The sequence below is a fragment of the Streptomyces sp. ISL-100 genome (assembly GCF_018614615.1).
Taxonomy (GTDB): domain Bacteria; phylum Actinomycetota; class Actinomycetes; order Streptomycetales; family Streptomycetaceae; genus Streptomyces.
Genome location: NZ_JAGGOK010000035.1, coordinates 1 through 83,838, shown reverse-complemented (window position 1 = coordinate 83,838; position 83,838 = coordinate 1). Strand labels below are relative to the sequence as shown.

84 protein-coding genes and 3 pseudogenes are annotated in these 83,838 nt (G+C 69.7%); 38 read left to right on the top strand and 49 right to left on the bottom strand.

Annotated elements, in window-relative coordinates:
* Positions 1 to 6 precede the first annotated feature (6 nt).
* Positions 7 to 1,623, top strand: coding sequence for a D-alanyl-D-alanine carboxypeptidase/D-alanyl-D-alanine-endopeptidase (gene dacB / locus J7E89_RS15750; RefSeq protein WP_308315490.1), 1,617 nt, complete (start codon positions 7 to 9; stop codon positions 1,621 to 1,623).
* A gap of 91 nt (positions 1,624 to 1,714) precedes the next feature.
* Positions 1,715 to 2,821 (top strand): YhcG family protein, encoded by a 1,107-nt coding sequence (locus tag J7E89_RS15745; protein ID WP_214974004.1) that lies wholly within the window; start codon positions 1,715 to 1,717, stop codon positions 2,819 to 2,821.
* Between the two features lie 68 nt (positions 2,822 to 2,889).
* On the opposite strand, the gene J7E89_RS15740 is transcribed toward J7E89_RS15745, so the two are convergent.
* Complete coding sequence (locus tag J7E89_RS15740; RefSeq protein WP_214974001.1) at positions 2,890 to 5,418, bottom strand: ATP-dependent Clp protease ATP-binding subunit; 2,529 nt, start codon at positions 5,416 to 5,418, stop codon at positions 2,890 to 2,892.
* A gap of 450 nt (positions 5,419 to 5,868) precedes the next feature.
* On the opposite strand from J7E89_RS15740, the gene J7E89_RS15735 reads away from it, so the two are divergent.
* A complete protein-coding gene (locus J7E89_RS15735; protein ID WP_214973998.1) occupies positions 5,869 to 6,465 on the top strand; it encodes an SCO3374 family protein in 597 nt (198 codons plus the stop codon).
* On the opposite strand, the gene J7E89_RS15730 is transcribed toward J7E89_RS15735, so the two are convergent.
* The 10 genes from J7E89_RS15730 to J7E89_RS15685 all read right to left on the bottom strand — a co-directional run bounded on the left by J7E89_RS15730 (position 6,444) and on the right by J7E89_RS15685 (position 14,417).
* Positions 6,444 to 6,779, bottom strand: coding sequence for an Lsr2 family protein (locus tag J7E89_RS15730; protein WP_214973995.1), 336 nt, complete (start codon positions 6,777 to 6,779; stop codon positions 6,444 to 6,446). The two genes, J7E89_RS15735 and J7E89_RS15730, sit on opposite strands and share 22 nt — an antisense overlap.
* 144 nt (positions 6,780 to 6,923) lie before the next feature.
* Positions 6,924 to 7,442 carry an amino-acid N-acetyltransferase gene (locus tag J7E89_RS15725; protein ID WP_214909150.1) on the bottom strand — a complete coding sequence of 173 codons (519 nt, stop codon included), beginning with the start codon at positions 7,440 to 7,442 and terminating at the stop codon, positions 6,924 to 6,926.
* Between the two features lie 9 nt (positions 7,443 to 7,451).
* The gene (locus J7E89_RS15720) at positions 7,452 to 7,892 is read right to left on the bottom strand and encodes a BlaI/MecI/CopY family transcriptional regulator (RefSeq protein ID WP_214973992.1); all 441 of its coding nucleotides are present in this window, start codon (positions 7,890 to 7,892) and stop codon (positions 7,452 to 7,454) included.
* A 109-nt stretch (positions 7,893 to 8,001) separates the two neighbouring features.
* Positions 8,002 to 8,187 carry a hypothetical protein gene (locus J7E89_RS15715; protein ID WP_214973989.1) on the bottom strand — a complete coding sequence of 62 codons (186 nt, stop codon included), beginning with the start codon at positions 8,185 to 8,187 and terminating at the stop codon, positions 8,002 to 8,004.
* 14 nt (positions 8,188 to 8,201) lie between these two features.
* Entirely contained in the window at positions 8,202 to 8,768 is a 567-nt protein-coding gene (locus J7E89_RS15710; RefSeq protein ID WP_214974023.1) for a hypothetical protein, read from the bottom strand.
* A gap of 123 nt (positions 8,769 to 8,891) precedes the next feature.
* A complete protein-coding gene (locus J7E89_RS15705) occupies positions 8,892 to 9,698 on the bottom strand; it encodes a type III pantothenate kinase (protein ID WP_214973986.1) in 807 nt (268 codons plus the stop codon).
* Between the two features lie 3 nt (positions 9,699 to 9,701).
* Positions 9,702 to 10,694: a carboxylating nicotinate-nucleotide diphosphorylase gene (nadC, locus tag J7E89_RS15700; protein WP_308315489.1), complete on the bottom strand. Its 993-nt coding sequence runs from the start codon at positions 10,692 to 10,694 to the stop codon at positions 9,702 to 9,704.
* Positions 10,695 to 10,696: 2 nt separating this feature from the next.
* Positions 10,697 to 12,445 carry an L-aspartate oxidase gene (locus tag J7E89_RS15695; protein WP_214973980.1) on the bottom strand — a complete coding sequence of 583 codons (1,749 nt, stop codon included), beginning with the start codon at positions 12,443 to 12,445 and terminating at the stop codon, positions 10,697 to 10,699.
* Complete coding sequence (gene panC / locus J7E89_RS15690) at positions 12,442 to 13,473, bottom strand: pantoate--beta-alanine ligase (RefSeq protein WP_214973977.1); 1,032 nt, start codon at positions 13,471 to 13,473, stop codon at positions 12,442 to 12,444. The genes J7E89_RS15695 and panC overlap by 4 nt, the downstream gene beginning before the upstream one ends.
* The gene (locus J7E89_RS15685; protein WP_214973974.1) at positions 13,470 to 14,417 is read right to left on the bottom strand and encodes a Rossmann-like and DUF2520 domain-containing protein; all 948 of its coding nucleotides are present in this window, start codon (positions 14,415 to 14,417) and stop codon (positions 13,470 to 13,472) included. The genes panC and J7E89_RS15685 overlap by 4 nt, the downstream gene beginning before the upstream one ends.
* 160 nt (positions 14,418 to 14,577) lie before the next feature.
* On the opposite strand from J7E89_RS15685, the gene J7E89_RS15680 reads away from it, so the two are divergent.
* Positions 14,578 to 15,720 (top strand): low specificity L-threonine aldolase, encoded by a 1,143-nt coding sequence (locus J7E89_RS15680; protein ID WP_214973971.1) that lies wholly within the window; start codon positions 14,578 to 14,580, stop codon positions 15,718 to 15,720.
* Between the two features lie 271 nt (positions 15,721 to 15,991).
* Here the strand turns inward: J7E89_RS15680 and J7E89_RS15675 are convergent, their stop codons facing one another.
* Positions 15,992 to 16,264 carry a hypothetical protein gene (locus J7E89_RS15675; RefSeq protein WP_251060596.1) on the bottom strand — a complete coding sequence of 91 codons (273 nt, stop codon included), beginning with the start codon at positions 16,262 to 16,264 and terminating at the stop codon, positions 15,992 to 15,994.
* A gap of 106 nt (positions 16,265 to 16,370) precedes the next feature.
* Here J7E89_RS15675 and J7E89_RS15670 point away from each other — a divergent pair, with 106 nt between their 5' ends.
* On the top strand, positions 16,371 to 17,501 hold the full coding sequence (locus tag J7E89_RS15670; RefSeq protein ID WP_214974021.1) for a DUF5937 family protein: 1,131 nt from the start codon (positions 16,371 to 16,373) through the stop codon (positions 17,499 to 17,501).
* A 48-nt stretch (positions 17,502 to 17,549) separates the two neighbouring features.
* On the top strand, positions 17,550 to 18,281 hold the full coding sequence (locus J7E89_RS15665; RefSeq protein ID WP_214973968.1) for a DUF899 family protein: 732 nt from the start codon (positions 17,550 to 17,552) through the stop codon (positions 18,279 to 18,281).
* A gap of 26 nt (positions 18,282 to 18,307) precedes the next feature.
* Here J7E89_RS15665 and J7E89_RS15660 read toward each other — a convergent pair whose 3' ends face one another.
* The gene (locus J7E89_RS15660; RefSeq protein ID WP_214973965.1) at positions 18,308 to 19,450 is read right to left on the bottom strand and encodes an NADH-quinone oxidoreductase subunit D; all 1,143 of its coding nucleotides are present in this window, start codon (positions 19,448 to 19,450) and stop codon (positions 18,308 to 18,310) included.
* A gap of 23 nt (positions 19,451 to 19,473) precedes the next feature.
* A complete protein-coding gene (locus J7E89_RS15655) occupies positions 19,474 to 20,496 on the bottom strand; it encodes an SAM-dependent methyltransferase (RefSeq protein WP_214973962.1) in 1,023 nt (340 codons plus the stop codon).
* A gap of 96 nt (positions 20,497 to 20,592) precedes the next feature.
* Between J7E89_RS15655 and J7E89_RS15650 the strand changes: the two genes are divergently transcribed.
* Positions 20,593 to 21,795 carry a sensor histidine kinase gene (locus tag J7E89_RS15650; protein WP_214973959.1) on the top strand — a complete coding sequence of 401 codons (1,203 nt, stop codon included), beginning with the start codon at positions 20,593 to 20,595 and terminating at the stop codon, positions 21,793 to 21,795.
* A 48-nt stretch (positions 21,796 to 21,843) separates the two neighbouring features.
* Complete coding sequence (locus J7E89_RS15645) at positions 21,844 to 22,530, top strand: response regulator transcription factor (RefSeq protein ID WP_214973956.1); 687 nt, start codon at positions 21,844 to 21,846, stop codon at positions 22,528 to 22,530.
* A 73-nt stretch (positions 22,531 to 22,603) separates the two neighbouring features.
* Here the strand turns inward: J7E89_RS15645 and J7E89_RS15640 are convergent, their stop codons facing one another.
* The 4 genes from J7E89_RS15640 to J7E89_RS15625 form a co-directional block, all read right to left on the bottom strand.
* Positions 22,604 to 23,554: a hypothetical protein gene (locus J7E89_RS15640; protein ID WP_214973953.1), complete on the bottom strand. Its 951-nt coding sequence runs from the start codon at positions 23,552 to 23,554 to the stop codon at positions 22,604 to 22,606.
* A gap of 85 nt (positions 23,555 to 23,639) precedes the next feature.
* On the bottom strand, positions 23,640 to 24,620 hold the full coding sequence (locus J7E89_RS15635; RefSeq protein WP_214973950.1) for an ABC transporter substrate-binding protein: 981 nt from the start codon (positions 24,618 to 24,620) through the stop codon (positions 23,640 to 23,642).
* A 38-nt stretch (positions 24,621 to 24,658) separates the two neighbouring features.
* Positions 24,659 to 25,348, bottom strand: coding sequence for an ABC transporter permease (locus J7E89_RS15630; RefSeq protein WP_214973947.1), 690 nt, complete (start codon positions 25,346 to 25,348; stop codon positions 24,659 to 24,661).
* A gap of 3 nt (positions 25,349 to 25,351) precedes the next feature.
* Complete coding sequence (locus J7E89_RS15625) at positions 25,352 to 26,095, bottom strand: ABC transporter permease (protein WP_214973944.1); 744 nt, start codon at positions 26,093 to 26,095, stop codon at positions 25,352 to 25,354.
* A gap of 128 nt (positions 26,096 to 26,223) precedes the next feature.
* Here J7E89_RS15625 and J7E89_RS15620 point away from each other — a divergent pair, with 128 nt between their 5' ends.
* Complete coding sequence (locus J7E89_RS15620; RefSeq protein ID WP_214973941.1) at positions 26,224 to 27,396, top strand: ABC transporter ATP-binding protein; 1,173 nt, start codon at positions 26,224 to 26,226, stop codon at positions 27,394 to 27,396.
* On the opposite strand, the gene J7E89_RS15615 is transcribed toward J7E89_RS15620, so the two are convergent.
* Positions 27,383 to 28,498, bottom strand: a complete 1,116-nt coding sequence (locus J7E89_RS15615; RefSeq protein WP_214973938.1) for an esterase family protein — start codon at positions 28,496 to 28,498, stop codon at positions 27,383 to 27,385. The genes J7E89_RS15620 and J7E89_RS15615 overlap by 14 nt on opposite strands.
* 139 nt (positions 28,499 to 28,637) lie before the next feature.
* Between J7E89_RS15615 and J7E89_RS15610 the strand changes: the two genes are divergently transcribed.
* The gene (locus J7E89_RS15610) at positions 28,638 to 30,512 is read left to right on the top strand and encodes a phosphatidylglycerol lysyltransferase domain-containing protein (RefSeq protein ID WP_214973936.1); all 1,875 of its coding nucleotides are present in this window, start codon (positions 28,638 to 28,640) and stop codon (positions 30,510 to 30,512) included.
* On the opposite strand, the gene J7E89_RS15605 is transcribed toward J7E89_RS15610, so the two are convergent.
* A complete protein-coding gene (locus J7E89_RS15605) occupies positions 30,499 to 31,425 on the bottom strand; it encodes an NADP-dependent oxidoreductase (RefSeq protein ID WP_214973933.1) in 927 nt (308 codons plus the stop codon). The two genes, J7E89_RS15610 and J7E89_RS15605, sit on opposite strands and share 14 nt — an antisense overlap.
* 110 nt (positions 31,426 to 31,535) lie before the next feature.
* On the opposite strand from J7E89_RS15605, the gene J7E89_RS15600 reads away from it, so the two are divergent.
* The 6 genes from J7E89_RS15600 to J7E89_RS15575 all read left to right on the top strand — a co-directional run bounded on the left by J7E89_RS15600 (position 31,536) and on the right by J7E89_RS15575 (position 35,025).
* Positions 31,536 to 31,988, top strand: a complete 453-nt coding sequence (locus J7E89_RS15600; protein ID WP_251060594.1) for a MarR family winged helix-turn-helix transcriptional regulator — start codon at positions 31,536 to 31,538, stop codon at positions 31,986 to 31,988.
* A gap of 16 nt (positions 31,989 to 32,004) precedes the next feature.
* Positions 32,005 to 32,874, top strand: a complete 870-nt coding sequence (folP, locus tag J7E89_RS15595) for a dihydropteroate synthase (protein WP_214973930.1) — start codon at positions 32,005 to 32,007, stop codon at positions 32,872 to 32,874.
* Positions 32,871 to 33,323, top strand: coding sequence for a nuclear transport factor 2 family protein (locus tag J7E89_RS15590; protein WP_214973927.1), 453 nt, complete (start codon positions 32,871 to 32,873; stop codon positions 33,321 to 33,323). Before folP ends, J7E89_RS15590 begins: the two co-directional genes overlap by 4 nt.
* A gap of 191 nt (positions 33,324 to 33,514) precedes the next feature.
* Positions 33,515 to 33,874, top strand: coding sequence for a dihydroneopterin aldolase (gene folB / locus J7E89_RS15585; protein ID WP_214973924.1), 360 nt, complete (start codon positions 33,515 to 33,517; stop codon positions 33,872 to 33,874).
* Positions 33,871 to 34,470 carry a 2-amino-4-hydroxy-6-hydroxymethyldihydropteridine diphosphokinase gene (folK, locus tag J7E89_RS15580; protein WP_214973922.1) on the top strand — a complete coding sequence of 200 codons (600 nt, stop codon included), beginning with the start codon at positions 33,871 to 33,873 and terminating at the stop codon, positions 34,468 to 34,470. The genes folB and folK overlap by 4 nt, the downstream gene beginning before the upstream one ends.
* A gap of 69 nt (positions 34,471 to 34,539) precedes the next feature.
* Positions 34,540 to 35,025, top strand: coding sequence for a DUF3180 domain-containing protein (locus J7E89_RS15575; protein WP_214973919.1), 486 nt, complete (start codon positions 34,540 to 34,542; stop codon positions 35,023 to 35,025).
* 11 nt (positions 35,026 to 35,036) lie between these two features.
* Here J7E89_RS15575 and folE read toward each other — a convergent pair whose 3' ends face one another.
* The 6 genes from folE to dacB (J7E89_RS15545) form a co-directional block, all read right to left on the bottom strand.
* Complete coding sequence (gene folE / locus J7E89_RS15570) at positions 35,037 to 35,642, bottom strand: GTP cyclohydrolase I FolE (RefSeq protein WP_214973916.1); 606 nt, start codon at positions 35,640 to 35,642, stop codon at positions 35,037 to 35,039.
* Between the two features lie 121 nt (positions 35,643 to 35,763).
* Entirely contained in the window at positions 35,764 to 37,797 is a 2,034-nt protein-coding gene (gene ftsH, locus J7E89_RS15565; RefSeq protein ID WP_214973913.1) for an ATP-dependent zinc metalloprotease FtsH, read from the bottom strand.
* A gap of 170 nt (positions 37,798 to 37,967) precedes the next feature.
* Positions 37,968 to 38,507: a hypoxanthine phosphoribosyltransferase gene (gene hpt, locus J7E89_RS15560; RefSeq protein ID WP_214974017.1), complete on the bottom strand. Its 540-nt coding sequence runs from the start codon at positions 38,505 to 38,507 to the stop codon at positions 37,968 to 37,970.
* 44 nt (positions 38,508 to 38,551) lie between these two features.
* The gene (gene tilS, locus J7E89_RS15555; RefSeq protein ID WP_214973911.1) at positions 38,552 to 39,577 is read right to left on the bottom strand and encodes a tRNA lysidine(34) synthetase TilS; all 1,026 of its coding nucleotides are present in this window, start codon (positions 39,575 to 39,577) and stop codon (positions 38,552 to 38,554) included.
* Positions 39,578 to 39,764: 187 nt separating this feature from the next.
* On the bottom strand, positions 39,765 to 40,883 hold the full coding sequence (locus tag J7E89_RS15550; RefSeq protein WP_214973909.1) for a zinc-dependent metalloprotease: 1,119 nt from the start codon (positions 40,881 to 40,883) through the stop codon (positions 39,765 to 39,767).
* Between the two features lie 76 nt (positions 40,884 to 40,959).
* On the bottom strand, positions 40,960 to 42,384 hold the full coding sequence (gene dacB / locus J7E89_RS15545) for a D-alanyl-D-alanine carboxypeptidase/D-alanyl-D-alanine-endopeptidase (protein ID WP_214973908.1): 1,425 nt from the start codon (positions 42,382 to 42,384) through the stop codon (positions 40,960 to 40,962).
* A gap of 179 nt (positions 42,385 to 42,563) precedes the next feature.
* Between dacB (J7E89_RS15545) and J7E89_RS15540 the strand changes: the two genes are divergently transcribed.
* Both J7E89_RS15540 and J7E89_RS15535 read left to right on the top strand, forming a co-directional pair.
* Positions 42,564 to 43,058, top strand: coding sequence for an inorganic diphosphatase (locus J7E89_RS15540; RefSeq protein ID WP_069930540.1), 495 nt, complete (start codon positions 42,564 to 42,566; stop codon positions 43,056 to 43,058).
* Between the two features lie 163 nt (positions 43,059 to 43,221).
* Entirely contained in the window at positions 43,222 to 44,913 is a 1,692-nt protein-coding gene (locus J7E89_RS15535; protein ID WP_214973907.1) for a threonine/serine exporter family protein, read from the top strand.
* 43 nt (positions 44,914 to 44,956) lie between these two features.
* Here the strand turns inward: J7E89_RS15535 and J7E89_RS15530 are convergent, their stop codons facing one another.
* Positions 44,957 to 45,655 carry a DedA family protein gene (locus J7E89_RS15530; RefSeq protein WP_214973906.1) on the bottom strand — a complete coding sequence of 233 codons (699 nt, stop codon included), beginning with the start codon at positions 45,653 to 45,655 and terminating at the stop codon, positions 44,957 to 44,959.
* 148 nt (positions 45,656 to 45,803) lie between these two features.
* Here J7E89_RS15530 and J7E89_RS15525 point away from each other — a divergent pair, with 148 nt between their 5' ends.
* Positions 45,804 to 46,169: a YbjQ family protein gene (locus J7E89_RS15525; RefSeq protein ID WP_214973904.1), complete on the top strand. Its 366-nt coding sequence runs from the start codon at positions 45,804 to 45,806 to the stop codon at positions 46,167 to 46,169.
* Between the two features lie 188 nt (positions 46,170 to 46,357).
* Here J7E89_RS15525 and J7E89_RS15520 read toward each other — a convergent pair whose 3' ends face one another.
* Positions 46,358 to 47,110, bottom strand: coding sequence for a hypothetical protein (locus tag J7E89_RS15520; RefSeq protein WP_251060593.1), 753 nt, complete (start codon positions 47,108 to 47,110; stop codon positions 46,358 to 46,360).
* 421 nt (positions 47,111 to 47,531) lie between these two features.
* Here J7E89_RS15520 and J7E89_RS15515 point away from each other — a divergent pair, with 421 nt between their 5' ends.
* The gene (locus J7E89_RS15515) at positions 47,532 to 47,669 is read left to right on the top strand and encodes a hypothetical protein (protein ID WP_214973899.1); all 138 of its coding nucleotides are present in this window, start codon (positions 47,532 to 47,534) and stop codon (positions 47,667 to 47,669) included.
* Between the two features lie 116 nt (positions 47,670 to 47,785).
* On the opposite strand, the gene J7E89_RS40900 is transcribed toward J7E89_RS15515, so the two are convergent.
* Positions 47,786 to 48,154 (bottom strand): hypothetical protein, encoded by a 369-nt coding sequence (locus tag J7E89_RS40900; RefSeq protein ID WP_251060609.1) that lies wholly within the window; start codon positions 48,152 to 48,154, stop codon positions 47,786 to 47,788.
* Here J7E89_RS40900 and J7E89_RS15510 point away from each other — a divergent pair.
* A pseudogene (locus J7E89_RS15510) lies at positions 48,113 to 48,463 on the top strand (hypothetical protein); the annotation flags it as partial. The gene J7E89_RS40900 and the pseudogene J7E89_RS15510 sit on opposite strands and share 42 nt — an antisense overlap.
* 212 nt (positions 48,464 to 48,675) lie before the next feature.
* Here J7E89_RS15510 and J7E89_RS15505 read toward each other — a convergent pair.
* From J7E89_RS15505 to J7E89_RS15475, 7 genes and pseudogenes are all read right to left on the bottom strand, one after another.
* Positions 48,676 to 49,911: pseudogene (locus tag J7E89_RS15505) on the bottom strand (RNA-guided endonuclease InsQ/TnpB family protein); the annotation flags it as partial.
* A gap of 168 nt (positions 49,912 to 50,079) precedes the next feature.
* Positions 50,080 to 50,877 (bottom strand): ABC transporter permease, encoded by a 798-nt coding sequence (locus J7E89_RS15500; RefSeq protein WP_214973897.1) that lies wholly within the window; start codon positions 50,875 to 50,877, stop codon positions 50,080 to 50,082.
* Complete coding sequence (locus tag J7E89_RS15495) at positions 50,874 to 51,845, bottom strand: ATP-binding cassette domain-containing protein (RefSeq protein ID WP_285439243.1); 972 nt, start codon at positions 51,843 to 51,845, stop codon at positions 50,874 to 50,876. Before J7E89_RS15495 ends, J7E89_RS15500 begins: the two co-directional genes overlap by 4 nt.
* 79 nt (positions 51,846 to 51,924) lie before the next feature.
* Positions 51,925 to 52,542 carry a PadR family transcriptional regulator gene (locus tag J7E89_RS15490; protein WP_214973895.1) on the bottom strand — a complete coding sequence of 206 codons (618 nt, stop codon included), beginning with the start codon at positions 52,540 to 52,542 and terminating at the stop codon, positions 51,925 to 51,927.
* A 72-nt stretch (positions 52,543 to 52,614) separates the two neighbouring features.
* Entirely contained in the window at positions 52,615 to 53,163 is a 549-nt protein-coding gene (locus J7E89_RS15485; RefSeq protein WP_214973893.1) for a DinB family protein, read from the bottom strand.
* An 88-nt stretch (positions 53,164 to 53,251) separates the two neighbouring features.
* Positions 53,252 to 54,709, bottom strand: coding sequence for an aldehyde dehydrogenase family protein (locus J7E89_RS15480; RefSeq protein WP_214973891.1), 1,458 nt, complete (start codon positions 54,707 to 54,709; stop codon positions 53,252 to 53,254).
* Between the two features lie 63 nt (positions 54,710 to 54,772).
* The gene (locus J7E89_RS15475; RefSeq protein ID WP_214973888.1) at positions 54,773 to 55,636 is read right to left on the bottom strand and encodes a helix-turn-helix transcriptional regulator; all 864 of its coding nucleotides are present in this window, start codon (positions 55,634 to 55,636) and stop codon (positions 54,773 to 54,775) included.
* Between the two features lie 342 nt (positions 55,637 to 55,978).
* Here J7E89_RS15475 and J7E89_RS15470 point away from each other — a divergent pair, with 342 nt between their 5' ends.
* On the top strand, positions 55,979 to 56,488 hold the full coding sequence (locus J7E89_RS15470; RefSeq protein WP_214973886.1) for an ATP-binding protein: 510 nt from the start codon (positions 55,979 to 55,981) through the stop codon (positions 56,486 to 56,488).
* A gap of 36 nt (positions 56,489 to 56,524) precedes the next feature.
* On the opposite strand, the gene J7E89_RS15465 is transcribed toward J7E89_RS15470, so the two are convergent.
* From J7E89_RS15465 to rpmG, 5 genes are all read right to left on the bottom strand, one after another.
* Positions 56,525 to 56,767, bottom strand: a complete 243-nt coding sequence (locus J7E89_RS15465) for a DUF397 domain-containing protein (RefSeq protein WP_189715548.1) — start codon at positions 56,765 to 56,767, stop codon at positions 56,525 to 56,527.
* A gap of 117 nt (positions 56,768 to 56,884) precedes the next feature.
* The gene (gene rpsR, locus J7E89_RS15460) at positions 56,885 to 57,121 is read right to left on the bottom strand and encodes a 30S ribosomal protein S18 (protein ID WP_214974012.1); all 237 of its coding nucleotides are present in this window, start codon (positions 57,119 to 57,121) and stop codon (positions 56,885 to 56,887) included.
* An 8-nt stretch (positions 57,122 to 57,129) separates the two neighbouring features.
* Positions 57,130 to 58,278, bottom strand: coding sequence for a GTP-binding protein (locus tag J7E89_RS15455; RefSeq protein ID WP_214973884.1), 1,149 nt, complete (start codon positions 58,276 to 58,278; stop codon positions 57,130 to 57,132).
* A complete protein-coding gene (locus tag J7E89_RS15450; protein WP_214973882.1) occupies positions 58,278 to 58,523 on the bottom strand; it encodes a type B 50S ribosomal protein L31 in 246 nt (81 codons plus the stop codon). Before J7E89_RS15450 ends, J7E89_RS15455 begins: the two co-directional genes overlap by 1 nt.
* A 39-nt stretch (positions 58,524 to 58,562) precedes the next feature.
* Positions 58,563 to 58,727 (bottom strand): 50S ribosomal protein L33, encoded by a 165-nt coding sequence (gene rpmG / locus J7E89_RS15445; RefSeq protein ID WP_214973880.1) that lies wholly within the window; start codon positions 58,725 to 58,727, stop codon positions 58,563 to 58,565.
* A gap of 50 nt (positions 58,728 to 58,777) precedes the next feature.
* Here rpmG and rpmB point away from each other — a divergent pair, with 50 nt between their 5' ends.
* The 3 genes from rpmB to J7E89_RS15430 are packed head-to-tail and all read left to right on the top strand — an operon-like array spanning position 58,778 to position 59,844.
* The gene (gene rpmB, locus J7E89_RS15440) at positions 58,778 to 59,014 is read left to right on the top strand and encodes a 50S ribosomal protein L28 (protein ID WP_214973879.1); all 237 of its coding nucleotides are present in this window, start codon (positions 58,778 to 58,780) and stop codon (positions 59,012 to 59,014) included.
* Positions 59,014 to 59,319, top strand: coding sequence for a 30S ribosomal protein S14 (rpsN, locus tag J7E89_RS15435; protein WP_214973878.1), 306 nt, complete (start codon positions 59,014 to 59,016; stop codon positions 59,317 to 59,319). Before rpmB ends, rpsN begins: the two co-directional genes overlap by 1 nt.
* Before the next feature lie 39 nt (positions 59,320 to 59,358).
* On the top strand, positions 59,359 to 59,844 hold the full coding sequence (locus J7E89_RS15430) for a hypothetical protein (RefSeq protein WP_214973877.1): 486 nt from the start codon (positions 59,359 to 59,361) through the stop codon (positions 59,842 to 59,844).
* Between the two features lie 73 nt (positions 59,845 to 59,917).
* Here the strand turns inward: J7E89_RS15430 and J7E89_RS15425 are convergent, their stop codons facing one another.
* On the bottom strand, positions 59,918 to 61,102 hold the full coding sequence (locus J7E89_RS15425; protein WP_214973876.1) for a DUF2786 domain-containing protein: 1,185 nt from the start codon (positions 61,100 to 61,102) through the stop codon (positions 59,918 to 59,920).
* Positions 61,102 to 61,512, bottom strand: coding sequence for a helix-turn-helix domain-containing protein (locus tag J7E89_RS15420; protein ID WP_214973875.1), 411 nt, complete (start codon positions 61,510 to 61,512; stop codon positions 61,102 to 61,104). The genes J7E89_RS15425 and J7E89_RS15420 overlap by 1 nt, the downstream gene beginning before the upstream one ends.
* 87 nt (positions 61,513 to 61,599) lie before the next feature.
* On the opposite strand from J7E89_RS15420, the gene J7E89_RS41820 reads away from it, so the two are divergent.
* The 4 genes from J7E89_RS41820 to J7E89_RS15400 all read left to right on the top strand — a co-directional run bounded on the left by J7E89_RS41820 (position 61,600) and on the right by J7E89_RS15400 (position 67,313).
* On the top strand, positions 61,600 to 62,433 hold the full coding sequence (locus J7E89_RS41820; protein ID WP_214973873.1) for an NAD(P)H-binding protein: 834 nt from the start codon (positions 61,600 to 61,602) through the stop codon (positions 62,431 to 62,433).
* Positions 62,434 to 62,502: 69 nt separating this feature from the next.
* Positions 62,503 to 63,228 (top strand): ABC transporter ATP-binding protein, encoded by a 726-nt coding sequence (locus J7E89_RS15410; RefSeq protein ID WP_214973872.1) that lies wholly within the window; start codon positions 62,503 to 62,505, stop codon positions 63,226 to 63,228.
* Entirely contained in the window at positions 63,222 to 65,369 is a 2,148-nt protein-coding gene (locus tag J7E89_RS15405) for an ABC transporter permease (protein WP_308315487.1), read from the top strand. The genes J7E89_RS15410 and J7E89_RS15405 overlap by 7 nt, the downstream gene beginning before the upstream one ends.
* A 252-nt stretch (positions 65,370 to 65,621) precedes the next feature.
* Positions 65,622 to 67,313: a bifunctional 3'-5' exonuclease/DNA polymerase gene (locus J7E89_RS15400; protein ID WP_214973871.1), complete on the top strand. Its 1,692-nt coding sequence runs from the start codon at positions 65,622 to 65,624 to the stop codon at positions 67,311 to 67,313.
* Positions 67,314 to 67,341: 28 nt separating this feature from the next.
* On the opposite strand, the gene J7E89_RS15395 is transcribed toward J7E89_RS15400, so the two are convergent.
* Both J7E89_RS15395 and J7E89_RS15390 read right to left on the bottom strand, forming a co-directional pair.
* On the bottom strand, positions 67,342 to 68,634 hold the full coding sequence (locus J7E89_RS15395) for a hypothetical protein (RefSeq protein ID WP_214973870.1): 1,293 nt from the start codon (positions 68,632 to 68,634) through the stop codon (positions 67,342 to 67,344).
* A gap of 43 nt (positions 68,635 to 68,677) precedes the next feature.
* On the bottom strand, positions 68,678 to 69,199 hold the full coding sequence (locus J7E89_RS15390) for a SigE family RNA polymerase sigma factor (RefSeq protein WP_214973869.1): 522 nt from the start codon (positions 69,197 to 69,199) through the stop codon (positions 68,678 to 68,680).
* Between the two features lie 139 nt (positions 69,200 to 69,338).
* Here J7E89_RS15390 and J7E89_RS15385 point away from each other — a divergent pair, with 139 nt between their 5' ends.
* The 5 genes from J7E89_RS15385 (at position 69,339) to J7E89_RS15365 (ending at position 74,230) form a co-directional block, all read left to right on the top strand.
* Positions 69,339 to 69,749, top strand: coding sequence for a DUF6479 family protein (locus tag J7E89_RS15385; protein WP_251060592.1), 411 nt, complete (start codon positions 69,339 to 69,341; stop codon positions 69,747 to 69,749).
* Positions 69,750 to 69,847: 98 nt separating this feature from the next.
* Positions 69,848 to 70,321 carry a Dps family protein gene (locus J7E89_RS15380; RefSeq protein WP_214973868.1) on the top strand — a complete coding sequence of 158 codons (474 nt, stop codon included), beginning with the start codon at positions 69,848 to 69,850 and terminating at the stop codon, positions 70,319 to 70,321.
* Between the two features lie 48 nt (positions 70,322 to 70,369).
* Positions 70,370 to 71,833, top strand: a complete 1,464-nt coding sequence (locus J7E89_RS15375; protein WP_214973866.1) for a cytochrome P450 — start codon at positions 70,370 to 70,372, stop codon at positions 71,831 to 71,833.
* 37 nt (positions 71,834 to 71,870) lie between these two features.
* The gene (locus tag J7E89_RS15370) at positions 71,871 to 73,340 is read left to right on the top strand and encodes an aminotransferase class I/II-fold pyridoxal phosphate-dependent enzyme (protein WP_214973864.1); all 1,470 of its coding nucleotides are present in this window, start codon (positions 71,871 to 71,873) and stop codon (positions 73,338 to 73,340) included.
* A 74-nt stretch (positions 73,341 to 73,414) separates the two neighbouring features.
* Positions 73,415 to 74,230 (top strand): VOC family protein, encoded by an 816-nt coding sequence (locus tag J7E89_RS15365; protein ID WP_214973862.1) that lies wholly within the window; start codon positions 73,415 to 73,417, stop codon positions 74,228 to 74,230.
* Positions 74,231 to 74,336: 106 nt separating this feature from the next.
* On the opposite strand, the pseudogene J7E89_RS15360 reads toward J7E89_RS15365, so the two are convergent.
* Positions 74,337 to 74,717 (bottom strand): annotated as a pseudogene (locus J7E89_RS15360) (ABC transporter ATP-binding protein); the annotation flags it as partial.
* 309 nt (positions 74,718 to 75,026) lie between these two features.
* Between J7E89_RS15360 and J7E89_RS15355 the strand changes: the two are divergent.
* Together J7E89_RS15355 and J7E89_RS15350 are read left to right on the top strand one after the other, a co-directional pair.
* Complete coding sequence (locus J7E89_RS15355; RefSeq protein ID WP_214973857.1) at positions 75,027 to 76,484, top strand: Gfo/Idh/MocA family protein; 1,458 nt, start codon at positions 75,027 to 75,029, stop codon at positions 76,482 to 76,484.
* 27 nt (positions 76,485 to 76,511) lie between these two features.
* Positions 76,512 to 77,519: an NEW3 domain-containing protein gene (locus J7E89_RS15350; protein WP_214973854.1), complete on the top strand. Its 1,008-nt coding sequence runs from the start codon at positions 76,512 to 76,514 to the stop codon at positions 77,517 to 77,519.
* 172 nt (positions 77,520 to 77,691) lie between these two features.
* Here J7E89_RS15350 and J7E89_RS15345 read toward each other — a convergent pair whose 3' ends face one another.
* Positions 77,692 to 78,525, bottom strand: coding sequence for a DeoR/GlpR family DNA-binding transcription regulator (locus J7E89_RS15345; RefSeq protein WP_214973852.1), 834 nt, complete (start codon positions 78,523 to 78,525; stop codon positions 77,692 to 77,694).
* A gap of 146 nt (positions 78,526 to 78,671) precedes the next feature.
* On the opposite strand from J7E89_RS15345, the gene J7E89_RS15340 reads away from it, so the two are divergent.
* Positions 78,672 to 79,640, top strand: a complete 969-nt coding sequence (locus tag J7E89_RS15340) for an SIS domain-containing protein (protein WP_214973849.1) — start codon at positions 78,672 to 78,674, stop codon at positions 79,638 to 79,640.
* Here the strand turns inward: J7E89_RS15340 and J7E89_RS15335 are convergent.
* Together J7E89_RS15335 and J7E89_RS15330 are read right to left on the bottom strand one after the other, a co-directional pair.
* Entirely contained in the window at positions 79,603 to 80,157 is a 555-nt protein-coding gene (locus J7E89_RS15335; protein ID WP_214973848.1) for a 2'-5' RNA ligase family protein, read from the bottom strand. The genes J7E89_RS15340 and J7E89_RS15335 overlap by 38 nt on opposite strands.
* 109 nt (positions 80,158 to 80,266) lie before the next feature.
* Positions 80,267 to 82,546 carry a catalase gene (locus J7E89_RS15330; RefSeq protein ID WP_214973846.1) on the bottom strand — a complete coding sequence of 760 codons (2,280 nt, stop codon included), beginning with the start codon at positions 82,544 to 82,546 and terminating at the stop codon, positions 80,267 to 80,269.
* Between the two features lie 891 nt (positions 82,547 to 83,437).
* Between J7E89_RS15330 and J7E89_RS15325 the strand changes: the two genes are divergently transcribed.
* The gene (locus J7E89_RS15325; protein WP_214973844.1) at positions 83,438 to 83,731 is read left to right on the top strand and encodes a hypothetical protein; all 294 of its coding nucleotides are present in this window, start codon (positions 83,438 to 83,440) and stop codon (positions 83,729 to 83,731) included.
* Positions 83,732 to 83,838: the final 107 nt, after the last annotated feature.

The window sequence follows — 83,838 nt, the reverse complement described above, 5'->3', positions numbered from 1 at the left end:
CCCCGCATCCCCCTCACTCGCCCCACCACCTCCACCTCCACCTCCACCTCCATCATCACCGTCGCCCTCGCCCTCGCCCTTGCCTTCACACTCACCTGGAGCTCAACAACCCCAACCGTCGCCGGCCCCTCCGACACCGGCATCAAGGGGGCCATCGACACGATCCTCACCGACTCCCGCCTCGACGGCGGCGCCGCGAGCGTCGTAGTCGCCGACGCAACCACCGGCGAAACGCTGTACCAGCGCGACGGCGCCGACCGCCTGATGCCCGCCTCCAACACCAAGCTGCCCACCTCCGTCGCAGCCATGGCCCTGCTCGGCCCCGACTACCGCTACCGAACGGACGCCCTCACCACCGGAAGCCGCAACGGCTCCGTACTCCGCGGTGACCTCTACCTGCGCGGCACCGGCGACCCCACCACCCTCGCCGCGGACTACGACGACCTCGCCGCCCGAGTCGCCGACTCCGGCATCAAGCGGATCACTGGCCGCCTCATCGCCGACGACACCCGCTTCGACACGCAGCGCCTCGGCCGCTCCTGGGCCGCCGACGACGAATCGTCGTACTACTCCGCTCAGATCTCGGCACTAACCGTCGCCCCGGACACCGACTACGACTCCGGCACGGTCATCGTCGAGGCCGCCCCAGGCGCCGAACCGGGCTCCGCTCCCGAGCTCACCCTCACCCCCCGCACCGACTACGTCGATCTCGACATGCGCGGCGCCACGACCGTCCCCGCGGGCCAACCGAACACCCTCACCATCGAACGCCGGCACGGCTCGAACACCATCAGCATCACCGGCAACATCCCCCTCGGCGCGAACGCCGCCAAGGAGTGGGTCACCGTCTGGGAACCGACCGGCTACGCCGCCGCTGTCTTCGCCGACGCCCTGACTGCCCACGGCGTACGCATCACAGGCCGCACCCACCTCAGCCGCCCCACCCCCATGGACGCCAAACCCCTCGCCACCCACACCTCCATGCCGCTCAAAGAGCTGATCCGTCCCTTCATGAAGCTCTCCAACAACATGCACGCCGAGGCCCTCACCAAGACCATCGGCTACGAGACGACAGGCAAAGGCACCTGGAGCGCCGGCCTCGCCGGCATCGCCACGTACCTCAAGAAGGAGGGCGTGAACACGGCCACCCTCCGCCAGGTCGACGGCTCCGGCCTCTCCCGGATGAACAACATCCCGGCCGCCGAGTTCGCCAAGCTCCTCCTCGCCGTACGCACCGCGCCCTGGTACGCCGACTGGTACGCGTCCCTCCCCGTCGCCTGCGCCCCGGACCGCGCGACCGGCGGCACCCTCCGCTCCCGCATGTGCAAGACCCCCGCCGCCATGAACGCCCGAGCCAAGACCGGCACCCTGACCGGCGCCTCCGCCCTCTCCGGATACGTCACGGACGCGGGCGGCCGCGAGCTGGTCTACAGCATCGTCCTCAATAACTACCTGGCCTCGTCGGTCAAAAGCATCGAGGACGCGATCGTGACCACCCTCGCCTCCTCAACCAAGACCACCAGCACCCTCGTACGCCCAACCACCCAACGCGCCGCCACACCCACCACCGAGGCCACCGACTCCACCCTCGAATGCTCCTGGCGCAAGCCGTCGCTCTGCTGAGAAAGCGCACCCGACCGACTCACTCACTCGTTCGGCGGAGCTACAGAAAACCCACGTACGTAAACGGCATGGATGCGCGAGCGTCTGCACCATGCGCAAGAGCTCCGACAGCAAAGCCCTGGTCCCCGCCCAGCCCGGAACCCTGCCGCCCTGGTACGGCGACCTGCTGGGCGAGGTCAAGGAGTCCGTCTCCCGGGCACGCACCCGCGCTCGGCGGGTGATCAACACTGAACTCATCCAGATGCACTGGGAGATCGGACACCACATCCTGGCCCGCCAGAAGGAGGAGGGCTGGGGCGCCAAGGTCGTCGACCGTCTCTCGGCGGACCTGAGGACGACGTTCCCGAACCAGCGGGGCTTCTCCCGGCGCAATCTCATGTACATGCACCAGATGGCCCGGTCCTGGCCGGAGCCAATTGTGCAACAGCCCGTTGCCCAATTGCCGTGGGGCCACATCGTCACCCTCGTAACCCGCCTCAAGACCAGCTCCGAACAAGACTTCTACGCCTCCAACGCCGTCCAGAAAGGCTGGTCGCGCGACCGGCTGGAGCAGTCCATCGCCCAGCAGCTGCACCTCACTCAGGGGGCCGCCGACAACAACTTCTCCGCCACCATCCCCGACGGAGCCGCCGTGCTCCAGGAGATCGCCAAGGACCCGTACCGGCTCGACTTCCTCGGCCTCGACTCCCGCCACACCGAACGCGAACTCGAGGACGCGATCGTCGCCGACATCATCCGGTTCCTCACCGAACTCGGTTACGGCTTCGCCTTCGTCGGCCGGCAGTATTCCGTCTTCATCGGTGGCGACGAGTTCCGGATCGATCTGCTCTTCTACCACCTCAAGCTGCACCGCTACGTGGTGATCGAACTCAAGACCACGGCAGCTCTCCCCGAGCACATCGGCAAGCTCAGCTTCTACACCAACGTCGTGGACAAGATGGTCCGCGACCCCAAACGCGACGACGAAACCCTCGGCTTCCTCGTCGTGGCCGAGCGCAACAAGGCAGTCATGCAGGCCGCCCTGGAAACCAGCAACCGCCCGCTCACCGTCAGCACGTACTCCATGCTCCCGCCCGCAGCCAAGGCCCTGCTGCCCACCGAGGAAGACCTCGCCCGCGTTGTCCAGGACGCCATCGACAGCAGCAGCGACAACAACAACAGCGGCAACGGCAACGGCAACGGCAACGGACATGCGTAAAGGGGTGGCCCCGGAAACCGAATGGTTCCGGGGCCACCCCTTCAGGCGCTCAGGTCGTCAGGGCGCTGTTACGCGTCCTTCGACATGTTCGGGCCGCTGCTGCCGCCCGTTGCCTGCTCGATCGGGGGGACGTCGGGCAGCGCCGACTTCTCCTCGCCTCGGAAGGTGAACTTCTTCGCGTCGCCTTCACCCTCGACGTCCACCACCACGATGTGGCCGGGACGCAGCTCGCCGAAGAGGATCTTCTCGGACAGGATGTCCTCGATCTCCCGCTGGATCGTCCGGCGCAGCGGCCGGGCGCCCATGACCGGGTCGTAGCCCTTCTTCGCGAGCAGCGACTTGGCTTCCGAGCTCAGCTCGATGCCCATGTCGCGGTCCTTCAGGCGCTCGTCCACCTTGGCCAGCATGAGGTCGACGATCTGGATGATGTCTTCCTCGGTGAGCTGGTGGAAGACGACCGTGTCGTCGACACGGTTGAGGAACTCGGGGCGGAAGTGCTGCTTCAGCTCTTCGTTGACCTTGTTCTTCATCCGCTCGTAACCGGTCTTGACGTCGCCCTGAGCCGCGAAGCCCAGGTTGAAGCCCTTGGAGATGTCCCGGGTCCCGAGGTTGGTCGTCATGATGATGACCGTGTTCTTGAAGTCCACGACCCGGCCCTGGGAGTCGGTCAGGCGACCGTCTTCCAGAATCTGGAGCAGGGAATTGAAGATATCGGGGTGGGCCTTCTCGACCTCGTCGAAGAGAACGACGGAGAACGGCTTGCGGCGCACCTTCTCGGTGAGCTGTCCGCCCTCTTCGTATCCCACGTAACCGGGGGGAGAACCGAAGAGACGGGAAACCGTGTGCTTCTCACTGAACTCCGACATGTCGAGGGAGATCAGTGCGTCCTCGTCGCCGAAGAGGAATTCGGCGAGCGTCTTGGAAAGCTCGGTCTTACCGACACCGGACGGGCCGGCGAAGATGAACGAGCCACCGGGGCGCTTCGGGTCCTTCAGGCCGGCTCGCGTACGGCGGATCGCCTGCGAGAGGGCCTTGATGGCGTCCTTCTGGCCGATGACGCGCTTGTGGAGCTCGTCCTCCATGCGCAGCAGGCGGGAAGACTCTTCCTCGGTGAGCTTGAAGACCGGGATGCCCGTGGCCGTGGCCAGGACCTCCGCGATCAGTTCCTCGTCCACCTCGGCGACGACGTCCATGTCGCCGGCCTTCCACTCCTTCTCGCGCTTGGCCTTGGCCGCGAGGAGCTGCTTCTCCTTGTCGCGGAGAGAGGCTGCCTTCTCGAAGTCCTGGGAGTCGATCGCCGACTCCTTGTCGCGACGGACGCCCGCGATCTTCTCGTCGAACTCACGGAGGTCCGGCGGTGCGGTCATCCGGCGGATGCGCATCCTGGAGCCGGCCTCGTCGATCAGGTCGATCGCCTTGTCCGGCAGGAAGCGGTCCGAGATGTAGCGGTCGGCCAGGGTGGCCGCCGCGACCAGCGCCGAGTCCGTGATGGACACACGGTGGTGCGCCTCGTAACGGTCGCGCAGGCCCTTGAGGATTTCGATCGTGTGGGGGAGGGAAGGCTCCGCCACCTGGATCGGCTGGAAGCGGCGCTCGAGAGCCGCGTCCTTCTCAAGGTGCTTGCGGTACTCGTCGAGCGTCGTCGCACCGATGGTCTGGAGCTCACCACGCGCAAGCATCGGCTTCAGGATCGAAGCCGCATCGATCGCGCCCTCGGCGGCGCCCGCACCCACCAGGGTGTGGAGCTCGTCGATGAACAGGATGATGTCGCCGCGGGTGCGAATCTCCTTCAGGACCTTCTTCAGGCGCTCCTCGAAGTCACCGCGGTAGCGGGAACCGGCGACGAGCGCGCCGAGGTCGAGGGTGTAGAGGTGCTTGTCCTTGAGGGTCTCGGGCACCTCGCCCTTGACGATGGCCTGCGCCAGGCCCTCGACGACCGCCGTCTTTCCGACGCCGGGCTCGCCGATGAGGACCGGGTTGTTCTTGGTACGACGGGACAGCACCTGCATGACCCGCTCGATCTCCTTCTCGCGCCCGATGACCGGGTCGAGCTTGGATTCGCGGGCAGCCTGCGTCAGGTTGCGGCCGAACTGGTCCAGGACGAGTGAGGTCGAGGGCGTGCCCTCGGCCGGGCCGCCGGCAGCGGCGGTCTCCTTGCCCTGGTAACCGGAGAGCAGTTGGATGACCTGCTGCCGTACCCGGTTCAGATCGGCGCCCAGCTTCACGAGGACCTGGGCGGCGACGCCCTCACCCTCGCGGATCAGGCCGAGCAGGATGTGCTCTGTACCGATGTAGTTGTGGCCGAGCTGGAGGGCCTCGCGGAGCGACAGCTCCAGGACCTTCTTGGCACGGGGGGTGAAGGGGATGTGACCGGACGGGGCCTGCTGGCCCTGACCGATGATCTCCTCCACCTGCTGGCGGACCGCCTCGAGCGAAATCCCGAGGCTCTCCAGGGCCTTAGCGGCGACACCCTCACCCTCGTGGATAAGGCCCAGGAGGATGTGCTCGGTGCCGATGTAGTTGTGGTTGAGCATCCGGGCTTCTTCCTGAGCCAGGACGACAACCCGCCGCGCGCGGTCGGTGAACCTCTCGAACATCGTTAATCGCTCCTCAGAGCGGTCGGTCAGTGAGGGGTCGGTCCCCTCCCAGTCCTTCCGCATGCTAGTCCCGCAGGACGGGACAGCTCATTCCAACTGCCGACATCCGTCCGGATCACCCCCGCCTCCGCGGGGAATCGAGCTGCCGAACAGCCGACACCTGCTCCAACCTGATGGTGGGAGACGATGTTCCCGCAGGCCAAACAGATACCCGTCCATCCACTACGCCGATGGCGAACGTGAGACGGTTCGTTAGGCGTGTCGACCCTTCCCACTAGGAATGTCTTACCCGTAAGCACTGACACTCCATGCGGCGCGCCCCAGTTCCCTCAGCTACGGGCGAACATCCTTGCGCCGCCGAATGCCCCCGTACGCCCCCACAACATCAACGCAGCGCAGTCGGGCGCGGACGGAGCGTAACTCCGGAGCTTTTCAGGAGTTGGTCCGGACATGACGTCCATGGTCCCGTTCCCGCGCATGCCGAGCACACCGGTGCCTTCGCCGCCCGAAGACGGCATCGCGCAGTGGTACGAACACGAGCTCGGCTGGGCCACCGCGGCGAGCGGCGAGGGGCTGCCTGTGCAGCTGCTGACCGGTCTGCGCTTCGACGTACTGGAGCTGCCTGCGGACGCGGGTTTCGCTGTACTGCGGCGTCACGCGGGGCTCACGGGTCCCGTGGCGCGCATGGGACAGCGGATGCTGCTGCTGGTGGCCGCGGGGAGCGCCGAGGAGCTCCCCGGGCTGCTCGACTGGCTGGAGTGGGGCGGCGTGGCCCTCGACCTGCGCGCACTGGGCACCGGCGGGCGGATGACCGCGCCCTCACCGCCCGGATGGGCCCACTCGCAGGGGGCCGCCATTTGGCTGCGGCCCCCCGAGCCGCGGCACGAGGTGGAACCGACCCTGCCGGCCTTCGCCGGACTCGGGTGCCGTGGGGAAACACCCGGTCTCGTACGACTCGTGAGCACGGCGGCGACGGAATGCCACCGGGCCCGCTTGTTGCGTGCGAATTCCGCTTACGCGAATGCTCAGCCGTTGGCCTTCTCGTAGGCCTCACGGATGTCGGCCGGGACACGGCCGCGGTCATTCACGTTGTAACCGTTCGCCTTGGCCCACTTACGGATCTCGGCGGTGTTCTGGTTGCCGCCCGCCGCTGCGCGCGCCTTGCCGCGCCCGGAAGCCGCACGGCCACCGGTGCGCCGCCCGCTCTTGGCGTACGGGTCGAGCAAGCTACGGAGCTTGTCCGCGTTCGCGGTGGTGAGGTCGATCTCGTAGGTCTTGCCATCCAGAGCGAACGTCACAGTCTCGTCCGCCTCGCCACCGTCGAGGTCATCGACAAGAAGGACCTGAACCTTCTGTGCCACCGGATTTCCTTTCATCGAAAATGCAGTACGCGGAAAGGAAACCGCTTTTCCCTGGAAAACACAAACCCCCGGTGGAGGTTCAGTACCTCAAGAAGACGGGAAACGTGCGCGTTTCGGACATAGGGCTCTGGCGGCTTCTGACGATCACAGGTGCAGAAGCATCCGACTGTTGCCCAAGGTGTTCGGCTTCACTCGTTCGAGACCCAGGAACTCCGCTACGCCCTCGTCATAGGAACGCAGCAGCTCGCTGTAGACATCTCCGTCGACCGGCGCCTCTCCGATCTCCACGAAGCCGTGCTTCATGAAGAACTCGACTTCGAAGGTGAGGCAGAAAACCTTGCGTACACCGAGCCAGCGTGCGGTCTGGAGCAGCTTGTCCAGTACTTGATGTCCCACTCCGGCGCCCTTGAAGGACGGATCCACGGCGAGAGTTCGCACTTCGGCGAGGTCTTCCCACATCACATGCAGCGCACCGCAGCCGACCACGGCGGCATCCTCGTCGCGTTCCGCGACCCAGAACTCCTGGATGTCCTCGTAAAGCGTCACGTTCGCTTTGTCGAGCAGGATCCGCTTCTGCGCGTACGTGTCGACGAGACTGCGTACGGATGGCACATCACTGGTCCTCGCCCGCCGGACGGTGATGGCTTTTTGCTCTGACGGCATACGCCGACGCTATCGCCCCGGGCCCTCGGGGCTCTCGGCGCCCTCTGCGGGAGCGGCGGGGGGAGCGGGCGCTGTATCGGCCACGGGATCGGTGCGCTGAACGACGCGCATCGCGTCCTCAAGAGCTTCGCGCTGCTCCGCCGACATCATGCCGAAGAAGGCGACAAGAGCCGCCGCGGGGTTGTCACTGGTCGACCATGCTTCGTTCATCAGTGCGGCCGAGTAGGCGGCCCGGGTGGAGACAGCCGTATATCGATAGGCGCGGCCCTCGACTTCCCTGCGGACCCAGCCCTTCTGATGGAGATTGTCCATTACGGTCATGACCGTGGTGTAGGCGATGGACCGTTCCTTCTGAAGGTCCTCGAGGACTTCCCTGACGGTCACCGGTCGGTTCCACTGCCACACGCGCGTCATGACGGCGTCTTCCAGCTCTCCCAATTGGCGAGGCACAGCGCCACCATAGTGGGAGATTTCGGTAATGGCAGGTTATTCGCACAGCAAAAAGGGCGCACGGCTCGAAATGAGCCGTGCGCCCTCGTGAGGTGCGGGGTGGGTCAGGTCAGGCATCGCCGGTCTTGGGCGTTCCCGCCTGCCGGGCGGACTCGGCGCGGGCGATCGTGGCATCCACGGCCGCGTCTTCCTTGGCTTTGTTGGTACCACCCTGCGTCTTGACGATCGTCGTGACCAGGGCGATGAAGAACGCGGCCATCACCACGGGGGGCAGGAGCGCGGAAACGTAGTCCATGCCGACCAGAGTAGCTACCCCGCCACCATGTGTTCCCGCGGGGGCACCGGGCGTTTGCGGGGCGGGAAGACCTCGGAAGGTTTCGGCATAGGACGCTCCGATGGCTCGCGGTCGGGCGTCGGCTGCTTGGGTTTCGGCGGTTGGTCGGCGGCAGCGGTACGGCCGCCCGCGATGGCCAGCAGCCGGGTGCGCGGCAGGGGGGCGGCGCTGCGGCCGGCCAGGCGGGCCCGTACGGACTGTTCCGCGATGGCCCGGCAGCGGTCGAGGAGCGCCGCGCCGGCCGGTGTGCCGCGCAGTCCGCGCAGCGCCACGAGATCGTCCGGGACCGGCTGATAGCCGGCGGCCAGGGCGTCCTGCAGCAGCCCCAGATAGCCGCCTGCGGCCGCTGGGAGGGCGTCGCGATAGCGGGCGAGGTCGGCAAGGAGAAAGGCGCGCAGCCGACCCGCCTCGCGGACCGCCTCGTCCAGGGAGCCGGCGAGGCGCAGGCAGTCCTGGACGTCTTCGTCGGACAGTGACGCGGGATGGAGGGCGATGGCGAGGGCGCGTCGGAGCACACGCAGCTCGTCCGCGCTGAACGCCATGCCGCCACGGGATCCGTATGGCGTGGGCATGCAGTGACAATACGCACCAAACGGACAAAATCTGTTTAATTGATCTACGACGGCGCGGCGCATGCCCAGCGGTGAGCGGCGTACGCCCCTCGGTCACATCCGGGCGATGTTCCGCTCGTACACCAGGCGCAGGCCGATCAAAGTCAGCCACGGCTCGTGCTCGTCGATCTCCGAGGACTCGCCCAGCACCATCGGTGCCAGGCCGCCCGTCGCGATGACCGTCACGTCGTCCGGGTCGCCGTCGGGGCCCACGAGCTCGCGCGCCATGCGCTGGGTGACGCCGTCGACCTGGCCCGCGAAGCCGTAGACGATGCCGGACTGCATGGCCTCGACCGTGTTCTTGCCGATCACGCTGCGCGGGCGGGCCAGCTCGATCTTGCGGAGCTGGGCGCCCTTGACGCCGAGCGCCTCGACGGAGATCTCGATGCCCGGGGCGATGACGCCGCCCGCGTACTCACCACGCGCCGATACGGCGTCGAAGGTCGTCGCCGTACCGAAGTCGACGACGACAGCCGGGCCGCCGTAGAGCTCGACGGCCGCGACCGCGTTGATGATGCGGTCCGCGCCGACCTCCTTCGGGTTGTCCATCAGGATCGGTACACCCGTCTTGATGCCCGGCTCGACAAGCACCGCCGGGACGTCGCCGTAGTACCGGCGGGTCACCTCGCGCAGCTCGTGCAGCACGGACGGGACGGTCGAGCAGATCGCGATGCCCTCGATGCCGTCGCCCAGTTCGTCACCCAGGAGCGGGTGCATGCCCATGAGGCCCTGGAGGAGTACGGCGAGTTCGTCGGCCGTGCGGCGGGCGTCGGTGGAGATGCGCCAGTGCTCGACGATCTCCTCCCCGTCGAACAGGCCGAGGACGGTGTGCGTGTTGCCGACGTCGATGGTGAGCAGCATGGGTTACTTCGCCTCGCGCAGGTCGAGACCGATGTCGAGGATCGGGGAGGAGTGCGTGAGCGCCCCGACGGCGAGGTAGTCGACGCCCGTGTCGGCGTACGCGCGGGCGTTCTCCAGGGTGAGGCGGCCGGAGGATTCGAGCGTCGCGCGGCCGTTCACGAGAGCGACCGCCTCGGCGGTCTGCTCCGGGGTGAAGTTGTCCAGGAGGATCAGGTCGGCGCCGGCCTCCAGAACCTCGGTCACCTGGGCGAGTGTGTCGACCTCGACCTCGATCGGGACCTCGGGGAACGCCTTGCGTACGAGCGTGAACGCCTCGGCCACACCACCCGCCGCGACCACGTGGTTGTCCTTGACGAGCGCCGCGTCCGAGAGGGACATGCGATGGTTCACGCCGCCGCCGCAGCGGACCGCGAACTTCTCCAGGGCGCGCAGCCCCGGAGTCGTCTTGCGGGTGTCGCGGACCCTGGCGCCCGTACCTTCGAGAACGTCCGCCCACGCGCGCGTGGCGGTCGCGATGCCCGACAGGCGGCACAGCAGGTTGAGCGCGCTGCGCTCGCCCATGAGCAGGTCGCGGGTGCGGGTGGTGACGCTGATCAGCTTCTGCCCGGCCTCGACGCGGTCGCCGTCCTCGACGTGCCGCTCGACCTCGAACTCGTCCGTACAGACGATGGACAGGACCGCTTCGGCGACGCGCAGGCCCGCCACGACGCCGGGCTCACGAGCCGTGAAGTCGCCGGTCGCGACGGCGTCCTCGGGGACCGTCGCGACGGTCGTCACGTCCACGCCGTGGGCGAGGTCCTCGGCGAGGGCGACGTTCGCGACGTCCTCGACCTCCATGGGGTCGAGGCCCGCCGCGACAAGGAGCTGCACGAGGTCGGGGTCGAGGCCGCACTCGGCGGTGTCGAGTTCGTACGTCTCCTCGCCGCCGCAGCCGCAGGAGTCGCCGCACCCGCCGGACGCGGTCGGCAGGAGCTGGGGGTTGTCGGGCGTACTCACGGTTACTGCTCCCTCTGAGCTTTTACGGGGCTGGGACTGGCACTGGCGCTGGGGCATACGGGCGGGAATGACGCGGATTCGGTGCGGTGTACGGCGAGGGTGCGGTCGGGGGTGAGCCGTACGACCAGGTGTCGGCGCCAGGTGGCGTCGTCGCGGTCGGGTCGGTCCTCGCGCCAGTGGCAGCCGCGGGTCTCCTCGCGGGCGCGGGCGGCGGCGACCAGGACGCGCGAGACGAGGAGGAGGTTGGTGGCCTCCCAGGCGTCCACGCCGGGCTCGGCTTCCTTGGTATCGCTGTCGCGGTCTGTTTCCGCCTCGACCGCGATCGCCGCGCTGCGGTACAGGGCTTCCAGAGCGTCCGCCGCGTGATCCAGGCTGGTGGCCGAGCGGAGCACTCCGGCGCCCGCCGTCATGATCCGCTGGATCGCGATGCGGGTGGCCGGGTCGAGGAGCGGACCGGGGGCCTCCGCACTCTGCACGGCCGGGCCCGGGGTGGCGGGGTGGGTGGCCGCGATGTCGTCGGCGATGCGTTCCGCGAAGACCAGGCCCTCCAGGAGGGAGTTCGAGGCGAGCCGGTTCGCGCCGTGTACGCCCGTGCAGGCGACCTCACCGCACGCGTAGAGCCCCGGCACGGTCGTACGGCCGTGCAGGTCCGTCCGTACGCCACCGGAGGCGTAGTGGGCCGCGGGGGCGACCGGGATCGGCTCGGTGACCGGGTCGATCCCGTGGGAGCGGCAGGCCGCCAGGATGGTCGGGAAGCGGGACTCCCACATCTCGGCGCCGAAGTGCCGGGCGTCCAGGTACATGTGCTCGGTGCCCAGCTCGCGCATGCGCCGCATGATGCCCTTGGCCACGATGTCGCGCGGGGCCAGCTCCGCCAGCTCGTGCTGCCCGAGCATGAAACGGACGCCGTCCGCGTCGACAAGATGGGCGCCCTCGCCGCGTACGGCCTCGGAGACGAGCGGCTGCTGGCCCTCCGCGTCGGCGCCCAGGAAGAGCACCGTCGGGTGGAACTGGACGAATTCGAGGTCCGAGACCTCGGCGCCCGCGCGCAGAGCGAGCGCGACACCGTCACCGGTCGAGACGGAGGGGTTGGTGGTGGCCGAGAAGACCTGCCCCATGCCGCCGGTCGCGAGGACGACCGCGGGGGCGCGGACGGCGCCGACGCCGTCGTGCTGGCCCTCGCCCATGACGTGCAGCGTGACGCCCGCCGTATGTCCGTCGGCGTCCGTCAGCAGGTCCAGGACCAGCGCGTTCTCGATCGTACGAAGGGACGCGAGCCGTACGGCTTCGACCAGCGCCCGGGAGATTTCGGCGCCCGTCGCGTCGCCGCCCGCGTGGGCGATTCGGCGGCGGTGGTGGCCGCCCTCGCGGGTGAGCTGGATGATGCCCGACTCGGGGTCGGTGTCGAACAGGGCGCCGGTGTCGATCAGCCGGCGTACGGCGTCCGGGCCCTCGGTGACCAGGGTCCGTACGGCCTCCTCGTCGCACAGGCCCGCGCCCGCGACGAGCGTGTCGTCCAGGTGCTGTTCGGGGGTGTCCCCGTCGCCGAGGGCGGCGGCTATGCCGCCCTGCGCCCAGCGCGTGGAACCGTCGTCCAGGCGGGCCTTGGTGACGACGACCGTACGCAGGCCGGCGGCGGTGCAGCGCAGGGCCGCGGTCAGGCCCGCGACGCCGGAGCCGACGACCACGACGTCGGCGTCAACGGTCCAGCCGGGGGCGGGGGCCTTCAGCCGTATGCCAGTGCGGGTCATGCCGAAGCTCCCTGCTCGAAGGTCAGCGGGACGTTGTCGATCAGACGAGTGGCGCCGACCCTGGCGGCCACGGCGAGGATCGCGTCGCCGCTGTAGGTGTCGGGGACCTCGGTGAAGTCGGACGGGTCGACGAGCGCGACGTAGTCGAGGGCGAGCGGAGGGTCGAAGCGCGAGGCTTCGTCCAGGACGGCGGCCGCCGCCGCGCGGACGGCGGCCGGGCCGCTCAGGTCGGCGTGGCCCGCCTGCTCGACGGCGTGCGCGTCGGCCGCCGCACGCGCCTCACCGATTCCCGCGAGGGCGGCTACGCGCGCGGGCGTCGTCACCGCGCCCTGGGCGACCGCACGCTCGTGCAGGGCCTCCAGTGCGATCAGCCGGTCGCGGGCGGCGAACAGCGCGCGGGAGAGGGCGAGCGCGGTGCGGCGCTCGGCGGGCGAGAGGTAGCGGTTGCGGCTGGACAGGGCCAGGCCGTCGTCCTCACGGACCGTGGGTACGCCGATGATCTCGACGGGGAAGTTCAGATCGCGCGCCATGCGGCGGATCAGGGCGAGTTGCTGGGCGTCCTTCTGGCCGAAGAAGGCGGCGTCGGGCTGGGTGAGGTGCAGCAGCTTCGCGACGACGGTCAGCATGCCGTCGAAGTGGCCGGGACGGGATGCCCCTTCGAGGCGCTCGCCCATCGGCCCCGCGGCGATACGGACCTGCGGTTCGCCGCCCGGGTAGACCTCGTCGGCGGACGGGGCGAACACGGCGTTCGCACCGGCCTGTTCGGCGAGTGCGAGGTCGTCGTCCAGGGTGCGGGGATAGCGGTCGAGGTCCTCGCCGGCGCCGAACTGGAGCGGGTTGACGAAGACGGTGACGACGACGAAGCCCTTGGGGCCGACGTGCTTGCGGGCGGCGCGGATCAGCGTCGCGTGACCCTCGTGCAGGGCGCCCATGGTCATGACGACGGCCGTGCGGCCGGGGGCGCCGGAGTGTTCGAGGACGTACTGGAGGTCCTCGCGCGTGGGGACCAGCTCGAAAGCGCGGCTCATCGGTCCTCTCCCGTGGTCTTGTCCCCGTCGATTCCGTCGGCCAGTACGTCGAGAAGGTCCTCGGCGAGCTCCGGCTTGAGCAGTCCGTGCGCGAGGGCGCGGTCGGCGGTCGTACGGGCCATGGCGAGGTATCCGGCGACGGCCTGCGGGGCGTGCTTGCGCAGCTCCGCGACGTGCGCGGCGACCGTTCCCGCGTCGCCGCGCGCGACGGGCCCGGTGAGGGCGGCGTCGCCGGAGCGCAGGGCGTTGTCGAGGGCGGCGCCGAGGAGCGGTCCGAGCATCCGGTCGGGCGCCTCGACGCCGGCCGTGCGCAGCAGCTCCATGGACTGGGCGACCAGGGTGACCAGGTGGTTCGCGCCGAGCGCGAGGGCCGCGTGGTACAGCGGGCGCGACTCTTCGGCGACCCACTCGGGCTCGCCGCCCATCTCGATGACAAGGGCCTCGGCTGCGAGGCGCAGTTCCTCGGGCGCGGTGACGCCGAAGGAACAGCCCGCCAGCCGCTGCACGTCGACGGACGTTCCCGTGAACGTCATGGCGGGGTGCAGAGCCAGCGGCAGCGCGCCGGCGCGCAGGGCGGGTGCGAGGACGCGCGTTCCGTAGCGCCCGGAGGTGTGCACGACGATCTGTCCGGGGCGTACGGCGCCGGTCTCGGCGAGTCCCTCGACCAGGCCCGGCAGGGCGTCGTCGGGAACGGTCAGCAGGACGAGCTCGGCGCGGGCCAGAACCTCGGCGGGGGTGACGAGCGGGACGTCGGGCAGGAGCGTCGCGGCCCTGCGTACGGACGCGTCCGAGACGCCGGAGACGGCGACCGGGCGATGGCCCGCGAGCTGCAGCGCGGCGGCCAGGGCGGGGCCAACTCTGCCGGCGCCGACCACGCCGACGGTGAGGCGGGCCGGTCGGTCCCTGGCGTCCAGGGACTCATGTGCTGCGTTTGGTGCGTTCACGTTCACGCGGGGACGGCCTTCCGTTCCAGTCCGCGGGGGGTACCGGACGATTTCTCGTCATGCTACGCCAGCGTTTCGTGCGGTTGCCTCGCTGTCCACAGGTGCCCGCGGCTGTCCACAGGCTGTGGGCAGAGGCCGCACGGTACGCGATGATCGGCTGATGACGGAGACCAGCGAGCAGGAACAGCGTCGGCGCAGGCTGACCGCGTGGAAGAACTCTCGGCGCATACTCTCGCGCGCCTCCGCGGACTCGACGGTGGGCGAACGGCTGAAGGCGCTGGCGGCGGATGCCGGTTCGGCGTACGACCTGGACGAATGGACCGATGTGTACGGCGACGGTGTCGTCGCCGAGCTGGAGCGGCGTGTCGCGCGGACGCTGGGCCTGGAAGCGGCGGCGTTCTTCCCGACCGGCACGATGGCGCAGCAGGTCGCGCTGCGGTGCTGGGCGGGGCGTACGGGCAATGCGACGGTGGCACTGCATCCGCTGTCCCACCCGGAGGTGCACGAGGGCGGCGCGCTGTCGGTGGTGAGCGGGCTGCGCACGGTGCACCCGACGCACGCGCCCCGGCTTCCGACGGCGGACGAAGTCCGGGACTTCGACGAGCCGTTCGGCACGCTGATGCTGGAACTTCCGCTGCGGGACGCCGGTTTCGTACTCCCGTCGTGGGAGGAGCTGACGGCGGTCGTCGAAGCGGCGCGGGAACGCGATGCGGTGGTGCACTTCGACGGCGCGCGACTGTGGGAGTGCGCCCCCCACTTCGGACGTACGCTCCCGGAAATCGCCGAGCTGGCGGACAGCGTGTACGTGTCCTTCTACAAGTCGCTGGACGGGATGTCGGGGGCGGTGCTGGCGGGTCCGGCTTTGCTGGTCGCGGAGGCGCGGATCTGGCGGCACCGGTACGGCGGCCAGGTCTTCCAGCAGTACCCGGTGGCGCTCTCCGCGCTGCTCGGCCTGGAGCGGGAGCTGCCGCGACTGCCGGAGTACGTCGCGCACGCGAAGGTGGTGGCGGCTGCGCTGGCGGAGGGGTTCCGGGCGGCCGGGCTGCCGTGGTTCCGGATACACCCGGAGCCGCCGCACACGCACCAGTTCCAGGTGTGGCTGCCGTACGCGGCGGAGGTCCTGACGGAGGCGGGGGTGCGGCAGGCGGAGGAGACGGGCGTGACGCTGTTCCGCCGGTGGTTCTCGGACACGCCGCCGGGGCTTTCCGTCACTGAGGTGACGGTGGCGTCTCCCGGCCTGGAGTGGACGGCGGAGGACGTGGTGGCGGCGGTGGGGGACTTCACGGGCCGGCTGGCGGTGTAGGGCCGGCGGTGCGGGCGGAGGCGTCTGCGGCGGGCTTTCCCCTACCCGCCCCTTCGCGCTGTGACATTTTGCGGCTCCGCCGCGTGAGGGGCGCTGCCCCAGACTCCGCTCCTCAATCACCGGAGGGGCTGGATGGTGCTGCCGAATCCAGCCCCTCCGGTGTTTGAGGCCACGCCCGAAGGGCGTCTGTTGTCTGGGGGCTGGGGGCTTGCCCCCGGTTTCGTGAAGGGGCGGGCAGGGGACAGCCCCGCAGGAAACCCGCGCCCACCCCTTAGCCGCACGCGCTGGAGCCGGTTCCCGCAACAGGGCGCGGGCGCCCGGCGCCGCGGCCGGAGCTACGCGTGGACGAGGCGAAAAGGTTCGCCAGCGCGGCCCGGAGCCGGTGAGCCCGGGGCGGCCGGTCCTCCGCCACCGCCCGGAAGCGGTGGTGTTCGCGGACCTCCCGGACCACCTGCCAGTCGTTGAGGCCGGGCGCCGGCGGAGCGGGAGAGCCGAGCTGGGCGGCGCGATAGACGTCGAGCATGTGCTGCTGAGTGGCGTTCATGTCCTCACCATGCGTACGCCGCCCCCCGCGACGCGCTTCGTTTGACGAGCCCCGTCAATCGACGGCGCGGCTGTCAGTGGCGCCAGGCACGATGGAGCCCATGAGCGTGTCCATCGACATCACCGGCCTGCCGCCCGAGCGCATCGCCTTCGAGACCTCCCCGCTGGCGGAGCTCGGCATGGCCCTGCACGCCCTGTCCGAGCCCGGCCACCACCCGGGGCTGCACGGCTGGGCGACCGCGACCGCCGCCTCGCTCAAACCGGACCTCGCCGACCGGTTGAGCGAGGCGGAGTTCCTGTGGCGGAGTACGTTCTCGGACGTGTTCATGCCGTTCGCCGGAGTACGCGGCGGCGACGGCAGGACGGGTGCGACGCTCAGCGAGGACCTGGACGCGCTGGACCAGTTGGACGACGAGCGGTTCGTCTCGGCCGCCCTGGAGTTCACCTGCTCCAGTACGTACGGAATCGTCAGCCCGTCCCCCCTCGTCGACCGGGCGATGCGCGACCGCGCCCTGGACCTGGCCGCCGCGCGCGGGCCGAAGCAGACGGACTTCGCGCGTCGGCTGCTGGCCGACCCGGCGTCCGTACGGGCCTGGCTGCGGCGGCTGTTCGAGGACTGCGACCAGGCGTTTTTCGCGGACACCTGGCGACGCATACGGGTCCAGCTGGCCGCCGACGCACGGCACAACGGCGAGGTGCTGCGCCGCAAGGGCCTGGCGGAGGCGCTGCACGCCGTCTCGCCCTCGCTGACACTGGAGGAGAGCCGGGGCGCGGGCGGGGCAAGGGTTCGTATCCACGCCGACAAGCTGGCCGAGGGCCGCACCAGCGCCGTGGAGCCTGCTGTCGGCGCGGGGCTCACTTTCGTCCCGTCCAGCTTCGGCTGGCCGCACCTTTCGATCCTGCACGCCCCGGGCTGGCGTCCGGTGATCCACTACCCGGTCGGCGCCCCCGAACTGCCGTGCCCCGCTTCGGTGGAGCTGCTGAAGCTGCGGATGGAGGCGCTGGCCCACCCGATGCGCATGCGCCTGTGCCGCAACCTGGCCCGCAGCCCGTACACAACGGGCGAGCTCGCCGAAGCCCACGGCATCACCGCACCCGAGGTCTCCCGCCACCTGACGATCCTGCGGAAGGCCGGCCTGCTGACCACGCAGCGCCGCGGCCGCTACGTCCTGCACGGCCTGGACCTCCAGGTGGTGTCCCGGCTGGGCAGCGACTTCCTGGAGGGCGTACTGCGCTGAGACGCGTACCGACTGGCCGCGGACCGTCGCAGACCACACGCTGGAGGCATGAATGTGACGTTTCCTGGCGAATCGGCGGAGTACCGCGCCGCACGCGATCGGCTGCTGCTGCAGGAGGTCTCACTGCGCCGCGCCACCGAGGCGGTGGCCGCCGCCAGACGCAAGCTGCCGCCGGGCGGGCTGGTTCCGCACGATTACGTCTTCCAGGGGGCGGGGGACGACGGCGCTCCGGCGGATGTGCGGCTCTCGGAGCTGTTCGCGCCCGGCAAGGACTCGCTGGTGATCTACGGCTTCATGTTCCCGCGCCATCCCGGCGACGACCGGCCGGGGCCGAAGGAGGGACGTACCGCGCAGCTGAAGCTCGAAGAAGGACCGTGCCCGTCCTGTACGGCCATCCTCGATCAGCTCGACGGCGCCGTCGAGCACGTTACCCAGCGCGTCAACTTCGCGGTCGTGGCGAAAGCGCCACTGCCCCGGCTTCTCGCCTTCGCCGAGGAGCGCGGCTGGCGGCGGCTGCGCCTGCTGTCCGCCGGCGGCAATACGTACCGGCGCGACTATCTGGCGGAGACGGCGGACGGGGCCTCGATGCCGATGCTGAACGTCTTCCGGCGCGACGGCGAGGAGATCCGCCACTTCTGGGGCTCGGAGCTGCTCTACGCGCCCACCGATGATCCCGCGCATGGCCCACGTCATCTCGGCACCATCGAACCGCTCTGGAACCTGTTCGATCTCACGCCGGACGGGCGCGGAACGGACTGGGACGAACAGCTGAGCTACTGAGCTGGTGAGCTACTGAGTCGAACGGGTCACTTGTCGATGTCGCCCACGACGAAGAAGAGCGATCCGAGGATCGCCACCATGTCGGCGACGAGCGTCCCCGGGAGCAGTTCCACCAAGGCCTGGATGTTGTTGAACGACGCGGAGCGCAGCTTCAGCCGGTACGGCGTCTTCTCGCCCTTCGAGACGAGGTAGTAGCCGTTGATGCCGAGCGGATTCTCGGTCCAGGCGTACGTGTGACCCTCCGGGGCCTTCAGCACCTTGGGCAGCCGCTGGTTGATCGGGCCGGGCGCGAGGTCGGCCATCCGGTCCAGGCAGGCGTCCGCCAGGTCCAGCGCGTTGTGCGTCTGTTCCAGGAGGATCTCGAAGCGCGCGAGGCAGTCGCCCTCGGTCCTGGTGGCGACCTTGAGGGTGTCCTGGAGCTCGCCGTACGCGAGGTACGGCTCGTCGCGCCGCAGGTCGAAGTCGACGCCGGAGGCGCGGGCGATCGGGCCGCTGACGCCGTACGCGTGGACGGCCTCGCGCGACAGTACGCCGACGTCGCGTGTACGGCCGCGGAAGATCTCGTTGCCGATGACGAGCTCGTCGTACACGTCCATCCGGGACCGGACGTCCGCGACGGCCTCGCGGGCCCGGCCGAGCCAGCCTGCGGGGAGGTCCTCCTTGAGGCCGCCGACCCGGTTGAACATGTAGTGCATGCGGCCGCCGGAGACCTCCTCCATGACCGCTTGGAGCTCTTCGCGCTCGCGGAACGCGTAGAAGACCGGGGTAATTCCGCCCAGTTCGAGGGGGTACGAGCCGAGGAACATGAGGTGGTTGAGCACCCGGTTCAGCTCGGCGAGGAGCGTGCGGGTCCAGACGGCGCGCTCCGGGACCTCCATGCCGAGCATGCGCTCGACGGCCATGACGACGCCCAGCTCGTTGGAGAACGCGGACAGCCAGTCGTGGCGGTTCGCGAGCATCACGATCTGGCGGTAGTCGCGGGCCTCGAAAAGCTTCTCCGCGCCGCGGTGCATGTAGCCGATGACCGGCTCCGCGTGCTGGATGCGCTCGCCGTCGAGCACGAGCCTGAGGCGGAGCACGCCGTGCGTGGAGGGATGCTGCGGGCCGATGTTGAGCACCATGTCGGTGCTCTCCGCCGCGCCGCCGATGCCGACCATGGTCTCCGTCATGCGGCCAGTATCCCCTGTACGGGTTACGGCCGGGGCTCCGCCCCGGGCCCGGGCAGGGCGCCCGAGGGCGAGCCTGCCCACTGCGTCAGCCAGGTGAAGTCCCCCAGGCCCCCGCGGGCCGTCAGTTCCGCCGCCTCACCCGCTCCCGACAGCGCTCGTACGTACGCCGCCGGATCCGTGGTCGCCAGGGCCAGCGGGGGGCGGTCGGCCGTTACGCCCAGGCGGCGCAGCGCCTCCCGCTGCGGCACCAGCTCCGCGCCGGGCAGCGCGCACGCGTCCAGCGCGACGTGGGACGTGATGTCGCAGCTGCCGTCCGGGACCGGGCGCACCTCCCGGCCCGCCCGGAAGCCGGCCAGCGTGCCGAAGGGCGGACGCGCCGCCCGCTCGTGGGCGTAGTCGACGGCGACGGCCAGGCCCGCGTCGAGCGTCGCGACCGCCGCCGCCCACGCCTCGTCGCGCGGGCGGCCGATCTCGGCCCGCAGCCCGGGCTCGGCGTCCGGCGGCAACGGCCACCAGCGTGCGAGCCACTGTGCGTCCGGCCCGGCCACCGGGTCGCCCAGGCGCTCCTCGCCGTCCCGTCGGCGTACGAGCACGTACCGCGCGACACCCGCCGCGTCCGTCTCGGCCACGTCCACCGGGACGTTGTCCAGCCACTCGTTCGCGAACAGCAGCCCGGCGACGCCCGACGGGGGTTCGGCGAGCCACTCGATGCGGTGGTCCAGATCGACCGGGCGGGGCGCGCGCTCCACGGCGTACGCCCTCACGCGCGCCGAAAGCTCCGGATCCGGCGCCAGCGCCAGCACCCCCGACAGCAGCTCGCCCCGCCCCGCCCCCACGTCGACCAGCGCCAGCTCCTGCGGCCGCCCGAGCGCCTCGTCGACGTCCCCCAGCAGCCGCGCGACCGCCCCCGCGAACAGCGCGGAGGCGTGCACCGACGTACGGAAATGGCCGGACGGGCCGGGGCCGCCGGGGCGCACGTAGAAACCTTCGGGGCCGTAGAGCGCCTGCCCCGCCGCCTCCCGCCACCCCTGCCACTCATCCGTCACGGCACCAAGTCTCCACCTTGGGGAGTAGGCTCCGGCCCACCGGATCGCCCCTCCGGTTGACCCCTGCACCTATTCGTTTTCCCTACGCTGGGTTACGTGCAACGCCTCTACGATTTCATCCGCAGGCACCCGACGAGTGTCGACAGCTTCTGGGCTGTGCTGCTCCTCGGGTTCTCCCTGCTGTGGGCCGTCCAGGCGTCGATGGGCAGCGACTCACGCATCGCGGCCGTCCCGATCATCACGATGCTCTGCCTCGTGGTGGCCCTGCGCCGCCGCGCGCCGCAGAAGATGCTGCTGCTGGCTGTCCTGATGGGCGTCGCGCAGCTCGTGCTGGACGTGGAGGTCAATCCGGCCGACTGGGCCATGCTCGTCATCATCTACACCGTCGCCGCGAGCGACGGGCCCCGCTGGATATCACGGGTCGCACTCATAGGTGGCCTCGCGGCGGCTCCGCTCGCGCAGCTGCGCTGGCCGGCCGACAAGGACGGCACGGTCCTCCCCTCGGTCTTCTTCGCGGTCGTCATGGCGCTCCCCTTCGCGCTGGCATGGGTCCTCGGCGACTCGATGCGGACCCGGCGCGCGTACTTCGCCGAGTTGGAGGAGCGCGCCGCGCGCCTGGAGAAGGAGCGCGAGGCCCAGTCGAAGGTGGCCGTCGCCGCCGAGCGGGCCCGTATCGCCCGCGAACTGCACGACGTCGTCGCGCACAACGTCTCGGTGATGGTCGTCCAGGCGGACGGTGCGGCGTACGTCCTGGACGCCTCGCCCGCGCAGGCGAGGCAGGCGCTGGAGACCATCTCGACGACCGGCCGCCAGGCGCTGGCCGAGATGCGGCGGCTGCTGGGCGTGCTGCGGACCGGTGAGCAGGCGGTGGGCGGCGAGTACGTGCCGCAGCCCGACGTCGAGCAGATCGAGGACCTCGTCGAGCAGGTACGGACCGCCGGGCTGAGCGTCGACTTCAAAGTCGAGGGCACGCCGCGGCCGCTGCCGAGCGGGGTGGAGCTCACGGCGTACCGCATCGTGCAGGAAGCCCTCACCAACACGCGCAAGCACGGCGGGCCCGAGGCCGGTGCGAGCGTCCGGCTCGTGTACTTCGACGACGGGCTCGGGCTGCTGGTCGAGGACGACGGGCGGGGCGCGGCGCACGAACTGTACGAGGACGGTGGCGCGGACGGTCAGGGACACGGCCTGATCGGCATGCGCGAGCGCGTGGGTATGGTCGGCGGCACGCTCGACGCGGGGCCGCGGCCGGGCGGCGGCTTCCGTATCAGCGCGCTGCTGCCGCTCAAACCGGCCCACTGAGTTGCCCGCCACCACCCCTGGCTACGCCGACGAAAGGCACCCCACCCCATGTCCATCCGCGTGATGCTCGTAGACGACCAGGTGCTGCTGCGCACCGGCTTCCGGATGGTCCTGGCCGCCCAGCCGGACATGGACGTCGTCGCGGAGGCGGGCGACGGGGCGGAGGCGATCGAGGTGCTGCGCTCCACGGCGGTGGACGTCGTGCTGATGGACGTACGTATGCCGAAACTGGACGGGGTCGAGGCGACGCGACGCATCTGCGCGGATCCTGACGCTCCGAAGGTGCTCATCCTTACCACCTTCGACCTGGACGAGTACGCCTTCTCCGGGCTGAAGGCGGGGGCCAGCGGCTTCATGCTCAAGGACGTGCCGCCGGCCGAACTGCTGGCCGCGATCCGCTCGGTGCACAGCGGCGACGCGGTTGTCGCGCCGTCGACGACGCGGCGGCTGCTGGACCGCTTCTCGCCGATGCTTCCGAGTACGGGCAAGGAGACGAAGGCCGTCGACACCGCGCTGGCGCGGCTGACCGAGCGTGAGCGGGAGGTGATGCTGCTCGTGGCGCAGGGGCTGTCGAACGGTGAGATCGCGGCGCGGCTGGTCCTGTCGGAGGCCACGGTCAAGACGCACGTCGGCCGCATCCTGACCAAGCTCAACCTGCGGGACCGCGTGCAGGTGGTGGTACTGGCGTACGAGTCGGGGCTGGTACGGGCGGGCGGCGGCCCGCACCCGGCGTAGGGCGCACCGCAGACGCCCCCGTGCGGGCGTGTCCTCGAAGCCGGACGGGCTGGATTTGTCGATCCCCCCGGGGCTACGAGATCGCGCTACGCAGGACCGCCACGTCGAGTTGTTCCGTTTCGTCATGGGCCGTCAGGTCGATGACCTGGCCCACCACTCGACCACCCGCCACCCGATCCGCATCGGCCAGCGCCTCCTCGCCCACCACGTCCGCGAGGTCCTCGTTCTGGACGGCTTCGATCGCCGCCGCGGCCGACTTCTGGGTGCCGAAGAAGTCGAAGCCGCCCTGCGTGCGCGACGCGCGGCGGCGCTGGGTTGCGTACGGCACGACCGCGGAGGCGGCCGCGATGGGGCGCGGCACAACGGCGGACGACGGGCGAGCGTGCTCCTCGGAGGGCACAACGTCGCTACCGGCGGCCGCCTCGGACTTCCCCTCCGGCTCCTCCCGCGACTTCCGGGATTCCTGCTCCGCCGCGTTGCGCGACAGCTTGTCCAGCGCCATGGACGCCCTCAGGTACGCGGACGGCGTGGGCGAACTTCCCGCAGCCGGCAACGCCTTCGCCGGAGCCGCCGCCTCGATGGCCAGCAGCCGCCGGCCCTCCAGCGCGCTTGCCCGCTCGGTCTCCGCGGTCGCGTAACGACGCAGGAGCGCGGCGTGCTCACCGCGCAGGGCGGCCAGTTCCACCCGCTTGGTGCGCAGCTTCGCGTCGAGCTTGGCGCGCAGCTCGCGCGACTCCTCGAGGTCCGACTCCAGGTCGGCTATTCGCTCCTCGGTCTTCCACTCGTCGCTCGCACGGGCCCGCGACAACTCGGCCACGCGCCGGCCCGCCGCACGGTCCCAGCCGCGCATGAGGACCGCACCGGTGACCGCCGCGGCGGCGGCGGCCGCGACCAGACCGCGCAGCACCACCGGTTCCGCGAACAACCAGGCACCGGCGGCGCAGAGTATTGACGCGCCGGCGACCGCCGAAGGCGGAAGGATCCTGTGCAGGGGTGGGGAATGGCGGTGGCGTCCACGTGGCATGGCCTGAAATTTACCGTGCGTAGACGGCGGATGGGGCCCCGCCCGGCAATCTGTTCCCGGGCGGTTACCCAATTCCTTACGCGACCTACTTCTTGATCAGACCCTTCGACTCCAGATACTCCTTCGCGGTGTCGGCCGGCTTCACCCTGTCAGCGTCGATCTTGCGGTTCAGCTCCACCAGGTCTTCGGTCGTCAGCACCTTGGTGAGCTTGCCGAGAGCGTCCGCTATCTCCTGCGTTCCGGCGTCCTTCGCATTGACCACCGGCAGTACGTTGTCGGCGTTCTGGAGCTTCTTGTCGTCCTCCAGGAGTACGAGTCCGAAGCCCTCCAGCGTCGCGTCGGTGGTCGTGGTCAGCACCAGCTGATCGGCGCCGTCCTTCACGGCCTGCTTGGACTGCGGGGTGCCCACGCCCTTGGGGTCGACGCCGGTGACATCGATCCCGTACTTCTTCTTCAGACCCGGTGCGCAGAAGGGCCGGATCTCGCATTCGTCGCCGGCCGCGATCTTCACCTTGAGCTTGGACTTACCAAGATTGGAAAGCGTCTTGAGGTTGTTCTTGTCGGCGTATTCCTTGCTCACCGCGAAGGCGTTCTGGTCGACGGCCTCGCCCGCCGGCAGCACCTTCAGTCCGCGCGGCTCCGCGAGCTTCTCCAGTGCTTCGAAGGTGGCGGCCACATCGCTGGACGCGACCGGATTCTTCTCCGGCGCCTTGGGGCCGTTGGCCTTCGCGTTGAGGAATTCGGCAAGCGTAGCGGCGTATTCCGGTACGACGTCGATCTCGCCCTTCTCCAGGGCGGGTTCGTACAGTTCGCGGTTCTCCACGGTCTTGATGGAGGTGCCGTATCCGGCTTCCGAGAGGAGCTGCGCATACAGCTCGGCCAGCACCTTGGACTCGGTGAATCCGGCTGAACCGATGACCAGCGACGCCTTCTTGCCGTTGTCCCCGGTCCCGGCCGCACCACCGGTCCCGCCCTCCTCCAGGTTTTCGCCGCCGCACGCCGCCAGCCCGCCGGCCAGTGCGATCACGGCCACTACCGCACCTGCTGTGCGCGAGATCCTGCTCATGAGGTTCACCATCCAAGGGAAGAAGAAAAGAGCCATCGTCAGGCGGTCTGCCGCGACACCGAGCCGCGCCGCCGCATCGGGTCGAGCAGCCGGTCCGCCGCCACCAGCACGCCCTCCACCAGCAGTGCGAGCACGGCGACGAGCAAGGCGCCCGCCACCACCTGTGGTGTGTTGTACGTGTTGAAGCCGGCCGTGATGATCCTGCCCAGGCCGCCCTCGCCCGCCATCGCGGCCAGCGTGGCAGTGGCGACCACCTGGACGGCCGCCGACCTGAGCCCAGTCATCACCAGCGGGTACGCGAGGGGCAGTTCGACCCGTACGAACAGCTGCCGTCCCGACATGCCCATCCCGCGCGCCGCCTCCACCACCGCCCGGTCCACCTCGCGCATACCGATGTACGCGTTGGTCAGCAGCGGCGGTACGGCGAACAGCACCAGCGCGATGATCGTCGGCAGGTCGCCCTGCTTGCCCAGAGGTGTGAGCGTCAGCAGGATCAGCACCGCGAGGGTGGGGATCGCCCGCCCCGCGTTGGAGAGGTTGATGGCGAGCGCGCCACCCCGGCCCAGGTGTCCGAGCCAGAGCGCCAAGGGCAGCGCGATCAGACAGGACAGCAGCAGGCACACGCCGCTGAAGTAGAGATGCTCGGCCAGCCGGTTCCAGACGCCGCTCTCACCCTGCCAGTTGGCGCCGGTCCCCAGCCACGTGAAGGCGTCCCCGATCGCTCCCATGGATCAGCCGGCCTTCGCGATACGAGTGGTGGAGATGGCAGCGCGGCCGGTACGTATTCGGGGCGTACGCACCCGGGTCCACGGCGTCAACAACCGCTGGAGCCCGAGCAGCAGCAGGTCGGCCACCACCGCCAGCAGCACGCAGATCACCGAGGCCGTCAGGACCTGAGCCTTGAAGAGGGAGTCGAGGCCGTCGACGATCAGTGTCCCCAGGCCGCCGTACCCCACGATCGCGCCGACCGTCGTCAGGGCGACCGTCGACACCGTCGCGATGCGCACCCCGGCCAGCAGGGCGGGCAACGCCAGCGGCAGCTCGACCTCCCACAGCAGCCGCCCGCGGCCGTACCCCATCCCCAGCGCGGCCTCCCGCGCCTCCGCCGGCACCGCTTCGAGCCCGGCCAGGATGTTCCGCACGAGAACGGTCAGCGAGTAGAGCACGAGTCCCGTGACCACCACGGCCGCCGAAAGGCCGAACACCGGCAGCAGCAGCGAGAACATCGCCAGCGAGGGGACCGTGTACAGCACGGTCGTAAGGCCGAGGACCGGGCCGGCGAATCTCGACCGGCGTCCGCCGTGGCCACGGGCGAGCAGCGCCAGCGGAAAGGCGATCAGCAGGCCGATCACCACCGAAACCAGCGTGATCCACACATTCTGGACAGTCGCGTCGGTCAACTCCTGGCTGCGGGAGCGGACATACTCCCCGCAAATCCAGTCGTTCGCCGTCAGACAGCCCTGGCCGCCGCTCATGCCGCCCCACCTCCCCCGAGACCTCGAACCTATGTCTGACGACCCTATCCCCGGCCACTGACAACCGCCGGGGACCGCCACATTCCCGCAACATGGTCTTGACACCGGACCGGCCACAATGGGGAATCATGATCCGATTCGAGCACGTCACCAAGCGGTACGCCGACGGCACAACCGCCGTCGACGACCTCTCCTTCGAAGTCGCCGAGGGCGAACTGGTCACGCTCGTCGGCCCGTCCGGCTGCGGCAAGACCACCACCATGAAGATGGTGAACCGGCTCATCGAGCCGACCGACGGCCGGATATTCCTCGACGGGGACGACATATCGACCATCGACCCGGTCCAGCTCCGCCGCCGTATCGGCTATGTCATCCAGCAGGTCGGCCTGTTCCCCCACAAGACGGTCCTGGACAACACCGCGACCGTCCCCCATCTCCTCGGCGTCAAGCGTGCCAAGGCCCGTGAGCGCGCCGCCGAACTCCTCGACCTGGTCGGCCTCGACCCGTCCGTCCACGGCGACCGCTACCCCGACCAGCTCTCCGGCGGCCAGCGGCAACGCGTCGGCGTGGCCCGGGCGCTGGCCGCCGACCCGCCCGTACTGCTGATGGACGAGCCCTTCGGCGCGGTCGACCCAGTGGTTCGCGAGCACCTTCAGAACGAGTTCCTGCGGCTCCAGTCCCAGGTGCGCAAGACCGTCCTCTTCGTCACCCACGACATCGAGGAGGCCGTCCGGCTCGGCGACCGCATCGCCGTCTACGGGCAGGGCCGGATCGAGCAGTTCGACGCGCCGGCCGCCGTCCTCGGGGCGCCCGCCACCCCGTACGTCGCGGATTTCGTCGGCGCCGACCGTGGCCTCAAGCGCCTTTCCGTCACGCCCATCGAGCCCGGCGACCTGGAACAGCCGCCCGTCGTGCATCTCGACGACTCGGTCAAGATCGCCGCTGCCAAGCTGACGGCGGAAGGCGCCCGTTGGGCCGTCGTCCTGGACGGCGCCGACGATCTGCACGGCTGGATCTCCGCCGAGCAGGTACGTACAGCCACAGCCACCGGGACCGTACGCGAGCACGCCCGCCGCATGGAGGCATGGCTGCCCGTCGGCGCCTCCCTCAAGCAGGCCTTCTCCACGATGCTCCAGCACGACGCGGGCTGGATCGCCGTCATCGACAAGGACAGCGCCGGACGCTTCCTCGGCGTACTCACACCCGCCCGCCTCCACGAGGCGCTGCGCCGCTCCATCGACGCCGACGCGCAGGCCGTTCCCCGTACCGCAGTCGAAGTGGAGTCCGTCAGTTCGCCCTGAGCCTGTCGCTGATCCACTCCATGGCGGCCGGTATCTCGCGCCGCCAGGTGCCGAAGTTGTGGCCGCCGCTGTCCAGCGTGATCGAGGAGACCCGCGCGGGCGGCCTCACCTTCTCGATGAACTTCACCGTCTCCTTGAGATTGTCCTCGCCCTCCTTGGAACTGGTCACAAGGAACGACGACGTCTTCGACGGCTTCACGTGGTCCAGGCTCCACAGCAGGTCGGCCCGCTTCCGCTCGCCGTTGTCGCCGTGGAAGAGGTCACCGGTCGTCGGGTCCTCCGCTGCCCTGTAGTACGCGGACAGGCCGGCTCCCGCACCGAACGTCTCCGGGTGGTGGATGGCGAATTTCAGGGCGCAGTAACCGCCGGTGGAGTTCCCTATGACGCCCCAGTTCCGCGCCCTGGTGCCCACCCTGTAGGACTCCGACACCGCCTTCGGAATGTCGCCGGCGAGGAAGGTCTCGGTCTGCGGGCCGCCGGGCACGTTCACGCATTCGGTGTCCCGCGGCGGCGCGACGGTCGGCCGCAGCATCACCAGGACCATCGGCTGCATCCTGCCCGCCTGCGCCTGAGTGTGCGCCGTTCGCGGGTAGCGCAGCCCCTTGAGCAGGTTCTCGGCGGTTCCCGGGTATCCGGTGAGCACCAGGGCCGCCGGGAAGGTCTTCCCGGCGTACTGCGGGCTGAAGTACTCGGGCGGCAGATAGACGTAGGCCTGGCTGGCCATCTTGGACTTCTCGCCCGCTATGACGACCTTCTGTATCTGGCCTCCCACCGCGGGCTTGGAGCCGCCCCGCACATCCATGCCCTGCTTGTCGACGACAGTGAGGTCCCTGGCACCGGCCGAGTGGTCGACGACCACGCCCATTTCCGTCTCCTGACCGAAAAGGTCGGTCCAAGAGCCGTAGAAGAGGAACGACTTGTTGGCAGCGAGTCCCACAGAGGCGAACAGCAGCAGCTGGGTCGCGAGCAGCAGGCCGACACGGCCTAGTACGGAGCGCCAGTTACGGGCCGCCAGGCGCGGCCAGAGCAAGACTGTCGCGACGAACAGAACCACTGCCAGCAGGGCGGCGAGCGTCAGAACTCTGTTACTGGTGAGACCCATGATGAGGAGCGAGCTTTCTGCCTGAGAATTTCCTGAGCGCGAGTGAACCCGCCCCCCGGATGCGCCGTCCTAGAGGGCGCAAATTGTCCGGCTGCTTCGGCCCACGGACAGAAATTCTCTCGCGGAGCCACGGGAAGCGATGTCTATCAGGCTAGATGGGGATAAAACTGGTGCGGTTCCGGGTCGGCTACGGCGGATCGTCCGGGGCCCGCGCCCCGAGCGCGTGCCCTCCCTGGTCGGCACGGCCTGCGCTGTCGTGGGCCTCCTCGACATCGCCGCAGGCGTCTTCCCGCGCTTCCGGCACAGCAGGATGCACTCCTTGGCCGAGGTGCTTCCCGGAGCGCTCGGCCCGTTCGCTGCCGCTCTCGCGATCAGCGCGGGCGTACTGCTGCTGCTTCTCGCGCACGGCCTCAAGCGCCACAAGCGCCGCGCCTGGCGGGCCGCCGTGGTTCTGCTGCCCGCCGGAGCGGTGGCGCAGCTCATGTACCGGAACTCGGTCATAGGCGTATTGCTCTCACTCGCCCTGCTCGGTCTCCTGGTGCGCCACCGCGGCGAGTTCGCGGCACTGCCCGATCCGCGCAGCCGCTGGAAGGCGCTCGCGAACTTCTTCCTGCTCGGCGCGGGTTCGCTCGGGCTCGGCCTGGTCATCGTCAGCTCGCACCCGGGCAGGGTCGTCGGCAACCCGAGCGTGGCGGAGCGTCTGGAGCACGTCCTGTACGGGCTCTTCGGCTTCGAGGGTCCCGTCGACTACGCGGGCCGGGTCTCCTGGACCGTCGGCTACTCGCTCGGCGCCCTGGGTCTGCTCACCGCCGTCACCACCGTCTACCTGGCTCTGCGGCCCGAGCACCCGGCGGCCCGCCTCACCCCCGAAGACGAGCAGCGGCTGCGCGAGCTGCTGGCCAGGCACGGCGGCCGCGACTCCCTGGGCCACTTCGCGCTGCGCCACGACAAGGCCGTCGTCTTCTCGCCCAGCGGCAAGGCCGCCGTCACCTACCGCGTCGTGTCCGGCGTGATGCTCGCCAGCGGTGACCCGATCGGCGATGTGGAGGCCTGGCCGGGCGCCATCGAGCGCTTCATGGATGAAGCCAAGGCGCATTCCTGGACCCCGGCCGTGATGGGCTGCAGCGAGACCGGCGGCGAGGTGTGGACCCGCGAGACGGGGCTCGACGCGCTGGAGCTCGGGGACGAAGCGGTGGTGCACGTGCCGGATTTCTCCCTCGCCGGGCGCGCCATGCGGAACGTACGCCAGATGGTCAAGCGCATTGAGCGCGGCGGCTACGAGACCCGCGTACGCCGCGTACGTGACCTCGGTGACGCCGAGCTGGAGCGCATCCGGCGGGCTGCCGCCGACTGGCGCGGCACGGACACCGAGCGCGGCTTCTCGATGGCGCTCGGCCGCATCGGGGAGCCCGGCGACGGGGACTGCGTGATCGCGACCGCTCACAAGACGGACTCCGCCGGTTCCACGGCTTCGGCGTACGGCGACCTGAAGGCCGTACTCCACTTCGTCCCGTGGGGTACGGACGGCATGTCCCTGGACCTGATGCGCCGCGACCGCTCCGCCGACCCCGGCATGAACGAACTGCTGATCGTCGCCGCGCTCCAGGCCGCTCCCCGGCTCGGCGTCGAACGCGTCTCCCTCAACTTCGCGATGTTCCGCTCGGCGCTCGCGCGCGGCGAGAGGATCGGGGCGGGACCGGTGCTGCGCATGTGGCGCGGCCTGCTGGTCTTCCTCTCCCGCTGGTTCCAGATCGAGTCGCTGTACAAGTTCAACGCCAAGTTCCGGCCACGCTGGGAGCCGCGTTTCGTGGTCTTCCGCACCACCCGCGACCTGCCGCGCATCGGCTTCGCCGCGATGCAGGCGGAGGGCTTCGTCACGCTCGCCCTTCCCCGCCCGTTCGCCCGCCGCGCGGCGGCCGGGAAGCGGCGCCCGTGCGCTCACCCCGCACAGGTGCGGGTGAACGAGCACGAGCGGCCGGTCCCCCGGCCTGTCACGGCGCTCAGCCGACGCTGATCGCGATCTTGCCGCGGGTGTGGCCCTCCATGCTCAGCCGCAGCGCATCGGCGGCCTTCTCCAGCGGGAAGACGGCGGCCACCTCGACGCTCAGCGCGCCGCGCTCGGCCAGCTCGGTCAGCGCCGTCAGATCGGCGGTGTCGGGGCGCACGAAGACGTACGCACCGCCGAGGCCGAGGACCGCGCCGTCCGCGATGGAGGCCAGCCGGCCACCGGGAACGAGCAGCTCCGGCGAGATCTTGAGCGCTTCGCCGCCGACGAGGTCGAGTGCGGCATCGACGCCTTCGGGCGCCAGCGCACGCACACGGTCGGCCAGCCCTTCGCCATACGTCACCGGAATGGCCCCGAGGGACCGCAGGTACTCATGGTTGTGCTCGCTGGCCGTGCCGATGACCCGGACGCCGAAGGCACGCGCGATCTGCACCGCGAGCGAGCCGACACCGCCCGCCGCCGCGTGCACGAGCAGCGTGTCCCCCTCGCTGAGCTTCAGGTGGCGGGTGAGCGCCTGGTAAGCGGTGAGGCCGGCCAGCGGCAGCCCAGCGGCCTCCTCGAAGGAGAGGTTCGCGGGCTTGCGGGCCCGGGTGCGTACGGGCGCCGCGACGTACTCGGCGAAGGTGCCGCGGGAGACGAAGTCCTCGCGTACGTATCCGATGACCTCGTCGCCCGGTGCGAATTCGGTCACCGCGACGCCCGCCTGCTCCACCACACCGGCGACGTCCCAGCCGGGGACGACGGGGAAGACCGCGTCGAGCGCGGAGTCGAGGTAGCCGGCCTGGATCTTCCAGTCGACAGGGTTGACCGAGGCGGCCCTGACGCGGACCAGCACGGTGTCCGGACCGAGCTTCGGGCTCGGCACGTCGCCGTACTCGAGACCGTCCGGGCTGCCGTAGGCGCGGTAGGTGATGGCCTTCATGGTGGTGCTCCTCGTATGACTCCTGGGGATTGCTTGATGATCTCAAGCAATAGATAGACCGTAGACCTCAATGGTTGAGATCATCAAGTAGGGAGCGCTAAGCTGGCCGCATGGCAGAGACGATCCGGACACCCCCCACCAAGGCCCAGCTCATGGCACGGCTCGCCGAGGCCTTCAGCGGCTACTACGGCGACTTCTCCCTGGCCGCCGCCGACGCGGGCCTCAGCGCCAGCCAGGCCAAGACCCTCGGCGTGCTGCACGCGGCCCCCGCCTCGATGCGCGTCCTCGCGACCACCCTCGCCTGTGACGCCTCCAACATCACCGGGATCGTCGACCGGCTGGAGAAGCGCGACCTCGTACGCCGCGAGGTCAGCCCCAACGACCGCCGCGTCAAGAACGTCGTCCTCACCCCCACGGGCGAAGAGACCGTCGACGCCATCCGGGCCCGAATGAACGCCACCCATGCCGCTCTCGACGCCCTGGACGACGCCGACCGCGCCACTCTCTACGACCTCCTCGGCCGTGTCTTCTGCGGTTCGCGCGGTCCTGGCACCACCGCCTGACGCCTACGCTGGACGCATGAGTACGTTGCGCACGCGTGGCCGGATCGAGGGTCTGCCTCAGTGGGACCGCTGTGCGGTGATGGGGGTCGTCAATGTGACGCCCGACTCCTTCTCCGACGGCGGGCGCTGGTTCGACACGACCGCCGCCGTCAAGCGCGGCCTCGACCTCGTCGCCGAGGGAGCCGACCTCATCGACGTCGGCGGTGAGTCGACCCGCCCCGGCGCCTCCCGCGTCGACGCCGACGAAGAGCTGAAGCGCGTGATCCCCGTCGTGCGCGGTCTCGCCTCCGAGGGCGTCACCGTCTCCGTGGACACCATGCGCGCCGCCGTCGCCGAGCGGGCCGTCGCCGCTGGGGCCGTCCTGGTCAACGACGTCAGCGGCGGCCTCGCCGACCCCGCCATGATCCCGGCCGTCGCGGCGGCCGGAGCGCCCTTCGTCGTCATGCACTGGCGCGGCTTCAGCGAGCAGATGAACAGCCGCGCGGTGTACGCCGACGTGGTCGGCGAGGTCGTGTCCGAACTGCGCGCGCGCATGGAAGCCGTCATCGCCGGCGGCATCGCCCCCGAGCGCATCGTCATCGATCCGGGCCTCGGCTTCGCCAAACAGGCCGGGCACGACCTGGCCCTGGTCGCCCATCTCGCCGAGCTGCGCGCCCTCGGCCGCCCCCTCCTGGTGGCCGCCTCCCGCAAGCGGTTCCTCGGCCACGTACTCGCGGCCGACGCGGGCGACGGGGCCACCCCGCCACCCGCCAGAGAACGGGACGCGGCCACCGCCGCCGTCTCCGCCATCGCCGCCCACGAGGGCGCCTGGGCGGTGCGCGTCCACGAGGTACGGGCGACCGCCGACGCCGTACGGGTCGCCAGAGCCGTAGAAGGAGCCCTGTGAGCCGCGCGCGCACGGACGTAGAGCAGGTCGAACAGGCCAATACCGCGTTCTACGAGGCCGTGGAACGCGGCGACTTCGAAGAGCTGTCGGTGCTCTGGCTGGACGACGAGATCTCCTGCGTCCACCCGGGCTGGCCGGTGCTTTCGGGGCGCGGCGAGGTGTTGCGCTCGTACGCCCTGATCATGGCGAACACGGAGTACATCCAGTTCTTTCTCACAGACGTGCAGGTGAACGTCCTGGGTGACACCGCCCTGGTGGTGTGCACCGAGAACACGCTGAGCGGCGGCCCGGCCGAGGAGGCGGGCGAACTCGGCCCGCTGGTCGGACAGCTCATCGTGGCTACCAATGTGTTCCGTCGCACAGAGGACGGCTGGAGACTGTGGTCGCACCACGGCTCCCCCGTTCTGACCGAAAACGGTGAGGACGAGGACGACGAGTCCCCCGCCTGAGTGGGTAGGGGCCTGGGGAAGGTTGGCGTCCGGAGCCCCTGGGTAGGGGCGGCTACCAGCCCCACCAGCTTCTGTCCATAGCCCCCATGGGCGCCCGGTGTCAGTGCTCGCAGGTAGATTCGGGTGAGGGTGGCGTGCCGACCGCACTCGGCAGCGCCCTCGTTTTCTCTACGACAGCAGGAGTGATTCGCGTGGATCGTGTCGCGCTGCGCGGCCTCAAGGCCCGTGGGCACCACGGCGTGTTCCCCCGGGAGCGTGAGGAAGGCCAGACCTTCATCGTGGACCTGGTTCTCGGCCTCGACACCCGCCCCGCGGCGGCCGACGACGACCTGGCGAAGACCGTGCACTACGGCGTCGTGGCGGAGGAAGTCGTGGACGTCGTCCAGGGCGAACCGGTGGATCTGATCGAGACGCTCGCTGAGCGGATCGCCCAGCAGTGCCTCAAGCACGACGGGGTGAAGGAGGTCGAGGTCTGCGTCCACAAGCCGGACGCCCCGATCACGGTCCCCTTCGACGACGTGACCATCACCATCACCCGGAGCCGAGTATGAACCCCACCCAGAGCGACCCGACGGTGCAGCCGGTGCCCGCCTCCGTGGTGGAACAGGTGGACGCCGCGGACATCACACTGTCCAACCCGAAACGGGCCGTGATCTCCCTCGGCTCGAATCTGGGCAACCGCCTGGAGACCATCCAGGGCGCGATCGACGCCCTGGAGGACACGCCGGGCCTGCGGGTCAAGGCCGTCTCTCCGGTGTACGAGACGGAGCCCTGGGGCGTCGACCCCGGCACCCAGCCGTCGTACTTCAACGCGGTCGTCCTGATCAAGACCACCCTGCCGCCGTCCTCCCTGCTGGAGCGCGGCCAGGCCATCGAGGAAGCCTTCGACCGGGTCCGGCAGGAGCGCTGGGGCCCGCGCACGATCGACGTGGACATCGTGGCGTACGCCGATGTGGTGTCCGAGGACCCTCTCCTCACCCTCCCGCACCCCCGCGCCCACGAACGCGCCTTCGTCCTCGCCCCGTGGCACGACGTGGAGCCGGAGGCACAGCTGCCCGGCCGCGGCCCCGTCGCCGACCTGCTCAACGGCGTCGGCGCCCATGGCGTACTCCCCCGCCCCGATCTGGAACTCCGGCTGCCCGAGTAGTCGTTAAAGTGACCGACTGGCAGTGATCATGACCGGCTGCGACATGAACCGATGTGAGGGGCACTCTCGGTGAAGCAACTTCGGCTCGGCGTACTGGCCGGTCTCTTCGCCGTGGCAGGCGTCCTCTCCTGGGGCGGCGCCCAGCTCTGGGACACGTTCGGCACGCTGCCGAGCGTGCCGCTCGCGGCCCCCGTCGTGCTGGCCGTGATCGCCGTCGTCCTGCTCGCGACCGCGCTGTCGATCCGCTCCCGGCTGCGCGCCCAGCGCGAGCGCCGGCCGGGCGCCAAGGGCGTGGAGCCGCTGATGGCGGCCCGCGCGGTGGTATTCGGCCAGGCGAGCGCGCTCGTCGCGTCGCTGGTCTGCGGGATGTACGGCGGCGTGGGCGTCCATCTGCTGATGAACAGCCTCGACGTCCCCGCCCGCCGGGACCAGGCCATCTACGCGGGCCTGGCGGTCCTGGCGGGCGCGGGCGTCGTCGCGGCGGCGTTCTTCCTGGAGCGAGTCTGCAAGCTCCCCGAGGACGAAGACAACGGGGGCACGGCCCGCGCCGCCTGAGCCTGAGCCGGTCAGCGGGCCATGATCAGGCTCATCGCCTCGTTGCGCGTCGCCGAGTCCCTCAGCTGCCCGCGCACCGCGGAGGTGATGGTCTTCGCACCGGGCTTGCGGATGCCGCGCATCGACATGCACATGTGCTCGCACTCGATGACCACGATCACCCCGCGCGGCTCCAGGATGTCCATCAGCGAATCGGCGATCTGCGTCGTGAGCCGCTCCTGCACCTGCGGGCGGCGGGCGTAGACGTCGACCAGCCGCGCCAGCTTGGACAGGCCGGTGATCTTGCCGCTGTTCGCCGGGATGTAGCCGACGTGGGCGACTCCGCGGAACGGGACCAGGTGGTGTTCACACGTGCTGAAGACCTCGATGTCCTTGACCAGGATCATCTCGTCGTGACCCAGGTCGAACGTCGTCGTCAGCACGTCCTCGGGCTGCTGCCACAGGCCGGCGAATATCTCCTTGTACGCCCGCGCAACGCGCCCCGGCGTTGCCCGCAGCCCTTCTCGGTCGGGGTCCTCTCCGATCGAGATGAGGAGCTCACGTACGGCGTTCTCGGCCCGCTTCTCGTCGAACTCGCCGATTGATCCTTCGCCGTCCAACGTCACCGGGTCGGTCATCTGTGCCTCGTTCCTGTGCTTTCACATGCCGCAAACGTGCGGACGTACGAAAATGCCGCGTCCCCCAGGCTAAAACCTGGGGGACGCGGCATCCATTCCGGGCCCCGCGGGGCCGGAATGATCAGCTCTCGGGGCGCTCCTCGGGGATCGCCTCGGTGGCCGGGGTTTCCACGGAGCCGGCCGTCACCGCGGGAGTCGCGCCGTTGGCAGTGGCGCCATTGGTGAGGGAGAGCTCCTTCGGGGAAAGCACCGGCGGCCGCGTGGACGGCATACGGCGGGAAGAACCGGTCCACGCGGGGCGGGCCGGGCGCTTCACGATCGGGCTGAAGATCTCGGCGATCTCCTCCTTGTTCAGCGTCTCCTTCTCCAGGAGGGCCAGAACCAGGTTGTCGAGAACGTCGCGGTTCTCGACGAGGATCTCCCACGCCTCGTTGTGCGCGGTCTCGATGAGCTTCTTGACCTCTTCGTCGACCAGCGCGGCGACCTCTTCCGAGTAGTCGCGCTGGTGACCCATGTCACGGCCGAGGAACGGCTCGGAGCCGTCCTGGCCGAACTTGATCGCGCCGAGGCGCTCGGTCATGCCGTACTGCGTGACCATCGCGCGGGCCGTGGCGGTGGCCTTCTCGATGTCGTTCGAAGCGCCCGTGGTCGGGTCGTGGAACACCAGTTCCTCGGCCGCACGGCCGCCCATCATGTAGGCGAGCTGGTCCAGCATCTCGTTGCGCGTGGTCGAGTACTTGTCCTCGTCCGGGAGCACCATCGTGTAACCGAGGGCACGCCCGCGGGACAGGATGGTGACCTTGTGCACCGGGTCGCTGTTCGGAGAAGCCGCCGCGACCAGGGCGTGTCCGCCCTCGTGGTACGCGGTGATCTTCTTTTCCTTCTCGCTCATGATCCGGGTCCGCTTCTGCGGTCCGGCCACGACGCGGTCGATCGCCTCGTCCAAGGAGTGGTTGTCGACCAGCTTCTTGTCACTACGGGCGGTCAGCAGCGCGGCTTCGTTCAGCACGTTCGCCAGGTCGGCGCCGGTGAAGCCGGGCGTACGGCGGGCGACGGCCCGAAGGTCGACGTCCGGCGTGACGGGCTTGCCCTTGGCGTGCACCTTGAGGATCTCGAGACGGCCCATGAGGTCCGGACGGTCGACCGCGATCTGCCGGTCGAAGCGGCCCGGACGCAGCAGCGCCGGGTCGAGGATGTCCGGCCGGTTCGTGGCGGCGATCAGGATGACGCCGCCCTTCACGTCGAAGCCGTCCATCTCGACGAGCAACTGGTTCAGCGTCTGCTCGCGCTCGTCGTGACCGCCGCCCATGCCGGCGCCGCGGTGGCGGCCGACGGCGTCGATCTCGTCGACGAAGACGATCGCCGGGGCGTTAGCCTTGGCCTGCTCGAAGAGGTCACGCACACGGGAGGCACCGACACCGACGAACATCTCGACGAAGTCGGAACCGGAGATCGAGTAGAACGGAACGCCGGCCTCGCCCGCGACAGCACGCGCGAGCAGCGTCTTGCCCGTACCGGGCGGGCCGTACAGCAGCACACCCTTGGGGATCTTGGCGCCGACGGCCTGGAACTTCGCCGGCTCCTGCAGGAACTCCTTGATCTCGTGGAGCTCCTCGACCGCCTCGTCGGCGCCCGCCACATCGGCGAACGTCGTCTTCGGGGTGTCCTTGGTGATGAGTTTCGCCTTGGACTTCCCGAACTGCATGACCCGGGAGCCGCCGCCCTGCATCTGATTCATCAGGAACAGGAAGACGACAACGATGAGGACAAAGGGGAGCAGGGAGAGCAGGATCCCGACGAACGGATTCTGCTTGGAGGGGGAGACCGTGTAGCCCTTGTCGATGTCCCCGCTGTCGAACTTCGACTGCAGCTTGTTGGCGAGCGCGACGCCCTGGTCGCCGATGTAGCTCGCCTGGATCTTGCTGCTGTCCTTGACCTTCTGGCCGTCCTTCAGCTCGACCTTGATGACTTGTTCGTCACCGGTCGTCAGCTTGGCCTGCTTGACCTGGTTCTTGTCGATCGCCTGGACGACCTCGGCAGTGTCCACCGTCTTGTAGCCGCCGGACGAGCCGACAACCTGCATCAACACGACCACGGCGAGGACGGCCAGCACGATCCACATGACCGGCCCACGGAAGTATCGCTTCACGTCCATCCATACGGGGCGGTAGTCGCCCCGTCCCTCCTGCCCGTAGGTAAATGCTGCTGTTTAAAAAGACTGTTCTTCGGACGGTACCCCAGCATTGTCACCCGCGGCTGCCGGGGACGGCTGACGAACCTGCCTTCCCATGCTCCAACGCCGGGGCATGGGTGGAGGTTCCCGGCTCAGCCGCCGTAGACGTGCGGGGCGAGAGTTCCGACGAAAGGCAGATTCCGGTGCTTCTCGGCGTAATCCAGGCCGTAGCCGACGACAAACTCATTGGGAATGTCGAAGCCGACCCACTTCACGTCGAGCGTGACCTTCGCCGCCTCGGGCTTGCGCAGCAGCGTGCAGACGTTCAGGGACGCGGGCTCACGCGATCCGAGGTTCGACAGCAGCCAGGAGAGCGTCAGACCCGAGTCGATGATGTCCTCGACGATCAGGACGTGCTTGCCCTTGATGTCGGTGTCGAGGTCCTTGAGGATGCGGACCACGCCGGACGACTGGGTGCCCGCGCCGTACGACGAGACCGCCATCCAGTCCATCGTGACGGGGGTGGACAGCGCGCGTGCCAGGTCGGCCATCACCATGACGGCGCCCTTGAGGACACCCACGATGAGCAGGTCCTTGCCCGCGTACTCCGCATCGATCTTCGCGGCCAGCTCGGCCAGCTTCGCGTCGATTTCTTCCTTGGTGATGAGCACCGACTTGAGGTCGGTGCCCATGTCCTTCTCGTCCACCGGGGTCACTTTCGTAGTGCTTCAGCGCATCAGCCCTGCCGGATGACCAGTCTGCCACCCTGCCGCTGCGCCTCCACCCGGCCGGGGAGGTTGATGACCCCTTGCCCGCGCCAGCCGGTGATCAGCCGGTCAACTTCTTCGACGTGCCGCGCGAAGAGGGATCCGGCCGGTGAGCCGGCGGAGATGGCCGCCCGGCGCAGGATCCGGCGGCGTACGGCGGGGGGCAAGGCGTAGAGCTTGACGCACTCCAGCTGGCCCGATGCGTCCCGTACGGAGGCGTCCGCCTCGGCGGCCCAGTCGTCCAGGGCGTCGGCATCGTCGCGGGAGAGCTGCGCGGTCCTGGCGAGGGCCTCGACGACTCCTTTGCCGAGCGCCTTCTCCAGGGCGGGCAGCCCGTCGTGGCGCAGCCGGGAGCGGGTGTAGGCGGGGTCGGTGTTGTGCGGGTCGTCCCAGACGGGCAGCGACTGCACCATGCAGGCCTTGCGGGCGGTCTGCCGGTCGATCTGGAGGAAGGGCCTGCGGTAGCGCCCCGCGCCGGTCACGGCGGCCATGCCGGACAGCGAGCGGATGCCGGAGCCGCGGGCGAGGCCGAGCAGAACCGTCTCCGCCTGGTCGTCGCGGGTGTGGCCGAGCAGGACGGCGGCGGCGCCGTGGCGCTCGGCGGCGGCGTCCAGCGCGGCGTAGCGGGCGTCGCGGGCGGCCGCTTCGGGGCCGCCGTCACGGCCGACGGTCACCGCGACGGCCTCGACCGGTTCGAGGCGCAGCGCGGCGAGGCGGTTGACGACCTCGGCGGCCCGCCTGTCGGAGCCTTCCTGGAGGCCGTGGTCGACCGTGACGCCGCCGGCCCGGATGCCGAGCTTGGGCGCCTCGAAGGCGAGGGCGGAGGCGAGCGCCATGGAGTCGGCGCCGCCGGAGCATGCCACCAGCACGAGCGGCGGGGGCGGCGGCTCGTGCGGGGGCGTGAGGTTGTCGGGGGCGGTGATGTCGTTGAGTACGTCGTGGAGTACGCGGCGGACCGCCAGGCGTATCGCTGCGACCGCAGGATGGGGACCCATGTCCGGTGCCCTTCGATGAAGTTGGGGTGCCTCGGGAGGAGAAGCCAGTCACTCAGAGTGCGTCGATGGTGACAGAGCCGAGCCATTCCCCGAGCATCGCACGCCTACCCACCGCTCACGGTCCCTCGGATGGGTGATTAGGAGGGCGTTCTCCTGCCGTCGGCCGCAGCCGGATTATGACCCTGTCCTATCGGTGCACCCGCGCGACCCAGTCCGCCGGTTTGGCGATCTCCGCCTTCGTGGGGAGCGTGTTCGGGGAGGTCCAGACCCGGTTGAAGCCGTCCATTCCGACCTCCTCCACCACAGCCCGTGCAAAACGCTCACCGTCACGGTACTGCCGGAGCTTGGCGTCCAGGCCGAGCAGCTTGCGCAGAGCCAGGTCCAGGCGGCTGGCGCCGCGGGCCCTGCGCTGCTGGAACTTCTCGCGGATCTCGGCGACGGACGGCACCACGTCGGGCCCCACGCCGTCCATCACGAAGTCGGCGTGGCCTTCGAGCAACGACATGACGGCGGTCAGGCGGCTCAGGATCTCGCGCTGGGCGGGGGTCTGGACGATCTCGACGAGGCTGCGGCCGCCGTCCTCGCCAGCCTCACCCTCGGGGCGGCCGCCGGCCAGTAACTGGGCCGCCTCGCGCAGGCGCTCCAGGACCGTCATCGGGTCGACCTCGGTCTCGCCGAGGAACGACTGGATTTCGCCCTCCAGGTGGTCGCGCAGCCAGGGCACGGCCGTGAACTGGGTGCGGTGGGTCTCCTCGTGCAGGCAGACCCAGAGCCGGAAGTCGTGCGGGTGGACTTCGAGCTCCCGCTCGACGTGCACGATGTTCGGGGCGACGAGCAGCAGGCGGCCGCCGCCGGTGCCGGCGGGGAGCTCGCGGGAGGGCGGGGCGAACGTCTCGTACTGTCCGAGGACGCGTGAGGCGAGGAAGGACAGCAGCATGCCGACCTCTACGCCGGTCACCTTGCCGCCGACCGCACCGAGCACGGCGCCGCCGGGCCCGGTGCCCCTGCGTTCCTGCATCTTGTCGAGGAGCGGCCGCAGGACCTCCCTGAATCCGGCGACGTTCGCCCTGATCCAGCCGGCCCGGTCGACCACGAGGACCGGGGTGTCCTGGGGCGCGTGCCCTTCGGGGATCATCCGCGTGAAGCCACGGACGTGCTCCTCGGAGGCCTTGGCGTGCCGGCGGAGCTCGGCGACGACGGCTCGCGCCTCGTCCCGGGTCACGTCGGGGCCTGGCCTCACCAGTCGGGTCGCGGTCGCCACCGCGAGGTTCCAGTCGACCATCTCCGCACCACCGATGCTCGTCATGCGTCAACCGTACGTTGTCGACCCGGCCCGCGGAGAGGTGTTGTGCTCCACCTGTACCCCTGAGGTTCCTCGGGGTTCACGTGCGTCCGGGCCGCCCCGCGGACGGCTCGCAGCCGCAGTTGGCGATCGTGGAGGCCAGGCGGTCCAGGGCGGACTGGGCCCCGTCGGGGCCTGTGGTGCCGGAGGTGAGGAAGGCGAAGGACAGGAGCCGGCCGTCCGCGTCGACGACGGTGCCGGCCAGTGTGTTCACGCCGGTCAGCGTGCCGGTCTTGGCGCGGACCATGCCCGTACCCGGTGAGTCGTTGGTGTACCGGCTCTTCAGGGTGCCGCTGAATCCGGCCACCGGCAGGCCGGTGAGGACGGGGCGCAGTGCGGGGCGGGCGGGGTCGGCGGCGCGGGCGAGGAGGCCGGCCAGCAGGGCGGCGGACATCCGGTCGTCGCGGTCCAGGCCGCTTCCGTCGGCGAAACGGGCGCCGGACAGCGGCAGTTGGAGCTTCTTCAGCCAGGACTCGACGGCCTTGCCCGCGCCTTCGAAACTGGCCGGCTCGTCCGAGGCGAGTGCCGTCTGGCGGGCCAGGGACTCGGCGAGGTCGTTGTCGCTGTTGGTAAGGGTGCGCTCGACGAGGGCGGACAGGGGCGCGGAGAGGGCCCTGGCCACCGGTTCCGCGTCGTGCGGGCCCTTGCCGGATGCGGGGTCGCCCTTCCCCTTGATGCCGCGCTCGCGCAGCATCTCCGCGAAGGCGCGGGCGGCGTCGCCCGCGGGGTCGGCGCTGCGCGGGGCGGGGCCGCTGCGGGAGCCGTCGAGCCGGCCCTCCTCGATCATCAGGGGGCTGACGGGGCTGATGTTGGGGTTGGGGCCGATGGGGTGGCGCTCGGGTCCCGAGTAGAGCGAGGCGTCGTACGCGAGCTCGGTCTCGCCGACGCCCCGGTCCCGCAGCGCCCGCGCGGTGTCGTCGGCCAGGGAGGCGAGGGCGTCCCGGTCCAGCGTCGGATCGCCGCCGCCGACGAGGACGGTCTTCTTGCCGTCGGGGGTCGCGATGACGGTGGTGGCGATGCGGTGGTCGGGGCCGAGGGCGGAGAGTGCGGCGACCGATGTCGCGATTTTGATGGTGGACGCCGGAATCATCGCCTCCGCGTCCCCCTTCCCGTACACCTGCGTGCCGGTCGCGGTGTCGATGACCGACGCGGTACGCAGCGTGCCGAGGGCGGGGTCGCGCAGCAGCGGATCCAGGGCGTCCGCGAGGCCGCTCTCGGCGGGCGGCGGCACGGGGGCGCCGAGCGCGGTGAGCACGCCGGGCGCGCTGGGGGCGGGTGCGGGGACGGCACGCGCCGGGAACTCGTGATGTGCGCCACCCGTACGGTCCTGGGAGGCGGCCCACGCCCGCTCGGCCTTACGCTGACCGGAGTCCCAGGGGCCTGCTGCGGCCACCGCCCCGGCAGAGAGGGCGAGACCGGTCACAGCTGCGATCGTCGCGAGCTGCCATGTTTTGCGCTCCGGCACCTCGGACCAGCCCCTTTCGCGATCACACACCTGCGTGAGGGACACTTAACCACTGCGTGTTGCCGGGAGCATGACGCCCTGGCTCGTCCGGCCTACCGAACCGGCCGGCGGTCCGGGGCTCGCCCCCCGGAAGGACGCAGCACAATCCGGAGTATGTGCTGATCATGGAGGAACCACCCGTGGAGTTCGACGTCACCATCGAGATTCCGAAGGGTTCGCGGAACAAGTACGAGGTGGACCACGAGACCGGCCGGATCCGCCTGGACCGTCGACTCTTCACTTCCACGAGCTACCCGGCGGACTACGGCTTCGTCGAGAACACCCTCGGCGAGGACGGCGACCCGCTGGACGCGCTCGTACTGCTCGACGAGCCCACCTTCCCCGGCTGTGTCATCAAGTGCCGCGCGATCGGCATGTTCCGGATGACCGACGAGGCCGGCGGCGACGACAAGCTGCTGTGCGTCCCGGCGTCGGACCCGCGGGTCGAGCACCTGCGCGACATCCACCACGTGTCGGAGTTCGACCGCCTGGAGATCCAGCACTTCTTCGAGGTCTACAAGGACCTGGAGCCCGGCAAGTCCGTAGAGGGCGCCGACTGGGTCGGCCGCACCGAGGCCGAGGCCGAGGTCGAAGCCTCGTACAAGCGCCTGCAGGCGCAGGGCGGCAGCCACTGACGAGCCCCCTGGCTCAGCTGGCATCACGGCGGGCGGCGAGGGGAAGGTGTCCGTCCGCATACTGGGCTTGTCTGGCCTTGGCCATGGCTTGGGCTCCCGGGCCCGGGTGGCCCGGACCGGCGTGCGGACGTACTGGATCAAGGAATCGAAGCGAGGCAAGTAAGTGGCGGAGCCGAAGCGCGGCGGCAGCGGAGCCGAGAGTGAGGGCCCCGAGGACCGCAAGCCGCAGTCGGACGAGGCGCGCAGCGCCTTCACTCCGCCGGCCGGGGTGGAACAGCCGGAGCCGGTCGACGAGGACAGTCCGACCTCCGAGTTCGCACTTCCGCGGGGCACGACCACCGGGGAGCACCCCGTACCGCCGGAGACCTCGGCGTTCGACACCCCGAGCACTTACAGCGCCCGGAACGCGCCGCCCGCGTTCACTCCGGCCTACGGGGTGCCCATGGTCCGGCTGACCAAGGAGGCGCCCTGGCAGGACCGGATGCGTACGCTGCTGCGCATGCCGGTGGGCGACCGGCCGGTGCCGGAGCCGGTGCAGCGCCACGACGAGGCCGGGCCCGCCGTACCGCGCGTGCTGGACCTGACGCTGCGTATCGGCGAGCTGCTGCTCGCGGGCGGTGAGGGCGCCGAGGACGTCGAGGCGGCGATGTTCGGCGTGAGCCGGGCGTACGGGCTCGACCGCTGCGAGCCGAACGTCACCTTCACCCTGTTGTCGATCTCGTACCAGCCGTCGCTGGTCGAGGACCCGGTGACGGCGAGCAGGACCGTACGCCGCCGGGGCACCGACTACACGCGCCTGGCGGCGGTCTACCACCTCATCGACGACATCACGTCGCCGGACACCGACGTCACGCTGGAGGAGGCGTACCGCACGCTCGCGGAGATACGCCGCAACCGTCACCCGTACCCCGGCTGGGCGCTGACGTCGGCGAGCGGGCTGCTGGCCGGTGCGGCTTCCGTGCTGGTCGGCGGTGGGCCCGTGGTGTTCCTGGCGGCCGCGATCGGAGCGATGCTCGGCGACCGGCTGGCATGGCTGTGCGCGGGGCGCGGGCTGCCGGAGTTCTACCAGTTCGTGGTGGCGGCGATGCCGCCCGCCGCGATAGGGGTGGCGCTCACGCTGGCACCGACTTCGGCGATGTGGGACGTCCGGCCCTCCGCCGTGATCACCGGTGGGCTCTTCGCGCTGCTGCCGGGGCGGGCGCTGGTCGCGGGCGTGCAAGACGGCCTGACCGGCTACTACATCACCGCGTCGGCGCGACTGCTCGAAGTCATGTACTTCTTCATCGCGATCGTCATCGGCGTGCTGGTCGTCCTCTATCTGGGCGTGCAGTTGAACGCCGAGCTGCACGCGACGACGTCGCTGGAGACCGTCGAGCGCCCGGTGACGCAGATCCTGGCGTCGATGCTGCTCTGTTTCGCCTTCGCGATCCTGCTCCAGCAGCAGCGCAACACCGTGCTGATGGTGACGCTGAACGGCGGAGTGGCCTGGCTCGTGTACGGCGCGATGCATGACGTCGGCGAGATCTCCGCGGTGGCCTCGACGGCTGTCGCGGCCGGCCTGGTGGGTCTCTTCGGGCAGCTGTTCTCGCGCTACCAGTACGCGTCGGCGCTGCCGTACGTCACGGCGGCGATCGGTCCGCTGCTGCCGGGCTCAGCGACGTACTTCGGACTGCTGGGCATCGCGCAGAACGACCTGAACTCCGGGCTCGCGTCGCTCTCGAAGGCGGCGGCGCTGTCGCTGGCCATCGCCATCGGCGTGAACCTCGGTGGCGAGATCTCCCGGCTGTTCCTGAAGATGCCGGGAGCGGGCCGTGGGGCGAGCCGCCGCGCGGCCAAGCGGACGCGCGGCTTCTAGGGGCCCGGGCCCGCGCCGGCCGATCCGGCGCTCTGCCCCGGAGTCAGCGCTTGGCGTGGCGGCCGCGTGAAGCCGGGGGCGTGCCGTCGGCCTGGCCGCCGTCTTCGGCGAGGGCGGCCTTCTTGTTCTTGCTGCGGGCACGCAGGTACTCGACGGCGATCGGGACGACCGAGATCAGCACGATCAGGATCAGGATCGCCTCGATGTGCGTACGAACGAACTGGATCTTGCCGAGCGAGGCGCCGAGCAGCGTGACGCCCGCGCCCCACAGCACACCACCGATGATGTTGAACGTGATGAACGAGCGGTAGTTCATCCTGCTCACGCCGGCGATGATCGGCGTGAAGGTACGGACGATCGGCACGAAGCGGGCCAGGACGAGCGACTTCGGGCCGTACTTCTCGAAGAAGTCGTGGGCCTTCTCGACGTTCTCCTGCTTGAAGAGCTTGGAGTCCGGGCGCTTGAAGAGCGCGGGCCCGACCTTGCGGCCGAAGAGATAGCCGACCTGGTCGCCGATGATCGCCGCGAGCACGACCAGCAGGCAGACCAGCCACAGCGGGTTCTTCAGAACGCCCGTGGTCACCAGCAGACCGGTGGTGAACAGCAGCGAGTCTCCCGGCAGGAAGAAGCCGATGAGCAGGCCGGACTCGGCGAACACGATGACCAGCAGGCCGATCAGGCCGAACTGCTCCAGCAGATAGTTCGGCTCCAGCCAGCTCGGTCCGAGCGCAAGCGTATTCACGGGTACCGGGCTCCTGGGTGGGATCGTCTGCGGGTGTGGCTGCCCAAAGCTATCAACGCCACCGGAGTCCTCCTGGTTCCAGTAGCCCCCTGGGGGATGGCGCCGGGGACGGACCGGGGCAAAGCTGTGCGCCAGGAGGTGGATGCGCATGGGCATCGAGGATTACGGCGGTGGGCAGGGCACTCAGTCCGACGTACTGGTGGTGACCACGAATGACGCACCTGGATACCGGGTGGACCGGGTGATCGGCGAGGTCTTCGGTCTGACAGTCCGCTCGCGTCACTTGGGCAGCCAGATCGGCGCCGGGCTGAAGTCGATGATCGGCGGCGAACTCAAGGGGCTCACCAAGACGCTTGTGGAGACCCGCAACCAGGCGATGGAGCGGCTCGTCGAGCAGGCCAGGGCGCGTGGTGCCAACGGCGTGCTGATGATGCGTTTCGACGTTACCGACGCGGCCGATGTGGGCACTGAGGTGTGCGCCTACGGCACGGCGGTCGTCCTCTCCAAGGAGTGACAGCAGGCTTGCGTACGGTCCCGGGACGCCTCCGGGGCCGTACGCGAGCCGTATCTCTCGCCGCGCGCTACGCGTGGCGGGTGGCGGGTGACGGGTGGCGTTGGCCAGGATCGCCTCGCGCAGATAGGCGGCCAGGACGGGCTTCGCCGCGGTGCCCTGCGGGCACAGGGTCCGCCCCGAGTGGCCGACTACCCGGGAAAGCGGACCGGATAGCCGGGGTTCAGGAAAAGTGAGGCGAACGAGCGGGGGCCGTGGCGGTGGTCGAGCCACGCCGACAGTCCGGTGAGAGAGCCGGACAGTGTTGCCCGCAGCACGGCCGTGTGCAGGTCGGCTGCCTCGTCCCGGCCGACGTCGGCGAGGAACCGGCCGTAGCGGGCGTTGACGGACTCCTGATACTTCCCCATCGATTCCAGGAAGGCCGCTGCCGGCTCTGTGGGGGCGTGGGTGGCGCGGTGCGCTGGTCGCGAGAGAGCGGCGGTGTCGGTGGCGGTGAGGGTTCCGGTCACGTCCCGGAACACGTAGGCGGTCATGCCTTCCGAACGCGTGATGTCCAAGCGGCGGGCGATCTGCCGGGCGATGGCGCGTGCCTCTCGATCGCAGGCACCCTCCATGACCACGCCGAGATTGCGGGTGGTCGGCGACCCGGCAAGGTCAGGCGCCGAGTAGGTGCGTCCGTCGTAGCGGCGAAAGTTCACGCCGTACTGCGTCCGTACGATCTCGTCGCCTCTGAGCCGGTAGCTGCGGAACGAGCCATAGTGCAGGCAGTCGTGCGCGTATGCCCGCAGCAGGTCGAGCGCGGCTAACTCCGGGTCCGCTGGCAGACCGGAGGAAAGCGGTCCCGACACCGTGATCAGGGCGCGCATCTGCAAGTGCCGGTAGCCCTGGTTCGGGTGGTGGAATCCGCCGTACGCCCCTTCCCGCTCGGAGCGGGTACCGACCATGACGCGGTCAAGGGGCAGTGGCCGACTCAGTCCGAGAGCTGCGTACCGGCTACGCAGCAACGCGAGTCCATCTCGGAGGGGACGGGAGCCCATCCCGGCCGCGCTCCAGTCGGTCAAGACTTGGGGCAACGGCCGGAACGTCACCTGTGGGTGCTGGCTGGCGAGGCTGTCCGTACTGCTGCGCAGCTCGGCGAGTTTCGCGGCGAGCCTTACCGCGTCGGCCTCGCCAGACAGGTGCTCATTTGAGTTACCGCCATCGTGATTCCTGCTGGTCAGTAGGGCTGGTGTGGCATCTGGCCGGAGTGCTCGTGCTGGTCGGGGTGGAGATCGGTAGCATGTGATCGTCCGTCAGGGGTGCCCTCCGGGGTTTCTGCCCGGAGAGCTTGGGCTGGTGCGTAGGTTCGCGGCGGGAGGGATCTTCATGACGGATGTGCTGACGTGGATGATCGAGCGGCGCCTTGAGCTGGCGGAACGTGCCGAACTGCTGCGCAAGGAGCTGGCCGGGATCGAGGCGGAGGTGGCCCGGCTGGAGGCCGCCGAGATGGTGTTCGGGCAGTAGGCCGATGTAACCGACGGTGGGCGCCGGTCGTCGGGAACCGTGGAGCCGGAGCGGATCGTGGCGGGGCCGCATCTACCGTCCAGTCCTAAACCCACAGGTTAATCTCCGGTAGGACGTTAGCCGCGAGGGCTGTTCACCTTGGCTGCGGAGTCGATGGTTGCGGAGCCGATACGGGAGCCGTCGGCACTGTAGACGCCGACCATGCTGGTCTCGGTGCTCTTATCGGGCCATGAGGTCCACTCATCGATGAGCGCCGAGATGTCCTGATTGCTCGGGGTGCCCTCGGCGGTGGTGACGAGATAGGTGTACGGCCGGTCACCATCGACGGTATCGATGATGTGGGTGACTTCCAGACGGAGGGGGCCCCCGTCTGTTGCGGATGCCTTGGTGAACCGCTTGGCTGCGTCCTGGTTGGCCGGCTCATCGTCGGAGGGTTGCGACGGGAGGGGCCCGACACCTGGTTCGTGCAGACGGTGCTCGACCACGGCGGCCGGATCGAGGTTGTGCTGCCCGCCGAGCAATACCGCGCCGATCTTCCGGACTGGCACCACCCCACGTACGACGCGCTGCTACGCCGAGCGTCGTACGTGCATCGGACGGGCCTTGACGGCTCGGGCTCGCACGCACACATGGCGGGTAGCGAACTACTCGTCGATCAGATTGACGTGCTGGTCGCGGTCTGGGACAGACAGCCAGCCCGGGGCCACGGCGGTACGGCGGACGTCGTCACCTACGCCGAGGGCAAGGGCGTTCCGGTACGCGTGCTCTGGCCAGAGGGGGCGACTCGGGATTGACGCTCCCGCGCTCCGACCTCGTCGTAGTGGTGCAGTGTGCGCACCGTCACGCCGGCGACCTGTCCAACGGATTGACATCCTCGCCCCCGTTCACGACGCCGTTGGGCCCAACGGCGTCGTGAACGGGGGCGATTCTCTCCCTGGCGTCCGTCGTGACGGTTCGCCTTGAGGTGGGTTCCTGGTTCCTCCCCGCCATCGGTGGGGGTTGCGCACTGTGCCGGGACAAGTCCTGGTCTTACCCGTGCTCCGCAGGCGTTTACTCGCACCGTTACCGGCGTGAGGCCCCATGCCCTGGGGTGGATGATGCTGCTCTATGCGGCTGCGGCCCGTATCCGGCGGCCTTCGTATTTCACGTTCTTGCCCGCGTTGTGGTCCCGGTCGTGCCGGGTCCCGCACTGGCGGCAGGTCCAGGCGCGGATGTGCAGGGGTTTGGGTCCGTCGCGGTGTCCGCATGCGGAGCACACCTGGGAGGACGGGAACGTCCGGTCCACCTTGGTGAGGGTGCGCCCGTACCTGGTCGCCTTGTAGTCCAGCATGTTCACAAACGCGGACCACCCCGCGTCGTGCACGGACTTGGCCAGGCGGGTGCGGGCCAGGCCCTTCACGCACAGGCTCTCCACGCTGATCGTTTGGTTCTCACGGATCAGCTTGGTGGACAGCTTGTGGTGGAAGTCTCTGCGCGCGTCCGCGACCTTCGCATGCGCCCGGGCGACTTTGACGCGCTGCTTGTCCCGGTTCTTCGAGCCTCTGGCCTTGCGGGACAGGCAGCGCTGCTGTCGTTTGAGTTTCTTCTCCGCCCGGCGCAGGAACCGCGGGGACTTCACCCGGGACCCGTCCGCCATCACGGCGAAGTGGGTCAGCCCGAGGTCAATTCCCTGATCTCCGGTGGTGGGCGGCAGCATCTCGTTGGCCGGATCGGTCTCCACCACGAAGCTCGCCCAATACCGGCCGGATGCGTCCCTGATCACCGTCACCGTGGACGGCACAGACGGCAGCGACCGTGACCAGCGCACCCGCACCGGGCCGATCTTCGGCAGGATCAGCTTCCCACCCGGCGTGATCGACCAGCGTGCGTTCGCGGTGAACCTGACAGCCTGCCGGTTGTCCCGCTTCGACTTGAACCGGGGCTCGCCGACCTTCGGCCCCTTGCGAGTGCCTTTGATGCTCGCGAAGAAGTGGGAATACGCGGAATCCAGGTCCCGCAGGGACTGCTGCAGAACCACGGCAGACACCTCCCCGAGCCAGGAGCGCTCGGGGGTTGCCTTCGCCTCGGTGATGAACCGCTTCGACAGCTGGGCCGACTTCGGATACGGCAGGCCCGCAGCATGCGCGTCCCTCCGCGCCCGGAGACAGTCATTGAACACCACCCGCGCACAGCCGAACGCCCGGCTCAGCGCGATGCGCTGCCCGGGGCTCGGCTCGATGCGAAAGGCGTAACGAAGCTGCACAAACGCGACCGTACTACCGTCGGTTTACGGGTGAATACGAATGGATCGGAACTGGCAGACATTGTGCATCCTGTTGCATGCGCACTTGGTTTTCGTGACCAAGTACCGCCAGAACGTGTTAACCGAAAACGCGACCGCGCCCGGGTTCCACCTCTCAGCCCGTCAATTTCAGTGGCTCAGCCGCCCGAACCTCCGTACCGCCAGTGGGAAGAACACCGCCACCAGCACCACCGGCCACACCACCGCCAACAGCCCCGCGTGTTCCGCGGGCCACGAGTTCCCGGCCGCCGCGGGGTTGCCGAAGAGGTCGCGTACCGCTGTGGCCGTCGCCGACAGCGGGTTCCATTCGACGACGGCGCCGAGCCAGCCCGGCATCGATTCCGCAGTCGCGAAGGCGTTGGAGAGGAAGCCGACCGGCCAGACCAGGACCTGCACCGCCTGGACCATTTCCGGCTTGCCCGCGACCATCGCCAGCTGGATGCCGATCCACAGCATCGCGAAGCGGAGCAGCAGCAACAGCCCGATCGCGCCCAGGAATCCGAGCACCCCGCCGTGCCAGCGCCAGCCGATCGCGTAGCCGACGGCGACCATGACCGCCAGGCCGGCCGCCGACTGGAGCATGTCCGCGACCGCGCGCCCCACCAGTACCGCCCCCGAGGCCATCGGCATCGAGCGGAACCGGTCGATGACCCCCTTGTTGAGGTCCTGGGTGACCGCGAGCATCGTCGCCTCCAGGCCGAAGGCCATGGTCAGCGCCAGCATGCCGGGCACCAGGAAGTCGACGTAATCGCCCGACACCCCCTTGCCGCCACCGACCAGGAATCCGAACATCAGCAGCAGCATCACCGGGAAGACCAGGCCGACGATCACCCGCACCGGCTGCCGCGCCCAGTGGGCGAGTTCGCGCCGCGTCATCGTCCAGGAATCGGTGACCGCCCACCCCACAGCCGCGCCCGCGCCGCTCATGCCGCAATCTCCTTCGTCTCGCCGGATTCGCCGGTCTCCTTCGTAAGGTGCAGGAACACCTCGTCGAGCGTCGGCCTGCGCAGCGCGATGTCCTGCGCCTCGATCCCCGCCGCCTCCAGCGCCCGTACGATCCGGGTCAGCGCCGCCATCCGGTCCGCCACCGGCGCGCTGATCCGCCGCCGGTCCACGTCCGTCTCCGCGTCCGGGCCCATCAGCGCGGCCGCCGCGCCCAGTTGCCCTGCGTCGTGCAGCACCACGTCGATCCGGTCGCCGCCGACCTTGCCCTTCAGCTCGTCCGGCGTTCCCTCGGCGACGGCCCTGCCCCGGTCGATCACCGTGATCCGGTCGGCCAGCTGGTCGGCCTCCTCCAGATACTGCGTGGTGAGCAGTACGGTCGTACCTCCCCCGACCAGCGACCGCACCGCGCCCCACACCTCCGCGCGCCCGCGCGGGTCGAGCCCGGTCGTCGGCTCGTCCAGGAACAGCACCTGCGGGTCCGTGATGAGCGAGGCGGCCAGATCCAGCCGCCGCCGCATGCCTCCGCTGTACTTCCCGACCGGCTTGCTCCCCACGTCGGCGAGCCCGAAACGCTGAAGCAGTTCGTCGGCCCGTGCGCCCGCCCGGCGCGCTCCCAGGTGGTACAGCCGGCCGAACATCTCCAGGTTCTGCCGCCCGCCCAGCTCCTCGTCCACCGCCGCGTGCTGCCCCAGCAGCCCGATCCGCGCCCGCACCTCGCGGGCCTGCGACCGTACGTCGTACCCGGCCACCTCCACCCGTCCCGCGTCGTGCCGCAGCAGCGTGGCCATGATCCGGACGATCGTGGTCTTGCCCGCGCCATTCGGCCCGAGCACGCCGTGCACCGTGCCGCGCCCCACCACCAGGTCCAGCCCGTCCAGGGCCCGCTTCTCCCCGTACCGCTTCTGTGCTCCTTGGACGACGATCGCCGCGTCGACGTCAGCCAATGACATCCATCTCCTCCGAAGGCATGTAGTCAAACTTGACTACGACGCCAAAGGTAAACCCGCCACCACCATTCGTCAAACTTGATTAGCTGGCGTACGGATTCTCCTGGCCCTCTGCCAGCACTCCCACGAAGGGCTCGCCGCCCTCACCCGCGAAGGTGTACGCCCCGCCCTCGATCCGGGAGATGAGGCCGCGCGTCCACTCGGCCCCCGCGTCCGCCGAGTGGACCCACATGTTCATGATTTCGCCGATGTGACCGATCGACTCCGGCCCGTCCTCCGGCGTGTAGTACTCGGTGACGGCCGACCGCCACCCCTCCAGCCCCCGCACCCGCTCCTTTAGCAGCTCGACCGCCTCGGACCGCTCCAGGTCGACGATGAAGCCGATCCCCGCCGACAGCACGTCCATCTTCTGGTCGTACGTCGTCAAGGCCTCGCGGAGCAGCCCGAAGTACTCCTCGGTGCCCTTCTCCGTGACCTCGTACTCGGTCCTCGGCGGACCGCCGACCGTGCTCGGCGCGATCTCGTGGGCGTGCAGCAGTCCCTGCTTGGCCATCTGCTTCAGCGCGTGATAGATCGACCCGGGCTTGGCGTTGGACCACTCGTGGGCGCCCCAGTACTCCAGGTCGTTGCGTACTTGATAGCCGTGCGCGCGCCCGTGCTGACGGACGGCGCCGAGGACCAGCAGCCTGATCGCTGACATCGCCGCACCCTCACCCTTTCACCTTCTACTCAACTTTGATTAGAGAGTAACGGGTGCGGCGAGGAGGAAAGATCAGCCCCAGGTCTCGCCGCGCTCCAGCGCCACCAGCTCGAACGCCGTCTTGCCGTCCAGGCTCTCGCGGATGATGTCGGCGTGGCCGGAGTGCCGGGACATCTCGGTGATCAGCCGGAGCAGCAGCCACCGCATCGAGACCCGCTCCGAGTCGGGGAACCACGGCTCGTCCGGCAGCGGGAAGGTGTCGTCCAGGCTCGGCACCGACCGGATGAACTCCTCGGTCTGCTGCGCGACCTTCTCCCAGTACGCCAGCCGGCTCTCGACCGTCTCGTCACCGACGAGCCGGAAGGTCTCGTCCCAGTTCTCCTCGGACCGCTGCACCTCCGGCGCGACCTGCTTCGCCCGGGACAGCCAGCCCTGCTCCACCTCGGAAACGTGCTTGAGGAGCCCGGACAGCGACAGCTCGCTCGCACTCGGCTTCGTCGCGGCCAGCTCGTCCGTCAGCCCGAGCAGCGCCCGCCGGATGCCGCCGCGCTCGGCGTCCAGGAAGGCCAGGAGCGCGCCACGCTCGTCGCCGCGGGCCTCTGCGTTCACGTGTGCGACCATGATGTCCGCCTTGTCGTCGTCTCGTCGTCGAACTGACAAGAGCTACGCTACGAACCCTTGCGGACAGAGGCTGTCCGCAACTCTCCGGTCAGAACGGAAACTTCGTCCGCCCGTGCTGCACGGAGATCCACTTCTGCGTGGTGAACGCCTCCACCGCCGACTCCCCGTTCAGCCGCCCGATCCCCGACGACTTTTCGCCGCCGAAGGCCACCTGCGGTTCGTCCTGGACCGTCGAGTCGTTGATGTGGATCATCCCGGTCTCGACGCGCTTCGCGAAGCGCACGCCCCGCTCCAGGTTCCCCGTGTGGACCGCCCCGCTCAGCCCGTACTCGCTGTTGTTGGCGATCCGTACGGCCGCGTCCTCGCCGTCGAACGGGATCAGCAGGACCACCGGACCGAAAATCTCCTGCGCCAGGATCGGAGAGTCGGCCGGCAGCCCGCTCAGTACGGTCGGCTCGACCAGATTGCCGCGCGTAGACCCTCGTACGAGCGCGGTCGCGCCCTCGGCGAGCGCCTGCTCCACCAGCCCCGTCAGCGCGTCCGCCTGGAACGTGTTGATGACCGGCCCGATGTGGGTCCTGGCGTCGGCCGGGTCGCCGGTCACCAGGGACCGTACCTTCGCTACGAACTTCTCCGTGAACTCCGCCTCGACCGAGCGGTCCACCAGGATGCGGTTGGCGGCCATGCAGACCTGCCCCTGGTACACGAAGCGGCTGAAGACCGCGGCGTCCACCGCGTAGTCGATGTCCGCGTCGTCCAGGACGACCAGCGCGCTGTTGCCGCTCAGTTCGAGCACCGCGCGCTTGAAGTGGCTCGCGGCGACGGCGGCCACGTGCCGCCCCACCTTGTCGGAGCCCGCGAAGGAGATCACCTTCGGCACCCGGTGCTCTATCAGCGCGTCACCGATCTCCGCGATGTCCGTGATCAGCACATTCAGCAGCCCGGCGGGCAGCCCCGCGTCCTCGAATATCTTGGCTATCAGGCCGCCGCCGACAACAGGCGTGTTCTGGTTCGGCTTGATCACGACCGCGTTGCCCAGCGCCAGCGCCGGGGCGACCGACTTGAGCGTCACCAGGAAGGGGAAGTTGAAGGGGCTGATGACACCGACGACACCGACGGGCAGCCGGTAGACGCGGTTCTCCTTGCCCTCCACCGGCGAGGGCATGATGCTCCCCTCGGGCCGCAGCGCGCTCTGCATCGCCTCGCGCAGGAACTCCTTGGCGAGATGAACCTCGTACGCCGCCTTCAGCCGCGTACCGCCGAGCTCGTCGATGATCGCCTCGGTGATCTCGTCCTCGCGGTCCTGCGTGATCCGCAGGGCGCGCTCCAGGACGTCCCGCCTCTTGTACGCACTCGACGCGGCCCAGGCCGGCTGCGCGCGCTCCGCCGCCAGATAGGCCTCGTCGACCTCGTCCACCGAGGCCACCGTGATCGCGGCGAGCTTCTCCCCGTTGTACGGGTTGAAGTCGATGATGTCCCACGAGCCGCTGCCGGTCCGCCACTCGCCGTCAATGTACTGATGGGCCAGGTCGGTGAAGAAGGACATGCGATCCCTTACTGCAGGGTGAGCAGGTGCGGACTCCTGATAAAACCTCATCCTACTGGCGGGTTACGTGAGTTGAAGCAGTCCGCGCAGCACGTCCCGGGATTCCGCCGCGCTCGGACTGTCCTTCTGGAGCCGCTCCATCACCCGCTGGTACTGGGCGACTTCCTCGCGCTTGTCCAGGTAGAGCGCGCTGGTGAGCTGCTCCAGGTAGACGAGGTCCGAGAGGTCCGACTCGGGGAACTGCAGCATCGTGAACGCGCCGCTCTCCCCCGCGTGACCGCCGAAGCTGAACGGCATGACCTGCAGCGTGATGTTCCGCTGCTCCGACACCTCTATGAGGTGCTGCAACTGCCCCCGCATCACGGCCCGGTCGCCGTACGGACGGCGCAGCGCCGCCTCGTCGAGTACGGCGTGGAAGTGCGGCGCGCGCTCGGACACGAGCACCTTCTGACGCTCCAGGCGCAGCGCGACCCTGCGGTCGACCTCCGCCGCGCTCGCCTGCGGCATGCCGCGGGAGACGACGGCGTGCGCGTAGCTCTCGGTCTGCAACAGTCCGTGTACGAACTGGACTTCGTAGATCCGGATGAGGGAGGCGGCACCTTCCAGTCCGATGTACGTCTGGAACCAGCCAGGCAGCACATCGCCGTAACTGTGCCACCAGCCCGCCACGTTGGCCTCCCGCGCCAGGCTCAGCAGCGACTCGCGCTCCGTGCCGTCCGTGACGCCGTAGAGCGTCAGCAGGTCCTCGACGTCCCTGGCCTTGAAGCTCACCCGTCCCAACTCCATGCGGCTGATCTTCGATTCGGATGCGCGGATCGAGTAGCCGGCCGCCTCGCGTGTGACCCCACGCGACTCACGCAGCCGCCTGAGCTGGGATCCCAGCAGGATGCGCCGCACCACAGAGCCGCTCGACTCGCCTGCGGTCACTTCTCCAGCCCTCCCGAGTCCGACAGTTCAGTAGCGGAGCGCCGTCCCCCAGGTCTCCGAGAGGCGCAGTCTGCCATTAAAACGCTTCACCCCGTACTCATCCGATTACGGAAATGGCAAGAGCTGTACAAGTCACCAAAAGAGGTGGTGGGAAGAAATGAGCAAGAACCGGCACGGGGTCGGACAGGTCCGGCGCGTGCACGTGCATCTGCCCTTGCATCTGCCGTACGCATTCGGAACCATGGTCCGCGCGCACCTGCATGCTCTTTCGTGCTGACGCCGTACTACCGCCGCATCGCTACCGCTGTATCGCAACGACCGCGAATCCCGGGAGTGCCTCGCATGGGGACGAATGGATCGACCGTGCTCGAGCCGTTCGAGCCATTAAGGCAGGGGCTTCCCCCCATCGACCCCGCAGAGGTCTCCAGCTCAGCCTCCTGCGCGCTGCCTCCCAGGTACGAAGCGGTGCGCGGAGCCCGCCAGTTCACCAAGTCCACGCTGGCGCAGTGGGAGCTCGGCGACTGCTTCGACGATGTGGCCCTGGTCGTCTCCGAGCTCGTCACCAACGCGCTGCGGCACGCGCTGCCGGCCGACACCCCGCGTACGAGCGAGCAGGACCCTCCCGTACGACTGCACCTGATGCGCTGGACCTCGCGTCTGGTGTGCGCCGTGCGCGACCCCAGCCACGAGAGCCCGGTGACGCGTGAGCCGGACAACTTCTCCGCCGAGTCCGGACGTGGCTTGTTTCTGGTGGATTCATTCAGCGACAGCTGGGGATGGCACCCGCTCGCCGGGACGCTGAGCGGCAAGGTCGTATGGGCGCTGTTCCGCCTCAGGAGCGAACAGCAGTAACCGAGAGTAGGCGGGTGGCGGACCGGTTGATTCCGGTCAGCCGCCTGCTGTCAGGTGGTCGAACTCGCCGTCCTTGATGCCGAGCAGCATCGCCTCGATCTCGGCAGGTGTGTAGACGAGTGCGGGCCCGTCCGGGTGTCGCGAATTGCGGACTGCCACATTCCCGCCCGGCAATTTGGCAAACTCCACACACGACCCCTGTGAGTTGCTGTGCCTGCTCTTCTGCCAGACCACCCCGTGAAGCTCTGTGGCCGCCATGCCGTTGTACGCGTGGTGCACAGGTCGCTCCCGGAAAGTGCAGATGTCAACTGCCCCGGATCATAGCTTTGTTCACTTGTGGATGCATGGGCAGATGCACGTGCACGCCGGGTGCTCTCCTGATTACAGAACTTCCGATCAGCGCGAGGAGTAGGGCAACAGGGCCATCTCCCTGGCGTTCTTGATGGCCCGGGTCAGCTGCCGCTGCTGCTGGGCCGAGACCCTTGTCACACGACGGCTCCGGATCTTCCCGCGATCCGAAATGAATTTCCGCAGCAGGTCGGTGTCCTTGTAGTCAATGTACGTAATCTTCGCCTCGTCCAGCGGATTGGGGCGGGACTTGAGCGGCTTACGAGGATCTTTACCTCGGGACAGGCGGGACATCAGGCCTCCAGAAGGGAATCAAAAGCGGGCGGCAGGAGCTTCCACGCATCACGCCCCGCCGCGTATTCGGCATCGGTCAACAAGCAGGATTCGAGGAGCTCTTCGAGCCCGCCGCGGTCGAGTCCCGGTGAAGTGAAGACCAGGTGCTGGCAGCAGTCCCCGTGCTCCGGGTGCCAGTCGAGCGCGGCCGCGGCCCGGCGTACGGGCGGGACCATTTCCCAGGCGGCGTCCGGCAGCGATGCCAGCCACGGCCCCGCACTCTCCACACACAGCGCACCGCCCGCCGCGTCCCACGCCATCAGCGTGTCCGGCCGGTCCGCGAGCCAGAACCGCCCCCGGCTGCGGGCGGCCGCGCAGGTCAGGTCCTCCAGCGCTTCGTAGAGCCGCTCCGGATGGAAGGGGCGGTTGCGGTGCCACACCAGCGTGCCGACGCCCTTGTCGTCCGCGTCCTGCGGAAGCAGCGCGCACGCCGGGTGCTGGCGGGCCGCCGCGGCCTCTATGTCGAAGCCCGCGAAGGCCGCCTCGGCCAGCTCGCCGGAGGCTGCCTCGACCCGGCGGGCCGTCGGATGCAGCTGCGCGAGGAGCGCGTCGTCCTGCTCGTCCGCCTCCTCGCTGTCCACCACGGCGAGGACCGGGGCGTACTCCAGCTGCCGTGCCCACGTGTCCGCGACCGTGCGCTGGTCGGTCGCGGCCGCCGCCAGCCCGGCCTCCGCCAGATCGTCGCCGCAGCCGAGGTAGGGCAGCAGCAGTGCGGGGTCGACGGCCGTCATGACGGCGGTCAGGTCGAGTACGTCCCCGCCGTGCGCGACGACGACCTCGGCCATCGCCTTGGGCTCGACCGAGTCCCACAGCTCGACGACCGCGAGCCGGGTGAGGCCACTGTCGGCCAGCCGCTCAAGCTCCGGCACCAGATCTTCGCGCAGGGCGCAGCACGCGCAGTCGTTGACGAGCGGCGCGTCGCCCGACGAGCTCTCGCCGTGAGTGTCGCGCACTGTGCGGCGTACCGTTCCTTCGGCCGCGGTCGAGAGGTCGTGATGCAGGGCGACGCTGCCGGGGACCCGGCGCAGCAGTTGCTCCACGACCTCCTTGCGTGCGTCGGAGTGCAGGCCGCCGACGATGACGACCGGCAGCTTCCCCTTCTGCGTCACTACTTCGCTCCGTAGCGGCGCTCGAAGCGCTCCACGCGGCCCGCCGTGTCCAGTACACGCGCCGTGCCCGTGTAGAAGGGGTGGCTCTGCGAGGAGATCTCGACGTCGACGACGGGGTACGTACGGCCGTCCTCCCACTCCACCGTCTTGTCGCTGGTCATGGTGGAACGGGTGAGGAAGGCGAAGCCGCCGGCCTTGTCGCGGAAGACGACGTGGCCGTACGACGGGTGGATTCCGGGCTTCATGAAGTGATGCCCCTTTCTGCTCTGGTCGCTACTGCTCGGTCAGCGCTCTTCGCGGAAGTCGACGTGCCGACGGACGATCGGGTCGAACTTGCGGAGCGTCATGCGGTCGGGGTCGTTACGGCGGTTCTTGCGGGTCACGTACGTGTAGCCGGTCCCCGCCGTGGACCTGAGCTTGATGATCGGGCGGACTTCGTTGCGTGCCATGTGGTTAGTATATGGAAATGGTTCCCATTATCAAAGAGGAGTGATTGACCTTGTCCGCCCACTGCCAGCTGACCGGCGCCCAGCCGGGATTCGGCAACAACATCTCCCACTCGCACCGGCGCACCTCGCGCCGCTTCGACCCGAACATCCAGCGCAAGCGCTACTGGCTGGCCAGTGAGGGGCGCCATGTGCGGCTCGTACTCAGCGCCAGGGCGATCAAGACCGTCGACCTGATCGGCGTCGAGGCGGCCGTGGCCCGCATCCGCGCGCGGGGAGTGAAGGTCTGATGGCGAAGAAGAGCAAGATCGCCCGCAATGAGCGGCGCAAGGTCGTCGTCGAGCGGTACGCCGAGCGGCGGGCGGAACTGAAGGAAATCCTCCGCAAGCCCGGAACGGGCGAGACCGAGCGTGCGGCGGCGCTGGCGGAGTTGCGCCGTCAGCCGCGTGACGCGAGTGCGACGCGCGTACGAAACCGGGACAGTGTGGACGGCCGGCCCCGGGGCCACCTCAGGAAGTTCGGGCTGTCCAGGGTGCGGATGCGGGAACAGGCGCATGCCGGTTTCCTCCCCGGCGTACGCAAGTCCTCCTGGTAGCTTGGCGCGTTCCGACCTACCGAGACTGGGGAGTCCGGCGTGCGTGAGCTTGTACGTACCACCGTCGCGGCGGCGGCCGTCGCGGCCGCCCTCGTACTGACCGGCTGCAGCAGCGACAGCGGCGGCAGCACGGGCGGCGACAAGGGCAAGGGCGGCAGCGGCACCGGGCAGAGCAGCGCTCCGCCCGCCGGGGACCAGGGGGCGTCGGCGGACGTCTCCGGGTCCTGGGTCGCGACGACCGACGGCAAGATCGTCATGCTGGTCATCCAGGGTTCCGACGCGGCTGTCGCGGGCGAGCACGTCTGCTCCGGCAGGGTCGCCAGGGACGCCAAGGTGACGCTGAAGCTGAAGTGCCCAGACGGCAACGCCGACCGTACGACCGGGCTTGTCACGCCGGGCGCGGGCGGCGACACGATCACCGTGAAATGGGGTAGCGGGATCGTGGACTCCTACAAGAAGTCCACCGTCGGCGACAAGCTGCCGGAGGGCATTCCCACCGACCTGCCCAAGCTGCCGGGTTCCTGACGTACTGACTTACGTTTCGGATCGTACGAGGCCGCGGCTCCTCACGGGGCCGCGGCCTTCGTCGTCCACGGAATCAGCGGGTCACGCCGGGATGGCGCGGCATCGTTGCCCGGTCCGCGGCGGCCGTGCCGTGTTCCCAGCCCGCGTGGTCGTTGACGCCCCGTACCCGCGTCGACGTCGTCTGCGGGAACATCCGCTCCGCGCGGTCCTCCACCGCCACGTCCCGCGCCGCCAGCACCGGCAGCAGGGAGCCGCCCGCCTCCTCGGTGACGTGTTCCGTCGCCTCGGACAGGCGGTGGCCGACCCGGCTGGCGTACGCCGTCAGGAACGCCTGGCGGAAGGCCTTCGTACGCTTGCGGCCGCCTGCTCGCTGGGCCGCCTCCGCCCGGGTCATCGCCGCCGTGCCCTGCACGAGGAGCGAGGTGTAGAGCAGCTCGACGGATTCCAGGTCGGGTTCGAAGCCGACGACCGTGGAGAAGCCGAGGCCGCTGTTCCACACCGCGCGGCAGCGGTTCGCGGAGGCGGCGGCGTCGAGCAGGACCGCCTTGGCCGTCTCGTACGGCGCGTCGACGCCGATCCGGCACGCGACCGGCACGTCACCGGTGTGCCCCTGGGCTGCGAGCAGCGCGGCGTCGATGCTGTGGCGCGCCATCAGCTCCTGCGCCTTGGTGGTGAGGGCTTCCGCCTCCTCCGGGTAGTCCGTCGCCTCCGCCTTGGCCAGCAGCGCGCGGATGCGGGTGAGCATGCGCGGCTCGTCGGGGGTGGGTGAGTGCGGGCGTACGTGCACGGGCTCGCCCGGGGGCGGGCCCACCGGCTCGATCGCGGGAAGCCGGACGAGGAGGCGGAAGAGTTCGAGGAGTGATGTGGCGAGCGAGAAGCGGTCCGCTCGCTCGCGGGCCGCGAGCGCGTCGGCGTAACTCTCGTCGCTGCCCCACCACGGTTCCGTCGCCTCCAGGTCGCGGAGCTGGGTCTGCCAGCGGGGGGCCGTGGCGGCGTACCTGCGGTTCTCTGCCGCGATCAGGTCCACGGTGAGGCGTACGTGGCGCTCGTCCAGGTCGCGGCGGACCATGCGTACGACATCGGCGGGCTGCCAGCCTCGCTCCCAGGCGCGGCGTACGAACTCCTCACCCCGGCGCAGGAGTTCGCGGCCCGCTTCGGCCCAGGGGGCGGCGGCTATGAGCGAGGCACCGAGGTCCAGGCCGGCGTTGCCGTCGGCGGCGTACACGGCTGCCGCGACGGCCTTCTCGATCTGCTCCATCAGCGGATTCCCGAGTCCGGGTTGGCCGCGTCCCATGCGCTGCGGCAGTCGGCCATCGCCTCCCGGTGGTCCAGGGACCAGACCGACAGGGCCTTGAGCACGTGAGTGAAGGAGTGACCCATCGGCGTCAGCTCGTACTCGACCTGCGGCGGAACCGTCGGGTGGACGGTCCGCGACAGCAGGCCGCGCTCCAGGCGCCGGACGGTCAGGGTCAGCATGCGCTGCGAGATGCCGGGCAGGGCGCGCTGGAGCTGCCTGAACCGACGGACACCGGCGGCCAGTTCGACCACGACCAGGACCGACCACTTGTCGCCGAGCCGGTCCAGTACGTCGCGGATTCCGCAGTCCTCCTGTGATTCGTCACAGCTGATCACGGGGTCGGTGGTTACTTCCGTGTGCCCCACTGACATCAATGTGCCTCCTTACGCGATCGCGCGCCGCCACCGACGATGGTCCCAGTTACCAAGAGGAACCACGAACGCGGGGAGAGTCATTCCATGTCGAAGATCCTGGTCACCGGCGCATCCGGCGGCCTCGGGCAGCTCGTTTCACAGCGCCTGGCGGGCCGCGAGGACGTAGTGCTGGGTACGAGGAACCCCGCTCCTGGGGGCCGCCGTATCGACTTCGACGACCCGGCGTCCCTGCTCGAGGGCTTTTCCGGGATCGGGACGCTGCTGCTGATCTCCGCCGGGGAGGGGGAGGACGACGTCGTCATCGCACGCCACGAGGCGGCGATCTCCGCTGCCGAGGACGCGGGCGTACGGCACATCGTCTATACGAGCCTGTCGTCCGACGGTGACCACCTGCCGTACGCGCTCGCGCACCGCTGGACCGAGCGGCGCCTGCGCGGGAGCAGCCGGCTGGAGTGGACTGTGCTGCGCAATGGGCTGTACGCCGAGTTCCTGGCCTACATCGCGGCGCCCGGCCCCGACGGGCGGATCACCGCACCGCTGGGCGACGGCCGACTCGCCGCGGTGGCACGGGAGGACCTGGCGGAGGTGGCGGCGCGGGTCGCGGTGTCGGCGGCGTCGCATGCGGGGCGTACGTACGAGCTGACCGGGGAACGGGCGCTGGGCGGCGTGGACTTGGCGGCGGCTCTTTCCGTGCCGTACGAGCCGGGGAGCCTGGCGGCGGCGAGGGCGGCGATCGCGGCGTCGGGCAATGCCACCGCCTTCCAGGTGCCGATGCTGGTGGGGACGTACTCCGCTGTCGCGGGCGCCTTCATGGACGGGGGCGAGGGTAAGGAGAGCGAGCTTGCGCGGCTGCTGGGGCGGGCGCCTCGGTCGGCGCTGGATGTGTATGTGGAGGCGGTAGGCCACCTGAGCAGGTAGGGCCAGCCATACCCCAGGAGTCGGCTCGGGGGTCGTGCCCGGGGGGCCGCGGCGCGGAAGTCTGGGCACATGCTCACACCGGCCGTGCGGCTGACCGCACTCCACAGGACATACGGCGAGGTCAAAGCCCTCGACGGGGTCGACATCGACTTCGGCAGTGGGACTTTCACCGCCGTCATGGGGCCTTCGGGTTCCGGCAAATCCACGCTGCTGCAGTGTGCGGCGGGGCTCGACCGGCCCACCTCCGGGACGGTCACCGTCGGCGGCACCGAGCTGGGCGGGCTGAGCGAGCGCAGGCTCACTCTGCTGCGGCGGGACCGGATCGGCTTCGTGTTCCAGGCGTTCAACCTGCTGCCCTCGCTGACCGCCGCGCAGAACGTCTCGCTGCCGCTGCGGCTGGCCGGCCGGCGCCCGTCGCGTACGGAGGTACGGGCGGCACTCACCCGGGTCGGCCTCGGCGGGCGGGCCGGGCACCGGCCCGCCCGGATGTCGGGTGGCCAGCAGCAGCGGGTGGCGATCGCGCGGGCGCTGATCACGCGGCCGGCGGTGCTGTTCGCGGACGAGCCGACGGGGGCTCTGGACTCCTCGACCAGCCGTGATGTGCTGGTGATGCTGCGGGAGTTGGTGGACGCGGAGGCGCAGACCATCGTGATGGTGACGCACGATCCGGTGGCCGCTTCGTACGCGGACCGGGTGGTCTTCCTGGTCGACGGCCGCGTCGCGGACGAGGTCCGTTCCCCCACCGCCGAGCAGGTCGCGGCCCGGATGACCGGTCTGGAGCGTACGCCGTGCTGATCGTCGCTCTGAGTACGCTGCGCAGTCGCTGGGCCACTTTTTCCGGCAGCTTCGTGGCGCTGGCGATCGGCGTCAGCCTGACCACGATCATGGGGCTCGGCCTCGCCTCGACCTTGGACCCGCCGGAGCGCGCGCCCGAGCGGTTCGCCGCGTCGCCGGTGGTGGTGATGGGGATGGACCGGCTGACGGTGGAGGTGGAGCGGGGGCCGGGCACGGCATGGGTGTCGAAGAAGCTGGAGCATCCGGGGTTGGTGGACGCGCGGCTGGTGGGTGAGTTGCGGAAGCTGGGCCCTGTGGTGGTGGACTCCGCCGGTGATGCGGTGGACGCGGTGGGGGTGGACGCTCCGGTTGAAGCGGTGCGGCGGGTTGCCGGGGAGCGGGCCCGGGTCCTGACCGGGGACGAGCGGCGGCTCGCCGATCCGTGGGTCGAGCAGGACGCCGAGGCGCTGGTGGCGGTGAATTCGGCGCTGGGGACGGCCGGTGGCATCACCACCTTCGTGTCGGTCTTCGTCGTCGCGTCGACGTTCGCCTTCGCCGTCGCGGTGCGCAGGCGCGAGTTCGGGCTGCTGCGGACCGCCGGCGCCACGCCCGGCCAGCTGCGGCGGCTGCTGCTCACCGAAGCCGCCGTGGTGGGTGTGCTCGCGGGTGGTGCCGGGTGCCAGTTGGGGGTGTGGGGCGCGCCCCGGCTGGCCCGCGCCATGGTGGACGGCGGGCTGGCGCCGGAGTGGTTCGCCATCGGCGACGAGTCCTGGCCGCTGCACGCCGCCTTCTGGACGGGGCTGCTGGTGGCGCTTGCCGGGGCCTGGGCCGCGTCGTGGCGGGCCGGGCGCATCGGCCCCGCCGAGGCACTGCGCGAGTCGTCCGTCGACAGCGCCGCGATGCCGCTCGGGCGGCGGCTGCTGGGGTACGGGCTGCTGCTGGCCGGGGTCGGCCTGCTGGTGTGGTCCCTCGCCACCGACCCTTCCGACCTGCTCAAGCGCAAGACGTACACCACTCAGCCCATGGTCCTGATCGTGGCTGTGGCGCTGCTCGCTCCCCTTCTCGTACGTCCTGTGGCGCGCGCCCTGCCGCTGCCGGGGGCGATCGGGATGCTGGTCCGCGAGAACACGGCCGCCTCGCTGCGCCGTACCGCCGCCATTGCCGCGCCCGTGCTCATCACGGTGGCGCTCGCGGGTTCGCTGCTCGGGTCCGCCGAGACGATCACGGCGTCGAAGGCGGGGGAGGCGCGGGCGCGGACGGCGGCGGATCTGGTGGTGACGGGAGATAGGGGCGGACTTCGAGTCGGTGGCGGCCGGGTGGCGGGTGCGACGCTCTCGCCGTCGGCGTCCACCGCTGTGTACGTACGGGAGGAGCGCAGCGCGCTGATCCGTTCCGACGCGCGCGCGGTGACCGATCCGGCGGCGCTGGCGGAGGTCGGCCGGCTGCCGGTGGTCGCGGGCGATGTGCGGGATCTGGACGACCGGTCGATCGTCGTCAACGAGGAGTGGGAGCGGCCTGTGGTGGGCCGGCAGGTCGATGTGTGGCTCGGCGACGGGCGCGCGGTGACGCTGCGGATCGTGGCAGTGCTGGCGGAGGGGACGGGGGACAACGGTGCGTACGTCACCGCTGCGAACGCGCCGTCGGCGCCGGTCGACCGTATCGACGTAAAGCTGTTGGAGGGGGCGGAGGCGGGGGCCGTCGCCGCCGCGCTGGGCTCGATGACCGGGGGGCAGGTCGCCACGGTCGACGACTGGCTTGCGGCCAGCCATCCTCGGACGAGTTCGACGACCCGCAACGGGCTGTGGCTGGTGCTGGGCATCGCCCTCGTCTACACGGCCATCGCGCTGGCCAACACGCTTCTGATGGCCAACTCGGCCCGGTCGGCGGAGCTGAGCTCGCTGCGGCTGAGCGGCGCGACGCGGGCGCAGGTGCTGTGGGTCGTCGCGGGCGAGTCGCTGTTCGCGGTGGCGATCGGCGCGGTGCTGGGAGCGGCGGTGTCGGCGGTCAGCCTGGCGGGGGTGGGGGCGGCGCTGGGCGGCTTGTCGGTGCGGGTGGTGGTGGCTGTGCCGTGGGTGGAGGTGGGGCTGGCGACAGGGGCGTGCGCGGTGGTGGCGGCGCTGGCGGGGGTGCTGACCTGCCCTTGGGCTCGCGCCGACCGCTGAAGGCCGGGGCTCGCTGCGCCGGCTTTTCCCCACCCCGCCCCTTCCTGAACTGGGGCAAGCCTCAGACCCCGGACGGGCTGGATATGGCTCCCGCACCCCTTGAGCCCTCCGGCGCTTGAGGACCGGGGTCTGGGGCAGCGCCCCTCACGGAGCCGCAGAATGTTGCAGCGGGAAGGGGCGGGTAGGGGAAAGCCCCGCAGGGCCAGGGCCAGGGCACGGTCGTTGTCAGTGCCGGGTGCCAGACTCGCACCCATGAGCGATCGCTGGGCCGTCACCGCGACGGACGGAGGTGGGGCGCTGCTCGTGCCGCTGGGGCGGGACGGGCGGCCGGCCGGTGACGTGCGTAAAGAACCCGACCTCGCGACGGCGATCGGCTCCCGCCCGGGCGTCGGCCGCTGGGTGTGGCGCTCCACCGCCGAGATCTACCCGCGCCTGCTCGCCGCAGGCGTCCGCGTAGAGCGGTGCTACGACATCGAGGACGCCGAGTCGCTCCTGCTGGGCCACGAGGGCCGCCACGGCGAACCGCACTCGGCAGCCGCCGCCTGGGCGCGGCTGCACAACCACCCCGTGCCCCCCGACCCCCCGCAGCGCCCCGCCGAGCCCGGCTCCCAGTCCTCGCTCTTCGAGCCGCAGCCGGTCCCGGTGCCGTTCGAGGACCTGCTGGAGGTGTACGCCGATCAGCAGCACAGGCACGGCGCTGCTGAGTACCCCGACCGGATGCGGCTGCTGACCGCCGCCGAGTCGGCGGGGATGCTGGTGGCCGCCGAGATGAACGGCGCGGGGCTGCCGTGGCGGGCGGACGTGCACCGGGCGGTGCTGGACGAACTGCTCGGCGAGCGGTACGCCGGCGGCGGCGACCCGCGCCGCATGGCGGAGCTGACGGACGAGATCTCGGCGGCGTTCGGCAGACGCGTACGGCCCGAGCTGCCCGCCGATGTGATCAAGGCTTTCGCGCAGGCCGGGATCAAGGTGAAGTCCACACGGCGATGGGAGCTGGAGGAGGTCGACCATCCGGCGGTGGAACCGCTGATCGCGTACAAAAAGCTGTACCGGATCTATACGGCGCACGGCTGGGGCTGGCTCCAGGGCTGGGTCCGCGCGGGCAGGTTCAGACCCCAGTACCTGCCGGGCGGCACGATCACCGGCCGGTGGGTCACCAATGGCGGCGGCGCGCTCCAGATCCCGAAGGTGATCCGGCGCGCGGTGATCGCCGACGACGGCTGGCGGCTCGTGGTCGCCGACGCGGACCAGATGGAGCCGCGGGTGCTGGCCGCGATCTCCCGCGACCCGGGGCTGATGGACGTGGCGGGGCAGCCCGGCGACCTCTACAAGGCGGTGTCGGACCGCGCGTTCGCCGGCGACCGCGACATGGCGAAGCTCGCCGTGCTCGGCGCTGTGTACGGGCAGACCTCCGGGGACGGTCTGAAGAATCTGGCCGCGCTGCGAAGACGCTTCCCGCGTGCCGTCGCGTATGTGGACGACGCGGCGCGCGCGGGCGAGGAGAAGCGGCTCGTACGGACGTGGCTGGGCCGGACCTGTCCGCCGGCGGTGGGCTCCGGCGACGAAGGTGAAGCCGGCATTCCGCAGGACGAGCCCGAACAAGCTTCGAGCGGCGGCGAGTTCACGCCGGGGTACGCGTCGTCGAACGCCCGGGCGCGGGGCCGCTTCACCCGTAACTTCGTCGTGCAGGGCAGCGCCGCCGACTGGGCGCTGCTGATGATGGCGGCGCTGCGGCAGAGCCTGAAGGCCGCGGGGCTCCGGGCGGAGCTGGTGTTCTTCCAGCACGACGAAGTGATCGTGCACTGCCCCGCCGAAGAGGCACAGACAGTCGCGGAGGCGATCCGCGCGGCCGGTGATCTGGCCGGGCGGATCGCCTTCGGGGAGACGCCGGTGCGCTTCCCCTTCACGACGGCGGTCGTGGAGTGCTACGCCGACGCGAAGTGAAGTGACGTGACGTGCCGTACGGCGAGGACTACTTCGCCGCCCCCCGCATGCCCTCCAGGTCGTACCACTTGTCGCTGAGTGCGATGGCCCTGAGCTGCTTCATGCTGAGCGCGGGCTCGACGCGGGTGGGGGCGTTGTGATGCGTGTCCGAGTTCAGCGCCGAGATCGTGACACGGTCGCCGTTCTTCCTGAACACGTCGGCCGTCCACATCACGGCACCCGCCACGTCCTTGTCACCCGCGCCACGACGCTCGATGACGGTCGTCCCGTCGGGCAGCGTGGTGACCTCACCGGTCTTCTTCAGGTCGCCCAGCACCGCCCCCATCCCCCGCTGCACCCCCGCCTCGACCAGGCTCTTGCCCTTGCCGTCGTCCACCGTGACGTAGGCGGAATCGACCTGGCCGCCTTCGGTGGACGTCGCCAGGCCCTCGGGCAGCAGCGACTTGAACAGCGTCGAGAATTCGGCGGGATCCGTCTTCGGTGCGTCGGCCGGCTCCTCCACACTCCCGGCCCCCGGCAGGTCATTCAGCGCCTTGTGCCACTTGGGCGAGGTGGCCAGGGCGCCCAATTGCGCCGTGGACAGTGGCGGGTTCGGACGGCTGATGGCCGCGTCCTTCTGCGCCGGGGCGTTCCATTCGCTCACGTCGACGAGGTAGCCCTGCGGCGTGATGACCGTGGCGCGCCAGGACTTCGTGTCCACGCGGCGGTCGGGGTACTCGTACCCCTGGAAAAGCATCAGCGTGGAGCCGTCGTCCAGCTTCTTGCTGCTGCACGCGTCGTGCGGGACGTAGGTCTGGTCCGGGCACTCGATCTGCTGGCGGGAGGACTCCGAACCGGGGTCGACGCGAATCAGGCTGAGCGTGATCGCCGCCTTTCCCTTGCCGTCGTCGATGACGCCGAAGACCGCAGGGCCCAGCTTGTCACCCGTGCCGCGAGCCTCCGCGTCGACCAGCTCTCCGACGGGCAGCACACTCTTGAACGTCTGGATCATGTCGTCGGGGGAGACCGCTCCCGGCCCCGTCCGCCCCTTCGGGGGAGCGGCGGGCGCCGCAGGGGCCACCGGGGCGGGACCCGCCACCGAGACGCCCCCGGTGCCGCCGCCCACCAGTCCGCCCGCGTACGCCCCCACCGTGCCCACCAGTGCGAGCGCCGCCATGCTGCCGGTCACGGCGGCGATGCGCCGGCGCCGCAGGGCGCGGCGGCCGCGGGCCATACCTGCGTCGACGAGCCCGGCGGGGCGCTCGCTGGAGAAGCCGTCGCCGGTTCGGCGGAGCGCGTCACCGAGTTCTTCTTCGAAGGGACCTGAGTGTTCCGAGGGCATGGTGAAACACCACTTCCTGTTCAGTACTGGACGGTATGAAGAGTTAGTGGGAGGCGAACTCGGCGAGACTGCCGCCGAGCTGTTCGCGGAGTTTGCCGAGTGCGCGCACCGATCTGGTGCGTACGGCGGCGGAGCTGACCTTCATCGCATCGGCGGTCTCCTCGATGCTGCGGTCCTCCCAGTACCGCAGCACCACCACCGCCCGGTCCTTCGGCGCCAGCTGGGCGAGCGCGTGGAGCAGCGCCAGCCGCAGGGCCGGGTCGTCCCCCGGCGAGCCGACCGTCGTACCGCCGGTGTCGGGCAGCTCGGCGAGGGGGCGCTCGGCCGACGAGCGGCGGCGCTGATGCGTGAGGAACGTGCGTACGAGAACGGTCTGGGCGTACGCCGCCGGGTTGCCGATCCTGGAGACCCGCCCCCACAGCAGGTACATCCGGCCCAGCGTTTCCTGCACGAGGTCCTCGGCGAGATGGGTGTCGCCGCTGGTCAGCAGGCATGCCGACCGGAACAGGTGGGCGGAGCGGCCTGCCGCGAATTCCCGGAACGCCTCCGTGCGGGACTGGCGCATGTCCTCCCCTTCTTCGTCGGCGTCTGTGTCCGGCAGCTGTGTCCGGTGTCGCCTTCAACCCACTGACGCGGTGGTGGTGAGGAAATGTTTCACCTGTACGGCGGCTCATGACTCGGGCGCCCGTGGGTACCCGCCGCGCATGAGCGCACTCCAGAGCACGAGAACCAGCGAAATCGCCGGCCTCGCGGACCCCCTGGCCGCGAGTGACCTGGTCATCGGCATCGCGCCGTTCATCGCGGGGCTGGTCATCGCGGCTGCTCTGATCGCCGCCGTGTGGTGGGGCATCCGCATCAGGAACCGCGAGCCGTCTCCCCCTACGCCCCAGGAGCAGCCGCACCGGCCGGACGACGCGGGTCCGCCCGAGGTCACGGAGCGCCGGGAACCAGACGAGGTGACGCCACCGGAAGGCGGACGTGGACGACTCCTCCCGCACGAGCTCAGAAACAGCGGCAACGCCTCCGGCAGGCACAGCGAGGCGGACCCGAAGGACCGGCCCCGGTGGGACGAGAACTCCGGTGGTGCGTTCGGCAGCGGAGGCCCCGGCGGCTAGATCGCCGACAGGCGAGACAGCGGTATCCGACCAGAGACTGAAGCCAGAGACCGAAGACAGACAGAAGACGGACAAGAGTGTCGATAAGGAGCACCTGCATGACGGCCCTCAAGAGCACCCTCCCCGAAGCCGCCCGTCAGACCACCGCGGACGCCCTCCAGGGCGCACTGGTGGACCTGCTCGGCCTGTCGCTTCTCGCAAAGCAGGCGCACTGGACGATCGTGGGCCCGCGCTTCCGCTCCATCCACCTCCAGCTCGACGAGGTGGTCGCCTTCGCGCGTTCGTACGCCGACGTCGTCGCGGAACGCTCGTCGGCCATCGGCGTCGCACCGGACGGCCGTGTCGAGACGGTCGCGAAGACCAGTGAGCTTCCCGAACCCGCGAACGGCTGGACCCAGGACAGCGAGGTGGTGGAACTGATCGTCGACGCGCTCGGCACCGTCGGCCTCAGGATGCGGGAGCGGATCGACGCGACCGACAAGCCCGACCCGGTGACCCAGGACATCTTCATCGGGCTCACCGCGGAGCTGGAGAAGCAGCGCTGGATGTTCCAGGCCGAAAACCAGCACTGAGGCCCGCCAGCACTGGCTGAGGCCCACCAGCACTGAGGGAGCCGCACGATGGCCGGGACCGAACGAGCCGCCGGATGGACCGACGGGACGGGACGGGGCAGACAGGGTGAGCTGAACAAGCTCGGCGAGCAGGGTGAGCTCTTGGAGCAGGGTGTCCCGGGCGGACACGGTGATCGCGCCGCACGCCGCGCCTCGACCCCCTCCCGCGCGTCCGCCCGGGACACCGCCCGCATCGCCGCCCGGGTGGCCCTGCCCACACTCGCGGGCGGCGTCGTCATCCGCCGCAAGCAGGGCGTGGCGCTCGCCACCCGCCTCGACGCCGACCGCCACGCCGTGGAACTCCTGAACGAGCTGCGCAGGCGGTACGGTCCCGGCCCGCTGCACCTGCGCCTGGCGGGCCGCGACATCGCGCTGCCGCTCTCCGCCGAGGACGCTCAGCGCGTACTGGAAGAGACACCGGAGCCGTTCAGCCCGGCGGCGCGCGAGAAGCGCGACGCGCTCGGCCACTTCCAGCCGCACGGCGTACTGGTCTCCACGGGCCAGGACCGTGAGGAACGCAGGGCCTTCAACGAGGACGTCCTGGAATCCGGGCGGCACCGCCACCACCTCGCCCCGCACTTCGTACGCACCGTCCGCGAGGAGGCCGACGAGCTGCTCCTCAGAGCCGGGCCGCTGGACTGGGACACCTTCGGCGCGGCCTGGTGGCGGATCGTACGCCGCGTCGTCCTCGGGGACGGGGCGCGCGACGACACCACGCTCACCGACCTCCTCGCGCGGCTGCGCGGCTTCGGCAACTGGGCGTCCCTGATCCCTCCGCGCCTCACCGCCGGCCCGCGCGAGCGCTTCCAGCGCCGGCTGCGCGCCCACCTCGACCGCGCCGAGCCGGGCAGCCTCGCCGAGGCGCTCGCCCGGACGGCCGCCAAGCCGGGCGTCGACCCGGCGGGGCAGGTGCCGCACTGGATGTTCGCGTTCGACGCCGCCGGCATCGCGGCCGCCCGGACGCTGGCGCTGCTGGCGACCCACCCGGCGCAGGAGCAGCAGGTACACAACGAGCTGGCCATACCGGACCTCACCCGCCCGCAACTGCTGCCCTACACGCGGGCGTCCGTCATGGAGTCCGTGCGGCTGTGGCCGACGACGCCGTTCCTGCTGCGCGAGAGCACCCGGCAGACGCGGTGGGGCGAGGGAACTCTGCCGGAGGGCACGGCGTTCCTTGTGTACGCCTCCTACTTCCACCGGGACGGTTCAGCGCCGTACGGTGACCGCTTCGTACCGGAGATCTGGCTGGACGGCACGGCGCAGACCGGCCCCGAGCTGGTGCCGTTCAGCGCGGGACCCGGTGTGTGCCCCGGCGAGGACCTCGTCCTTCTCGTCACGTCGACGCTGGTGGCCGCGCTCATGGAGCGTCACGACTTCCGGTTGCGCGATCCTGGTCGGCTGCGCCCCGACGGCCCACTGCCGTACACCTTCAATCACTTCGCTCTGCGCTTCAGCGTGGTCGCGCGGCATTGAGAGGCATTGACCGGGCCGTTCGAGGGACTCGTACGCCATGGACCACACCCACGCCCCGATACTGGAAGCACTCGACCGCTACCACGAGCGCGGCGAACTGGCCTTCACGCCGCCCGGACACAAACAGGCCCGGGGGGCGGATCCGCTCGCCAGGAAGGTCCTGGGCGACGCGGTGTACCTCTCCGACGTCCTCGCCACCGGCGGCCTCGACGACCACCGCAGCAGCGGCAACGTACTGATGCGCGCGGAGAAGCTGATGGCCGACGCCGTGCACGCCGAGCACACCTTCTTCTCCACCTGCGGGAGTTCGCTGTCCGTCAAGGCGGCCATGCTCTCGGTCGCGCACCCGCACCAGAAGCTCCTGCTGGGCAGGGACGCGCACAAGTCGGTCGTCTCCGGCCTGATCCTCTCCGGCATCGAGCCGGTGTGGGTCGATCCCCAGTGGGACGCGAAGCTGAACCTGGCGCATCCTCCGTCCGCCGCGGACTTCGAGGAAGCGTTCGAGCGCGAGCCCGAGGCGCGCGGCGCCCTCGTCACCAGCCCGACGCCGTACGGGGCTTGCGCCGAGCTGTCCGCCATCGCGGAGCTCTGTCACGCCCGTTCGGTCCCGCTCATCGTCGACGAGGCGTGGGGCGCTCATCTGCCGTTCCACGAGGGGCTGCCGTCGTGGGCGATGGACGCGGGCGCCGACGTCTGCGTGACCAGCATTCACAAGATGGGCAGCGGCCTCGAACAGGGCTCGGTGTTCCATCTGCGGGGCGACCTGATCGACCCGCAGGTACTGAAGTCCCGCGCCGACCTGCTCGGCACCACCAGCCCCTCCGTCATCATCTGGGCCGGACTCGACGGCTGGCGGCGCCAGATGATGACGCAGGGCCACCAGCTGCTGGACGACGTACTGCGGCTCGCCTCCCACGTACGGGCGGAGATCGAGCGGATCCCGGGCCTGCACGTCAACGACCGCGCCGACTTCACCGGTCCGGGGAAGGGCGCCGACTTCGACCCGCTCCCGGTCATCATCGACGTCCAGGCGCTGGGCACGACGGGCTACCGGGCCGCGGACTGGCTGCGCGAGCGGCGCAGTACCGACATGCACCTCATCGACCACCGCCGGATCGGGGCGCAGCTCACGCACGCCGACTCGCGGGCGACGACGGCTCCGCTGCTGGACGCGCTGAAGGATCTCGCCCACCACGCGGAGGAGTTGGCGGGTGCGCCGGTCGTGGAGGTACCGGCGGGGCGTGAGATGCGGCTGGAGCAGACGTGCCTGCCCCGGGACGCGTACTTCGGCGACACCGAGGACGTACCGCTGGAGGAGGCGGTGGGGCGGGTGGCCGCCGAGATGATCACGCCGTATCCGCCTGGGATTCCGGCGGCGCTGCCGGGCGAGCGCCTGACGGAACCGCTGCTGCGCTATCTGCGCACGGGCCTGGACGCGGGCATGAACGTCCCGGATCCGGCGGACCCGGGCCTGAAGACGGTACGCGTGATCGCCGGCCGCGCCTGAGGCGGCCGACGGGCGGTTGTCAGTGGTGGGTGACACGCTGGATTCAAGGAGGATCTTCGACCAAAGGAAGCGTCATGATCACCACCGACTTCGTGCCCGGTTCGCCTTGCTGGATCGACCTGGGCTCCCCCGATGTCCCCGCCACGGCCGACTTCTACCGCACGGTCTTCAACTGGGAGTTCCAGAGCTACGGCCCGCCGGACGCACAGGACGCCAACGACTTCGGCATGCTGAAGCGCGACGGCAAGGACATCGCCGGAATCGGGAAGCTCACCGAGGAAGGGGCCCGCCCAGCCTGGATGATCTACTTCTGTACGCCGGACGCCGACGCCACCACCGGGGCCGTCGAACGGTTGGGCGGCAAGGTGCGGGTCGCCCCGATGGACGCCGACGGCGAGGGGCGGATGGCTCAGTACACCGACCCGCAGGGTGGTCAGTTCGCCGTCTGGCAGCCGGGCAAGACCAAGGGCATGGAGGCCGCTGACCAGCCGGGCACCCTGTGCTGGACGGAGCTCTACACCACCGACGCGGCCGCGGCGAAGGAGTTCTACGGCAGCCTCTTCGGCTGGACCACCCAGGATATGGAACTGCCGGGCGGCGGCGGAACGTACTCAATGATCACCCCCGCCGGCCAGCCCGAGGAGCGCATGCACGGTGGCCTGATGGAACTCCCGCCGGACGCACTCACACTGACCGGCGGAAAGCCCTACTGGCACCCCGTGTTCGCGGTCGAGGACTGCGATGAGACCGTCGCGAAGGTCACCAGTAACGGCGGCAGCGTGCAGATGGGCCCGGAGGACGCCGAAGGCGTCGGACGGCTGGCTGTCTGCGTCGATCCGAACGGTGCGGACTTCGTGGTGCTCACCCCGTCCACGCCGATGCCGGCCTGAGAGGCCAGGGGCTGACACCCGGGGCTGACACCCGGGAAAGCAAGGGTCCAGGCCGGCCATGTGCCGACCCGGACTCCGGCGGCGTGGTGCGCAGCGCGCTCAAGCGGCGTACCGCTGCCTGAAGCAGCCGCAGTACGTCGCGCGCGCTGCGCGTGTCCAGCGCACCGGTCGGCTCGTCCGCGAAGACCACGCTGGGCTCGGTGACCAGCGCCCGCGCGATGGCGACGCGCTGGCGCTGCCCGCCGGACAACTGGTCAGGGCGGTGGCCCAGACGGTCTCCGAGACCGACCTGGGTGAGGATGTCCCGCGCCCGGTCCCGGTCGACGCGGCGGCCGGCGAGCCTCAGCGGAAGGGTGGTGTTCTGCGCGACGGTGAGGGTCGGCAGCAAGTTGTACTGCTGTAAGACGAAGCCGATCCGCTGCCGCCGGAACTTCGTCAGCTCCCCCTCGCTGCCGCCGGTCATCTCCTCGCCGTCGACCATGACTAGCCGCAGGGCTTCGGCCGCCCTGCGGGTGTGCTCCTGCTTTGTGCGGCGGAACATCCTCATCACTCCCTCGTGGCACGTGCTGTGCCGTCGGAATTGACGCTACGGACGGGGAGGAGCGGTGCCGATGGCCGTAGACATTGGGTGACGGTGTACCTGGGTACACCGTCACCCGGCCCTGCGGACGCTCACCGGATGCTTGATTTTGTTCGTAACAGGGTTCCTGCGAACACCTATTGACATGTAACTGACGATCCAGCCAGAGTCGACCCCGCAAGTGATGCCGGTCACGTCACGAGGAGCGTTGTCGCCATGCCCGAAATCCCCGCAGTCTCACGTCGCTTGCTACTGGGAGGAACGCTGGCCACCGGAGCGCTCGCAGCCGGAATCGGCGCGGCCGCACCCGTCGCTGCCGCGCCCGCGGCCGCCATGGCTGCCGCGGGCGACGCCGTCTCCGCCGCGACTCCCGGCCGCAGACCCGGTCAGAAGTCGATGATCAACGTGCCGTTCGAGCCCTACAAGACCGTCCGCGTCGGCGTGATCGGCCTCGGCAACCGCGGATCCGGAATGACCACGGGCTGGTCCGTGATCCCGGGCTGCGTCGTGGCCGCCGTCTGCGACATCCGCGCCGACCGTGCCAAGCGCACAGCCGACCAGCTGGTCGCGAAAGGCAAGCCGCGCCCGGCGGAGTACGGCGGCTCGGCCGACTCGTACGCCGAAATGCTCAAGCGCGACGACATCGACCTCGTGTACATCGCGACGCCCTGGGAGTTCCACTACGAGCAGGGCAAGGCCGCTCTGCTGGCGGACAAGCACGTCGTCGTCGAGCTGCCCATCGCGACCGAACTCCGCGAGCTGTGGGACCTCGTGGACACCTCGGAGCGCACCCGCAGGAACCTGATGCTGTCCGAGAACTGCAGCTACGGCCGCAACGAGCTCGCGATGCTCAAGGCGGCGCACGAGGGCCTGTTCGGCGACATCACCAACGGCCACGGCGGCTACCTGCACGACCTGCGCGCGCTGCTCTTCTCCAACACGTACTACACCGACTCCTGGCGCCGGCTCTGGCACACCCGCAGCACCGCGTCCTTCTACGCCATGCACGGGCTGGCCCCGATCGCGGCGGCCATGGACATCAACCGCGGCGACCGCATGACGACGCTGAAGGCGACCGCGACCGCGCCGAAGGGACTCGCCGACTACCGGGAGCGTTTCGTCCCCAGGTCGCACCCGTCGTGGAACGAGACGTACATCAACGGCGACCTGGTGACCTGCGCGATCGAGACCGCGAAAGGCCGCACCATCCGGGCCGAGCACGAAGTGAGTTCGCCCCGCCCCTACAGCCGCATCAACTCCATCGCCGGGTCCCGCGGGATCTTCGAGGACTACGCGGGTACGTCGACGACGGGCGGCCGCATCTACGTCGAGCCGGACCACGGCGGCCACTCCTGGCGCGACTTCGACACGTACCGCAAGGAATTCGACCACTGGCTGTGGAAGAAGATCGGCGACGACGCCGCGAACAACGGCGGCCACGGCGGCATGGACTACGTCCTGCAGTGGCGCACGGTGCAGCTGATGCGCGCGGGGCTGGTCCCGGACATCGACGTATACGACTCTGCGGCCTGGTGCGCGCCGGTTCCGCTGAGCGTCATGTCCCTGGCGGACAAGGGCCGTCCGGTCGCGATACCGGACTTCACACGCGGCGGCTGGGTCAACCTGCGCCCCGGCCTCGACTCGCGCACCAGCGACATGCCCCCCGTTTCCTGACCAGTCGGCCACTCGAAGGAGCACGTCATGAGATCAGCAAGGCTGATCAATCCGCTCAGAGCCGTGGCGGTCGCGGTGGCGGGCGCGGTCATGTTCGTCCCCGCCCAGTCGGCGGCAGCGGCGCCGGCCGGGCCGGAGGCGCCCGCGGCCGCCAGGACCGAGGTGACGATCTCGCCCGTTGACCTCGACGGTCCGGCCATCTCGACGGTGAAGGTGACCGTCAAGAACGCCGGTCCGCAGCACATGCGTTCACTGAAGGTGTCGTTCGCCGGACCGGTCGGCTGGGCGGTCCAGCCGTCCGTACGCGCCGTGGACGGCTCCCTCGCGACGGGCGCCTCGGCCAGCACGACGTTCCAGATCCAAGTCCCCGCGAAGCGGCCGGGTTTCGTGATCCGTACGTTCACGGCGACCGCGACGTACCAGGGCGGGGACGGCGAGGGCACAGCCACCGGCACCCGCTCCGAGCGGTCCGGGACTCCGCAGGCGAGCCTGTCGGCGGCGTACAACAATGTGGCGATCACCGACGAGTCCGCGACGAAGGCGGGTAATTACGACGGTGAGGGCAACAGCTTCTCGGCGCAGAAGCTCGCCGCGGTCGGCCTGGCGCCCGGAGCCACGGTCAACGCCCTCGGCGCCAAGCTGACATGGCCGAACGTGCCGGCCGGCACGAAGGACAACGTGGCGAGCTCCGGGCAGGCCATCACGCTGGGCGGCAAGGGCAGCAAGCTGGTGTTCCTCGGCTCGGGCGTCACCAGCGGGGCGACGGGCAATGCCACCGTCCACTACACCGACGGAACTTCCGGCACGGGGTCTTTCGGCTTCCCCAACTGGTCGTTCGACCCGGTCACCGCGCACGGCGCGACGCTGGTCAAGTCGACCGACGGCCGCAACCGGCAGGACGGATACGGCAACGCGACGGTGAAGTACAGCGTGTTCGCGAACTCGGTGGCGCTGGACCCGGCCAAGACGGTCGAGTTCGTGGTCCTGCCCGCGAACGCCAACGTCCACATCTTCGACATGGCGATCGCGCCCTGAGTGGGAAGGGGGGCTGGCGTGGGTGCCCTGCGGGCCAGCCCCCTGGGCACCTTCAGCCCCTCCGGCGTTTGAGGAGCGGGGACTGGGGCAGAGCCCCAGCTTCGGGAAGGCGCGGGTAGGGGAAAGCCCCGCAGGACACGCCCGCCCGCACCCCGCACCCCGCACCCCGCACCTAGACAGTGATCACCTTGATCCCGGCATCGGTGAGCCGGCCCGCCGCCTCCCCCGAGATCGCCGAGTCCGTCACCACAACATCGATACGATCCAGCCCGCAGATCCGGGCAAACGCCCGCTTCCCCATCTTCGACGAATCAGTCACAACGATCACCCGGTGCGCCCGCTCCGCGAACAGCCGGCTGACACTCGCCTCGTCCTCCTGATGCGCCATGATCCCCAGATCCGGATCCACCCCGTCGACGCCGAGTATGACGACGTCCAGCACGACCTCGTGGAGTACGCCCGTGGTCAACGGCCCGACCAGCTCGTACGTCTGCGGCCGCGCCACCCCACCCGTAACCACGATCTTGATCTGCGGCCGCACCGCCAGCTCACCCGCGATGTTCAGCGCATTGGTGACCACGGTCAAAACGGGCCCGGCAGCGAAACCAGCACCACCACCAGCCGCGCCCGCGCCGGAATCGCGCCGACCGCCACCACTACCCCCGGCCCGCAACGCCAGCGCCCGCGCCACCTCGGTAGTCGTCGTGCCACCGTTGAGGCCCACCACATCCCCGTCGGCGACCAGTTCGGCCACCGCCGCCGCGATCCGCTGCTTCTCGGACGCATGGCGCGAGGACTTGTACCGCAGGGGCAGCTCGTACGACACCCCGTGCGCGATCGCCCCGCCCCGGGTCCGCACGAGCATCTGCTGCTCGGCGAGTTCGTCGAGATCGCGCCGGATCGTCGCGGCGGAGACCTCCAACGTACTGGCGGCCTCCTCGACTTCCAGCCTTCCCTCGGCGGCCAGCAGCTCCAGCAACGCGCTCCACCGCTCATGTTTCGACATGCGGTCGGACTCCTTCACAACATGGACTGCGAGTTCAGCATCGTGGATACTTCGCCACACGCCGGGCTGACGCTCGAAGCTGCTCGGAACGGCGGCCTTCCAAGCAATTTCAAGCAAGCAAGTTCAATCATATGGGGGTACGCCCAATGTCCACCGCAGGTTCCTCCGCCTCCCACACCTCCCGCACCTCGACCGAGATCGCCACTCAACCTGCCACATGGGCCCAGGCGGCCGAGTCGCTCCCGCTCCACACGGACGCCCTGCCCCGCCGCGGCGAGCGCGTCGCCGTGATCGGCTGCGGCACGTCCTGGTTCATGGCCCAGGCGTACGCCGTACTGCGCGAGAGCGGCGGCCACGGCGAGACCGACGCCTTCGCCGCCTCGGAGTTCCCGTACCGCGACGGCTACGACCGGGTCCTGGCGATCACCCGTTCCGGCACCACCACGGAGGTCCTGGAGGTACTCCGCCGCGTGAAGGGAACCATCCCCACCGGCGCGATCACAGCCGACCCCGAAACGCCCGTAATGGAAGCGGCGGACGCCATCGCCGTACTGGACTTCGCCGACGAGGAGTCGGTGGTGCAGACCCGCTTCGCCACCACCGTCCTCGCCCTGCTGCGCGCCCACCTGGAGGCGGAGGACGCCCTTCCGACCGGCGTACGCCCGCTCTCGGAGGCGATCCAGGACGCCGAGCTCGCCGTCACCGTGCCGTTGGCCGCCGAGGTGCTCGGTGCCGAGCAGTTCACCTTCCTCGGCACCGGCTGGACGTACGGTCTCGCACTGGAGGCGGGGCTCAAGATGCGGGAGGCGGCGGGCGCCTGGACCGAGGCGTACCCAGCCATGGAGTACCGGCACGGGCCGATCAGCATCACCGGCCCCGGTCGCGTGGCCTGGATCTTCGGCGCGCTGCCGGACGGCCTGGCGGAGGACATCCGGAGCGTCGGCGGCACGATGACCGCCGAATCCGGGAGCAACGCCGACGGCGTCCTGGACCCGCTGGCCGACCTGATCCGCGCTCAGCGCCTGGCGGTCGCGCTCGCCGAGTCCCGTGGCTACGACCCGGACAAACCCCGCAACCTCACCCGGTCCGTGGTCCTGGAAAGCGGCACGGCGTAGCACCGTCGCTCCTTCGCAGCGGATACACCGTACGGTCGCGCCAGCCGTCACCGTCCCGGACGATCAGGTGGACCGCCCCTACCCGGGCGGTCACCGGCAGGGCGGGCGCGCACTCCGCCTCCAGGGCGTCGTACGCGCGCTGCCAGGTCTCGGGGCCCTCATGGTTGGCGAGCGTCAGATGGGGGTCGAGCCCCTCACCGAACAGTCCCCGGTACGGCACCGCTTCGGGCCAGCGCCCGGTGAGTTCCTTGGTGAGCGCCCGTACCGGATCGGCCGGCCGAGGTTCGAGGAACAGAACACCGGGGTACCGACCGAACTCGGCGAACGTCAGCTCGAAGGCGTCGTACGACCCGAACAGGTCCAGCAGTTCACCGTGCACCCGCCCGTCTATCCGGCTCTCGTGCAAGAACGGGTAGAGCACCGTGACATGAGCGGGAAATCCGGCCTTCACGAGCGGATCGGCCTCGGGGACCTTGATGGTCAGAGCCGTGTCCCCGGCGACATCCGCCCACCCCACTGCCCCGCCCCCGCTCTCCCGGTGAGCACCAAGAGAACCACGTCACCGGCGCGACCGCCGTCGGTCGCTCCGGTGACGCGTCTCACGAAACTGGATGTCCGCCCGGCGGTCAGACTCCGATGGGAAAGCGTTCCCACACCCGATGCCGCCCCAGAAGCTGGGTCAGCTGCTCCAGCGTGCCGGTGGCGCTGTCGCCGGTCACCACGCCCGGCGCACCGACGGGAACGCCCGCGGATTCCAGGACCCGTTCGGCGCCCGCCCAGCCACCGATGGCCTTGCCGTGCCGGAACGCCTCCAGCAGCATGAGCTGCACGCGTGGATCGGTAGCCGCGCCGGCCGGCGCCACCGCCTCGGCGGCCTTGGCGTCCCGTACGCCGTACGCGTCACTGCCGATCCCGGGCACTGCGACCACCAGAAGGGCGTCGTACTCGACGGACCGGGCCGTGACGTAGGTGCGCTGGACCGCGACCGGCTCGCCGCCACCCTCCAGCTTGCCGCCCGCCGGGGCGATCACCAGCGGGACCATCCCGGCGTCCAGCACCGCCTGCCGCACCGACCGCACTCCGTCCAGGTCGCCGTCGGCGTCGGCGATGATCCCGATGATGCGTCCGTCCAGCGGCCAGGTCTGCCCGAGCTGGGACAGGGCCGGGCTCGGCGCGGGGGTCGTCAGCGTCACAGTGGCGGCCGGCGCCGGCAGACCGAGTCCCATCGCCACCTGCTCACACAGCTCCGGGTCGATGTTGGCGAGCACCTTCAGCCCGCGCTCCTTGATGGCCGGTTCGTAACACTTGCCCAGCTCGAAGGTGTAAGCCGCGATGATGTGCTCGCGCTCGACGGGCGTCATGCTGAGCCAGAACAGCCGGGGCTGGCTGAAGTGGTCCGCGAAGGACGCCGGCGCCTCGCGGACCTTCTTCGCCGCCGGCACCTCCCGGGGCACCTCGATGTACGCCCCGGTGTCCGCGCCCGCCTGGAACGGACAGCCGCCGTCGAGCGAGTTGGGCCGGTAGGGGGCGGCGCCGGTGTGTACGGCCGTCTGGTGCATGCCGTCGCGCAGCATGTCGTTGACCGGCGCGTGGGTGCGATTGACGGGAATCTGGGCGAAGTTGGGCCCGCCGAGACGGGTGATCTGCGTATCCAGGTACGAGAAGAGCCGGCCGCTGAGCAGCGGGTCGTCGGTGATGTCAATGCCGGGCACGAGATGCCCGGGATGGAAGGCGACCTGCTCGGTCTCGGCGAAGAAGTTCGACGGGTTGGCATTGAGCGTCAGCAGCCCGATCGGCTGTACGGGCGCCAGCTCCTCCGGGACGATGTTCGTCGGGTCGAGCAGGTCGATGCCCTCGAACACCTGCTCCGGGGTGTCGGGAAAGGTCTGGATGCCCAGCTCCCACTGCGGATGGGCACCGGCCTCGATCGCGTCGGCGAGGTCCCGGCGGTGGAAGTCGGGATCCATGCCGTTGATGAGCTGCGCCTCTTCCCACACCAGCGAATGCACACCGAGCTTGGGCTTCCAGTGGAACTTCACCAGCGTCGTCGCGCCTTCGGCGTTGACCAGCCGGAAGGTGTGGACGCCGAAGCCCTCCATCATCCGGAAGGAACGCGGGATTCCACGGTCCGACATGTTCCACAGGGTGTGGTGGGTCGCCTCGGTGTGCAGGGTGACGAAGTCCCAGAACGTGTCGTGCGCGCTCTGCGCCTGCGGAATCTCCCGGTCCGGATGCGGCTTCCCGGCGTGGATGATGTCGGGGAACTTGATCGCGTCCTGAATGAAAAAGACGGGAATGTTGTTGGCGACGAGGTCGAACGTTCCCTCGTTCGTATAGAACTTCGTCGCGAAACCACGCGTGTCCCGCACGGTGTCCGAAGAACCGCGCGACCCGAGCACGGTCGAGAACCGCGTGAACACCGGCGTCTCGACGCCCTTCCCGAGAAAGCCCGCCTTGGTGATCTGCGCGGCGGTCCCGTACCCCTTGAAGACACCGTGCGCAGCGGCGCCCCGCGCGTGCACGACCCGCTCCGGGATGCGCTCGTGATCGAAATGCGTGATCTTCTCGCGCAGGTGATGGTCCTGAAGCAGCACAGGCCCTCGGTTGCCGGCCTTCAGGGAGTGATCGGTGTCGTACAGGCGAGCGCCCTGAGCCGTGGTCAGGTACGCGTCACCCTGAGCCATGTCGGCTTGAGCCGCGCCGGTGGGCCTGCCCGTGGGGCTGACCGTCTCCGGGCCGCTCTGGTCGGGCTTGGGCGGCAGCGGAGCCCGAGGGTCGGTCGGCTCGTCGACCGGCGGCGACTCGGAACCGGGCCGGCCGGGAATGCCGTCCCGCGGACCACCGCTACCGCGCAACACCTCGGCGGCCTTCGCCGCTGCCGATTTCAGCGGATTCTTCTCGCTCATCTGGTCTCCAACCGTGTGGGGGCAACGTCACAGCTATGACCCGGACCACAGAAGAGGAAACGACACCCCGACCCCGCGGCGGCACGCACCAGGACCTGTGACGGCGCCCGCCCGAGTACCCACCCCCCAATCCCCGAACCAGCCGAATTCACTCGCCGGGGCCCCTGTTGTCGCCCGGTCGAGGCACGCACATGAATGGACGCTGCCGACCAGAGGCGTCGTACGCCGTCATGGCGGAGGGGGAAGCGTGTGCGGAGTTCGCGGCAGAAAAGCAAAAGCCCCAGGTCACGGCGAGTGAGTCCTGAGGCTTCTACAGAGCCGCCTTCGGGATTCGAACCCGAGACCTACGCATTACGAGTTGTCCGATCTTGGTCCGGGGGGCATCCGCGGACGTCTGCGAACAGGGCTCCGTGCCTGGTGAGAGAACATGCCGGACCTTGATGGACAACGGCGGACGGGCGTGGAACCAACGGTGACTGAGACCACGACTGAGACCGCGAGCGCCCAACGCTCGCGTCCCGCATCCGTCCGGCGCTCCCGGCCTCTCGGCAGTCGTCGAAGGGCAGTGGGAAACACGACAGCCCCCGACCAGGTTGGCTGGTCAGGGGCCGTTCGCCCGCAGCGGGCGTGCGACAGCGCCCACGGCAACTCACACCACGACGGCTTTCAAGAGCGTTGCCCTGTGCGCGTCCCCACGTAACAGTGACCTGCCCGAACGTCGCCCTAGTCACTCTCGGCTCGTATGCGATGCGGCTTCAGGATGCTTCCGCAACAAGATCACGAGATCCGGCACGTCGCAGGGGTGTTTTGAGGTATTTCATACTAATCTCCTGTAACTGTACGAAGTCGATCTATCGCAGATCGCACCCACCTCACTCCACCGGAGATGACATGTACAAGCTTCGCAAGGCTGCCGTCCTGGTCGCCGCCCTCGCCAGCGTCGGACTCCTGGGTGCCGGCACTGCCCACGCCGACGGGGGTCCGCACGGCCACGGCAAGGGTGGCGACCACTTCAAGATCAAGCAGGGCTCCAAGTGCAAGTCGCACGACCTGAACGTCGACGTCCTCGGTGAGGTCGGCATCCTCAACGGCCTGTTGGGCAACGCGCTCAACGGCGAGGGCAACCCGGGTGCACAGGACACCCACCTCGGTTCCACCATGGGCTGCAACAACAGCGCCTTCTAAGCCCGTGTCCGGCGGATCGTCGGGGACCGATCACCAGCACCGGACGGACGCCCGGCGCCGATACGGACATGGTCCGCCGGACACTCTCTAGTGCGTTGGCCACGAAC

Coding starts and splice junctions, on each gene's coding strand:
- J7E89_RS15605 (WP_214973933.1), bottom strand. CDS start 31,425: ATGAAGGCCATCACCTACCGCGCCTACGGCAGCCCGGACGGTCTCGAG.
- J7E89_RS15615 (WP_214973938.1), bottom strand. CDS start 28,498: ATGGGTCTCACCAGTAACAGAGTTCTGACGCTCGCCGCCCTGCTGGCA.
- J7E89_RS15450 (WP_214973882.1), bottom strand. CDS start 58,523: ATGAAGCCCGGAATCCACCCGTCGTACGGCCACGTCGTCTTCCGCGAC.
- folP (WP_214973930.1), top strand. CDS start 32,005: ATGAGTACGTTGCGCACGCGTGGCCGGATCGAGGGTCTGCCTCAGTGG.
- J7E89_RS15515 (WP_214973899.1), top strand. CDS start 47,532: ATGACGGATGTGCTGACGTGGATGATCGAGCGGCGCCTTGAGCTGGCG.
- J7E89_RS15400 (WP_214973871.1), top strand. CDS start 65,622: ATGAGCGATCGCTGGGCCGTCACCGCGACGGACGGAGGTGGGGCGCTG.
- folK (WP_214973922.1), top strand. CDS start 33,871: ATGAACCCCACCCAGAGCGACCCGACGGTGCAGCCGGTGCCCGCCTCC.
- ftsH (WP_214973913.1), bottom strand. CDS start 37,797: ATGGACGTGAAGCGATACTTCCGTGGGCCGGTCATGTGGATCGTGCTG.
- J7E89_RS15365 (WP_214973862.1), top strand. CDS start 73,415: ATGATCACCACCGACTTCGTGCCCGGTTCGCCTTGCTGGATCGACCTG.
- rpmG (WP_214973880.1), bottom strand. CDS start 58,727: ATGGCACGCAACGAAGTCCGCCCGATCATCAAGCTCAGGTCCACGGCG.
- J7E89_RS15485 (WP_214973893.1), bottom strand. CDS start 53,163: ATGGTCGCACACGTGAACGCAGAGGCCCGCGGCGACGAGCGTGGCGCG.
- J7E89_RS15640 (WP_214973953.1), bottom strand. CDS start 23,554: ATGCCACGTGGACGCCACCGCCATTCCCCACCCCTGCACAGGATCCTT.
- J7E89_RS15660 (WP_214973965.1), bottom strand. CDS start 19,450: ATGACGGAGACCATGGTCGGCATCGGCGGCGCGGCGGAGAGCACCGAC.
- panC (WP_214973977.1), bottom strand. CDS start 13,473: ATGAGCCGCGCTTTCGAGCTGGTCCCCACGCGCGAGGACCTCCAGTAC.
- J7E89_RS15695 (WP_214973980.1), bottom strand. CDS start 12,445: ATGACCCGCACTGGCATACGGCTGAAGGCCCCCGCCCCCGGCTGGACC.
- J7E89_RS15600 (WP_251060594.1), top strand. CDS start 31,536: ATGGCAGAGACGATCCGGACACCCCCCACCAAGGCCCAGCTCATGGCA.
- J7E89_RS15325 (WP_214973844.1), top strand. CDS start 83,438: ATGTACAAGCTTCGCAAGGCTGCCGTCCTGGTCGCCGCCCTCGCCAGC.
- J7E89_RS15525 (WP_214973904.1), top strand. CDS start 45,804: ATGGGCATCGAGGATTACGGCGGTGGGCAGGGCACTCAGTCCGACGTA.
- J7E89_RS15420 (WP_214973875.1), bottom strand. CDS start 61,512: ATGTCAGTGGGGCACACGGAAGTAACCACCGACCCCGTGATCAGCTGT.
- J7E89_RS15715 (WP_214973989.1), bottom strand. CDS start 8,187: ATGGACTACGTTTCCGCGCTCCTGCCCCCCGTGGTGATGGCCGCGTTC.
- J7E89_RS15635 (WP_214973950.1), bottom strand. CDS start 24,620: ATGAGCAGGATCTCGCGCACAGCAGGTGCGGTAGTGGCCGTGATCGCA.
- tilS (WP_214973911.1), bottom strand. CDS start 39,577: ATGGGTCCCCATCCTGCGGTCGCAGCGATACGCCTGGCGGTCCGCCGC.
- J7E89_RS15355 (WP_214973857.1), top strand. CDS start 75,027: ATGCCCGAAATCCCCGCAGTCTCACGTCGCTTGCTACTGGGAGGAACG.
- J7E89_RS15350 (WP_214973854.1), top strand. CDS start 76,512: ATGAGATCAGCAAGGCTGATCAATCCGCTCAGAGCCGTGGCGGTCGCG.
- J7E89_RS15705 (WP_214973986.1), bottom strand. CDS start 9,698: ATGCTGCTCACCATCGACGTCGGCAACACGCACACCGTCCTCGGCCTG.
- J7E89_RS15330 (WP_214973846.1), bottom strand. CDS start 82,546: ATGAGCGAGAAGAATCCGCTGAAATCGGCAGCGGCGAAGGCCGCCGAG.
- J7E89_RS15385 (WP_251060592.1), top strand. CDS start 69,339: ATGAGCGCACTCCAGAGCACGAGAACCAGCGAAATCGCCGGCCTCGCG.
- J7E89_RS15480 (WP_214973891.1), bottom strand. CDS start 54,709: ATGTCCTTCTTCACCGACCTGGCCCATCAGTACATTGACGGCGAGTGG.
- J7E89_RS15620 (WP_214973941.1), top strand. CDS start 26,224: ATGATCCGATTCGAGCACGTCACCAAGCGGTACGCCGACGGCACAACC.
- folE (WP_214973916.1), bottom strand. CDS start 35,642: ATGACCGACCCGGTGACGTTGGACGGCGAAGGATCAATCGGCGAGTTC.
- J7E89_RS15645 (WP_214973956.1), top strand. CDS start 21,844: ATGTCCATCCGCGTGATGCTCGTAGACGACCAGGTGCTGCTGCGCACC.
- J7E89_RS15710 (WP_214974023.1), bottom strand. CDS start 8,768: ATGGCGTTCAGCGCGGACGAGCTGCGTGTGCTCCGACGCGCCCTCGCC.
- J7E89_RS15395 (WP_214973870.1), bottom strand. CDS start 68,634: ATGCCCTCGGAACACTCAGGTCCCTTCGAAGAAGAACTCGGTGACGCG.
- J7E89_RS15735 (WP_214973998.1), top strand. CDS start 5,869: ATGACGTCCATGGTCCCGTTCCCGCGCATGCCGAGCACACCGGTGCCT.
- J7E89_RS15340 (WP_214973849.1), top strand. CDS start 78,672: ATGTCCACCGCAGGTTCCTCCGCCTCCCACACCTCCCGCACCTCGACC.
- J7E89_RS15680 (WP_214973971.1), top strand. CDS start 14,578: ATGACGGAGACCAGCGAGCAGGAACAGCGTCGGCGCAGGCTGACCGCG.
- J7E89_RS15740 (WP_214974001.1), bottom strand. CDS start 5,418: ATGTTCGAGAGGTTCACCGACCGCGCGCGGCGGGTTGTCGTCCTGGCT.
- J7E89_RS15410 (WP_214973872.1), top strand. CDS start 62,503: ATGCTCACACCGGCCGTGCGGCTGACCGCACTCCACAGGACATACGGC.
- J7E89_RS15610 (WP_214973936.1), top strand. CDS start 28,638: ATGTCTATCAGGCTAGATGGGGATAAAACTGGTGCGGTTCCGGGTCGG.
- J7E89_RS15345 (WP_214973852.1), bottom strand. CDS start 78,525: ATGTCGAAACATGAGCGGTGGAGCGCGTTGCTGGAGCTGCTGGCCGCC.
- J7E89_RS15380 (WP_214973868.1), top strand. CDS start 69,848: ATGACGGCCCTCAAGAGCACCCTCCCCGAAGCCGCCCGTCAGACCACC.
- J7E89_RS15500 (WP_214973897.1), bottom strand. CDS start 50,877: ATGAGCGGCGCGGGCGCGGCTGTGGGGTGGGCGGTCACCGATTCCTGG.
- J7E89_RS15370 (WP_214973864.1), top strand. CDS start 71,871: ATGGACCACACCCACGCCCCGATACTGGAAGCACTCGACCGCTACCAC.
- J7E89_RS15665 (WP_214973968.1), top strand. CDS start 17,550: ATGAATGTGACGTTTCCTGGCGAATCGGCGGAGTACCGCGCCGCACGC.
- J7E89_RS15550 (WP_214973909.1), bottom strand. CDS start 40,883: ATGACGAGCATCGGTGGTGCGGAGATGGTCGACTGGAACCTCGCGGTG.
- J7E89_RS15375 (WP_214973866.1), top strand. CDS start 70,370: ATGGCCGGGACCGAACGAGCCGCCGGATGGACCGACGGGACGGGACGG.
- J7E89_RS15390 (WP_214973869.1), bottom strand. CDS start 69,199: ATGCGCCAGTCCCGCACGGAGGCGTTCCGGGAATTCGCGGCAGGCCGC.
- J7E89_RS41820 (WP_214973873.1), top strand. CDS start 61,600: ATGTCGAAGATCCTGGTCACCGGCGCATCCGGCGGCCTCGGGCAGCTC.
- J7E89_RS15520 (WP_251060593.1), bottom strand. CDS start 47,110: ATGGTCGGTACCCGCTCCGAGCGGGAAGGGGCGTACGGCGGATTCCAC.
- J7E89_RS15745 (WP_214974004.1), top strand. CDS start 1,715: ATGCGCAAGAGCTCCGACAGCAAAGCCCTGGTCCCCGCCCAGCCCGGA.
- rpsN (WP_214973878.1), top strand. CDS start 59,014: ATGGCGAAGAAGAGCAAGATCGCCCGCAATGAGCGGCGCAAGGTCGTC.
- J7E89_RS15625 (WP_214973944.1), bottom strand. CDS start 26,095: ATGAGCGGCGGCCAGGGCTGTCTGACGGCGAACGACTGGATTTGCGGG.
- hpt (WP_214974017.1), bottom strand. CDS start 38,507: ATGGGCACCGACCTCAAGTCGGTGCTCATCACCAAGGAAGAAATCGAC.
- J7E89_RS15495 (WP_285439243.1), bottom strand. CDS start 51,845: ATGTCATTGGCTGACGTCGACGCGGCGATCGTCGTCCAAGGAGCACAG.
- J7E89_RS15725 (WP_214909150.1), bottom strand. CDS start 7,442: ATGCCGTCAGAGCAAAAAGCCATCACCGTCCGGCGGGCGAGGACCAGT.
- J7E89_RS15630 (WP_214973947.1), bottom strand. CDS start 25,348: ATGGGAGCGATCGGGGACGCCTTCACGTGGCTGGGGACCGGCGCCAAC.
- J7E89_RS15490 (WP_214973895.1), bottom strand. CDS start 52,542: ATGTCAGCGATCAGGCTGCTGGTCCTCGGCGCCGTCCGTCAGCACGGG.
- J7E89_RS15425 (WP_214973876.1), bottom strand. CDS start 61,102: ATGGAGCAGATCGAGAAGGCCGTCGCGGCAGCCGTGTACGCCGCCGAC.
- J7E89_RS15675 (WP_251060596.1), bottom strand. CDS start 16,264: ATGAACGCCACTCAGCAGCACATGCTCGACGTCTATCGCGCCGCCCAG.
- J7E89_RS15470 (WP_214973886.1), top strand. CDS start 55,979: ATGGGGACGAATGGATCGACCGTGCTCGAGCCGTTCGAGCCATTAAGG.